This is a genomic window from Methylobacterium carpenticola, assembly GCF_042748905.1.
GTDB classification, from domain to species: Bacteria; Pseudomonadota; Alphaproteobacteria; order Rhizobiales; family Beijerinckiaceae; genus Methylobacterium; species Methylobacterium carpenticola.
Window position 1 is genome coordinate 3,426,511 of record NZ_JBHZEO010000001.1, and the last position, 110,007, is coordinate 3,536,517.

Consider the following 110,007-nt stretch of genomic DNA (forward strand, 5'->3'; position numbering starts at 1 on the left):
GAGGTGCCGACCCTGCTGGAGCAGCGCCTCGGCGAGATCGCCCGGAAGATCCAGGCGAAGCTCTGAAGATACGGTTTCCGGACCTCATCTTTCGGAAACCATTTCACTCCCGCCGGGCGCGGTCGCCGTTCACCAGGGCGTCGAGCCCGTGCGCGGCCTCGGCACCGACGAGGCGCACCAGCCGCGCGCCGCTCACGTCGACGCCGGTCAGCGTCGCCCCCGCGAGCCGCGCGCCCGTGAGATCGGCCCCCGACAGGTCGGCCCCGGTGAGGTTCGCGCCCGCGAGATCCGCCCCGGCGAGGCTCGCGAAGTCGAGCTTGCCGCGCGACAGGTCGGCGCCCGCGAGATCGGCATCGTCGAGCTTGGCCGAGATCAGCACGGCCCGGATCAGCCCCATCGACTGGTTGCGCATGTCGGCCCCGCCGCGCACATCCCGCAGGCGGGCCCCCCTCAGGTCGCTGCCGGTGAGATCCGCGACCAGCCGGGCCCGCGACAGGTCGGCCCTCGCCAGCACGGCGCCGCGGCCCTGCATGGCAAACAGGCTGGCACCGCCCAGCTTCGCGCCGGTGAAATCGGCCTCCAGCGCCCAGGCCTGATCGAGGATCGCGCCGCTCAGGTCGGCGCCGCGCAGCTTCGTGCGGTTGAGCCGGGCGAGGCGCAGATTCGCCCCATGCAGGTCGAGCCCGGAGAGGTCGAGGCCCGAGAGGCGCTTGCCCGAGAGATCGAGGGGCTGGCCGCCCGCCGCGGCGATCATCGCCGCAAGGCCGTCCCGCGTGGTCTCGGCCTGCGCCATGTCCGGCGAGGACAGATCGACGTGGCGCATCATGTCCTGGGCCGGGGCCGGGCCGCCCATAGCAAGGGCCAGAGCAATGGCGGCCACGCCGAACCCGGTCATGGGGCGTGCAAAGCGCATGGTGTCCTCCCGGGTCGGACGGCGGCCGGTCGGGCTCTCGGGGGCCCGCAATCATCTGTCGCCCGTCCTTTTCCCTCGGCAAGCCGGCGGAGCCGGCCGGCGCCCCCCCTCACGCCATCGTGACCACGCCCGCACACCCCTATTGGTCCGAGCTAACCCGCTGTCGCGCCTGCGAACCGAGCCGCGGCCCGGTGGTTGTCCGGGTTCGCCCGCCGCAGGCCGTCCGTGGTTGCCGGCCGGCGCCTTGACAGGAGATGTTCCGCATGCGCATCACCATCGCCGTGACGACCGCCCTTCTCGCGGCAGGCGTGATCACGCCGGCCGTCGCGACACCCTGCGCCGAGCAGATCGCCACGATCGAGCGGCGGCTGGACAGCACGGGAGCGGCCTCCGTCACGGGCAGCACCGGCACGCAGACCGGTTCGCCCCGCGCACTTCCGACGCCGCCCGGCGGTCAGCCGAGCGATCCCAGCGTCAAACCCGATCCGCAGAAGATCGCTCAGGCGCGGGACCTGATCGCGAAGGCTCGCGAGCAGGACAAGGCCGGCAAGGCCGACGCCTGCGAGGACACGATGACTCAGGCGAAGACGCTGATCGGCGCGCTGCCCTGACCGGGCCGCAAGCCCGTCAGGGTGCCCTGGACACGGAGTCGGCGGGCGCGAGAGCGGCCGTCCGGCGCCGTTCGCAGGCGACCTTGAGGTAGTTCGTTTCGCGATCGACGAGGTTGCTCCGCGCCGCGAGCGTCTCGCCCTGCATCATGCAGGCCGCCGGCGAGGGCGCGGGAGCGACGACGACATCCATTGCCGTGGCGCGCGAACAATCCGGTCCGGCGAGTGTCTTGGCGCAGATGAGCGCCACCGTAAGGTAATCGGTCATACCACCTCCACCGGCCCTCCGGGATCACTCATCGGCCGCCTCCGGACCGGGCGAAGGCGTGTCGTACCGAACGGTGATGAGGCGATTTGTGTGCCATGCCGGCTCACGGAATCCCGGGCGCGACCTTATGCTGCATCGCAGCAACAGCGCGTGCTGCGATGCGATAGCCGACCGGCACTCCCGAAGGCGATCACCGCGCTTCATGCTCGCAGGACCGTTTCCGGGCGAAGGATCGTGCGCTCCTCGCGCCCTCGCTCACCCGGGATCGCTGCCCTCGGGCGGCACCACCTTGCCGGGATTGAGGATCCCGTCCGGATCGAGGGCCGCCTTCAGCCGGCGCATCAGGTCGAGGGCCACCGGATCCTTGTAGCGCAGGAGTTCATCCCGCTTGATCAGGCCGACGCCGTGCTCGGCGGCGATCGAGCCGTCCATGGCATGGACGATGTCGTGGACGATGCGGTTGAAGTCCGACCAGCGCGCCAGAAAGGCAGCGGCCTCCATCCCGACCGGCTGGGTCAGGTTGAAGTGGATGTTGCCGTCGCCGAGATGGCCGAAGGCGCAAACCCGCACGCCCGGAAGCGCCGCCTCGCAGGCCGCGCTCGCCCGCTCCAGGAACTCGGGCACGCGCGACACCGCCACCGAGACGTCGTGTTTGATCGACGCCCCCTCCCGGCGCTGCACCTCCGACAGGCTCTCGCGCAGGCCCCACAAGGCCGCGGCCTGCGCGCCGCTGCTGGCGAGCACGGCGTCCTCGGCGAGGTTCGCCTCGAGCGCGCTGCCGAGCAGATCCTCCAGGAGCGCCCCGGCTTCGGGCCCCTCGGACGCCACCTCGACGAGCGCGTAGGCCGCATGATCCCCGGCGAGCGGGCGCACGGCGCCCTCGGCGTGGCGCAGCACGATCTCCAGGCCGAAGCGCGGCATGTACTCGAAGGCGGTGAGGCGTCCCCCCGCCCGCCCGCGCAGATGCGTGAACAGCGCGAGCGCGTCCCGCGCCGAGGCGAGCCCGACGAAGGCGGTGGCCGTGGAGGCGGGCCGGGGATGCAGCTTCAGCACCGCCGCCGTGATGATGCCGAGCGTGCCCTCCGAGCCGATGAAGAGCTGCTTCAGGTCGTAACCGGCATTGTCCTTGCGCAGGGCCTTGAGCCCGTTCCAGACGCGCCCGTCGGCGAGCACCACCTCCAGGCCGAGCACGAGATCGCGGGCGTTGCCGTAGGCGAGCACCGCCGTCCCGCCCGCATTGGTCGAGAGGTTGCCGCCGATGCGGCAGGAGCCCTCGGAGGCCAGCGACAGGGGGAAGAGCAGGCCCGCCGCCTCCGCCCGCTCCTGGACGGTGGCGAGGATGCAGCCGGCCTCCACCGTCATGGTCGCGTCGACCGGATCGACCGACCGCACCCGGTCCAGGCGCGCGAGGGACAGGACGATGCCGCCCGCCGGCACGCCACCCCCGACCAAGCCCGTGTTCCCGCCCTGCGCGACCAGGGGGACATGCGCCTGCGCGCAGGCCCGCACCGCGAAGGCGACCTCCTCCGTATCGGCCGGCCGCACCACCGCGAGCGCCGTGCCCCGGTAGAGGCCGCGCGTCTCGGTGAGATGGCCCGCCATCGCGTCGGCCGCGGTGAGGACATGCGCGGCACCGAGGCGTCCGCGCAACGCGTCGAGGAGATCGGCGTGAGAGGAATGTGACATGTCGGCCAGGGGTTGGAGCGCCAGGATGGCGCCCCGCGTGACGCGCCTCTAGATAGCGGTTCATCCCGGCCGTCCCAAGCGGTTGCTCCCTGCGATCGCGCGAACCATCGGCCGGCTGTCGCGAGACGAAGGCGCCATGCTCTCCGTGATTCCGAATCCTCCCCGCACCGCCCTGCCGATCGAGGGCACGCAAGACCTGTTTCCGGTGCGGCGCGTCTACTGCGTCGGCCGCAACTACGCGGCCCATGCCCGCGAGATGGGCGCCGATCCGACCCGCGAGCCGCCCTTCTTCTTCATGAAGCCGGCGGATGCCCTGCAGATCGTGCCGGACGGCGACACGGTGGAGCACCCCTACCCGCCCAAGACCGCGAACTACCACCACGAGGTGGAGCTGGTGGTGGCGCTCGGCCGGGGCGGGCGCGACATCCCGGTCGAAACCGCCCTCGACCACGTCTACGGCTACGCGGTCGGCCTCGACATGACCCGGCGCGACCTCCAGGACGAGGCCAAGGGCCTGCGCCGCCCCTGGGAACTCGGCAAGGCGGCGGACGCCTCCGGCCCCGTGGGCGTGCTGCGCCCGGCCTCGGTCATCGGCCATCCCTCGCGGGGCGCCATCACGCTCACGGTGGACGGCACCCTCAAGCAATCCGGCGACCTCTCCGACATGATCTGGTCGGTGGCCGAGCAGATCTCCTACCTCTCGGCCTATTTCGCCCTCGAACCGGGCGACGTCATCTTCGCCGGCACCCCCGAGGGTGTCGGCCCCGTGGTGCGCGGCCAGACCATGGTCGGGAGCATCGCGGGCGTCGGCGAGATCCGCCTCGCCGTGGTCTGACGGGGTTCGTCGTGGCGACGCGCACGCAGCGCCTCATGATCCGGGGCGCCCATCTGGTCTGGCGCATCACCCGCGGCATGACCCTCGGCGTGCGCGCCGCCGTGATCGACGCGCAGGACCGGGTGTGCCTGATCCGGCACACCTACATGGAAGGCTGGCACCTGCCGGGCGGCGGCGTCGAGACGGGCGAGACCGCCCTCGACGCCCTGGTGCGCGAGTGCCGGGAGGAGGCCGAGATCGAGGTCGATCCCGGCGCCGCCCGCCTGCACGGGGTCTATTTCAACACCGCCGTGTCCCGCCGCGACCATGTGGTGCTCTACGTCGTGCGCCGCTTCACGGTGCGCGCCGCGAAGGCCGCCGACCGCGAGATCGTCGAGGCCGGCTTCTTCCCGCTGACCGCGCTTCCCGCCGATACCTCGCCGGCCACCCGGGCGCGCCTCGCCGAGATCACCGACGGCCTGCCGCCGGCCACGCGTTGGTAGCCGGCGGGAAAAAAGCGTCGCCGCACCTCTTGCGCCCCTGACCCGAATGGTGTTTATCGCGGCCATCGGCGGCGCCGCGGCGCCAACGCCGCAGTGAGCGGGTGTAGCTCAGGGGTAGAGCACAACCTTGCCAAGGTTGGGGTCGAGGGTTCGAATCCCTTCGCCCGCTCCATTTTATCCCAACCATCGTCATCGTGAGCGTGTCAGGCGCCCGATACGCCAGCGCGCATCGTGCGACCGAACCTGGGGCGGGCGCGCCGCGTGCAAGGCGCACGGCCGCTTCTCGTCAGCATCGCGCATATCCGGCGCCAGACGCCGCCTGTTGGCTTCAGAGAGCCTGCTTGATCGTGGCGTCGGTCCCATTCCCACCCTCATGCCGAGGCGCGAGCATCAGCGAGCCTCGAACGAGGGCTCCGGATATCCCTGCGCTCTCTGGAGCCCTCCTTCGAGGCTCCTTGCGATCTTCGATCGCCCGGAGCACCGCGGGATGAGGGCGGGAACGGGACGGATGCTCGACTGAGGCTTGTCGAACGAACAGCAGATCAGACGGCTCGCCACGAAACACGGGCAGGGCCGTCTCTTGCCGGGCCATGGCCGTCTCTTGCCGGGCACATGAATGTGTTTCTCGGCTCGCGTCGGCATTCCGACGATGAACGCGTGATACGGTTTCCGGAAGATCACTTTCGGGAACCGTATCACGAGCCCGCGCGGCGCCTGAGCGAGGCCGGTTTCCGCATCGCGAAGCGATCATCCGGAAACCGTATGACTCGCACGCGAGAGAGGGAAATCGCGATCGGACGAGGAGAGGACCGTCCGGTCCGGTCGATGCGCGGCAAAGGTGCTTGCGCTCAGGGCCGGAATGGTGTTTATGCCGGTCATCGGCGGCGCCGCGGCGCCCCTGCCGATCAGTGAGCGGGTGTAGCTCAGGGGTAGAGCACAACCTTGCCAAGGTTGGGGTCGAGGGTTCGAATCCCTTCGCCCGCTCCAGTCCATCTTCCGATATCGATGGTGACCCGAAGCGCGGAGCCGCAGGCGGGCGATATCGACGTCGGGCGATCGGTCACTCACCCTTCACGACGATCTCCCGGAACAGGCGCTCCGCGCGCAGTGCCAGGACGGCATCGTCGGCCTTGTCCTCGTCGATGGTCATCGGGATCCGGTCTGCCGTCGAAGCCACCCCGGGGATGCGCGGGAGCACGGCACGATCACCCCATCATCACCCCCGCCGCAGATCAACCAGCGATGCGGATGGATCGAGCCGTGATCTGATGGCCGGCCTGCCCCGCTTTCGGCCACCTTGCACGATCGCGCCGAATCGCTAGCTGGGGGATGTCCTTCCGGAGAGCACGGCATGAACGCCCGTCCCGACGCACGCGACTTCGCGGCCCCCCAGAAGTTCGGCATCGGCCAGCCCGTGCCACGGGCCGAGGATCCCGTGCTGGTCCGGGGAGAGGGGCGCTACACCGACGATCTCGCCCTCGACGGGCAGGCCTACGCGGCCTTCGTGCGCAGCCCCATCGCCCATGGCCGGCTGAAAGGCATCGATGCCGAGGCGGCCCGCGCCATGCCGGGCGTGCTCGGCATCGTCACGGCGGCGGATCTCGACGGCTACGGCCGCATCGCCAACGCCATGCCGTTCAAGAACCAGGACGGCTCCGACATGCGCAAGCCGCCCCAGCCCTCGCTGGCGGTGGACAAGGTGCGCTACGCGGGCGAACCCGTCGCCCTCGTCGTCGCCGAGACCCTGGCGGAGGCCCGCGACGCCGCGGAGGCCGTGATCCTCGACATCGAGGACCTGCCCGCCGTGACCACCCCCGAGGAGGCGGCGGCGGCGGATGCGCCGCTCCTGCACGACGACGCGCCGGGCAACCGCGCCCTCGATTTCCGCACCGGCGACCGGGCGGCCACCGAGGCCGCCTTCGCCAAGGCCGCCCACGTCACCAGCCTCCACCTCGTCAACAACCGCCTCGTCATCAACCCGATGGAGCCGCGCTCGGCCATCGGCGTCTACGAGCCGGAGGGGGAGCGCTACACGCTGCATGTCGGCTCGCAGGGCGTGTTCGGCCTGCGCAACGGCCTCGCGGACGGGGTGCTCCAGGTGCCGCGCGACACGGTGCGGGTGCTCACCGGCAATGTCGGCGGCTCCTTCGGCATGAAGGCGCCGGTCTATCCCGAGTACCTGCCGCTCCTGCACGCCGCCAAGATGCTGGGCCGGCCGGTGAAGTGGACCGACCTGCGCTCGGAGAGCTTCCTCTCCGACCATCACGGGCGCGACGTCACGGTCACGGCGGACCTGGCCCTCGACGCGGAGGGACGCTTCCTCGCCTTCCGGGTGAGCGGCGTCGCCAATATGGGCGCCTATCTCAACCCGCTCTCGCCCCTGTTCCAGACGGTGAACATCGCCCGCAACATGGTGGGCGTGTACCGCACGCCGGTCTTCGACGTGACGGTGGACTGCCTCTACACCAACACCACGCCGATCGGCGCCTACCGGGGCGCGGGCCGGCCGGAGGGCAACTACTTCATCGAGCGGCTGATCGACACCGCCGCCGCCGAGACCGGCCGCGACCGGGTGGCCCTGCGCCGCCTCAACCACATCCGCCCCGAGGACATGCCCTACGCGGCCCCCTCCGGCATGACCTACGACAGCGGCGACTTCACCGCCGTGCTCGACAAGGCCCTCGCCGCCGCCGACTGGGACGGCTTCCCGGCGCGCCGGGCCGAGAGCGCGGCGCGCGGCATGCTGCGCGGCATCGGCATCGGCGACTACCTCGAGATCACCGCCCCGCCCACCAACGAGATGGGCGGCATCCGCTTCGAGGCGGACGGCACGGTGACCATCATCACCGGCACCCTCGATTACGGCCAGGGCCATGCCACGCCCTTCGCGCAGGTACTGCACGACCGGCTCGGCATCCCCCTCGACCGGGTGCGCCTCCTCCAGGGTGACAGCGACCAGCTCATCGCGGGCGGCGGCACCGGCGGCTCGAAGTCGCTGATGGCGAGCGGCGCGGCCATCGTCGAGGCGAGCGCCCTGGTGATCGAGAAGGGCAAGGCGGCCGCCGCCGCCGTGCTGGAGGCCGGCCCCGGCGACATCGAGTTCGAGAACGGCCGCTTCGTCATCGCGGGCACCGACCGCGGCATCGGCCTCCTCGACCTCGCCGCGCAGGTCCGCGCCGGCCTCGCCGATCCGGAGGCGCCCAGGAGCCTCGACGTCGCCCACATCCACGAGGCCTCGCCCTCGGCCTTCCCCAACGGCTGCCACGTGGCCGAGGTGGAGGTCGATCCCGAGACCGGCGTCGCCGCGGTGGTGCGCTACACCACGGTCAACGATTTCGGCACGGTGGTGAACCCGCTCCTCGTCGAGGGGCAGATCCATGGCGGCGTGGTCCAGGGCATCGGCCAGGCGCTCCTCGAGCGCACGGCCTATGACGAGCAGGGCCAGCTCGTGACCGGCTCCTTCATGGATTACTGCCTGCCCCGGGCCTCGGACTCGCCGGCAATGAGCTTCGCGAGCCACCCGGTGCCGGCCACCACCAACCCGCTCGGCGCGAAGGGCTGCGGCGAGGCGGGCTGCGCCGGCTCGCTGCCCTCGGTGATGAACGCCCTCGTCGATGCCCTGCGCCCGCGCGGCATCACCCACATGAACATGCCGGCGACGCCCCGGGCGATCTGGACGGCCCTGCGGGAGGCACAGACCCGATGAGCACTCCCGTGACCCTCACCGCCGAGGCCCGTGTCGAGACGCAGAACGGCAGCCGCTACCTCACCCAGCTCTGCAAGCATTGGAGCCACAAGTTCCCGGAGACGACCTTCTCGCCGGAGCGGGGCGTGGTGCCCTTCGGCGAGGGCCGCTCCGCGACCTTCGAGGCCGATGCCGAGGGACTGACGCTCCGGGTGAGCGCGCCCGACGCCGAGACGCTGGCGCGACTCGAATCCGTCGTGGCCGAGCACCTCGCCCGCTTCGCCTTCCGGGAGGAACTCGGCGGGGTGGCCTGGACGCGGCGCGTCTGACGGGTAGGCTCGCCGCCCCATTCGAATGCTCCCTCACGGAGGATCTGCCGATGAACGCTCCCGTTCCCTCGTCCGCCGCGCAGGATTCCCGGCTCGACCGGCTCGCCGCGGTGGCGGTGCGGGTCGGGCTCGGCCTGCAGCCGGGCCAGGAGCTGGTGATGACGGCGCCGCTGGAGGCGCTGGAGCTGTCGCGGCGCATCACCGCCCAGGCCTATGCGGCGGGCGCCTCCCTGGTCACGACGCTGTACTCGGACGACGCCGCCACCCTCGCCCGCTACGAGCGCGCGCCCGACGAGGCCTTCGACCGCGCCGCCGGCTGGCTCTACGAGGGCATGGCGAGCGCCTATCGCGGCGGGGCGGCGCGGCTCGCCATCGTGGGCGACGATCCGGCGCTCCTCGCCGGCCAGGATCCCGACAAGGTCGCGCGCGCCAACCGGGCCCGCTCCAAGGCCTACCAGCCCGCCCTCGAACTCATCGCCACCTTCGCCACCAACTGGACCATCGTCTCGGCGGCGACGCCGGCCTGGGCACGGGTGGTGTTCCCGGACCTCCCCGAGGAGGAGGCGGTGGCCCGGCTGTGGGACGCGATCTTCGCGGCCTCCCGCGTCGATGCAGAGGACCCGGTCGGGGCCTGGGCGGCCCACAACGCGGCCCTGCACCGCCGCACCGAGACGCTCAACGCCCGCCGCTTCGCGGCCCTGCGCTTCCGCGGCCCCGGCACCGACCTGACGGTGGGGCTCGCCGACGACCACGAATGGTGCGGCGGCGCCTCCACGTCGAAGAGCGGCATCGTCTGCAACGCCAACATCCCGACGGAGGAGGTCTTCACCACGCCGCACCGGCTGCGCGTGGAGGGAACGGTGGCGGCGACGAAGCCGCTCTCCTACCAGGGCACCTTGATCGAGGACATCGCGGTGCGCTTCGAGGGCGGGCGCATCGTCGAGGCGCGGGCGCGCCGGGGCGGCGACGTGCTGGCGAAGGTGCTCGACACCGACGAGGGCGCCCGGCGCCTGGGCGAGGTCGCGCTGGTGCCCGCCTCCTCGCCGATCTCGGCCTCGGGCCTCCTGTTCTTCAACACCCTCTACGACGAGAACGCCGCGAGCCACATCGCGCTGGGCCAAGCCTACAGCAAGTGCTTCCGCGACGGCGGCGCGGGCCTGAGCGAGGCCGACCTCGCGGCGCGCGGCGCCAACCGCAGCCTGATCCACATCGACTGGATGATCGGCTCGGCGGAGGTCGACGTCGACGGCCTCGACGCCGGTGGCGCGGCCGAGCCGGTGATGCGCCGGGGCGAGTGGGTGGAGTGACGCTCACCGCCCGAGCCGCCGCACCCGCATCGCCCGGTAGATCGCCGGGTGCGCGCCCGCGAAGGGGCGCGGCGGCAGGGGCGGCGGCACGGGTGGCGGAGGCGGCGGGGGCACCGGTCGCGGCACCGGCGGCCAGTCCTCGACCACGACCTCCACGGTGATGCGCCGCGGGCCGGGGGTCCCGGGTCCGGCCCGGCGGCCCGCGAGCAGGGACAGGAGACCGAAGGCGACGAGCGCGGCGACGCCGACGGCCACGTTGCTCCAGGCCGGGGCCGGGGCCAGCATCATCGTCGCGAGGCCGCCGGTCGCGCAGGCGCCCGCCAGGGTTCTCGCATGGATCGGATCGGTCGGCATGGCCGCATCCTGGCGGTGAACGGTCGCCGCGCGGTGAAGCGAACCGCGCGCATTCTCCCGATCGGGCCCCGATCCGCCGCTTCCCACGCTGCTCCGCAATCTCTAAGAGCGCAGTCGCGCCGCTGCCCCGGGCGAGGGAGCGGCGGACACGATCCCGGGGAACGGGACGAGGCGGGACAGGGCGGGGTGCGCGCGGCGCGCAACCCTCGGCCCGGCGAGAGGGAGGAGACGGCATGAAGTGGTCGGTCTGGGCAGGCGCGCTCGCGGGCGCCGTGCTGGCATTCGGCGCCGCGGCGCAGCCGATCAGGATCGGCGTGACGGTCTCGAAGACCGGGGCGGGCGCCTCGCTCGGGATCCCGCAATCGAACTCGGTGACGCTGATGCCGGCCGAGATCGGCGGCACGCCGGTCGAGTGGATCGTGCTCGACGACGCCTCCGACACCACCAAGGGCGTCGCCAACACCCGCAAGCTCGCGAGCGACGACAGGGTCGACGCGATCATCGGCTCGTCCATCACGCCCCCGTCGCTCGCGATGATCGAGGTGGTGGCCGAGACGAAGGTGCCGATGATCACGGTCGCCGCCTCCGCCAAGCTGATCGCCCCGATGGACGAGAAGCGCCGCTGGGTGTTCAAGACCGCGCAGAACGACAGCCTGATGGCCGAGGCCATCGTCGGTCACATGGCCCGGGCCGGGGTGAAGTCGGTGGGGATCATCGGCTTCAACGACGCCTACGGCGACGGCTGGCTCGCCGAGGTCGCCCCGCGCCTGGAGGCGAAGGGCATCCGCCTCGCCGCCAACGAGCGCTACGCCCGCACCGACACGAGCGTGACCGGTCAGAGCCTCAAGCTGATGGCGGCGCGGCCGGACGCGGTACTGGTCGCCGCCTCCGGCACGCCCGCCGCCCTGCCGCAGAAGACCCTGCGCTCGCGCGGCTTCCCGGGCCGGATCTACCAGACCCACGGCGTCGCCAACGCGGATTTCCTGCGGGTCGGCGGCCAGGACGTCGAGGGCACCATCCTGCCGGCCGGCCCCCTCCTCGTCGCCGAGCAGCTCCCCGAGAGCAACCCGGTGCGCAAGGTGGCGCTCGACTACACCCGGTCCTACGAGGCGAAGTACGGTGCGGGCAGCCTCGCGGCCTTCGGCGGCCACGCCTACGACGCGGCGCTCCTCCTCGCCAACGCCGTCCCGGTGGCGCTGAGGACCGCCAAGCCCGGCACGCCCGAGTTCCGCGCCGCCCTGCGCGACGCGCTCGAAGGCCTGCGCGAGGTCGTCTACACCCACGGCGTCGCCACGATGAGCCCCACCGACCATATCGGCCAGGACGAGCGCTCCCGGGTGATGGTGACCATCGAGAACGGGCGCTGGAAGCTCCTGAACCAAACGAATTGAAGGGGCGGCAAAGTTCGCCTCTCCCCGCAAGCGGGGAGAGGCGATGCTCACGACCCGCGGCGTCGATCCGCTCGCCCGTACGGGCAAGGGGATCCCGCGCTGACCGATCAGATTTCCCTTGAGGCGGCGCCCACCGGTACGTGCGCCCGCGACATCACCCGCCATAGGCCCATCCGTGGACACCACGATTCTCCTGCTGCTGCTCCAGGACGGGGTGGTGAACGGCGTGATCTACGCCCTGATCGCCCTGTCCCTCGTGCTCGTCTTCACGGTCACGCGGGTGATCCTGATCCCGCAGGGCGAGTTCGTGGCCTATGGCGCGCTGACGCTGGCGAGTCTCGAAGCCGGCACGCTGCCCGGGACCGTGCCGCTCCTCCTGGCGCTCGGCGCCGCCGCCTGCGTGGCGGATCTCGCGGAGAGCCGGCACGCCCTCTCCGCACGCAGCCTCCTGTCCATCGCCGCGCGCGACCTCGCCCTGCCCGCCCTGGTGGCCGGCGCGGCCGCGCTCCTCGCCCCGACGAAACCGGGGCTCGGCCTCGCCATCGGGCTCACTCTCGCCATCGTCACGCCGATGGGCGCCTATCTGCACGCCGTCGCCTTCCGCCCTCTGGAGAAGGCCCCGGTCCTCGTGCTTCTCGTGGCGGCGGTGGGCGTGCATCTGGCGCTCACCGGCCTCGGCCTCGTCTTCTTCGGGCCGGAGGGCTCGCGCACCCGGCCGCTCTCGGAGGCGCAGCTGCCGGCCGGCCCCCTGGTGATCAGCGGGCAGTCGCTCTGGATGATCGGCCTCACCCTGGCGATCAGCCTCGGCCTCTGGCTGTTCTTCGGCCTCACCCTGCTCGGCAAGGCCCTGCGCGCCACCGCCGTGAACCGGCTCGGGGCCCGGCTGATGGGGATCGCGCCGGCGCTGGCCGGCCGCCTCAGCTTCACGCTCGCGGCCTTCATCGGGGCGCTCTCCGGCATCCTCGTGGCGCCGCTCACCACCGTCTATTACGACACCGGATTCCTCATCGGCCTCAAGGGCTTCGTCGCCGCGATCATGGGCGGGCTCGCGAGCTATCCGGGGGCTGCGGCCGCCGCCATCGTCGTCGGGCTCGTGGAATCGGTCTCGGCCTTCGAGGCCAGCGCCTACAAGGAGGTCATCGTCTTCCTGGCGATCATCCCGGTGCTGCTCTGGCGCTCGGCCCGCGCGAACCCGGTCGAGGACGAGGAGTAACCCGATGCCCTCCCGCCTCCTCCCCGTCGCGGGCCTCGCCCTCGTCGCCGCCCTGCCCCTCCTCGGCCTGCCGCCCTTCTGGCTGACTCTCCTCACCTATGCGGGGCTCTCGGCGATCGTGGTGATCGGCCTCGTCGTGCTGGCCGGCATCGCCGGGATCCTGTCCTTCGGCCAGTCGATGTTCGTCGGGATCGGCGCCTATGCGAGCGCGCTCCTCACGCTGAAGCTCGGCCTGTCGCCCTGGCTCGCCCTGCCGGCGGCGGTGGCGGCTTCAGGCCTCGCCGCCCTCTGCGTGGGGGCGATCACCCTGCGCCTGTCGGGCCATTACCTGCCGCTCGGCACCATCGCCTGGACGATCGCGTTCTTCTACGCGCTCGGCAACACGGACGCGGTCGGACGGTTCGACGGCCTTGCGGGCCTGCCGCCGCTGACGCTGCTGGGCACGCCCCTCACCGGGGGCGCGGCCCTGTTCTGGCTGGTCTGGCTCAGCCTCGCCCTCTGCATCCTGCTGACCCTGCGGCTCCTGCGCTCGCGCACCGGCCGGGCGATCCGGGCCCTGCGGGGCGGGGCGATCGCGGCGGAAGCCTTCGGGATCGATACGGGCCGCACCCGCATCGTCGCCTTCACCTACGCGGCGATGCTGGCGGGCCTGTCGGGCTGGCTCTACGTCCAGGTGCAGCGGGCCATCAACCCGACCCCGTTCGGGCTCAACGCCAGCATCGAGTACCTGCTGATGACCGTGCTCGGCGGGGCGGGCTCGGTCTGGGGCGGGGTGTTCGGCGCGACGCTGGTGACCCTCCTCAAGGACCAGCTCCAGAACGTGCTGCCCCACCTTCTCGGCAGCGAGGGCAACTTCGAGGCGATCGTCTTCGGCATCCTGTTCGTGCTGATCCTGCAACGGGCGCCGGACGGGCTCTGGCCGCTCATCGCCCGCCGGGCGACGCCCCTGCCCCCCCGCTATCCCGAGGCGGACGGCCTGCCCGCGCGCCCGGCCGAGCCGGCGGGCACCCTCCTCCTCGACGCGCGGGGGCTGCGCAAGCGCTTCGGCGGCCTCGTCGCAGTGGACGGCATCGACCTCTCGGTGAAGGCCGGCGAGATCGTCGCGCTGATCGGCCCGAACGGAGCGGGCAAGAGCACCACCTTCAACCTCGTCACCGGGGTCGCGCGGGGCGACGCGGGCCGCATCGCGGTGCTCGGCCGCGCGGTCGCCGGCTGGCCGGCCCGAGCCATCGCGCGGCTCGGCGTCGCCCGCACCTTCCAGCACGTGAAGCTCGTCGGCGGCATGTCGGTGATCGAGAACGTGGCGCTCGGGGCGCATCGGCGCGGGCGGGCGGGCCCTGTGCGCGGGGCGCTCGGCCTCGACCGCGCCGAGGAGACGGCGATCTTCGCCGAGGCCAGGCTCCAGCTCGCCCGGGTCGGGCTCGCCGACCTCGCCGAGCGGCCGGCCGCGAGCCTCGCGCTCGGCCAGCAGCGCATCGTCGAGGTCGCCCGGGCGCTCTGCCTCTCGCCCGCCCTCCTCCTCCTCGACGAGCCCGCCGCGGGCCTGCGCCTGCGCGAGAAGGAGGCCCTCGCCGACCTGCTGCGCCGCCTGCGGGCGGACGGGCTCGGCATCCTCCTCGTCGAGCACGACATGGATTTCGTGATGGGCCTCGCCGACCGGCTGGTGGTGATGAATTTCGGCGCCAAGCTCTGCGAGGGACCGCCCGGCGCGGTCCGCACAGACCCGGCGGTGATCGAAGCCTATCTCGGGCAGGCCGCATGAGCGCGCCGCTCCTAGCGATCCGCGACCTGCGCGTCGCCTACGGCAAGGTCGAGGCGGTGCGCGGCGTCTCGCTCACCGTGGAGGCCGGGCGCGTCGTCACCGTGCTCGGCGCCAACGGGGCGGGCAAGACCACGCTCCTCAACGCGCTGATGGGCGTGCTGCCGGCGACGGGCGGGATCCGCTTCGACGGGCGCGACCTCGCGCGGCTGCCCGTCGAGGAGCGGGTGGATCTCGGCCTGAGCCTGATCCCGGAGCGGCGCGAATTGTTCGGCAGCATGAGCGTCGAGGACAATCTCCGCCTCGGCGCCTTCCGGTTCCGGGGCCGCAACCGCGGCGATCTCGATGCGATGTTCGCGCTGTTCCCGCGGCTGAAGGAGCGCCGCCGCCAGCTCGCCGGCACGCTCTCGGGGGGCGAGCGGCAGATGCTCGCCATGGCCCGCGCCCTGATGGGCCGCCCCCGCCTGCTGATGCTGGACGAGCCGAGCCTCGGCCTCGCCCCGCTCATCGTCGCGGAGGTGATGCGCACCGTGGCGCGCCTGCGCGACGAGGGCGTGGCGGTGCTCCTCGTCGAGCAGAACGCCCGCGCTGCCCTGGCGGTGGCCGATCACGGCTTCGTGCTCGACGGCGGCGCGGTGGTGCTGGAAGGGCCGAGCGCGGCCCTCCAGGCCGACAAGCGGGTGATCGAGACCTATCTCGGCGTCCTCGCGGCGGACGCGCAGGGCTGATCGGCCGGAACCCGCGTCAATGCGCGCCGACGCGGCGGGCGGGCACGATGTCGTTGGCGATCACCTCGCCGAAGGGGCCGTTGTTGCGGGTGGTGCCGAAGCCGGCGCCGTTCCCGGTGGTGCTGCGCAGGGGGAGCTTGGGGAAGACGAGTTCCGCGAAGCGGTAGGCCTCCTCCAGGTGCGGGTAGCCGGAGAGGATGAAACGGTCGATGCCGAGATCGATGTATTCCTTCATCCGGTCGGCCACCTGATCGGCCGAGCCGACCAGGGCGGTGCCGGCGCCGCCCCGCACCAGGCCGACGCCCGCCCACAGGTTCGGCGAGACCACGAGCTTGCTGCGGTCGCCCCCGTGCAGCGCCATCATGCGGCTCTGGCCGACCGAGTCCTGCCGCTTCAGGGTCTCCTGCGCGCGGGCGATGGTCGCGTCGTCGAGGCGCGAGATCAGCGATTCCGCCGCCGCCCAGGCCTCGGCCTCCGTCTCGCGCACGATCACGTGCAGCCGGATGCCGTACGAGAAGGTCTTGCCGCGCGTCTCGGCCGCCGCGCGGGCGCGGGCGATCTTCTCCGCCACCTGCGCCGGGGGCTCGCCCCAGGTGAGATAGACGTCGCAATGGTCCGCCGCGACCTCGATCCCCGCTCCCGACGAGCCGCCGAAATAGAGCGGCGGATGCGGCTCCTGCACCGGCCGGAAGATCAGGCGCCCGTCCTCGGCGCGCAGGTGCTTGCCCTGGAAGGTGACGCTCTCGCCCGCCATCAGCCCGCGCCAGATGTGCAGGAACTCGTCCGTCACGACGTAGCGCTCGTCATGGTCGAGGAAGACGCCGTCGCCACGCAGCTCCACCGGGTCGCCGCCCGTCACCACGTTGATGAGGAGGCGCCCGTCCGAGATACGGTCGAGGGTCGCGGCCATGCGGGCCGCCGCCGAGGGCTCCTGCAGGCCGGGCCGCACGGCGACGAGGAAGCGCAGGCGCTTCGTCAGCGGCGCCAGCGCCGAGGCGACGACCCAGGAATCCTCGCAGGAGCGGCCGGTCGGCAGCAGCACGCCGAAATAGCCGAGTTCGTCGGCGGCCTGCGCGATCTGGCGCAGATAGGCGAGCGAGACCTCGCGGGCCCCCTCGCTCGCGCCGAGATAGCGCCCGTCGCCGTGGGTGGGCAGGAACCAGAGGACGTCGGTCTGTGCGCTCATCGGCGGTCTCCACATGCAGTCGCGGCGCCTCGGGTCGAGGCCCGAGACGCCCGCAATCTCCCCGCGGCCGCCTCGCGGCGGCCCTCCCCCGGAACGGCGGTCGATCGGAAGAACTTCAACGATCCATCCAAGACCATCCGGCCACAGGGTCGGTCATCGGAACGAGATAAGCGTCCGAACCGGTCTCCGTCAATTTTACATTATCGCTGAATGGGAGACACAAATACTATGAAACAGGCTCCCGATGGAATTTCGTTCTCTCCCGCGCGGCAGGGCCGGGGCCCTCATCCCTGCAACGAGAAAGGGCCGCGCGAGGCGGCCCTTCCGGAGATCGTCGGGTGTCGGTCGTCAGAGGCCCATCAGCGCATTCGCCGAGCCGACGACGGTGCCGACGAGGGTGGCCACGAAGACGCCGATCATGGCGTAGGAGAATGCCTTCAGGATCATGTCTCGGTCTCTCTTCCGTTCGATCAGCAGCGGTAGCCGCCGGAGGTCTGGCCGTACTGCTTCACGGGGCGGGTCTGCTGGTTGGCGTTGCCCTCGGAAGCCGAGCTCATCGGGCACTGCGTGAACATCGGGCCGTCATGGACGCCGAGCGAGCCCGTGTATTCGACGTCGCGCGGGGCGAAGGGGTTGAAGGGGGAGTCGATGCTGAACGCCATCGCGGACGAGATCGGGGCGGCGCCCAGCACGAGGGCGGTGACGACGGCGGCGATACGGGTCTTCATGGGGTTTCGGCTCCTTGCTGGTCACGAACCCTGTCACAGGGTCCGTTTCGTCTCGATGATCTGAAGATAGGATGCCGGACCCGAACGCGACGTGTCGGAGCGCACATGACGCCAGGGATTAAAAACAGATCCGTTCCAGGCTCCAGTTTTGTCTCCCAATCTTCTCGGTTCAAGATTACCGACGAAGCTCCTGGAACCCGACATGACGCTGCGGAGTTGGCTCCGTCTTCTTGCGTCATGGGAGAAATTCGGCTGTCCCTCGACGGCCCGGCCGGCTCTCAGGCGAGGGCCCGCAGCACCACGACGACGGCGACGCCGAGCGCGACCGTGCCGAGGAGCGGGAGCCGCCGGGCGCCGAGGATCGCCGCCAGCGCCGCGCAGGTCTCCGGCCAGCCGGTCGCCAGCACCGAGGGCGCGATGACGGCGGTGAGCACCGCCGGCGGGATCGCGTCGAAGGCGGCCTTGGCCCGTCCCGAGAGGGCGAGGCGGCCCGCGAGGAGAAGGCCTGCGACGCGGGTCGCGTAGGTCACCGCGGCCATGCCGAGGATCGCCGCGAGAACGGCCGGATCGAGGCTCATCGTCCCGCCTCCGGAGACGGGGCGACGAGGACGGCGGCGAGGATCCCCGCGAGGGCCCCGGCCGCGACGTGCCAGGGCGGCCCGGCGAGGCCGTGGACGACGGCGGCCACGACCGCGCTCGCCCCGATCACCACCGCACTCGACCGCCCGCGCCAGAAGCTCGCGACGAGGCCGATGAACAGCGCCGTGAAGGCGAAATCGGCGCCGAGGCGCCGGGGATCGCCGAGGACCGAGCCCGCGAGCGCGCCGAGGATGCACCAGACCAGCCAGTTGACCCAGAAGGCGGCGCCCATCGCGCCGAAATACGCCGGCGTCAGCGTTTGCCGGGCCGCGCGCCGCTCGGCGAAGGCCCAGTTCTCGTCGGCCATCAGGGCGAGCTGGGCGAGTTTCTGGCCGCGCGAGAAGCGGCCGAGCCGGCCGGCGAGCGAGGCGCCCATCAGAACGTGGCGCAGGTTGATGAGGAGCGTCGAGACGACGAGCACGGCCACCGGCACCGGCACCGTCCAGATCTCGATCGCCGCGAACTGCGCCCCGCCCGCGAAGACGAGGCCCGACATCAGCGCCACCTCCAGGACGGAGAGCCCCTTGCCGGCCGCCACCGCCCCGAACAGCAGACCGATCGGCACCGCCGCGACGGCCGGCGCCGCGATGTCGCGCAGGCCCGCGCGGATCTCAGCCCGGATTCCCTCCGGCCCGTCTTCGAATGTTCCGTGCACCGCCACGTCCCCCACCGGACCCCGCCGCGCCCCTCGCGGCGGCCGGGATCCTGTGCGCCGGAGCGGTCCGGGCGGTCTTGGACGAAAGTGCTCGCGGCCGTCATACGGCTCCCGCGTGACGGCTTCGCGATGCGGAAACCGGCGTCGCTCAGGCTGCGCGGAACGTCCCGGGCATCACCCCGAGCCGGGCCTTGAAGGCGCGGGTGAGGTGGCTCTGATCGTAGAAGCCGCAGGCGGCGGCGACCTCCGCCGGGCTCTCCCCGGCCGCGAGGCGCCGGCAGGCGGCGCGGACGCGGCGATCGACGAGGTAGGCGTGCGGGGCGAGGCCGGTCTCCGCCCGAAAGGCGCGGATCAGGTGGCTGCGCGACAGGCCCGCGACCCGCGACAGGGCCGCGAGGTCGACATCCTCGTCCGCATGCGCGTCGAGATAGTCGCGGGCCCGCGCGACGCCGCCCCGGTTGCAGGGCCGGCGGGGCGGCAGGATCCCCTCGGCGAAGCGCGCGATGAGGGCCGAGAGGAAGCCGATGACGGCGCCGTCGGCGGCGAGCATCGGTCCGCGCGCCTCGGGCCCGAGCACCGCGAGGAGGCGCGCCAGCGCCGCGGCGAGATCCGGCGCCGGCAGCACCGAGGCCGGGAACCAGGGCGGACCCGGCAGCGGCCGGTCCGCGATCTCCTCGGCGATGTCCTGCATCAGCGCCGCCGAGGGGTAGAAGGTGCGGTAGACGAAGCCGCCGCCATGCGGCGCCCCGTCGTGCAGCTCGTCCGGGCAGACCACCGCCACCGAGCCCGCCCCCGCGTAATGCTGCGCCCCGCGGTGGAAGAAGGTCTCGCAGCCCGCCTGGATCGAGGCGATGGCGTAGGTCTCGTGGGTGTGCCGGACGTAGGAATGGCGCCTGAAGGTGGCGGCGAGGCAGTCGAGCCCGCTGTAGCGCGGCACCCGCCAGAAGCGGGCCACGTCCCCCCGGGCCGCGAGGGCGGGATCGAGATCGGGGAAGGGGTCGGCCGCGCTCATCGGCCCCGGTCTAAGCGTCATTCGCCGCCCTGGCCACCGGTCCGGCGCGCCGGGTCAGGCCCGCCGCACCAAGGCGGTGGGGCTGCGCCCGATCATGCAGCGGAACCGGCGGCCCATCCGCCCATCGGGGAAGCCCGACAGGACCGCCACCTCGCTGACGCTCAGGCGCCGGTCCGCCAGCAGCCGCCGCGCCCGCGCCACGCGCTCGCGCAGGACGTCCCGGGAGGGCGTCACGCCGAAGCTGCCCTTGAAGGCGCGCACGACGTCGCTCTCGCTCAGGCCGACCGAGGCGGCGATCGCCGCGGCACTGCGGGACCTGCGCATGACGCGCGTGATCGTCGCCCACCGGCCGGCGGCCATCGCGCATGCCGATTTCACCTTGCGCTTCGACGGGCGCGCCCTCGCCGTCCCGGTCTGAGCCTCACCCGGCCAGTTGGCGCAGGGCCGCCACGATCGCGTCCTCCAGGGCGCGCGGATGCGCCCGCGGCGGGAAGCGGGCGATGACGCGGCCGTCGCGCCCGACCAGGAACTTGGTGAAGTTCCACTTGATCGCGGCGGTGCCGAAGATCCCCCGCCGCGCGCGCCGCAGATGCGCGAAGAGCGGATCGGCCGCCGGCCCGTTCACCGCGACCTTGGCCAGAACCGGGAAGGTGACCCCGTAGTTGAGGCTGCAGAACTGCGCGATCTCCCTCGCATCGCCGGGCTCCTGGGCGCCGAACTGGTTGCAGGGAAAGCCCAGAACCACGAGGCCCTCCGCCCGGTGCCGCCGCCAGAGCTCTTCGAGCCCCTCGTATTGCGGGGTGAAGCCGCAGCGCGACGCCGTGTTGACGATGAGCAGCACCTGACCGCGATACTCGGCGAGCGGATGCGGCGTGCCGTCCGCGGCGGCGGGGGAGAAATCGTAGATCGCGGTCATGCGGGCCGGCGTGTCGGCATCTCAGGGGGTGGATGCGGTTCTCCGCCGGGCCAGGCGGCTTGGCAAGGCCCCGCGACTGCGGAGGCCTTGCGAGCCAGCGGAGATCAGGGCTTCGCGTCGACCTTGACGGGATGATCCGATCACCTCGCCCCTTTCCCGGATCTCCTCCCCCTCCGCTCCCGTCGTCCGGGAAAGGGGCGAGGACAGGAGAGCCGGCTGCGCTCGATCCCTCAGGCGCCGAGCGCCCGCTCCAGCTCGCCCTTCGACATCTTGGACCGGCCCGGAATGTTGCGGGCGCGGGCATTCCTCATCAGCTCGGCCTTGGTCGCCCCGCCGCGGCTCTCCGTGCGGGCAGCGGCCGTCTTGGCGGCGATCGCCTTCGGCTGCCGGGAATGCTGCCGGCCCTTGGCGGTGTCGGCGCGCTTCTTCGCGGTGGTCTGCCGATACTCGTCGGCGCTCAACCGCTCGCGCGCCGTCTTGGGCAAGTAGCGCTCACCGGTCTCGCCGCTCTTCCCGCCCGACTTCGTGCCCCAATCCTCCTCGGTCCATTGGTGCAGATGGTTGTCGTCGGACCTCCGCCCCGCGTAACCGCCGCCCTCCTCCTTGTACTCGTGGACCGCGAGCTGCGCCTTGCGGGCCGACCACTGGCCCGGCTTGCCGCCCTTGGCGGAACGCGTGACCTTTTTCTTCACCGCCTCCCAGAGCTTCGGATCGGTCTTCTCGGCAGTGCCGGCCATGGCGGATCCCTCGCGTGCGATCGTCACGGGCTCAACCGGAGCTGGCTCCGTCGAGTTCCGCTGCGGCCGGACGGCATGGCGGACAGGCGCGATCGTGATGGCTCGGCGATTGACTTGCGACGACTCTGACCTCATCCACCGTCGCGCCGCGGCGTTCCTCCTTCACCGCCGCGCGGAGCCCACCATGAGCCGCACTTCTCTGCAGCGCCCCAGCGTCTTCATCGACGGCGAGGCCGGCACGACCGGCCTCGGCATCCGCGAGCGATTGGAGGCTTTCGACGATCTCACCCTGCGCTCCATCCCGCACGAGCAGCGCAAGGATCCGGCGGCCAAGCGCGCCCTCCTCGCCGAGGTCGATCTCGTCGTGCTCTGCCTGCCCGACGAGGCCGCCAAGGAGACCGTGGCGATGGCCGACGGGCTGCCGGGCGGGGGCCCGCGCATCCTCGATGCGAGCACGGCCCACCGGGTCGCGCCGGGCTGGACCTACGGCTTCGCCGAGCTGACGCCGGACCAGCGGGGCCTGCTGCGCGCGGCGCGGCGCGTCGCCAATCCGGGCTGCTACCCGACCGGGGCGATCGCGCTGCTGCGCCCGCTCGTCGATGCGGGTCTGATCCCGGCCGACTTCCCGATCAGCATCAACGCGGTGAGCGGCTACAGCGGCGGCGGCCGCAAGATGATCGAGGATTACGAGGCCGGCACCGCCCCGGCCTTCCAGCTCTACGGCCTCGGCTTCGCCCACAAGCACCTGCCGGAGACGCAGGCCTATAGCGGGCTCACCCGCCGGCCGATCTTCATTCCCTCGGTGGGGAATTTCCGCCAGGGCATGCTGGTGTCGATCCCGCTGCACCTCGATGCGCTGCCGGGCCGGCCGAAGGCGGGCGATCTCGAAGCGGCGCTCCAGGCCCGCTACGCGGGCGAGGAGCTGGTGCGCGTGGTGCCGGGAGCCGAGGACGGGGCGCATCGCGAGCGCCTGGAGCCGGAGGCCCTCAACGGCACCGACCGGCTGGAGCTGCGGGTGTTCGGCTCGGACACGCACGGCCAGGCCGTGCTCGTCGCGCGCCTCGACAATCTCGGCAAGGGCGCCTCGGGGGCGGCGGTGCAGAACCTGCGCCTGATGCTCGACCTCGCCTGATCAGGGATGGCGGGGCCGGCCGCCTCGCCGCACAGGGATGAAAGGCAAGCCGCCCGGACGCTCCGGGCGGCTTGTCTCGGTCGCGGCGGAATCACGCGCCACCGGCCTGGATGCGCGCCTCCAGGCGGCGCAGCGTGCGGACGAACAGGTCGGAATCCTGCAAGGCCCGCGCGGTGACGAGCGCGCCCTGGATCGCGGCGACGACCTCTTCCGCGAGGTCCTGCGCGGCCTCTGCCTCCCGGCCGGTGCGGCGCAGGGCATCGCCCAGGGCGTCGCGCCACGCCGCGAAGTAGCCGTGGATCCGCGCCGCGAACCGGTCCCGCTCGTCGCCCAGCGCCAGCACGCCCACGAGGCAGAGGCGGCGGCCGGACCGGAAATAGGTCTCGGTCGTGCGGAACATCGCCGCGATGGCCGCCTGCGGATCGGCGTCCTCGCGCAGCGGCCGGAACATGGCGGCCTGGAACCAGCCGTCGATGTCGTCGAGAACGCTCGCGGCCATCTCCTCCTTCCCGCCGGGGAAGAAGTGGTAGAGGCTGCCCTTGCCGAGGCCCGTCTTCGCGCTGATCAGCGACAGGCTCGCTCCTGCGAATCCGTGCTCCCGAAACACCTCGGCGAGGAGCGGGAGCACGTCGGCGCGCTCAGCCACAACCTTGGGCATGCGGCCGGATCACAGGGCGAGGTCGGACAGGCTCGGATGATCGGCCGGACGCGGATGCGCGCGGTCCCAGTGGAACAGCCGCTCGCCCTCCGTGATCGCGATGTCGTTGATGCTGGCGTGGCGCACCCGCATCAGCCCGTTCCCGTCGAATTCCCAGTTCTCGTTGCCGTAGGCGCGGAACCAGTCGCCGCGATCGTCGTGGAACTCGTAGGCGAAGCGCACCGCGATGCGGTCGCCGGTGAAGGCCCAGAGTTCCTTGATCAGCCGGTATTCGTGCTCGCGGCTCCACTTGCGGGTGAGGAAGGCCACGATGGCGGGGCGCCCGCTGAAGATCTCCGAGCGGTTCCGCCAGCGGCTGTCCGGCGTGTAGGCGAGCGAGACCTTCTCGGGGTTGCAGCTGTTCCAGCCGTCCTCGGCGGCGCGGACCTTCCGGATGGCGGTGTCCCGGGTGAAGGGCGGGAGCGGCGGACGGGTTTCGGTCATGGTGAAGCCCTGCTCGAACGGCCTGTACCGATCGGTACTGCACAAACCGATCGGTACAGGGAGAGCGGGGCGCAGTCAATCTCGGATCAGCGGGAGCGCCCCACCGCCCGACATCCGGACTCAACCCCTGTCCCGGGCGCAGGCCGCATCGGCGGAGCGAGATCCGGGGGAAGGGGCGGGCCGCAGGACGGGTCAGTGCAGTGCGTGACGCGTGTCCGCTCAGGCGGCCCGCGGCTCGGCCCGGTCCCGGCCGCCGAACGCCTTCAGCACCAGCGGGTCCAGGCCCTGGCCGTCCGCCGCGCAATAGGCCGCGAGCGCCTCGCGCATCTTCGGCGTCCAGAAATCCTGGATGTGCTTGGCCACGCTCGAAACTCCCTCCTCCTCAGGGTAGGGATGGAAGAAGGTGGCGATCTGGTTGGCCATGCGGATCAGCTTGGCGGTCTGGTCGGCGCCGCTCATGGGGTTTCCTCCGGTGGATCGGGGGCGAGGACGAGGCGCTCGGCCCCCGTGAAGACCGTGACGGTGTCGCTGCGGGCGATGGCCGCGAGCGTCAGCCCGTGCGCCCGCGCGCGTTCCACGGCGAGCGAGGTCGGGGCGGAGATCGCGACGAGCACCGAGGCGCCGAAGCTCGCCGCCTTCTCGGCCATCTCGAACGAGCAGCGGCTGGTGATGACGAGGAAGCCCGCGGCCGGATCGGTCCCGGCCCGCAACAGCGCCCCGATCAGCTTGTCGAGGGCGTTGTGGCGGCCGACATCCTCGCGCACCGCGAGGATGGCGCCGTCGAGCCCCGCCCAGGCGGCGGCGTGCACCGCCCGGGTCTCGCGGTTGAGCGTCTGGAGATCGGAGAGGGCGGAGAGCGCCCGCTCGACCGCCGCCACGCTCACCCGGACCCCGGCATCCGGCCGGGTCTCGGCCCTGGGAATGTCGGCGAGGTCGTCGATGCCGCAGACCCCGCAGCCCGTGCGCCCGCTCATGGCGCGCTTGCGCGCGAGATGCTCGCGCAGGCGGCCCGGGGCGAGATCGACCACGAGGCGCAGGCCCCCTTCCCCGGGCTCGACCACGGCGCCGCGGATCTCCTCGGCCCCCTGGACGATGCTCTCGGTGAGGCTGAACCCGTAGGCGAAATCCACGAGATCGGCGGGGGTCGTCATCATCACGGCATAGGGCACGCTGCCGTAGATCACGTTGACGGGCATCTCGACGGCGAGCGGGCGGGTATCCGCCCGCGCCTGCGGGTCGTCGTAGGCGACCACCCGCGTCGGGACGCGGACGGCGGTCCGCGCCGCCGCCTCGCCGCCGCTACTCGGCGGCATCGAGCTGCTGGGCGATGCGGGTGAGGGAGATGTCTTCCTCATAGAACCGGGCCTGCCAATCGGATGGCCGGTTGGTACGCCGGACCTGCACCGCCGTCACCTTGTATTCGGGGCAGTTGGTCGCCCAGTCCGAGTAGTCGGTGGTGATGACGTTGGCGCCGGTCTTGGCGTGGTGGAAGGTGGTGTAGACGATCCCCGGCTGCATCCGCTCGGTGACGCGGGCCTTGAGCGCGATGTCGCCCGACCGGCTCTCCAGCGCCACCAGATCCCCATCCACGATGCCGCGGGTCTCGGCATCGAAGGGGTGGATCTCCAGCACGTCCTCCTCGTGCCAGCGCGAATTGTGGGTGCGCCGGGTCTGCGCGCCGACATTGTACTGGGAGAGGATGCGACCGGTGGTGAGGATCAGCGGGTACTTGGCCGTCGTGCGCTCGTCGGTGGGGACGAACTCGGTGATCATGAACTTGCCGAGGCCGCGCACGAAGCGGTCGACATGCATCATCGGCGTGCCCTCGGGGGCCTCCGCGTTGCATGGCCACTGGATCGAGCCGAGTTCCTCCAGCCGGGCGTAGGAGACGCCCGCGAAGCTCGGGGTGAGCCGGGCGATCTCGTCCATGATCTCGGACGGGTTCGCGTAGCGCATCGGGTAGCCGAGGGCGTTGGAGAGCAGCATGGTGCCCTCCCAGTCGGCGTAGCCGCCCATCGGCGGCATCACCTTGCGCACGCGGCTGATGCGCCGCTCGGCATTGGTGAAGGTGCCGTCCTTCTCCAGGAACGAGGCCCCCGGCAGGAAGACGTGGGCGTATTTCGCGGTCTCGTTCAGGAACAGGTCCTGGATGACGATGCATTCCATCGCCTTGAGGCCCGCCGTCACGTGGTGGGTGTCGGGATCCGACTGGGCGATGTCCTCGCCCTGGATGTAGAGCCCCTTGAAGCTGCCGCCGACCGCCTCGTCGAGCATGTTGGTGATGCGCAGGCCCGGATCGGGCGACAGGGTCGCGCCCCACAGCGACTCGAAGGTCTCGCGGGTGGCGTCGTCCGAGACGTGGCGGTAGCCCGAGAGCTCGTGCGGGAACGAGCCCATGTCGCAGGAGCCCTGCACGTTGTTCTGGCCGCGCAGCGGGTTCACGCCGGCGCCGGGCTTGCCGATGTTGCCGGTGGCCATGGCGAGGTTGGCCAGCCCCATCACCATCGTGGAGCCCTGGCTGTGCTCGGTGACGCCGAGCCCGTAATAGATCGCCGCGGCGCCGCCCGTGGCGTAGAGCCGGGCGGCGGCGCGCAGATCCGCCGGATCGACGCCGATCGTCGGCCCGATCACCTCGGGAGCGTGGCGCCCCTCGGCCACGAAGCGGGCCCAGACCTCGAAATCCACGAGGTCGCAGCGTTCGCGGACATAGGCCTCGTCCACCAGCCCCTCGGTGACGATGACGTGCGCCATCGCGTTCACGAAGGCGACGTTGGAGCCGGGCTTCAGGGGCAGGTGGTAATCCGCCTTGATGTGGGGCGATTTCACGAGGTCGATCCGGCGCGGATCGGCCACGATCAGCCTGGCGCCCTGGCGCAGGCGCTTCTTCATCCGCGAGCCGAAGACCGGGTGGCCGTCGGTCGGGTTGGCGCCCACCACCAGGATCACGTCGGCGTATTCCACCGACTTGAAGTCCTGCGTGCCGGCGGAGGTGCCGAGCGTGGTCTTGAGGCCGTAGCCGGTCGGCGAGTGGCAGACCCGGGCGCAGGTATCGACGTTGTTGTTGCCGAAGCCGGCGCGCACCAGCTTCTGGACCAGATAGGCCTCCTCGTTGGTGCAGCGCGAGGAGGTGATGCCGCCGACCGCGTCGCGGCCGTAGGTGGCCTGGATCCGCTTGAACTCGGAGGCCGCGTGGGCGATGGCCTCCTCCCACGACACCTCGCGCCACGGATCCGTGATCGTCTGGCGGATCATCGGCTTGGTGATGCGGTCCCGGTGGGTGGCATAGCCGTAGGCGAAGCGGCCCTTCACGCAGGAATGGCCGTCATTCGCCTTGCCGTCCTTGTAGGGCACCATCCGCACCACGCGGGAGCCCTGCATCTCGGCCTTGAAGGCGCAGCCGACGCCGCAATAGGCGCAGGTCGTCACGGCCGAATGCTCGGGCTGGCCGTGCGCGATGATCGACTTCTCGGTGAGCGTCGCGGTCGGGCAGGCCTGCACGCAGGCGCCGCAGGAGACGCATTCCGACTCGAAGAAGCTGGTCGGGCCGGAGGCCACGCGCGAATCGAAGCCGCGCCCCGCGATGGTGAGCGCGAAGGTGCCCTGCACCTCCTCGCAGGCCCGGACGCAGCGGTTGCAGACGATGCACTTCGCCGGGTCGTAGGTGAAGTAGGGGTTCGACTCGTCCTTCGGCAGGTAGAGGTCGGAGGACTTGCGGACGTGGTTGGCGCCCTCCTCGTAGCGCACCTCGCGCAGGCCGACCGCGCCGGCCATGTCCTGCAATTCGCAGTCGCCGTTGGCCGCGCAGGTCAGGCAGTCGAGGGGATGGTCGGAGATGTAGAGCTCCATCACCCCCTTGCGCAGCTTGGCGAGCTTGTCGCTCTGGGTGTGCACCACCATGCCGTCCTCGGCCGGGGTGGTGCAGGAGGCCGGCGTGCCGCGCCGCCCGTCGATCTCCACGAGGCAGAGCCGGCAGGAGCCGAAGGGCTCCAGGCTGTCGGTGGCGCAGAGCTTGGGGATCTGCGTGCCGGCCGTCATGGCGGCGGCCATCACGGAGGTGCCCGCCGGCACCGTCACCCTCTGGCCGTCGATCGTCAGCGTCACGGTCGTGTCGGCGACGCGGATCGGGGTGCCGTAGTCGATTTCCTTGATCAGGGCCATGGACGCCTCCTCACTCGGCCGCCATCGGCAGCCGGGAGCTGCGGTCGAAATCCTCGGGGAAGTGGGTGATGGCGCTCATCACGGGCACGGGCGTCAGGCCGCCCATGGCGCAGAGCGAGCCATCGGTCATGACCTCGCAGAGATCCTCGACCAGCCGCAGGGGCTCGGCCGGATCCTCGCCCGCGAGCAGGCGGTCCATGGTCTCGCGCCCGCGCACCGCACCGATCCGGCAGGGCGTGCACTTGCCGCAGGATTCGACCGCGCAGAACTCGAAGGCGAAGCGCGCTTGGCGGGCCATGTCGACGGTGTCGTCGAACACCACCACGCCGCCATGGCCGACGAGGCCCTTCTTGGCCGCGAAGGCCTCGTAATCCATCGGCGTGTCGAACAGCGTATCGGGGAAATAGGCCCCGAGCGGCCCGCCCACCTGCGCGGCCCGCACCGGCCGGCCCGAGAGGGTGCCGCCGCCGAAATCCTCGATCACCTCGCGCAGGCTGATGCCGAAGGCGGTCTCGATCAGGCCGCCATGCTTCACGTTGCCGGCGAGCTGGATCGGCAGCGTGCCGCGCGAGCGGCCCATGCCGTAATCCGCATAGGCCTGCCCGCCATGCTCCAGGATCCACGGCACCGCCGCGAAGGAGAGCACGTTGTTGACCAGCGTCGGGCGGCCGAACAGGCCCTTGAGAGCCGGGATCGGGGGCTTGGCCCGCACGATGCCGCGCTTGCCCTCCAGGCTCTCGAGGAGCGAGGTCTCCTCGCCGCAGATATAGGCGCCGGCGCCGAGCCGGACCTCCAGATGGAAATCCCTGCCGGAACCCAGGATGTCGCGGCCGAGCACGTTCGCCCGCTCGCCCGCCGCGATGGCGGCCTTGAGCGTCTCGAAGGCATTCGGATATTCGGAGCGCAGATAGATGTAGCCGCGGGTGGCCCCCACCGCGACGCCCGCGATCGTCATGCCCTCGATCAGGGTGAAGGGATCGCCCTCCATCAGCATGCGGTCGGCGAAGGTGCCGGAATCGCCCTCGTCGGCGTTGCAGACCACGTATTTCCGGTCGGCCTCCGCCCGCATCACGGTGTTCCACTTGATGCCGGTCGGGAAGCCCGCGCCGCCGCGGCCGCGCAGCCCCGAGACCTTCACGGCCTCGACCGTGTCGGCCGGCCCGATCTCCAGGGCGCGGGCGAGGCCGGCATAGCCGCCATGGGCGCGGTAATCGGCCACCGAGACCGGATCGACCACGCCGCAGCGGTGGAAGGTCAGGCGCTGCTGGCGCGCGAGATAGGGATGCGCCTCGGGGCGGCCGATGCGCAGGCGGTGCGCGCCGCCCTCGGCGAGGCCGGCATCGAGCAGGGATTCGACGTCGCCCGCCCGGACGGGGCCGTAGGCGATGCGGCCCTCCGGCGTCTCCACCTCGACCATCGGCTCCAGCCAGAGCATGCCGCGCGAGCCGGTGCGCACGATGCGGATGTCGAGGTTGCGGGCGGCGGCGGCGCGGCTCAGCGCCTTGACGACGCGCTCGGCACCGAGCCCGATGGCGACGGCGTCGCGGGGGATGAAGATCGTGACGCTCACGCCGCGGCCTCCGTCAGGGCGGCCTGCAGGCCGTCGGCATCGAGCCGGGCGACGGGCTCGCCGTCGATGAGGGCGGCCGGGCCGCAGGCGCACAGCCCGAGGCAGAAGACCGGCTCCACGGTGACCTCGCCGTCGCGGGTGGTGCCGTGCCAATCGATTTCGAGGCGGCGCAGCACTTCGGCATGGAGCGCGTCGGCGCCCACGGCCTGGCAGGCCTCGGCGCGGCACAGCTTCACGACGCGCCGGCCGGCGGGCTTGGCCCGGAAATCGTGGTAGAAGGTGATGCAGCCGTGAACCTCCGCCTTCGAGAGGTTCAGGGCATCGGCGATCAGCGGGATCGCCGCCGCGTCCACGTAGCCGAACGTCTCCTGCAGGGCGTGCAGGATCGGCAGGGTGGCCCCCTCCAGACGGGTGTGTTCGGCGATGATCCCGGCGGCGCGCGCGCCGTCCCAGGGCTCGTATCCCTCCATCGTCCCCTTCCCGAGTTCGTTGTCGTTCTAAGGTGGAGCCTGTGGGAACCAGGGACCCGAATCAATCGCGCGGTTCGGTGAAGCGACAAGGAATTTTTGTTGAAAATCGCGGCGGCTACCATTTTGCTCGTGCGAAGCCGCGTCAGGTCCGGACTCGCCGGAGGCGTTTTCAGATTTCGGGAGAGTGATACGGTTTCCGGACGATCACTTTCGGAAACCGTATCACGAGCCCGCGCGGCGCCTGAGCGAGGCCGGTTTCCGCATCGCGAAGCGATCATCCGGAAACCGTATGACCTCGTCCTTGCTTCGAGGTGCCGGGGGATCGGACGATGCTGACGGGTGGATGCCTCTGCGGGCAGGTGCGCTACGCGGCCGATGGGCCGGTCTTCCATGAGACCATCTGCCATTGCGCCTGCTGCCGCCGGGCGGTCGGCGCAGCCAGCGTGGCGTGGTTCAGCGTGCCACGGGCCGCGTTCCGGCTGACCGCGGGAGAGCCGGCGCGCTACCGGTCGAGCCCCGGCGTCCTGCGCGGCTTTTGCGGCGTCTGCGGCACCTCCCTCACCTACGAGACGCGAGGTCATCCGGACGCCGTCGACGTGACGGTCGCGAGCCTCGACGATCCGGACGCGGTGGTGCCGCGGGACCACACCCAGGCGGCGGAGCGCCTGCGCTGGACGATCATCGGCGACGGCTTGCCGGTCCATCCCGGCGCCCGGCCCGAGGAAACGCAGGGATGAGGGGATGCGCGCTTCCTCCGCCCGGGGGCGCCCTCACGGCCGCGTCAGCTCCTCCTCCAGATGCGGGGCGATCGCCCGGGCCTCGGCCAGGAAGGCCGCCACCAGCGGGGTCATCGGATCGCGCTCCGGCACCACGAGGCCGATCGTGTGGCTCACGTCCGGATCGGTGATGGGCACCGCGCGCACCCGCTCGGTCAGCTTGAAGGTCTCGGCGAGGGCCGCCGGCATGATGCTCGCCCACTTCGCCGTGCGCACATGGGTGACGAGCACGATCATCGAGTTCGATTCGAGGATCGGCGCCGGCTCGGCGCCGGCGGCGCGCAACTGGCGATCGATGATGCGCCGGTTCTGCATGTTCGGCGTGAGCAGGCAGAGCGGGATGCGCGCCACCTCGGCCCAGGTGACGCTGTCGCGCCCGCCATAGATCCCGTCCGCGGCGGTGAGCAGCCGGTACTGCTCCCGGTAGAGCGGCACCGTCGTGACGCGGCCGAGCGGCTCGTTCTCCAGGTAGGTGAGCCCGGCATCGAGTTCGAGATTGGCGATCTGCCGGACGATCTCGTGCGAGGTCGCCGATTGCACGGTGAAGCGCACGGCCGGATGACGCGCGCGGAACGGCGTGGTCAGGTTCGCGACCATCGGGGTCGCGGTGGGCACGGCCGCCATCCGCAGCGTGCCGGACAGGCCGCGGCGCAGGGCCGCCACCTCCTGGCGCATGGCCCGGGTGTCGCCGACGATCCGCCGCGCCCAGTCGAGCACGCGCTCGCCCTCCGGCGTGAAGCCCTGGAAGCGGGAGCCGCGCTGCACCAGCATCACGCCGAGCCGCTCCTCCAGCTGCTTCACCCCGGCCGAGAGCGTCTGCTGGGAGACCCCGCAGGCCTGGGCGGCGCGCCCGAAATGCTGCTCGCGCGCCAGCGCGAGGATGAATTCCAGTCGGTCGATCATGGCGTGGCCCGTCCCCCCGGGACCCTGCACGAGCGGGGCGGCAGCGCCAACCGGGAGCGCGCGCCGCCGGGCGAGCTCCCCTTAATCCAAGTCTAAAAACTGGACGAAGGTCCGGGTCCCTCCGACGCTTAGCAGCCGAAGATGCGACGCCAACGCCGTTGCGCTTGCTGCGCCATTGTGGTGTGAGACGCCCACTGAACGATCGTCGGCTGGTGCCGGTCCATGCGGCCGGCCGGCGCAGCGATCGGCGGCCGGCCGCCTCGCGCGAGGGGGGATCCCGGGCGCCGTCAGACCGACTGAAACCGGAGCACCGAGGGCGATATGGGGATGGCGAGGGCTCAGCATCGGCGGTTCAGCCGATCGTTCGTGGGAGGGGCCGCGGCGGTGGCGGCACTCCTGACCGGCACCGCGGCCTTCGCGGCCGGCACCGGCAAGCCCGAGCCGTGGCAGATGGACCTCCAGAAGCCCGTGACGGCGGTGGCCACCGAGATCTACAACTTCCACCACCTGCTCAACGTCATCATGCTGGGCGTCGTCCTGCTGGTGCTGGCGCTGCTGCTGGTGGTGATCTTCCGCTTCAACGAGCGCAAGCAGCCGAGCCCGTCGCGCACCACCCACAACACGATGCTGGAGGTGGCCTGGACCATCGTCCCGGTGCTGATCCTGGTGGCGATCGCGATCCCGTCCTTCCGCGTGCTGCGCACCCAGCTCTCCGACCCGAAGGCCGACCTGATGGTCAAGGTGGTCGGCCACGCCTGGTACTGGTCCTACGAGTACCCGAAGGAGGTCGGCGGCTTCGGCTTCGACGCCAACCTGCTCGAGGGCGAGGATCAGGTGAAGTCGGGCCAGCCCAAGCTGCTCGCCACCGACAACGAGATGGTCGTGCCGGTGAACAAGATCGTGAAGATCCAGGTCACCGCCGCCGACGTGATGCATTCCTGGGCGATGCCGTCCTTCGGCTTCAAGATCGACGCCATCCCGGGCCGCCTCAACCAGTTCTGGTTCAAGGCCGAGCGCGAGGGCACCTATCACGGCCAGTGCTCGGAACTCTGCGGCCAGCGCCACGCCTACATGCCCATCACCGTCCGCGTGGTGAGCGACGAGGCCTTCCAGGCCTGGACCGCCGAGGCGAAGACCAAGTTCGCCCGCATCGAAACCGGCGCGCCCCGATACGCCTCGGCGCGCTGATCCGATCCGGCCGGGCTCGGGAGGCCCGGCCGCCCCTGACGACGCGAAACCCCGCGAAGAGGTTCCTTTCATGGCAACCGCCGCATCGGCCGGGCACGCTGAGGCCCACGAGCACACTCCACCCTTCTTCCAGCGCTGGTTCAACTCCACGAACCACAAGGATATCGGCACCCTCTACCTGCTCTTCGCCTTCTCGGCGGGCATCGTCGGCGCCTTCCTGTCCTTCGGCATCCGCATGGAGATGCAGGAGCCGGGCCTTCAGTACTTCTCCAATCCGCAGACCTACAACGTCTTCGTGACCGGCCACGGCCTCATCATGGTGTTCTTCATGGTGATGCCGGCGCTGATCGGCGGCTTCGGCAACTGGTTCGTGCCGCTGATGATCGGGGCGCCCGACATGGCGTTCCCGCGCATGAACAACATCTCGTTCTGGCTCACCGTCGCGGGCTTCATGAGCCTCGTCTGCTCGCTCTTCGTCGAGGGCGCCCCGGGCGCGGTCGGCGCGGGCACGGGCTGGACGGTCTATCCGCCGCTCTCCACCGACGGCCATCCCGGCCCGGCGGTCGATTTCGCGATCTTCGCCCTGCACCTGTCGGGCGCGGGCTCGATCCTCGGCGCCATCAACTTCATCACCACCATCCTGAACATGCGCGCGCCGGGCATGACCCTGCACAAGATGCCGCTGTTCGCGTGGTCGATGCTGGTCACCGCCTTCCTGCTGCTGCTGTCGCTCCCGGTGCTGGCCGGCGCGATCACCATGCTGCTCACCGACCGGAACTTCGGCACCACCTTCTTCAGCCCGTCCGGCGGCGGCGACCCGATCCTGTACCAGCACCTGTTCTGGTTCTTCGGTCACCCCGAAGTCTACATCATGATCCTGCCGGCCTTCGGCATCGTCTCGCACATCATCGCGACCTTCTCGAAGAAGCCGGTCTTCGGCTATCTCGCGATGGCCTACGCGATGGTCGCGATCGGCGTCGTCGGCTTCGTGGTCTGGGCCCACCACATGTACACGGTCGGCCTGACCCTGCAGACGCAGTCCTACTTCGTCTTCGCCACCATGGTCATCGCGGTGCCCACCGGCGTGAAGATCTTCTCGTGGATCGCGACCATGTGGGGCGGCTCGATCCGCTTCACCGCCGCCATGCACTGGGCGGTCGGCTTCGTCTTCCTGTTCACGGTGGGCGGCGTCACCGGCGTGATCCTGGCCAACGCGGCCGTCGACCGCTACCTGCACGACACGTACTACGTGGTGGCGCACTTCCACTACGTGCTGTCGCTCGGCGCCGTGTTCATCATCTTCGCGGGCGTCTACTACTGGTTCCCGAAGATGACCGGCCGCATCATCCCGGAATGGGCCGGCAAGCTGCACTTCTGGCTCGCCTTCATCGGCGCCAACGTGCTGTTCTTCCCGATGCACTTCCTGGGCCTGGCCGGCATGCCGCGGCGCTATGCCGACTATCCGGATGCCTTCGCGGGCTGGCACTACGTGGCGACCATGGGCGGCCACATCTTCGCGCTCGGCATGGTGGTGTTCGTGATCGGCATCGTGCTCGCCTTCCGCTCGAAGGAGCGCGCCGCGGACAATCCGTGGGGTGAGGGCGCGACGACGCTGGAATGGACCCTGTCCTCGCCGCCGCCCTTCCACCAGTACGAGACCCTGCCGGTGATCGTCGACGATCCGTCGCACGCCCACTGAGCCCGAACCACGCGCAGGGCCGCCTCCGGGCGGCCCTCGCTCTTCCCCCGAAGGCTGCGGCCAAGGTCCGTCCGGGCCGGCACAGCCTTCCGGCGAGGAGCATCCGCTCCCCCCGCTTCGCCCGTCGCTTGCGTATCGGTGCCATGACGAGCCTGACGAACAGCCTGAACCGCGCCGAGCCCCTGGCCACCGCCTCGGACGGCGACGTCGCGGACTTCTTCGCCCTGCTGAAGCCGCGGGTGATGGCGCTCGTGATCTTCACGGCCCTCGTCGGCATGACCGTGTCGCCGAGCCACGTGAACCCGGTGATCGCGGCGGTGTCGCTCCTGATGATCGCGGTCGGGGCCGGCGCCTCGGGCGCCCTCAACATGTGGTGGGACGCGGATATCGACGCGGTGATGACCCGCACCCGCACCCGGCCGATCCCGGCGGGCCGCATCCGCCCCGACGAGGCCCTGGCCTTCGGCCTCGTGCTCTCGGTGGGCTCGGTGCTGGTGCTCGGGCTCGCCGCGAACTGGCTCGCGGCCGGGCTCCTCGCCTTCACCATCGTGTTCTACGCCGTGATCTACTCGATGTGGCTCAAGCGCGCGACGGCGCAGAACATCGTGATCGGCGGCGCGGCGGGGGCGCTGCCCCCGATGATCGGCCAGGCCGTGGTGACGGGGACGGTCGGCATCGAGAGCACGATCCTCTTCCTCATCATCTTCATCTGGACGCCGCCGCATTTCTGGGCGCTGGCCCTGGTCAAGTCGGGCGACTACGCCAAGGCCGGCATCCCGATGATGCCGAACGTGGCCGGCCCCGATTCGACCCGCCGCCAGATCGTCGCCTACACGCTGCTCCTCGCGCCGCTCGGCCTCGCCCCCGTGGCGCTCGGCTTCGGCGGGCTGATCTACGGCCTCGTGGCGCTCGTCGGCGGGATCGCCATGCTGGTCTTGAGCCTCCAGGTCCATCGCCGCCGGGAGGGCGAGATCGCCAACCGGACGGCCATGAGCCTGTTCGGCTTCTCGATCCTCTACCTGTTCCTGCTGTTCTCGGCGCTGCTCGCGGAGCAGGGCCTCGGCCTGATGCGGCCGGTTTCCATGTTGGTCGGATGACGAACCTTCCCAGTCTGACGCCCGAGGAGGCGCGCCGTCGGCGCAAGCGCTCGGTCGCGATCGCGCTCACGCTCGCCGCCCTCGTCGCGATCTTCTACGTCCTGACGATCGCCAAGCTCGGCCCCCAGGTCCTCAACCGGCCGCTCTGATCCGCGAGGTGCCGCGATGATCCCTCCCACTCGGCCCGGCGCTGCGGCGCGCGACGGCGTCCGCCGGACGCTCCTCGCCTGCGTCGGCGTCGTGGTGGGCATGACCGCCCTCGCCTACGCGTCGGTCCCGCTCTACGACCTGTTCTGCAAGGCGACCGGCTATGACGGAACCCCGCTCGTCGGCAAAGGGCCCGCCACGGCGGTGTCCGAGGAGACCATGACGGTCCACTTCGACACCAACGTCGCGCCGGGCCTGCCCTGGCGCTTCGCGGCGGAGACGGCGCGGGTCGAGGCCAAGCTCGGCGCGACCCAGACGGTGTTCTTCCGCGTCACCAACACGGCGAGCGTGCCCACCGCCGGGGTCGCCACCTTCAACGTGCAGCCCGGCCTGATGGGCGGCTTCTTCGTCAAGATCCAGTGCTTCTGCTTCAACGAGCAGACGCTGCAGCCCGGCGAGACCATCGACGTGCCGGTGGTGTTCTACGTCGATCCGGCGGTGCGGACGGACGCGAACACCCGCGACTACACGGAGATGACGCTCTCCTACACCTATTTCCCGTCGCGCAACGGCCAGCCCACGGCCGCGCTTGCGACAACGGGCGCGGGGGCTCCGCGGCCGAATTGACCCTATGGCCCGGTGACAAGCGCCGGGCTCGCACCGTAAAGCGTGAGCCAAGCGGGCCGCCCGAGGGGTTAAGCGGCTCCGGCCCACGAGATGGCCTAAGACCGGCGCGGGGCGCGTCCGGTTCCAGTCGAGGCGAGGAGAACGAACACGATGGCCGAGGCGCACGCGAAGCACCACGACTACCACCTCGTCAATCCGAGCCCCTGGCCGCTCCTCGGCTCGTTCAGCGCCTTCACGATGACCACGGGCGCGGTCTTCTGGATGAAGAGCCTCACGCTCGCGAAGCTGCCGATCGGCCCGTACCTGTTCTTCGCCGGCTTCATCGGCGTGCTCTACACCATGCTGAGCTGGTGGCGGGACGTCGTGCACGAGGCCAACAGCGGCGATCACACCCGCGTGGTGCAGCTGCACCACCGCTACGGGATGATCATGTTCATCGCCTCCGAGGTGATGTTCTTCGTGGCGTGGTTCTGGGCCTATTTCGACGCGGCGCTCTACACCGCCGAGCCGATCCAGGCGGCGCGCCTGGAATTCACGGGCGGCACCTGGCCCCCGAAGGGCATCGAGGCCTTCGACCCGTGGCACCTGCCGCTCCTCAACACCCTGATCCTGCTCACCTCCGGCACCACGATCACCTGGGCCCACCACGCCCTGCTGAACAACGACCGCAAGGGCGTGAAGTACGGCCTGTGGCTCACCATCGCGCTCGGCATCCTGTTCAGCTTCGTGCAGGGCTACGAGTACAGCCACGCCCATTTCGGCTTCTCGGGCAGCATCTACTCGGCCACCTTCTTCATGGCGACGGGCTTCCACGGCGCCCACGTCATCATCGGCACGGTGTTCCTGGCCGTCTGCCTCTACCGGACCTATCTCGGCCACTTCACGCCCAAGCAGCATCTCGGCTTCGAGTTCGCCGCCTGGTACTGGCACTTCGTGGATGTGGTCTGGCTGTTCCTGTTCGCGGCGATCTACGTCTGGGGTTCGGGCGTCGGCCACGCGGCGGCGCACTGAATCCCGCTGCGGCGAAAGGAAACTGGAACAAGGGCGGCGCGAGCCGCCCTTTTTCATGGCGGGGGGCGCGCCGAAGCCCCATATCGGCGGCGGGCTCAAGGCCGGTCCCCGCGGCCGGCCCTCGCGACGCATTGGCCGCGACCGGGGGCGCCGGAGGCGCGCCGCCCCATCAGCCGAGGAGCATGGCTCAGGTGGACGATACCCGCACGACTCCGTCGCCGGCGATGGCCGGCCTGCGCGGGCGCTGCCCGCATTGCGGCGAGGGCCACCTGTTCAAGGGGTTCCTGAGCTTCCGCCCCTCCTGCGAGGTCTGCGGCCTCGACTTCAAGTTCATCGATTCGGCGGACGGGCCGGCCTTCTTCGTGATGTCGATCGTCGGGCTCGTCGTGGTGGCGCTCGCCATGTGGGTGGAGTTCGCCTACGAGCCGCCGCTCTGGCTCCACGCCGTTCTGTGGACGCCGCTCGCCATCATCCTGAGCCTGGTCCTGGTGCGCCCGCTCAAGGGGCTGATGGCCGCCCTGCAATTCGCCAACCGGGCCGAGCAGGGACGTTTCCGCTGATGGAGGCGGCGGTGCCGGCCGGACGCCCGGCCTCCTGGCGCGCCCTCGCCGCGCCGGGCCTCGCGACGCTGGTCTGCCTCGCGATCCTCCTCGGGCTCGGCACGTGGCAGTTGCAGCGCAAGGCCTGGAAGGAGGGGGTGATCCGCCAGATCGGGGAGCGCTCGCGGATCGAGCCGCCGCTCGCCCCGCCCGCCTCCTGGGATCCGGCCGCCGACGAGTTCAAGCGGGTGCGGGTCACCGGCCGCCTCCTCCACGACAAGGAGACGCTGGTGCACGGCCTCGCGCCGGGCGAGATTCCGGGGCGTGCCCTCCAGGGCTACTACGTGCTGACGCCGCTCGAGCGGGCGGACGGCCCGCCGGTCCTGATCAACCGCGGCTTCGTGCCGACCGAACTCCGCAACCCGGCCGACCGGCAGGCGGGCGAGGTCGCGGGCTCGGTCACCGTCACCGGCATGCTGCGGGCGAGCGAGGCGCGCGGCATGTTCGTCCCCGCCCCCGACCCGAAGCGGGGCGAGTGGTTCAACCGGGACATCCCGGGCATCGCCGCCGCAAGCGGCCTCGACGCGGTCGCGCCCTACCTGATCGAGGCCGATGCCACGCCCAATCCCGGCGGCTGGCCGCGCGGCGGGCAATTGCGGGTCGATCTTCCGAACAACCACCTGCAATACGCCTTCACGTGGTACGGCATCGCGCTGTGTCTGGTCGGCGTGTTCTCGGCCTATGCCTGGAAGAAGCTCCACGAGCCGGCCTGACAACCTGCCTGAGCCGCGTCGAGCAGCGCCGCATCGCGGATGCCGAGGGCGCCGCCATGCTCGGCCATTTGCGCCTCATGAATGGCGAGAGCGACCTCCCGCCCGACCCAGGTCGGCACTCCGTCGCAAGCGCCCTCAGGGCATTGCGCCGCCGCTTCAGGCTGTCCTGCGCCGTGCGCATCTGGTCTTCGAAGGTGGGATCGTAGGGGGTGAGCCCGTATCCGTCGGGTGATTCCGTGAGGAACACGGTATCGCCCTTCTCGAGCTTGAGGCGGGCGACGGCCTCTTTCGGCAGAACGACACCGACCGAGTTGCCGATCGCCGTGACCTTCAGTGCGAGCATGCCGGCATCCCCGATCTCGTCACAACGGTCGTTATAACCTGGGGCGCCCGCGAGGGATCCCGCAAGCCCGATCGGGCGGCGTCCGGCGAGCCCGTTCTCCCATCCCGGCTGACGCGCCCGCCCATTTCGTGTAGGCCACCGGCAGATTCAGGACGTTTTCCCGTGCTTCATGTCTCGACCCGCGGCGCCGCCGCGCCGCTGACCTTCACCGATGCGCTCCTCGCCGGGCTCGCCCGCGACGGGGGCCTCTACATTCCCGAGCACTGGCCGGCGCTCGCGCCCGCCGCCATCGCGGGCCTCGCCGGGCGCCCCTATGCCGAGGCGGCCAAGACCGTGCTGTCGCCCCTCGTCGACGGGGAGATTCCGCAAGCCGACCTCGACCGGATGATCGAGGGCGCCTATGCCGGCTTCCGGCACCCGGCCGTCTGCCCGCTGGTGCAGCTCGCCGACAACCTCTTCCTGCTCGAACTCCATCACGGCCCGACGCTCGCCTTCAAGGACGTGGCGATGCAGCTCCTCGGCCGGCTGATGGATCACGTGCTCAAGGCCCGCGGCAGCCGCGCCACCATCGTGGGCGCCACCTCGGGCGACACCGGCAGCGCCGCCGTCGAGGCCTTCCGCGGCCTCGATCAGGTCGACGTCTTCATCCTCTACCCGCATGGCCGCGTGTCGGAGGTGCAGCGGCGCCAGATGACCACGGTGGATTCGGACAACGTCCACGCCATCGCGGTCGAGGGCACCTTCGACGATTGCCAGGCAATCGTGAAGGCGCTGTTCCAGCATCCGCGCTTCGCCGAGGACGTGCGCCTGTCGGGCGTCAACTCGATCAACTGGGCCCGCGTCGCCGCCCAGGCCGTCTACTACTTCACGAGCGCGGTGGCGCTCGGCGCGCCGCACCGGCCGGTCTCCTTCTCGGTGCCGACCGGCAATTTCGGCGACATCCTCGCCGGTTGGGTCGCCAAGCGGATGGGCCTGCCCATCGGTCGGCTGATGATCGCCACCAACGCCAACGACATCCTGGCCCGCACCCTCGCGAATGGCGCCTACGAGGTGAAGGGCGTCGCCCCGACGACCTCGCCCTCGATGGACATCCAGGTCTCCTCGAACTTCGAGCGGCTGGTCTTCGAGGCTCTCGACCGGGAGCCCGCCGCGCTGAACCGCCTGATGGCGGGCCTCAAGCAATCGGGCGCCTTCACGCTGCCGCCCGCGGTGCTGGAACGGATCCGGGCCGAGTTCGACGCCGCCGCCGTGCAGGAGCCGGAGGTCGCCGCCGAGATCCGCGAGACCTACGCGCGGACCGGCCACGTGCTCGACCCGCACAGCGCCATCGGCGTGCGGGCGGGCCGGCGGCTTCTCGACGCCGACCCGGCGACGCCGGTGGTGGCGCTCGCCACCGCGCATGCGGCGAAGTTCCCGGACGCGGTCGAGGCCGCGACCGGCCTGCGGCCGGCCCTGCCGCCCCACCTCGCCGACCTGATGGGCCGGCGCGAGCGCTTCACCGTGCTGCCGAACGACGAGGGCGCGATCGAGCGCTTCATCCGCGAGCGGGCGCGCATCCTGCGCGGGGCCGCCGCGTGAACGAGCATTTCGCGACCTTCGGCGCCTCCCCCAGCCTGCGCATCACGCGGCTGCCCAACGGTCTCACCGTCGCCACCGAGCCGATGCCCGGGGTCGCCACCGCGACGCTGGGGGTCTGGGTCGGCGCCGGCTCGCGCCACGAGCGGCCGGAGGAGCACGGGCTCAGCCACCTCATCGAGCACATGGCCTTCAAGGGCACGCGGATGCGCAGCGCCCGGGCCATCGCCGAGGACATCGAGAACGTCGGCGGCGACATCAACGCCGCCACCAGCGCCGAGCAGACGAGCTACACCGCGCGCGTGCTCGGCGAGGATATCGGCGTCGCCCTCGACGTGATCGGCGACATCCTGACCAACTCGGTCTTCGACGCGGGCGAACTCGCCCGCGAGAAGGGCGTCATCCTCCAGGAATACGCCGCGATCGAGGACACGCCGGACGACGTGGTCTACGACGCCTTCACGGAGGCGGCCTTCCCGGACCAGCCGATCGGCCGCCCGATCATCGGCCGCCCGGAGACGATCCAGAGCTTCGACCGCGCGGCGATCGAGGCCTATCTCGCCCGCGAATACACCCCCGACCGGATGGTGCTGGCCGCGGCCGGCGCGGTGGCGCACGAGGCGATCGTGGCGGCGGCCGAGCGCTCCTTCGGCGCCCTGCCGGCGCGCAGCGCCCCCGCTTCCGTACCGGGCCTCTACCGGGGCGGCGAGCGGCGGATGATGCGCAGGCTCGAACAGGCCAACCTCGTCCTCGGCCTGCCCGGCCTCTCGTTCCGCGACGAGGGCTACTACGCGCTGCATCTGTTCGCGCAGGTGCTCGGCGGCGGCCTGACCTCGCGGCTCTGGCACGAGGTGCGCGAGACCCGCGGCCTCGCCTACGAGATCCACGCCTTCCACTGGCCCTTCTCGGATTGCGGCCTGTTCGGCATCGGCGCCGGCACGGCGGGCGCGGACCTGCCGGCCCTGGTCGACGTCACCGTGGCCTGCCTCGCCAGCGCCGCCGCCTCGATCGAGGAGACGGAACTCGCCCGGGCCAAGGCGCAGCTCAAGGTCTCGCTGCTCTCCGCCCTGGAGACGCCCGGCGGGCGCATCGAGCGCATCGCTCGCCAGCTCCTCGCCTGGGGCCGGGTGATCCCGGCGGGCGAGATCATCGCCAAGGTCGATGCGGTGACGCCCGAGCAGGTCCGCGCCGCCGGGCGCGCCGTGATGGCGGGCGCGCCGACGCTGGCGGCGATCGGCCCGATCCGCAAGCTCCAGAGCCTGGACGCGATCGGGAGCGCGCTGCGGGCGGCGTGAGGGCCGGCCCCGGCGCTCCTCCGCGTCGGCCGGCTCAGGCGGCGCCGCGCAGCACGCCCGTCGAGCCCCGCAGCACCGGCCGGCCGCTCAGCACGACCTTGCGCACCGGCTGGTCCGGGCTCCTGATCCGCTCGAACAGCAGGCTCATCGCCTGCGCGCCGATCTCGGCGACGGGCTGCTCGATCACCGTGAGCCCCGGCTCCACCAGCTCGGTCCAGGGCTCGTTGTCAAAGCCCGCCAGCGCCAGGTCCTCGGGGATGCGCAGCGACAGGGCGCGGGCAGCCCGCAGGGTCCCCATCAGGATCAGCCCGTTCGACAGGATCAGCGCCTCGGGCCGGTCGTCGGCGCCGAGCCAGCGCGCCGCCGCCGCCTCGGCCGCCGCCGCGTTCGGCAGCGCCGTGCGGCTGGCGGGCGCGAGGCCGTGGCGGCGCATCGCCGCCTCGTAGCCGGCCTGCCGCTCCGCCGCCGTGGAACTCGTCGAACCGAACAGACCGCCGATCCGCGAGAAGCCCTGGGCCACCAGATGGTCGACCAGGGCCGTGGCCGCCGCGACGTTGTCGAGGACGACCCCGTCGAAGCGCCCCGGCGGGCCGGTGCGGTCGATCAGCACCGCCGGGAAGCCGAGATCGTCGAGGCTCTCCGCCGTCGCCCGGGTCGGCGCGAAGATCACCCCGGTGACGCGCTCCTCCTGCATCAGGCGCAGGTACATCGCCTCCCGCTCGGGATCCTCGTCGGTGTTGCAGAGGATCACCCGCATCCCGGCCTGATAGGCCGCATCCTCCACCGCCCGGCTCACCGCCGTGAAGAACGGGTTGCGGATGTCGGCGACGATCAGCCCGATCGTCTGCGTGTCCTGCGAGCGCAGCCGCCGCGCCGAGAGGTTCGGCCGGTAGCCGGTGGCGCGCACCGCCGCCTCCACCTGCTCGCGCAGGGCCTGGCTGACCGGGCCGCCGCCGAGCGCCCGCGAGACCGTCGCGGTCGACACCCCCGCGGCGCGGGCGACGTCACGAATGCCGACGGTCATGGGCGGAAAACGATTGCAGGCTCATTCCCGCCAATCTGCCAGCTTAGGGTACCGACAGCAAGCGGGTGCGCCCCCGGATCGGCGATGCATAGTTGACAGGTTTTGTGAAAACGTTTTCAGTTGCCGTAACGATCAGGCTGGATCACGGCCGATGCCGTCCCGGGAGAGAGGCCCCATGCTCGCACCGACGCCGACATTCTCGCCGCGCCTGCTGATCCGGCTGGGCGCCTCGCCCGCGACCAAGGAGGCGGCGATCCGCGAGGCGGCCCAGCTCCTGGTGGCCGCCGGCTGCATCGACCCGGCCTACGGCGAGAGCATGCTGCGGCGCGAGGGCGTGGCGAACACCTATCTGGGCCACGGGGTCGTCATCCCGCACGGCATGGTGGACGACCGGCACCTCGTGCACGAGAGCGGCCTCGCGGTGCTCCAGGTGCCCGGCGGCGTGCCCTGGCACGACGGCCAGACGGCGCATCTCGTCGTCGCCATCGCGGCGCAATCCGACACCCACATCACCGTGCTGCGCCGCCTCACCCGGCTGATCCAGGACGAGGCCGGGCTGGAGCGGCTGCGCGTCACCGACCGCCAGGAGGAGATCGCGGCGGCGCTCAGCGCGGAGGCGGCCCCCTCCCCCGCCGCCGGCCCGGCCGCGGACCTGCGCCAGCGCTTCGACTGGACGGTGGACTACCCCACCGGCCTGCATGCCCGCCCGGCCTCGCACTGGGTCGAGACGGCGCGCGCCTGCCCGGCCCGCATCCAGGTGCGCCACGGGGCGCAGGTGGCGGATGCCAAGAACCTGATCGCCCTGCTCCAGCTCGGCCTGCGCTGCGGCGACGCGGTGGTGATCTCGGCCGAGGGCGAGGACGAGGCGGGCTCCCTCGCCCGGATCTGCGCCGCGGTGACCGGCCTCAGCGCGGGCGAGAAGGCGGCGGCGCAGCGGGCCGCCGAGGCGGCCGCCCGCGCCGCCGGCCCGGTGGCGGGCTGGAACCCCGCCGGATCGCCCCGGATCCTGCCCGGCCTGCCCGCGAGCCCCGGCCTCGCCATCGGCCGCGTCCACGTGCTCAAGCCCGCCACCCTGGAGGTGCCGGACGAGCCGGAGCCGCTCACCAGCGGCGGCGACCGCCTGCACGCGGCCCTCGCCACCACGGCCGACCAGCTCAAGGCGCTGGCCGACGACACCGAGCGGCGCCTCGGCAAGGCGGATGCGGGCATCTTCCGGGCGCAGGGCGAGCTGATCGCCGACACCGACCTGATCACCCTCGTCTGCCAGCTGATGGTGGAGGGCCACGGCGTCGCCCATGCCTGGAACCAGGCGGTGGAGCGGATGGCCGGCCAGCTCTCGGCGCTCGGCAACCCGGTCCTCGCCGCCCGCGCGGCGGATCTGCGCGACGTCGGCCGCCGGGTGCTCGCGGCGATCGATCCGGCCCTGCGCCGCGGGCAGGCCCTGCCGGACGAGCCCTGTATCCTGATCGCCCCCGACCTCGCCCCCTCCGACACGGCGGGGCTCGACCCGGCCCGGGTGATCGGGCTCGCCACCGCCCAGGGCGGTCCGACCTCGCACACGGCGATCCTGGCGCGCACGCTCGGCATCCCGGCGCTGGTGGCGGGGGGGCCGGGCCTCCTCGCCCTCGTGGACGGCACGGCCGCGATCCTCGACGGCTCGACCGGCCGGCTCTACGCCGAGCCGGACGAGGCGGACCGCGCCGCGGCCGAAGCCTGGCGGGCGCGCCAGCAGGAGGCGGCCGCAGCGGAGGCGCGGCAGCGGGCCGAGCCGGCGCGCACCCGCGACGGGCGCACCCTCGCGATCGGCGCCAACGTCAACACGCCCGAGCAGGTGCCCTTCGCCCTCGACCAGGGCGCGGAGGGCGTGGGCCTGATGCGCACCGAGTTCCTGTTCCTGGAGCGCGGCGACACGCCGGGCGAGGACGAGCAGTACGAGACCTACCGGGCGATGCTCCGCGCCCTCGACGGGCGTCCGCTCATCGTGCGCACCCTCGACATCGGCGGCGACAAGCAGGTGGCGCATCTGCACCTGCCGCGGGAGGAGAACCCCTTCCTCGGCGTGCGCGGGGCGCGGCTGCTCCTGCGCCGCCCCGACCTGATGGAGCCGCAGCTGCGCGCGCTCTACCGGGCCGCCCGGGACACGCTGCCCTCGGACGCGCCCGGCGGCAAGGAGGCGCCCCTCTCCATCATGATGCCGATGATCACCTCGGTGCCGGAGGTCTTGCGCCTGCGCGAGACCTGCGAGCGGATCCGGGCGGAGATCGGCGCGCCCCCGGTGCCCCTCGGCATCATGATCGAGGTGCCGGCCGCCGCCATCCAGGCGGACGTGCTCGCCCGCCACTGCGACTTCTTCTCGATCGGCACCAACGACCTGACGCAATACGCCCTCGCCATCGACCGGCAGAACACCGACCTCGCGCCCGAGGCCGACAGCCTGCACCCGGCGGTGCTGCGGCTGATCCGCATGACCTGCGAGGGCGCGGCCCGGCACGGGCGCTTCGTGGGGGTCTGCGGCGGCATCGCGGGCGATCCGTTCGGAGCCTGCCTGCTCGCGGGGCTCGGCGTCGATGAATTGTCGATGACCCCGCGGGACGTGCCGGGGGTCAAGGCGCGCCTGCGCGGGGCCGATCTCGCCGCCCTGAAGGCGTTGGCCGAGCGGGCCTGCGGCCTGGAGGACGCCGCCGCCGTGCGGGCGCTCGAGAGCGCCGCGGTCCAGGGGAGCGCCGCGTTCCAGGGGAGCGCCGCGTGAGCCCGATCGTCACCCTCACCCTCAACCCGGCGATCGACCTCACCGTCACCCTCGACGCGCTCGCGCCGGGCCACGTTCACCGGGCGCGCGACGCCCGCCGCGATCCGGGCGGCAAGGGCGTGAACGTCGCCGGCTGCCTCGCCGATTGGGGTCTGCCCGTGGTGGCGACCGGGCTGCTCGGCCGGGACAACGACGCCGCCTTCGCCGGGTTCCTCACCGGGAAGGGCATCGCCGACCGCTTCGTACGCGTACCGGGCGAGACCCGCACCAACCTGAAGCTGCTCGACCTCGGCCGCTCCGACACCACGGACGTCAACCTGCCGGGCATCGCGGCACGGGCGGAGGATCTCGCCGCGGTGCGGGGGGCGCTCCTCGAGGCCGCCGCGCCGGACGGGCTCGCGGTTCTGGCCGGCAGCCTGCCCGCGGGGCTCGCGCCCGCGACCTATGTGGGGCTCACCGCCGATCTCACCGCGCGGGGCACCCGCGTGGTGGTGGATGCCTCGGGGCCGGCCCTCGCGGCCGTGCTCGCCGCCCCGCCCGGGGCGCTGCCCTTCGCGGTGAAGCCCAACCGTCACGAATTGGAGGAATGGGCCGGCCGGCCGCTGGCCGATCTCCCCGCGGTGATCGCGGCCGCCGGAGCGCTGGCGGAGCGCGGCATCCCGCTCGTCGCGGTGTCGCTGGGGCCCGACGGCGCGCTCTTCGTCGGCCGCGAGGGTGTGCTCCACGCCCATCCCCCCGCCATGGCGGTGGGCAGCACGGTCGGGGCGGGCGACGCCCTGGTGGCGGGCCTCGTCGCCGGGCTGCAAGCCGGCGCGTCCCTCGCCGAGACGGCCCGGCTGGCGCTCGCCTTCGCGGCCGGCAAGCTCACGCGCAACGGCGCCAACCTGCCCGACCGCGCGACGGTCCGGGCGCTGGCGGAGCGGATCCGCATCGAGACGCTGCGGCCCTGACCGGCCCGGCCTCCCAAGAACCTGAGATCCCTAAGAAAACCGCACGGAAACGCACCAGGAGATCCCCCATGGCACAGTTGCTGGCGGTGGTTGGAGGCGGCGACCTCTCGACTCACGCCCTCCTCGCCGCCGAGGCCCTGCGCAAGGAGGCAGGCCGGCGCAACCAGACGCTCGCCGTCGAAGTGCGGGGCGCAGGGCTCGGCGGCCCGCCGCTCCCCGAGGCGGCGATCCGCGAGGCGCGGGCCGTACTCCTCGTCGGCGGCGGCGACCTCGGCGAGGGCCGCTTCGGGGCGCTGCACCGCGCCCGGGTCGCCATCGAGGACGTGCTGGCGGACGTGGCCGCGGTGATCGACCGCGCGCTCGGCGCCGCGGACGGGCCCGCCCCCGCCGCAGAGGCCGGGGCGGCGTCCAAGCGGATCGTCGCCGTCACCTCCTGCCCCACCGGCATCGCCCACACCTTCATGGCGGCGGAAGGCATCCAGGCCGCCGCGCAGGCGCTCGGCCACGCGGTGCGCGTGGAGACGCAAGGCTCGGTCGGCGCCCGCGACACCCTGACGCCGGAGGAGATCGCGGCGGCCGACCTCGTGCTGATCGCCGCCGATACGGGCGTCGACCGGGCGCGCTTCTCGGGCAAGCGCGTCTACGCCACCACCACCAAGGCGGCGATCCGCGACGGCAAGGGCCTGATCGCGACGGCCCTCGCCGAGGCGCAGGTGCAGGGCGCCGAAGCGGCGGCGACGGAGGCGGCGGCGCGGCCCGCCGCGAAGGCGGGCGCCTACAAGCACCTGATGACGGGTGTCTCCTTCATGCTGCCCTTCGTGGTGGCGGGCGGCCTCCTGATCGCGCTCGCCTTCGCGGTCGGCGGCATCGACGCCATGAGCCGGCCCGGGACGCTCGGCTACGCGCTGGGCGAGATCGGCGCCAAGGGCGCCTTCGCGCTGATCGTGCCGGTGCTCGCCGGCTACATCGCCTTCTCGATCGCCGACCGGCCCGGCCTCGCCCCCGGCATGATCGGCGGCATGCTGGCGGCGAATCTCCAGGCGGGCTTCCTCGGCGGCATCGCGGCGGGCTTCATCGCCGGCTATACGGCGCGCTTCCTCAACGCCCGCATCCGCCTGCCCAAGAACCTGGAGGGCCTGAAGCCCGTCCTGATCCTGCCGCTCCTCGCCACCCTGGTCACCGGCCTGCTGATGGTCTTCGTGGTGGGCGTGCCGGTCGCGGCGGCCCTCGCCGCGCTGACGGGCTGGCTCAAGGGCATGCAGGGCACGAGCGCGCTCCTGCTCGGCCTGATCCTCGGCGGCATGATGGCGGCGGACATGGGCGGCCCGATCAACAAGGCCGCCTACGCCTCCGCGGCGGCGCTGATCGCCTCGGGCGTCTGCGCACCGATGGCCGCGGTGATGATCGGCGGCATGACGCCCCCGCTCGGCCTCGCCCTCGCGACGCGGCTGTTTCCCGGCCGCTTCACGGCGCCGGAGCGCGAGGCGGGCGGCGCGGCGGCCGTGCTCGGCGCGGCCTTCATCACCGAGGGCGCCATCCCCTTCGCCGCCGCCGATCCCCTGCGGGTGATCCCCGCTATGGTGGCGGGATCGGCCGTGGCCGGCGCGGTGGCGCTCGGCCTCGGCGTCGAGCTGAAGGTGCCGCATGGCGGCCTGTTCGTGCTGCCGATCCCGAACGCCGTCACCAACCTGCCGGGCGCGGTGCTGGCGCTCGGCGCCGGCACGGTGGTGACCGCCCTGATCGCGGGCCTGCTCAAGAAGCGCGCGGCCTGAGGGCCAGAACAACACGCGGCATCACTCCCCGAAGCGGTCGCCGGCTCGGCGGAGACGTCGATGCGAAAGCCATGACCTAGGCAATACATCGTCAACCCGGACCAGACGCGCTTTCCATTCCGCCCCCGGAGCATCCCGGATGCCTTCGTGATCGGCGCCAAGCTCTCGGTCGACCTGTTCACCCTGGCGGGCCTCGCCAAGGGCCCGGGGGATTGATACCGCGGCGCCTCCGGCGCGCAGCCCGGCCGGGCCCACCTCCGGAGCCGTTCGAGGCACACGGGATCAGTCGTCGCGCGACGCGTCGCCGGATCGGTCGGTCCGCAGGGCGTCACCATCCCGGCCCGGCAGGCATCAATCGCCGCGCGAGTTCCGTCCCGGCAGAGAAATTTGACGTCGGGTCCGATCCGGCCGCATGACGCCGTTCCGGCTATATCTCTGCACTTCCCTTGCGGCATCTTGCAGGAACGATTCCGCGCCATTAAGGAATGGAAAATAGTGTTGCATCAGACTGCGCCTATCGGACGATGGAATGACCCTGAACTCCGGAGCGTGGACGATGTTTGAAGTTGCGGAATGCGTGCTCTATCAACACCAGCGCGCACTCGTTCTGCTGGCGGCGGGCGTCTGGACGGTCGGGAGCTTCGCTTTCTTCCTGATCTTGAGACGCGCGCGGGAATGCACGGACGAGCGGCGGGCCTTGTGGGTGGCGATCGGGGCGCTGGCCGGCGGCACGGGCGTCTGGGCGACGCATTTCGTGGCCATGCTCGCCTATGACGGCCCGATGCCGCTCAGCTTCGATCTCGGGCCGACGATCCTCTCGCTCGCCGCGATCATCGCGACCTTCTGGTTCGTGGGCCGCGCCACCGTCCGGGACATCCGCCCGATCGAACACCTCGCCGTGGGGAGCGGCGCGGCCCTCGGCATCGGGCTCATGCACCTTATCGGCATGACCGCCATCCGGGCGGCGGCCCAGGTGCAGTACGAGGTGACACCGATCGCCCTCGGCGTGCTCGTCGCGGCCCTCTGCCTGGTTGCAGCGAGCGCGATCTTCGCGCGCTGCTCGGGCTACCTCCAGATCGCAGCCCCGGCGCTCCTCGCCATCGTGGCGGTCTGCGCGCTGCATTTCACCGCCATGGCGGCCACGACGCTGGTGCCCGATCCGCACATGGCGACGCCGCCCGCCCCGACGCAGACCTCCTGGGTGGTCGGGGCGATCGTGGCCGCCACCCTGATCCTGCTCGTCGTCACCAGCACCGCGGTGGTGATCGACCGCACCATGACGGATCTCCGGGGCCTCGTCGGGGCCACGCTGGAGGGATTGGTGGTGGTGCAGGCCGACCGCGTGATCGAGGCCAACGAGCGCTTCTGCGCCATGCTGGGCCTCGCCGCGGGCGATCTCATCGGGCGCTCCGCGGACCGGTGGCTGCGCGCGGCGGACGGCCTGCCGGCGAGCACCCCGCGCGCGCAGCCGGCCGAGGCCGTGCTTCTCACCGCCGATGGTGGCACGCGCATCACGGAGATCGTCTCGCGCACGATCGCCTATCGCGGGCGCACCTGCGAAGTGCTGGCCGTGCGCGACCTGACCGAGAAGCAGGAGGCGCGGCGCCAGATCGAGCATCTCGCGCATCACGATCCCCTGACGGATCTTTCCAACCGCGTCCTGTTCGACGCACGTCTCGCCGCCGCCCTGGCGCGGGCCGCGCAGACGGGCGGCTCGGCGGCCCTGATCGCCCTCGACCTCGACCGGTTCAAGGCGGTCAACGACATCTTCGGGCATGCGAAGGGCGACGACATCCTCTGCCGCGTCGCCGTGCTGCTGCGGGAGGCGGCCGGCCCGGACGACACCGTCGCACGGGTCGGCGGCGACGAGTTCATGATCCTGCAATCCGGAGAGGCGCAACCGGAGAGCGCGCTGGCCCTCGTGGAGCGCATCCTCGCGGCCTTCGCGCGCGAGATGGACCTTGCCCGCGATCCGACCGCGATCGGGGTGAGCATCGGCGTCGCCGTCTATCCGAAGGACGGAACCGAGGCCGAAGCCCTGCGCCACGCCGCCGATCTGGCGCTCTACCGCGCCAAGGCCAGCGGCCGCGGGCAGGCGAGCTTCTTCGACCGGGAGATGGATCTGGCGATGCGCGAGCGCCGCGCGATGGAGCACGACCTGCGCCACGCCATCCTGCGGCGGCAGATGTCCGTGGTGTTCCAGCCGCTCGTGACCGCGTCGGGCCGGTCGATCGCCGGCTACGAGGCCCTGCTGCGCTGGACGCACCCGCTGCGCGGGCCGATCCCGCCGGGGCAATTCATCCCCATCGCCGAGGAGACCGGCTCGATCGTCCAGTTGGGCGAGTGGGTGCTGCGCGAGAGCTGCCGCAGCGCCGTCGCGTGGCCGCCGCACATCTTCCTCGCCGTCAACGTGTCGCCGGTGCAGTTCCAAGTCCCCAACCTCGCCGAGACGGTGGCGGCCATCCTGGCAGAGACGGGGTTTCCGGCCGCGCGGCTGGAGCTGGAGGTCACCGAGAGCGTGCTCCTGCGGGACAGGGTCACCACCCTCGCCACGCTGCACAGGCTGAAGGACCTCGGGGTCCGGGTGGTGATGGACGATTTCGGCACCGGCTACTCGTCCCTGAGCAACCTTCAGAGCTTTCCGTTCGACAAGATCAAGATCGACCGCAGCTTCGTGGCCGCCATGGCGGAGGACGCGGCCGCCCGGTCGATCATCCGGGCGATCGTCGGCCTCGGCCACAGCCTCGCCATGCCGGTCGTGGCGGAGGGCATCGAGACCGAGGCCCAGCTCCGGATGATCATCGAGGAGGGCTGCCCCCAGGCGCAGGGCTACCTGTTCGGCCGGCCGGGGCCGAGTCCCGTCTGCGCCGCCCCGGTCGGGCGTGTCGCCTGAGCGCGGGGCCGAGCAGATCCGCGGGCCGCTCGGCTATTGCGACGCGCCCGCCTTGCCGGCCTCGATCACGCCGAAGCCCTGCGCCTCGAAGAAGGGCTTGGCCGCCGCCGTCCGCAGGAAGGCGAGGAAGCGTGCCGCACCCTCGCCCTTGGCCTCGGCCGTGACCGCGAAGGGATAGACCACGGGCGGATGGCTGTCCGCCGGGAAGACGCCGACGATCCTGACCCCCGGATCCGACCTGGCGTCGCTCTCGTAGACGACCCCGAGCGGCGCTTCGCCCCGCGAGACCAGCGCCAGGGCGGCGCGGACGTTGTCGGCCTGGGCGAGCCGCGGCCCCACCGACGCCCACAGGCCGAGCTTCTCGAAGGCGGCCTTGGCGTATTTGCCGATCGGCACCGCGTTCACGGCGCCGGTGGCGAGGCGACCGTCGGGCCCGAGGGCGCGCGCGAAGCTCTCCGGGGTGAAGGCGATCTCGCCGAGCGCCGCCTGCTTCTGCGCCACGACCACCAGCCGGTTGGCGAGCAGGTTCACCCGGGTGTCGGGGCGGATCAGCTTGCGCTGCGCGAGGTAGTCCATCCATTCCAGATCGGCCGAGGCGAACAGGTCGGCGGGGGCGCCCTGCTCGATCTGGCGGGCCAGGGCCGAGGAGGCCGCGTAGCTCGCCCGCACCGGAATCCCGCTCTCGGCCGTGAAGGCCTTGCCGGCCTCGTCGAGGGCGTTCTTCAGGCTCGCGGCGGCGAACACGGTCGTCGCCTCGGCGGCCTGTGCCGGCGTCAAGCCGACGAGACCGACGGCGCAGAGGAGGAGCAGACGTTTCAGCATGGCGGCACGGCTCGTTCTGGCTTCGGCGCCCCGGTGGCGGAGCGGTCCTGCTATATCCACGACAATACAGCAGAGCCGCAATGGCGGCCTCCGAATCGCCGCGGGTCCATGCGACGACCATCCGCGGGGTCCCGCCTCGGCGCGGCCGGCCCCACCCGGCGGGGCGGCATGATCGATCAGGGTCCGATGGTGGAGATCGCGCTCGCGCTGCCGAATGGCGGGCGCATCGCGCCGGGCGACATCCGGCTGGTCGAGGCGATCCGCCAACACCGCTCGATCATTCGGGCGGGGCGCGCGCTCGGCATCTCCTACCGCAAATGCTGGCTCACGGTGGATGGGCTGAACCGCATGTTCGAGACGCCCGTGATCGCCACCCATCCGGGGCGCAAGCAGGGCGGGGCCGAACTCACGCCCTTCGGCGAGCGGCTCGTCGCCCTCTACCGCTCCATCGAGCGGCGCAGCGCGGCCGGGGCCGCCGCGGCGCTCGGCGAACTCGCCGCTGCGGCCGATCCCGGCTTCACCGCTCAGCATCATTCGCCGAAATCGCCGCTGGTCCGGCAGCACCGATGATGCGGAAAGAGAACCCAGGCGGAATCGCGTGGGGCGGTCCCGCTCAGGACCAGCGGCGCGGAACCGGCAGCGCCTCCGGTCGCACCGCGACCCCGGCGATCGCCACGGTCTTGATCATCGCCCAGACGCGCAGGCCCGGTTCGAGGGCGAGACGCTCGACGGATTCGAGCGTCACCAGCGCCTTGAGCGGCACCGAGCCGAGATCGATGGTGACCACCACGTAGGGCGGGGCGCGGCGCGCCACGGCGACGATGCGGCCGGGCAGCCGGTTGGTGATCGAAACGTCCATCGGCCGCGTCAGGGCGATCGAGACGTCGCGGGCATCGATGGCGACGTGCACGCCCGCGTCGATGGCGGCCTCGACCAGGGGCACGCGCAGCTCCCCGTCCCCGAAGAACAGGGTCGAGAGACCGAGTTCGACGTCGTGGCGCAGCACCCGCGCGTCGAGGCCCGTCGTCAGGTCGGGCGTGCCAGGGAGTACCGCGCTCACGTCGCTCGAAGCCTCTCGTCCGCCCCGAGCGATAGAGGGTTTCGGCCGCGGGCGACACCGCCCCGTTGCGACGGGGGCATTGACAAGATCTTGCCATATCGACAATGTGTTTTCATGTTGCAGCCGCCCGCGACGGCCGAGGCCGTCACCGACCTGATCCTCGACGTGTTCCGGGCCAACGGCGCCTTCCTGGCCGCGGGCGACCGGCTGGTATCCGATCTCGGGCTGACGAGCGCGCGCTGGCAGGTGCTGGGCGCCGTGGCCATGGCCGGCACGCCCCTGCCCGTCGCCGGCATCGCCCGGACGATGGGGCTGACCCGGCAGGCGGTGCAGCGGGTCGTGGACGACCTCGCCGAGGCCGGATACCTGCGCTTCGCGCCGAATCCGCATCACCGGCGCGCCAAGCTCGTGCTGCCGACCCCGGAGGGCGCGGCGGCCTATCGCGCCGCCGCCGAGCGCCAGCGGCCCTGGGCCGCCGCCCTGGCCGATGGCCTCGACCCGGCGGCCCTCCGCGCCGCCGCCGCCTTGCTGCGCCAGCTCGCGCAGCGACTGACCGGCCCGGACGACCAGGAGACGGGATCATGATCGTCGGGGACCTCGCCCTGCTCACCGCGGCGGCCTTCACCGGGGCGGCGGCCTATGTCAGCCTCGTGGAGCAGCCGGCGCGGCTGGGCCTCGCGCCGGAGCCGCTCCTCGCCCAGTGGCAGCCGAGCTATCGCCGGGCCACGCGGCTGCAAGGCTCGCTCGCCCTGGTCGCAACCGCCCTCGGCGTCGCGGCGTGGTTGGTCGCGTCGGATCCGCGCTGGCTCCTCGGGGCGGCGCTCAGCCTCGCGAACTGGCCCTACACGCTCGTCGGGGTGATGCCGACCAACCGGACGCTCATGGCCATCCACCCGGGCGACGCCACGGAGGCGGTCCGTCCCCTGATCACCCGTTGGGGCCGGCTGCACGCAATCCGCACCGGCCTCGGCGCCGCCGCCGCCGGGGCTTATCTGTGGGCGCTGCACTGAGGGCGGTCAGTAGAGCTGGCCGTCCAGGCTCGCCGGAGAACCGGGCGGCAGCGGGCTGAGGCTGTTCACGCTGTCGCCGATGATGCCGGGCGGGCCGCTGAAGCCCACCACGCCGCTCGGATCGCGGGTGGCGTAGCCGCGTCCGTATCCGCGGCGCTCCAGCTCCTCCATCCGCGAGACCGGGATGAAGCCATTGCGCATGAGCCGGGCATCGACCCGGTCGAGCCGGTCGAGGTCGTGCTCGATCGGAACACGGCGCATCTCACCGGCCTGAACGACGGGGGCCGACGCCGTACAGAGGGCGGAGAGGACGAGCAGGACGGCCGGGCGCGGCATGGATCAACTCCGGGATCGTGTCTTTCTCCTCATCATCGGATGAATTCGGCCCCGAGTTCCCCTCATCACCGCTTGGTGATCTTGATGACAGGGGATCGCACCGGATTACCTCCCGTCGACTTGGCCGTATCTGCTTGCAGTCGACTACTGGTCAGCTTGGCTGCGATCGCAATTGCTGCCGTGAAATAGGATAAGATTCGGGACACGGCGTGGAAAATCGCCGGGCGTCCGCTCCTCGGCAGCGATGCAAGAAAATCGGAGCTGCTTCGCCGCATGTCCTGTGTTGGATCCCGGATCTCCTTCCACTTCGTTTCAGTCGTCCGGGAAAGAGGTGGGGCGGCAACCGGATTGCCGGGTGGCCCGGCCGTTGGAACCCGTTTGATCGACTGTGTGGGCGCCCCTGCGGTGCCCTACGATCGCGAAACGCGCGTGGCCCAGCCGCCGCATCGCCGCGACGAGGGTTGCGGCCGTCGCGCGCTTCGACATGGCCGCGTGATCGTCGGTGTCGGCTGGCGGGTCGCTCCCGCCGTAACCGGGGAGATCCGCCACGACGACGGTGGAGGCGCGGGCCAGGAGCGGGGCGACGTCGCGCCACGTCAGGCCCGTCTGCGGGAATCCGTGCAGCAGGAGCACGGCCGGACCGACCCCGCCGGTTCGGACGAGAACCGCGCCGCACCCGGTCTCGATCCGCCGCGTCACGAAACCCTCGCTGGCCGCGGCCCGGGAGCCGTCCGGTCCCATGGCGGCGGCCCGCCTCCGGCCTCAGTACGGATAGCCGTAATAGGGGCGCGGGACCGGCCGGTAGCGGTCGCCGACCGGGCGTCCGTAGCGCGGGTAGGCCCGGATGTAGGGATCGAGCCGCGGGTTGCGGTAATTGCCGTTGTTGACCCCCGCCGAGCGGTCGTTGCCGCTGAGCGCCGAATAGGGCGAGAGACCGCTTCCGGCATCGCCGCCGCCGCCGCGCTGGGCGAGGGCGGGGCCGGTCAGGCCGAGGCCGAGGGTCAGGGCGAGACAGGCACAATGGATCGGCTTCATGACATCCTCCTGAAAGCCCCTCGAAACGCCATCAACGCCCGCCGCCGCTCACGGTTGCGGGAACCGCTCACAGGAGCCAGGTCGCGATGAGGCAGGCCGTCGCCAGGGCGGTGACGCCCGTCGTCAGCCATCCGACCGTGTTGGTCAGGCGGCCGTTCACCCGCTCGCCCATGACCTGCCGGTCGTTGGTCATCAGCATCATCAGGAGCAGGAGCGGCGGCACCGAGACGCCCTGCACGATGCCCGACCAGACCAGCGCCCGCATCGGGTTGAAGCCGAGGAAGTTCAGCGCCACCGCGAGCACCGTCACTCCGACGATGGTGCCGTAGAACAGCTTCGCCTCGCGCGGGCGGGCATGCAGGCTGCCCGTCGCGCCCACGCCCTGCACGAGGTCGTAGGCCGCGCCCGTGGTCATGACCGGGACGGCCAGGAAGCCGACCCCCACCACGCCGAGGGCGAACAGGTAGGTGGCACCCGCCCCCGCCAGCGGTTCGAGGGCGGCCGCCGCCTGCGCGGCGCTCTCGATCTCGGTCTTCCCGGCCGGGTGCAGGGTCGCGCCGGTGGACAGGATGATGAAGTAGAGGATCAGGTTGGAGAACAGCATCCCCACCAGCACGTCGCGGCGCGTGGCCCGCAACTCCTCATCCGTCGCGCCCCTGCGCTGGCGCAGCGTCCGGCGGCCCTGGCTGATCTCTTCCTCGACCTCCTGGTTCGATTGCCACGTGTAGATGTAGGCCGAGAGCGAGGTTCCGATGCAGGCCACGATCATCGACAGGAACTCGGCGTCGAAGCGGATCCGCGGCACGAAGGTGCTGCGCAGCACCTCGACGGGATCGGGCCTGGCCATGACGGCCGCCGCGACATAGGCGAACAAGGCCAGGGCGAGCCAGCGGAAGAGGCTGCGCAGGAGGGCGTAGGACCCGAAGATCTGGAAGGCCAGGATGGTCGCAGCGGCGGCGACCACGATCAACGGGACCGGCACCGGGACGAGCAGGTTGAGGGCCGCGCCGATGCCGCCGAGATTGGCGGCCGCCTCGATCACGTTGCCGAGGAAGGCGCCGAAGACCACCGGGTAGAGGATCCAGCGCGGATAGCGGTCGCGCACGATCGCGAACAGGCCCTTGCCGTAGACCTGCCCGAGCTTGGCCGAGACGTAGACCACCACGATCATCATCGGCAGGACGACCGGGGCGATCCACAGGAAGGCGAGGCCGAACTTGGCGCCGGCACTCGCATAGGTGCCGATCGCCGAGGGATCGTCGTCCGCCGCCCCGGTGATCACGCCCGTGCCGAGGATGCGCAGGGCTCCCCGGGCCTTGCCGGTGCGGGCGGGACGGTCCCGGGGAACGGATCGTTGGGCAAGCTCGGTCATGGCCCCTCGTCGATGCGGGTGAGGAAGGCTCAACCAAGCACCGGGCGGGAGGGTTCTGCCCGGATCATGCGCGGGGCGCGGAAGGGGGCCGCAGGCCCGGCCGCGCCGGCGGTTCCGGAGCGGGCCGGGGGTCGCCGACGATGACCGCCGGGGTCAGGAGGCCTGGACCGCCGGAGTGGCCCCGGGCAGGGCGGGGGTGCCGAGCCGGCCCTTGAGGGTGATGCCGACCGCCGCGACGAGGGCCGGCACCGCCACGACGCCGAAGGTGGCCGGAAGCCCCAGACCGAGGCCGATGAGCGAGGCGCCGGTCATCGAACCGACCACCGAGCCGATCCGGCCGACCGCGTTCGCCCAGGAGACCCCGGTGGCGCGGCTCGCGGTCGGGTAGGTGCTCGCGGCGAGCGCGTTGATGCCGATCTGCGAGCCGGCCACGCAGAAGCCGGCACCGAACACTGCGACCGCGAGGAGCACGACCGAGCCGGTGGCGCTGCCGATCAGGGCCACGAAGCCCGCCGCGCCAAGATAGGACAGGCCGAGCACCGCGTGCGGGTTGGCGCGGTCCATCAGGGCACCGAGCACCAGCCCGCCCACCGTGCCGCCGGTCGCCAGCATGACGGTGACCAGCGAGGCCTGCTTGAGGGTGAGGCCGGCGCTGCTGATGATGGTCGGAAGCCAGCTCGACAGCAGGTAGAAGATCAGGAGGCTCATGAAGAAGGTGAGCCACAGGCAGAGCGTGCCGGCGACGAGCCCCGGCTGGAAGAGCTGGCCGATCGGCGAGCCCTTGCGGGCGGCGATGCCCGTGAAGCTCGCCCCCGTCAGGTTCTCGTGCGGCGCGATGCGGGCGAGGAGCCGCGCGATCCGCTCCGGCGCGGCCTGCCTGAGGACGAGGAAGCGCACCGATTCCGGCAGGCCGAGCGCGAGCAGCGGCAGGAGCGCGAGCGGCAGCACGCCGCCGAGCACCAGCACCGAGGTCCAGCCGTGATCGGCGATCAGGTGCGCGGCCGCGAAGCCGCCGAGCGCCGAGCCCACCGTGAAGCCGCAGAACATCGCCATGGTGAGGAAGGAGCGGCGCGCCTCCGGGCAATATTCGGAGGTGAGCGTGATGGCGTTCGGCATGGCGCCGCCGAGGCCGAGCCCGGTGACGAAACGCAGCACCGTCAGCATCTCGATGGAGGTCGACCACGCCGAGGCGAGGCTGGCGAGCCCGAAGAAGGCCGTCGTGACGATCAGCATCGCCTTGCGGCCGATGCGGTCGGAGAGCGGCCCGAACAGGAAGGCGCCGATCATCAGGCCGAGCAGCCCGGCCCCGAACAGGGGCGCGAGCTGGGCCTGCGACACCTGCCATTGCGCGCGCAGCGCCGGCGCGATGTAGCCGATCGCCGCCGTGTCGAACCCGTCGATGGCGACGACGAGGAAGCACAGGACGACGATCCGGATCTGGAATCCGGAGACGCCGTGGCGGTTGATGAAGTCCTGGACGTCGATGGTGCGCGAGGTGGGCATTTCCCGATCCCTTCCGGCGGCGTGGCCTCGTTGGAGCGCCGGCGCGTCGAGGCGTCGGCGCGATGAATCCCGGTCAGGCGATCGCGGAGGGGTGGCGCGCGAGCGGCGTCACCCTGATCGTCATGAACGGGAAGAGCGGCAGGCTGGACAGGATGTCGTGCAGCGCGTCGTGGCTCTCGACGTCGAAGATGCTGACATTCGCGTAGCGTCCGGCCACGCGCCACAGGTGGACCCAGCGTCCTTCCCGCTGCAGGTCCTGGGCGCGGGCCTTCTCGTCGGCCTTCAGCTTGGCGACGTATTCGGGGTCGATGCCGTGCGGGAGGACGACATCCATCTCGACGCAGTACAGCATGGGGCTCAGCTCCGGGCGTAGTGGCGCAGCTTGTCGGGATCGAGGGTCACGCCGAGCCCGGCCCCGGCCGGCAGGTGAACCGCGCAATCGTGGAAGCGCAGCGGCTCGGTCACGAGGTCGTCGGTGAGGATCTGCGGCCCGAAATGCTCGCAGCCCCAGGCGAGGTCGCGCAGGCCCGCGAAGGCGTGGAGATGCGCCGCGGCGCCGATCGAGCTCTCGAGGAGGCAGCCGCCGTAGAGGCCGATGCCGGCCGCCTCCGCCACCGCCGCGACCTTGCGCAGGCCCACGAGGCCGCCGTGCTTGACGAGCTTGAGCGAAACCGCGTCGGCGGCGGCCGCCTGCGCCACCGCCAGCATGTCGTGGGGCGTGAAGACGCATTCGTCGGCGAGCAGCGGCGGCACGCCGTCCCGGGCGCGCAGGCGCCCCATGCCGGCGATGTTCCAGGCCGGCAGCGGCTGCTCGACGAGGGCGATGCCGAGATCCGCGAGGCGCGGCAGGCAGCGCCGGGCCGTGGTCTCGTCCCAGGCCTGGTTGGCGTCGACGATGAGCGTGGCGCGGTCGGCGAGCGCGGCGGAGAGCCGGGCGAGCCGGGCGAGATCGGCCTCGGGCGCCTGCGCCCCGATCTTGATCTTGAAGGTGTGGTGCAGGCGGGCGTCGAGCTTGGCCCCGGCCTCCGCGATCTCCTGGTCGGGGTCGCCGGAGGCGAGGGTCCACAGCACGGGCAGGCTCGTGCGCACCGCCCCGCCGAGGAGCGCCGCGACCGGCAGCCCGAGGGTCTTGCCGGCCGCGTCGAACAGGGCGGTCTCGATGGCGGCCTTGGCGGCGTTGTTGCGCTTGGCGGCGGCGTCGAGGACGAAGCCCGCCGTGACGAAGCGGTCGGCCCGGTGCCCGATCAGGGCCGGCGCCAGATAGGCGTCGATGGTGGCCTTGATGCCCTCGACGCTCTCCTCGCTCCAGCGCGGGCCGCCGAGCGTCGCCGCCTCGCCGATGCCCTCGACGCCGTTCTCCAGCCGCACCTGCACGATGACGTAGCTCTGGGCGGTGACGGAGGTCTGCGAGAGCTTGTGCTTGCGCACCGTCGGCACGTCCACGATCGTCGCGCGGATCGCCGCGATGGCGAGATCGGAATGGGCCGAGTCGGCCGCGTCGTGGATCTGGTTCTTCGCGAGCATGGGAGGGCCTTGTGTTGGGACGGGGCGGGAGAGACGAGATCCCCCGTCTCCGCGCGGGCCTGCGGATTCGAAAGGCTTGGATAAGTTTGGGAATGACAGAGGCTTATCCGGCACCCGAAGGGCGGCGGCTCGGGCGCCCCTCCCGAGTGGGAGAGGCGCCCCGTCCTGTCCCCGGACAGCCGGGCCGCAAGCGGGGAGAGGGCAAACCGGCGCCTCAGGCGGCCTGGGCGTGGGGGCGGACCACCACCGGGTCGGGAGCGTCCGCCGCCTCGGCGTTGAGGACGAAGTCGAAGCGGATCGCCGAGAAGGGCTCGTTCAGCCCGGCCGCCTTCAGCGCCGCCGCGTCGGTGACCCGCTCCACCGCCACCACGAGTCCGTCGCGGGTGCCGAAGGCGAAGTCGTCGTAGACGTAAGGATCGTCCGCGAGGTTGATCTGCGTCGTGAGCTGCCGGTGGCCGGGCCCGGAGACGAAGAAGTGGATATGGGCCGGGCGCTGGCCGTGGCGGCCGAGCTGGTCGAGGAGCTTCTGGGTCTGGCCCTGCGGCGGGCAGCCGTAGCCCTTCGGCAGGATGCTGCGGAAGCGGTAGCGGCCCTGCCCGTCCGTCTCGATGCGGCGGCGCAGGTTCCAGGGGCTCTGGCTCCGGTCGAACACCGAGTAGTTGCCGAGGGTGTTGGCGTGCCAGACGTCGACGACGGCCCCCGCCAGCGGCGCCCCGCCCCGGCCCGTCACCTGCCCCTCGACGATCAGCACCTCGCCGTCCTCCGGGTCGTCGTCGAGCCGCGCCTCGCCCTTGGCGAGCGGCGCGCCCGCCACGTAGAGCGGGCCCTCGATGGTGCGCGGCGTGCCGCCCTCGATCCCGGCCGCCCGCTCCTTCGCGTCGATGCACAGGTCGATGAAGTGCTCGATGCCGAGGCCCGGCATCAGCAGCCCGAACTCGTTCGCCTGCCCGGTCTCGGTCAGGTAGCTCATCGCGGTCCAGAACTCGCTCGGCGTGACGTCGAGATCCTCGATGATGCGGCAGGCATCGGCCACGACGCGGCGGACCACGGCCTTGATGCGCGGGTTGCCCACGTCGGTGTCGAGCCCCGCCACCTTGTCGAACAGGGCCTGGGCCTCGGGGGAATCGGTGAGCCGGGTGGTCATGGGCGTCTCCTCTCTGGTGCTTATCGGGGTGTCAGCCGCGGTCGCCGCCCGCCACGGGGAGTGTGACGCCGGTGACGTAGGAGGCCTCGCCGGAGGCCAGGAACAGGATGGCGGCGGCCTGCTCGGCCGCGGTGCCGTAGCGGCCCATCAGGCTCGACGCCCGGGTCTGGGCGACGACCTCCTCGATCCAGGCGCGCTCCTGCTCGCCCGGCGGCGCGGGGTTGCGCGGGATGCGGCGCGGGGGCGCCTCGGTGCCGCCGGGAGCGACCGCGTTCACCCGAACGCCGTGGGCCGCGTATTCCCAGGCGAGGCAGGCGGTGAGCGCGTTCACCCCGCCCTTGGCGGCGGCGTAGGGCACCCGGTTGAGGCCGCGGGTGGCCACCGACGAGACGTTGACGATGCTGCCGCCTCCGCCCTCCAGCATGGGCGGCAGTGCCGCCCGGCAGCACCACAGGGTCGGGAAGAGCGAGCGCCGGATCTCGGCCTCGACCTCCGCCGGGGCGTAATGGGCGTAGGGCTTGAACCAGATCGAGCCGCCCACATTGTTGATCAGCACGTCGAGCCGGCCGAACCGGTCGACGGCGGCCGCCATCACCTGCTCGCAGCCCTCGTAATGCTCGACATCCGCGAGCCGGACGGCCACCCGGGCCCCATGGCCGCGGGCCTCGGCGGCGGCCTCCGCCACGATCTCGGAGCGGTCGGTGAGGAGGAGGTCCGCGCCCTCGCGGGCGAGCCGCAGCGCCACCGCACGGCCGATGCCCTGCGCGGCCCCGGTCACCACCGCGACCTTCCCGGCGAAGCGGCCCGGAGAGACGATGTCCGCGGCCCCGCTCATGCGCCGCCCCCGGCCGCGCCGCTCGCCGCGAACTTCTCGTAGTGGAAGCTCGCCGGGGTAAGCCCCTGCGCCGCGAAGGTCCTGCGCACCGCGTCCACCATCGCGGGCGGACCGCACAGGTAGGCGTCGACGTCGCCGCCGTTCAGGTGCCCGGGCGCGAGATGCTCGGTGACGTAGCCCTTGCGGGGATGCGCGCTGCCGGGCGCGGCCACGCAGGTGTCGTAGCTGAAGCCCGGGATGCGCCCGGCCGCCTCCTCCAGCGCCTCGGTCTCCACGAGGTCGGCATCCTGCGTCACGCCGTAGACGAGGTGGATCGGATGATCGCTGCCGGTCTCGGCGATGCGGCCGAGCATCGCCAGGAAGGGCGCGAGCCCGGTGCCGCCCGCCAGCATCAGCACCGGCCGCGTGATCTCGCGCAGGTAGAAGCTGCCCGAGGGGCCGGTCAGGTCGAGGCTTCCCCCGGCTCCGCCCCCTCCGCCAGGAAGGTGCTCATCAGGCCGCCGGGGATGTTGCGGATCAGGAACTCCGCCCGCTGGCTGCCGGGCACGGAGCTGAACGAGTAGGCGCGCGTCTGGCCGCTGCCCGGCACCGCGATGCTGACATACTGCCCCGGCAGGAAGCCGATCGGCTCCTCGGTCTCCACCGCGAGGCCGAAGGTGGTGTCCGAGAGGCGCCGCACGGCATCGATCCGGCCGCGATGGGCGGCCATGCGGGTCTTGCAGGCATCCGACGACGCCGCGATGGCGAGAACGAGGTCGGTGCGCGGGCGCATCTGGCAGGCGAGGCCGTAACCCTGAGCCGCCTCCTCCTCGGTGAGCGCGTCCTCGATGTAGCTGCCCGGATCGAAGCGGCCGGATTCGCAGCGCACCCGGCAGGTTCCGCAGGCGCCGTCCCGGCAGTCGAGCGGGATGTTGATGCCCAGCCGGTAGGAGGCGTCCGCCACCGTCTCGCCGGGGCGGCAGGCGACGAAGCGGGTGACCCCGTCCTCGAAATTGAGCGCGACGGTCGACATGATGGCGCTCCCCTCAGATGTGATAGATGTCGATGACGTGGTGGATGTAGTCGTTCTTCAGAACGACCTTCTTTTTCTTGATCAGCGGCGTCCCTCCGCGCGTATCGAGCGTGTAGAACGACGTGCCGAAATGCGTGTCGATGGTCTTGTAGCGGTAGTTGAAGGTGAGCCAGTTGAAGCGGAGCCGGCAGGAGACCTCGTCCTGTTCGAGGATCTCGACGTTGCTGATGTTGTGCGAGGTGCGCGGCTCCGGCAGGCTGGTGGCGCTGGAGCGCTCGGTGCGGATGCGGAAGACCCGGTCCTCCAGCCCGCTCCGGCTGTCGTAGTAGATCAGCGAGACCTCGCGCTGCGGATCGGTGACGAGGTCGTCGTCGTCGTCCCAGGACGGCATCCAGAACTCGACGTCGGGCGCGTAGAGGGCGAGCCACGCGTCGAAGTCGCGGTCGTCGAGGTGGCGGGCCTCGCGGTAGAGGAACTGCTGCACCTGTTCCAGGGTGAGAGTCATCGGGGGCGTCTCCTCCGGGCATGACGGGTCGTTCGGTGCCGCGGGGGCCCGGTGCCGTCTTGGTCGTGGTGTGGCTGTCTCCCCCCTCCCCTGCCCGGAGAGGGGGTCTCGCGCTACGGGCGCCCGGCATCCGCCTCCGCGATGTGCCGGCGCATCGTGTCCATCCAGTAGCGGTGCTGGACGGCGAACAGGCCCTCGTCCTCGGTCTTGACGCCGCTGAGCAGCGGCTTCAGGCCGATCGCCTGCGCGCCCTCGTCGGCGCCCTCGATCCAGTGCGTGGCGCCCCGGCAGAGGTCGTTCCAGGCCGCCGCCCGGCCGCGATAGCCGAGCTGGCAGGCCCGGAACTCCTCGAGGTCGTCGGGCGTCGCCATGCCGCTCGCGTTGAAGAAATCCTCGTACTGGCGGATGCGCTGCGCCCGCGCCTCGGCGCTCTCGCCCTTCGGGGCGATGCAGTAGATCGTCACCTCGGTCTTATCGACCGCGATCGGCCGGTAGGTCCGGATCTGCGACGAGAACTGATCCATCAGGTAGACGTTCGGGTAGAGGCAGAGATTGCGCGAACGGCTGATCATCCAGTCGGCCATCGCCTGCCCGTGCCGGGCGGCCAGTTCCTCGCGCCGGTCCCAGTTCGGGCGGTCCTGCGGGTTCGCCCAGGTGGTCCAGAGCAGCAGGTGGCCGTGCTCGAAGGAGTAGAAGCCGCCGCCCTGCTTGGCCCAGCCGCCCGCATCCATGGCCCGGGTCTTGTCGACCGTGCAGGCCTCCTTGCGGCGGCTCGTCGTCGCCGCGTAGTTCCAGTGCGTGGCGCTGACGTGGTAGCCGTCGGCGCCGTTCTCGGTCTGGAGCTTCCAGTTGCCGTCGAACACGTAGGTCGAGGCCCCGCGCAGCACCTCCAGCCCGTCCGGCGACTGGTCGACGATCATGTCGATGATCCGGGCCGCCTCGCCCAGATGCTCCGCGAGCGGCTTCACGTCGGGGTTGAGGCTGCCGAACAGGAAGCCCCGGTAGCTCTCGAACCGCGCCACCCGGGTGAGGTCGTGCGAGCCGTCGCGGTTGAAGCTCTCCGGATAGCCCGCGCCCTCCGGATCCTTGACCTTGAGGAGCTTGCCGCCGTTGCTGAAGGTCCAGCCGTGGAACGGGCAGGTGAAGGTCGCCTTGTTGCCGCGCTTGTGCCGGCAGATCATCGCGCCGCGATGGCTGCAGGCATTGACGAAGGCGGCGAGCTCGCCCCGGCGGCTGCGGGTGATCACCACCGGCTGGCGGCCCATGACGGTGGTGAGATAGTCGTTGGGGTTCGGAATCTGGCTCTCGTGCGCCAGGTAGATCCAGTTCCCCTCGAAAATGTGCCGCATCTCCAGCTCGAAGATGTCCGGGTCCGTGAAGATGTCGCGGCGGCAGCGATAGATGCCGGTCTCGGCGTTCTCCTCGACGGCGGTCTCCACAACCTGATGCAGGTGTTCCAGCACGGCGTCCTCCTGGCCTCTCGGCGGGCGTTGGCTTGCGGGCGAAGTCGATCGCTGCGGATCCGCGGAACGCGGCCTGCCGAACTTCGTCCATCGGCCAGGAAGGGCGTGACGCTCGGCTCCGGCCCTGCGGCCGTACCGGCGATCGTCGCTCGCTCCCGGGCGTTTCCTCTTGATTTCAGGTCTAGACAGGCTGCCGGTCGGCGTCCAAGACCGATGGGGAACAAGATTATGCCCGGGAGGAATGATTGGAGCTTCGGCACCTGCGCTACTTCGTGGCGGTCGGGCGCGAGCAGAGCTTCACCCGTGCGGCCGAAACCTTGCACGTCGCCCAGCCCGCCCTGAGCAAGCAGATCCAGCAACTCGAGGAGGATCTCGGCCTCGCCCTGATCGAGCGGGGCTCGCGCCCGGTCCGGCTCACCGAGCCGGGTCGGCTGATCTTCGAGCAGGCGATCCAGATCCTGGAGCGGGTCGACGACCTGCGGGAGACCGGGCGGCGCCTGCGCCTGGCGGAGCGCAACCGCTTCCGGGTCGGCTTCGTCGCCTCGACCCTGTACGGGCGCCTGCCGGAGATCATCCGCGGCTATCGCACGAAGCGGCCGGACGTCGACCTCACGCTCCTGGAACTGCTCACCCTGGAGCAGATCGCCGCCCTCAAGGAGGGCCGCATCGATGTCGGCTTCGGCCGCATCGCGATCGAGGATCCGGCGATCGCGCGGGTGCTCCTGCGCAACGAGCGCCTGATCGTCGCCGTGCCGCTCGGCTGGGATGCCGGCCGGCGCGCGCCGCTGCGGCTGCGGGACCTCGGGGACACCCCGCTGATCGTCTATCCGAAGGGCGCGCGCCCCAACAATGCCGACCGCATCCTGGCGCTGGTCCGCGCGGCCGGCGTGCGCCCTCCCGTCATCCACGAGGTGCGCGAGTTGCAGACGGCACTCGGGCTCGTCGCCGCCGGGGTCGGGGTCTGCATCGTGCCGGCCTCCGTCGAGCGCCTGCGCCGCGACGGCGTGGCCTACCGGCCGCTCGACGAGGAGACGGCGCTGATCCCGGTCATCATGAGCTACCGCAAGGACGATCCCTCGCCCGAGATCGGGCTGATCCTCGACTGCGTGCGCGAGGATTACCTGCGCGAGGGCATCGTGTTCGGGGTGTGAACCTCCGGCACGTCCCGCATGCACGGATCATCCGCAAGAGCGCGTGATGACCACCTCGCCGGATGGTATCGCTGCTCCGCTCCTGTGGAGATCGGGAGGATGTTCTGTATGGGTCAGTACAGAGACGGATCACCGTCGACCATCGATGCCGCGTGCCTCATCCCGGAGCGCACCTGCCCGGCCTGCCGGTACGCTCCGGATCCGGACCGGACGGGCCGGCGGTCCCGCGAGACGATCGCATCGGCAATCCGGGCTTTCCACCGTCTCGCGCAGTACAGCCTGCTGCTGATCGGCAACCTGATCCCCGGCTTCCAGATCCTCGCGCCCTTGAAGGTTTTCTTCTATCGCTTGTCCGGCATGAGGATCACCGGATCGGTTCAGATCGTCGGCCCGGTTCAGACCGACTACAGCCTGACCTGCGAGATCACGGCGGCGATCTCGATCGGCGACGGGACGTACATCGCCCATCATTGCCGCATCTCGACCTATTGCAGCTCGGTCACGATCGGCCGGCGATGCCAGATCGCGTCGAACGTCCGGTTCGAGACGAACACCCACACGCTCGAGGCGAAGGAGGGTCTCCACAGGCCGCGCATCCAGATGCCGATCATCGTCCGCGACGACGTCTGGATCGGAGCGGGGGTGCTCATCCTCCCCGGCGTCACCATCGGCGAGGGCGCGGTCGTGGCCGGCGGCGCCGTGGTGACGAAGGACGTGCCGGCGCGCGCCCTCGTGGGCGGATCGCCGGCCCGGATCATCCGGATGCTGTGACCCTCCGGCCCGGCCGGGGCGGCCGGAATGCGTCGATCCGCGGCCCGCGGCCTCATACGGTTTCCGGTTGATCGCTTCGCGATGCGGAAACCGGCCTCGCTCAGGCGCCGCGCGGGCTCGTGATACGGTTTCCGATCGATCGCGTGGCGATTGCTGCGCCGTCGCTTTCGCGATGCGGTAAACCGGCTTCGCTCAAGGGTGCGCGGAGCCCTGCTCCGCGCCGCGCGGGCTGGCGACACGGTTTTCCGGACGGTGATCGTCCGGAAAACCGTGTCATACGATTTCCGGTTGATTGCTTCGCAATGCGGAAATCGGCTTCGCTCAAGCGCCGCGCGGGCTTGCTGAGACGCAATCCGCTTCGATCAAGCGGATTGCGTCTCAGTCGATGACTTCGACGATGCGGCGGCTGCCGGGCTCGACCAGCACCGGCCGGTCGTTGACGATGGTGTAGCGGTAGCCCGTCGCGCCGTACTCCGCCGGCACCTCGTAGGTGGTCACGCCCTCGGTGGGCAGCACGGTCCCCACCCGCACCTCCTCGCCGAAGCTGTAGGAGGGCCGGTGCTCACGCACGACGTAGCTGCGGAAGCGCGGGCGGGTGTCGATGCCGAGGATGCCGTTGATCGTGCCGGTAGCCGCCCCGATGGCGCCGCCGACGATCTCGCCGACGGGGCCGCCCGTGGCGCGCCCGGCCGCGGCCCCCTCCTCCGCCCCGCGCACGAGGCCCTGAGCCTGGGCGCCCGGGGCGAACAGGAGGGCGAGCATCGCCGCGGTGGCAATCGTCTTGGTCATGATGGTCTCCGAGCGAGAGATGGCGGCGATCGGTCGTGCGTCAGCGCGGGGCTGCCGGACCGGCATAGGGCGAGGCCAGGATCACGCGCACCGCGCGGGCCGGCGCAGCGGGAGCCGGCTCGGACGCAGCAAGGGGAGCGGCCGGAGCCGGTGCCGCGGCGGCGTGAGCAGATGTCAGGCGATCCGAGGCCGACGCCGTCCAGCAGGCGGCAAGCAATGCGGCCAGAATGCAAAGACTGCGCGGGATCGTCACCGTCATTCTCCCAAGCGTAGCGGTTCGATGGTCGGATAACGGCGACGCTTCGGCCGCGTTCCGAAAATAAAAACGCGTCGCAGCGCGGAACCGGTGGGCACGCCCGAAGTCCACCGCAATCGTCGGGCCGGCGCGAGCGGGCAATGGCGCGGGCCCGCCCTCTCCGCCCCCGGTGAGAACGGGAGGACGACGCGCCGCGACGACGGCGGCGCGTGAGGATCACGGCCCGTGTTCCGCAACAGACCCGGACGGCCGATCAGTCCCGCAAGCCTCAGCACAGCATCGCACCATAATGTCCGTGCAGACCTTTCGCACTCTAGCCCCCGGACGGTCCGATCATGAGCGGACGGCGTTGCCTCAGCCCCTGCATCACCGTGCGCGACCTGCCCGCGCGAGATTGTCATGGACATCCGGTAGGCCTCCCGTGACACGGCGCCGCGAAGAGCGGCCGAGACCGTGTTTCACGGCCCCCACACGCTTATGGCGGTGGCGGACACGGTGTACGTCTCGCCGCGGCATGTGGTCGGGATGGCTCCGGGCGGGATGGCTCCGGGATTGAGGAAGAGGGACCAATGCGGATCGCAATGATCGGGACGGGATACGTGGGGCTCGTATCCGGCGCCTGCTTCTCCGAGTTCGGCGTGAACGTGTGCTGCGTCGACAAGGACGCGAGCAAGATCGAGCGCCTGGAGCGGGGCGAGATCCCGATCTACGAGCCGGGCCTGGACGAACTCGTGGCGCGCAACGTGGCCGCGGGCCGGCTCTCCTTCACCCTCGACCTGGCCGCGGCCGTGCGGGGCGCCGACGCCGTGTTCATCGCCGTCGGCACGCCGACCCGGCGGGGCGACGGCCATGCCGATCTCAGCTACGTCTACGCCGCCGCCGAGGAGATCGCGGCCAGCATCGACCGCTACACGGTGGTGGTGAACAAGTCGACGGTGCCGGTCGGCACCGCCCGCGAGGTGCACGCCATCATCAGCAGAGTGCGGCCCGAGGCCGAGTTCGACGTCGCCTCCAACCCGGAATTCCTGCGCGAAGGCTCGGCCATCGGCGACTTCATGCGCCCGGACCGGGTCGTGATCGGGGCGGATTCCGAGCGGGCCCGCGAGGTGCTGCGCCGGCTCTACCGGCCGCTGTTCCTGATCGAGACGCCGATCCTGATGACCGGCCTGGAGACCGCCGAGCTGACGAAATACGCCGGCAACGCCTTCCTGGCCACCAAGATCACCTTCATCAACGAGATCGCCGACCTGTGCGAGAAGGTGGGCGCCAACGTCCACGACGTCGCCAAGGGCATCGGGCTCGACGGCCGCATCGGCCGCAAGTTCCTGCATGCCGGTCCGGGCTACGGCGGCTCCTGCTTCCCCAAGGACACGCTGGCGCTGATGCGCACCGCCCAGCAGGTCGGCGCGCCGGTGCGCATCGTCGAGACGGTGGTGGAGGTCAACGACCAGCGCAAGAAGGCCATGGCCGAGCGCATCAAGGACGCCTGCGGCGGGTCGCTCGACGGCCGCACGGTGGCGGTGCTCGGGGTGACCTTCAAGCCCAACACCGACGACATGCGCGACGCGCCCTCGCTCGACATCATCCCGGCCCTGCAGGAGGCCGGCGCGACGGTGCGGGCCTTCGATCCGGCCGGCATGCACGAGGCCGAGAAGCTGCTGCCCGGCGTGGAATGGTGCCAGGACGCCTACGCGGCGCTGGGCGGGGCGGACGTCGTCGCCATCCTGACCGAGTGGAACGAGTTCCGCGCCCTCGACCTCGGCCGGACCAAGTCCCTGATGAAGCGGCCGGTCATAGTCGACCTGCGCAACGTCTACGACCCGGTCCAGGTCGTCGGCGCCGGCTTCGCCTACAGCTCCATCGGCCGGCCCACCCCCGAGGCGTCCGCGTGACGCCCTCCACCAGGATCTGAACTCGGATCCCACAGCCCGACGTCTAGGGAGCGCCAGTGTCTACTCATCGCGGATACAGCAAACGGGTTCTCGTCACCGGCGGCGCCGGGTTCCTCGGATCGCACCTGTGCGAGCGCCTGATCGAGCAGGGCTGCGAGGTCCTGTGCGTCGACAACTACTTCACTGGCGCGCGCAGCAACCTCCTGAAGCTGCACAATCATCCGCGGTTCGAACTCGTCCGCCACGACGTGACCTTTCCGCTCTACGTCGAGGTGGACGAGATCTACAATCTCGCCTGCCCGGCCTCGCCGGTCCATTACCAGCACGACCCGGTGCAGACGACCAAGACCAGCGTGATCGGGGCGATCAACATGCTGGGCCTCGCCAAGCGGGTCGGCGCCCCGATCCTCCAGGCCTCCACCAGCGAGATCTACGGCGACCCGACCATCCATCCCCAGCCGGAGGAATACTGGGGCAACGTGAACACCATCGGCCCGCGCTCCTGCTACGACGAGGGCAAGCGCTGCGCCGAGACCCTGTTCTTCGACTACAACCGGCAGCACAAGCTGAAGATCAAGGTCATCCGGATCTTCAACACCTACGGCCCGCGCATGCACCCGAATGACGGGCGGGTCGTGTCGAACTTCATCGTCCAGGCCCTGAAGGGCGAGCCGATCACGGTGTTCGGCGAGGGCAACCAGACCCGCTCCTTCTGCTACGTCGACGACCTGGTCGACGGCATGGTCAAGTTCATGGCGACCGCGCCGGACGTCACCGGGCCGATCAACCTCGGCAATCCGGGCGAGTTCACCATCCTGGAACTGGCCGAGCAGGTCATCCGCCTGACCGGCTCCTCCTCGAAGATCGTCCACAAGCCGCTGCCGAAGGACGATCCCAAGCAGCGCCAGCCCGACATCGCCAAGGCGAAGGCGCTGCTCGACTGGGAGCCGACGATTCCCCTCGAGGAGGGCCTGCGCCGGACCATCGCCTACTTCGCCGATTCCCTGAAGTGACGGCATCCGGGCCATGACCACCGTCCTCGTCACCGGCGGAGCCGGCTTCATCGGCAGCCACGCCTGCAAGGCGCTGGCCGCGGCCGGCTTCACGCCGGTCACCTACGACAACCTGGAGCGCGGCACCCGGGAGGCGGTGCGCTGGGGGCCGCTGGTCGAGGGCGACCTCAGCGACAGGGCGGCGCTCGACCGCGCCTTCGCGGAGTTCCGGCCGCGGGCCGTGCTGCATTTCGCGGCCTACGCCTATGTGGGGGAGTCGGTCACCCACCCCCTCGCCTATTACCGCAACAACGTGGCCGGTTCGCTCACGCTGCTCGAAGCCATGGCGGATGCGGGCGTGGGGCTCCTGGTCTTCTCCAGCACCTGCGCGACCTACGGCGTGCCGCACACGATCCCGGTGCCGGAGGATCACCCCCAGCACCCGGTCAACCCTTACGGCGCCTCCAAGCTGATGATGGAGCGGATGATCGCCGATGCGGGAGCCGCCTCCGGGCTCCGCTCCGTGATGCTCCGCTACTTCAACGCCGCCGGGGCCGATCCGGAGGGCGCGATCGGCGAGAATCACGACCCCGAAACCCACCTCATCCCCCTCGTCATCGACGCCGCGCTCGGCCGGGTGCCGCATCTGACGGTCAACGGCGACGATTACGACACGCCGGACGGGACCTGCATCCGCGACTACATCCACGTGGCGGATCTCGCGGATGCGCATGTGCGCGCCCTGCGCTACCTGCTCGACGGGGGCGAGACCACCGCCTTCAACCTCGGCAACGGGGCCGGCTTCTCGATCCGGCAGGTGATCGACGTCGCCGAGCGCGTCACCGGCCGGCCGGTCCCGGTGCGGATCGGCGAGCGCCGCCCGGGCGACCCGCCGGTCCTCGTCGGCGACGCGGCCCGGGCCCGCGCGATCCTGGGCTGGCAGCCGCAGCGGGCCGATCTGGAGACGCAGGTGACCGATGCGTGGCGCTGGCGCCTCGACCGGTCGTCGCAGGCCCTCGCCGGCCTGCTCCGCGGGGTCCTCGCGGAAGCCGGGATCTCCGGCGAGGCCGCCCCGGAGCGCGACGCGGCGCAGCCGGACGACGGCCGTCACGTCGCCTGACCGGCCGAAGCCCCCTCCACCCTCCGTGACCCCGGATCCGCGAGCGGCCCCGCCCGCGGATCCCGGCCGCCTGCGCCGGGCGCGGGCCGGCCGCGCCGCCCGGTTCCCGCCCGCAGGCATCCAGAAGGATCCCACCGATCATGGAAGTCGATTATCTCGTCGTCGGCTCCGGCCTGACCGGAGGAACGATCGCCCGCTGCCTCGCCGACCGGGGCGAGAGGGTGCTCATCGTCGACCGCCGCCCCCATGTCGGCGGCAACGTCCACGATCACAAGCATGCCAGCGGCATCCGCATCCACACCTACGGGCCGCACTATTTCCGGACCTCGTCCGACCGGATCTGGGCCTTCGTCAACCGCTTCGACCGCTTCTACCGCTACGAGCCGGTCCTGATGACGCAGGTGGATGGCGCGCTCGAATACTGGCCGATCCAGGGCGAGTACATCGACCGGACGGTGGGGGCGGACTGGACGCCGTCCTTCACCGGCACGCCGGAGAACTTCGAGGAGGCGTCGCTGGCGATCATGCCGCAGCCGATCTACGAGAAGTTCATCCGCGGCTACAACGTCAAGCAGTGGGGCATCGACCCGCGCGCGCTGGAGACCGGGCTCGCCGGGCGCTTCGACGTGCGCACGGACGGGGAGAAGCGCCTGAAGACCAGCCCGCACCAGGGCATCCCGGTCTCGGGCTATGCCGGCCTGATGAGCAACCTCGTGGCGGGCATCCCGACCCTGACCGGGGTCGATTACCGCCTCGTGCGCAACGCCTTCACGGTGCGCAAGCGGACCATCTACACGGGGCCGATCGACGAATTGTTCGACTACGACCTCGGCAAGCTGGCCTATCGCGGCCAGAAGCGGGAGCACAGCTACTTCCCCGATGCCGATTACCGCCAGCCGGTCGGGCAGGTGAACACCCCCGGCCTGGACCAGGGCCCGCAGGTGCGCATCCTCGAATGGAAGCACATGATGGCGGAGGACGAGCGCGCGCGCGCGGTCGGCACCGTGCTGACCACCGAGACGCCGTTCACGCCCACCGACCCCAACGAGTACGAGTATCCGTTCCCGGACAGCCGCAACCGCGAGTTGTTCAAGCGCTATCAGTCCCGGCTCGCCGGGATGAGCGATCTCCTGGTCTGCGGCCGCCTCGGCGAGTACCGCTACTACGACATGGATCAGGCGATCGGCCGCGCGCTGATGCTGGTGGAGCGGGTGCTGCTCCCCGGCGCGACCGGGGCCGAGACCGTCGCGCTGATGGCCGCCTGAAGGGCCGACCCGAGGCGTCGGCGCGCCCTATTCCACCAGGGCCAGGATCGGGCCGGCGCCCGCCGCCGCCTCGTCGGCGACGGCGTAGGCCGCCTGCACGGCGGCGACGGCCGCCTCGGCCGCGGCCTCGCTGCGGGCATGCACCCGGGCCAGCGGCGCCTCCGGACCGACCGCCGCGCCGATCGCCGCGAGGTCGGTGAGGCCGACCGCGTGGTCGACCGGATCCTGCGGCCGGGTCCGGCCGCCGCCGAGGCCGATCACCGCGAGGCCGATCCGCCGCGTGGCGATGCCGGCGACGACGCCTCTGCGCGGCGGCGGCACCGGCCGGACGATCGGCGCCGCCGGCAGGTGCGCGCCCGGGCGGGCGACGAGATCCTTCGGCCCGCCGAGGGCGGCCACCATCCAGTCGAAGATCTCGGCCGCCCGGCCCGAAGCGAGGGCCGCGTCGAGGCGGTCCGTCGCGCTCTCCCGGTCCGGGGCGAGGCCGCCGAGCAGCAGCATCTCGGCGGCGAGGCCGAGCGTCACCGCGTGGAAGCGCGGCTCGCGCCGCCGCCCCGCCAGGTAATCGGCGGCGTAGGCCACCTCGACCGCGTTGCCCGCCGCCGAGGCGAGGGGCTGGTCCATGGCGGTGAGGAGGGCGCGGGTCGGCAGGCCGGCCCCGTTCGCCACCGTCACGAGGCTCTCGGCGAGGGCGAGGGCCTCCTCGTCCGTCGCCATGAAGGCGCCCGAGCCGGCCTTCACGTCCATCACCAGCCCGCCGAGGCCGGCCGCGAGCTTCTTGGCCAGGATCGAGGCGGTGATCAGGTCGAGGGATTCGACCGTGCCGGTCACGTCGCGGATCGCGTAGAGGCGCCGGTCCGCCGGGGCGAGATCCGCGGTCTGGCCGATGATGGCACAGCCGACCTCCCGGGTGACCCGCCGGAACAGGTCGGTCTCGGGGGTGGTGGCGTAGCCCGGGATGCTGTCGAGCTTGTCGAGGGTGCCGCCGGTATGGCCGAGGCCGCGGCCGGCGATCATCGGCACGTAGCCGCCGCAAGCCGCGACGAGGGGCGCGAGGGCGAGGCTCACCGTGTCGCCGACGCCCCCCGTCGAGTGCTTGTCGACGACCGGGCCGGGCAGGTCCCAGGCGAGCACCGTGCCCGAGCGCATCATCGCCCGCGTCAGCGCCACCCGTTCGGGCAGGGACAGGCCGCGGAAGAACACCGCCATGGCGAAGGCCGCCGCCTGCCCCTCGGTGACGCGCCCCTCCGTGAGGCCGGCGATGAAATCGGCGATCTCCGCGGGTTCGAGCGTGCCCCCGTCGCGCTTGGTGCGGATGATTTCCTGCGGCAGCCGCATCACGTGTCTCCCGAGAGGGTGCGCGTCAGTGCGCCGAGGAGCCCGCTCGCCCCGGGCCGGACCATGCCGGACATCACGGGAAGTCCGGGCCGGCGAGCCACGCGGCGAGGAGCCGGCCGAGATCCGCGGCGGCCGCGGCGGCGACCCGCTTCGTCTCCGCGTGGTCCGGCGCGCCGCCGTCGAACCCGGCGGCGTGGTTGGTGACGATGGAGAGGGCCGCGACGCGCAGCCCGTGGAACCGGGCCAGGATCACCTCCGGCACCGTCGACATGCCGACGAAGTCGGCCCCGAGCCGGCCCGCCATGCGGATCTCGGCCGGCGTCTCGAAGCTCGGGCCGGAGAACCACGCGTAGACGCCCGCCGGCAGGGCGAGCCCGGCCGCCGCCGCGGCCCGTGCCAGGCCGGCGCGCAGGGCGGGATCGTAGGCATCGACCATCGGCACGAAGCGCGCGTCGGAGGGCTCGCCGATCAGCGGGTTCATGCCCGCGAGGTTGAGATGGTCGGTGATCAGCGCGAGCGCGCCGGGTCCCGCCCCGTCGCGCAGGGAGCCGGCCGCGTTGGTGAGGAGGAGCGGCGGCGCGCCGAGGGCGGCGAGGACGCCGAGCGGCACCCGCATGGCGGCGGCCTCGCCCCGCTCGTAAGGATGGACCCGGCCCTGGAACAGCAGGACCGGCCGGCCCGCGAGGGTGCCCGCGACGAGCTGCCCGGCATGGCCCGAAACGCCGGAGAGCGGGAAATGCGGGATCTCCGCGTAGGGCAGCGTCCGGGGCGCCTCGATCAGATCCGCGAGCGGCCCGAGGCCGGTGCCCGCGACGATGGCGAGCGCGAAGGGGCCGCCGAAGCCGCGGGCGCGCAGCAGCGCGGCGGCGGCAGCGATGCGGGGATCCGCCGGGATCACGCGGCGGGCCCGAGATTGTCCGGGCCGAAGGAGGCCGGCAGCAGCTCCTCCAGCGTGAAGCTGCGGCGCAGGCCCTCGGGCCCCGCCACCTGGATGGTGGTGCCGGGCGCGGCGAATTCACGGATGCGCTGGCGGCAGGCGCCGCAGGGCGTGACGAGCGCCTCCCCGTCGCCGAGGACGAGGATCGCGGCGATGCGCCGCCCGCCCGCCGCCACCATGGCGGCGATGGCTCCCGCCTCCGCGCAGGTGCCGACCGGATAGGCCGCGTTCTCGACGTTGCAGCCCGCATGGATGGCGCCGGTCTCGTCGCGCAGGGCCGCGCCGACCCGGAAGCGCGAATAGGGCGCGTGGGCGCGGGCCTGCACGGCCAGGGCCGCGGCGAACAGGGCGTCGGTCGGGCTCATGCGATCGGGATGGTCCTGGACGGCAGATGCACGGGCATGGTCTCCCCTCCCCGGAGCGGGCTCGAGGCCATCGCGTCGCCGGACGACGCCAGGACGCCGCCTCGCCCCGCTGGCGGGGAGAGGGCATGCCGACGGCGCGGTGCGTGAAGCCCTGAATCCACCCGGACGGGGAATCCGGTTTCAGCGATCATCGCCCGCCGCCGGGACGGCGTCGAGCCCCCTCACTCCGCCAGCGGCCGGGTGCTCTCGCGGAACGGGTGGGCCGGGTAGGTGCCGATGATGCGCAACTCCCGCGAGAAGAACGACAATTCGTCGAGGGCGCGGCGCAGGGGCGCCTCCTCGGGATGGCCGTCCACCTCGGCGTAGAACTGCGTCGCGGTGAACTGGCCCTCGACCATGTAGCTCTCGAGCTTGGTCATGTTGACGCCGTTCGTCGCGAAGCCGCCCAGCGCCTTGTAGAGCGCCGCCGGGATGTTGCGGACCCGGAACACGAAGCTCGTCACCGTGGGCCCGCTCTCGGGGGGCGGCGGGGCGGGCTCGCGGGCGAGCACCACGAAGCGGGTGGTGTTGTGGGCCTCGTCCTCGACATCCTCCTCGATGATCTTGAGGCCGTAGATCTCGGCGGCGAGGCGCGGCGAGAGGCTGGCGCGGGTCGGGTCGCCGCTCTGGGCCACCTCGCGGGCGGAGCCCGCCGTGTCGCCGGTCACGATGGCCTTGAGCCCGCGCCGGCGGATCACCTTGCGGCACTGCCCGAGGGCGTGGACGTGGCTGTAGACCGTGCGGATCTTGTCCGGATCGGCCTCCGGCAGCGCCATGAGCTGGAAGCGGATCGGCAGGAACTGCTCGCCGACGATGTGCAGCCCCGAGGCCGGCAGCATGTGATGGATGTCGGCGACGCGGCCCGCGATCGAGTTCTCGATCGGGATCATGCCGAGATCGGCGCTGCCGTCCGAGACCGCGGTCAGCGCGTCCTCGAAGGTGGCGCAGGGCAGCGGCGTCCAGTCCGGATAGGCTTCGGCGATGATGATGTGCGAGTTCGCGCCGGGCTCGCCCTGGTAGGAGATCGTCCTGGTCATCGGGAGGAACTGGTCATCGGGAGGGGAACGGGCCTTCAGTTGAGGCGCCGCGCCGCCATCACGGCGCGGGCACGGTCGAGGTCGTGGGGGGTGTCGACGCCGAGGGGCACGTCGTCGACGAGGATCGCGTCGATGCGCATGCCCGCTTCGAGGGCGCGCAGCTGCTCCAGCTTCTCGCGCGTCTCGAGCGGGCTCGGGCTCAGGGCGACGAAGCGTTCGAGGGCCCGGCGGCGATAGGCGTAGAGGCCGATGTGATGGTAGAGCGGCCCCTCCCCCCAGGGGGCGGTGGCGCGGGTGAAGTAGAGGGCGCGCAGCCGCGTCGGCGAGAGCGGCGAGCCCACGAGCTTCACGACGCTCGATTCGGTGCGCTCCTCCTCGCGGGTGATCGCGGCGCAGAGGGTAGCGATGTCCACCGCCTTGTCGGCGAGCGGCGTGACGGCCGAAGCGACGATGCCGGGATCGATGGTCGGCAGGTCCCCCTGCAGGTTCACCACCACGTCGTGGCGGCCCTCCGGATCGATGATGGCGAGGGCCTCGGCGAGGCGGTCGGAGCCGGAGGGGTGATCGGGCCGGGTCAGCACGGCGAGGCCACCGACCGCCTCCACCGCCTCCATCACCGCCGGCGCGTCGGTGCAGACGACGACGGGCCCGAGGCCCGCCTCGATCGCGCGGCGCCAGACATGCACGATCATCGGCTCGCCGCAGATATCCGCCAGCGGCTTGTTCGGCAGGCGGGTGGCGCCGAGGCGGGCGGGAATCAGGATCAGGGGATCGGACATGGCAGGGGAGTCGGATCGGGGGACGCGGAATCGGGGCCGGTTGCGGGCCGACCCGCTGCATAGAGCATTTCCGGCCCCTCCCGCCACCGCCGCGATCCCCGGTCCGGCGCATGGCTGTCCCCAGGAGCCTGCGGCTTCCGAACCCTCTGCGACCAACCGACGTTGTCTGGAGCCATTGTCAACGGCGCGGGAGAACGGCTAAGCACCGGCCCGTGTTGTTCTCGTGCGCGCGGCCAAACTTGGCCGTCCCGATCACCCCCAACCGCCGACGAGGCCCTGCTCATTCGAGCACCGGAGCTGCCGAGACATGGATTCCTTCGAGCTTAACAAGGTCGCCGGTGCCGTGCTCGGCACGCTGTTGTTCGCGATGGGCACGGGCTTCCTCGCCGAGCTGATCTACAAGCCGAAGCCGGCGGGCGATCGCGGCTTCCCCCTGCCCGTGGCCGAAGCGGCCGCGGCGGGCGGCGGCGCGGAAGCCGCCAAGGAGGAGCCCCTCCCGGTGCGCCTCGCGAGCGCCGACGCCGCCAAGGGCCAGAACGCGGCCAAGAAGTGCTCGGCCTGCCACAGCTTCGAGAAGGGCGGCCCGAACAAGGTCGGCCCGGACCTCTGGGGCGTCGTCGGCCGGCCGAAGGCCAGCCACGAGGGCTTCAACTACTCGGCCGCCATGAAGGCCAAGGGCGGCTCGTGGACCTACGAGGACCTCGACCATTTCATCCACGCGCCGAAGGGCTTCGTGCAGGGCACGATCATGGCCTTCGCGGGCGTGCCCTCGGGCGCGGAGCGGGCCGACATCCTGGCCTACCTGAAGACCCTCTCCGACCAGCCGGTGGAGTTCCCCAAGCCCTGAAGGGCGGCCGGGACGCGCAGGACGATGAAGGCCGGGCTCTCGCCCGGCCTTCTCGATTCGGGGCCCCCGGAGGCGGTCTGCGCGCATCGGGCGGGTGGCGCGGGGGAGGTGCGGGACTTAAAGAACAGGGGCGGCCCCGGAACCGGGGCAAACCCTGGCCCGGCCTCAAGCGCCCGGGCCTCCAAGCCGGAGGATCCCCCCGCGTGATCGCACGCCGCCTCGCCGCGCTCGCTCTCGTCTGCCTCACGACGCTCCCCGCCACCGCCGCGGAGGGGCCCTGGCGCCACGGCCTCTCCCTGCTCGGCACGCCGCATTATCCGGCCGACGTCACGCATTTCGGTTACGTCAACCCCGACGCCCCCAAGGGCGGCCTGCTGCGGCTCGGCATGCAGGGATCCTTCGACAGCCTCAACCTCGTCGTGGCGGGCGTGAAGGGCGACCTCGAGGACGAACTCCCGCTCATCTACGATACGCTGATGACGGAGTCCCTCGACGAGGCCTCCACCAGCTACGGGCTCCTCGCCGAGGGCGTGCGGGTGGCCGACGACCTCGGCAGCGCGACCTACCGCCTGCGCCGGGAGGCGAGGTGGCACGACGGCGTGCCGATCACGCCCGAGGACGTGGTGTTCTCCTTCGACCTGCTGAAGGCCAACAACCCGCAGTACAATTTCTACTACAAGGACGTGGTCCGGGCCGAGAAGACCGGCGAGCGCGAGGTCACCTTCACCTTCGCCAGCACCGGCAACCGGGAGCTGCCGCAGATCGTCAGCCAGTTCCCGGTCCTGCCCAAGCACTGGTGGGAAGGCAGGGACGCGTCCGGCCGGCAACGCAACCCGACCGAGACGACCCTGGAGATCCCGCTCGGCTCCGGGCCCTATCGGCTGGCGAAGATCGAGCCCGGCCGCACCGCGATCTACGAGCGGGTGCAGGACTATTGGGGCCGCGACGTCCCGATCAACAAGGGACGCTACAACTTCGACACCCTGCGGATCGAGTATTTCCGCGATCCGACGGTGCTGCGCCAGGGCCTGAAGGCCGATCAGTTCGACTGGATGCCCGAGAACATCGCCCGCGAATGGGCCACCGCCTACGACAATTTCCCGGCCGTGCGCGAGGGGCGGCTGATCAAGGAGGAGTTTCCTGCCCGCGGCCGTGGCATCATGCAGTGCTTCACCCTCAACCTGCGCCGCCAGAAATTCGCGGATCCACGGGTACGCAAGGCGCTCAACTTCGCCTTCGACTTCGAGGAGATGAACCGCACCCTGTTCTACGGACTCTACAAGCGGATCGATTCCTACTTCTTCGGGACCGAGCTGGCCTCCTCGGGCCTGCCGGAGGGCCGCGAGCGCGCGATCCTGGAGAGCGTGAAGGACAAGATCCCGGCCTCGGTCTTCACCGAGCCCTACCGCAACCCGGTCAACGGCACGCCCGAGGCGCGGCGCACGAACCTGCGCGAGGCGGTGCGCCTGCTCCAGGAGGCGGGCTACGTGCAGCGCGACGGCAAGATGGTGCAGGCGGCGACCGGAACGCCGCTCACCATCGAGTTCCTGGGCTCCGACAATTCCGCCGAGCGGGTGGTGCTGACCTACAAGCCGCAGCTCGAACGGCTCGGCATCGGCGTCTCGCTGCGGGTCGTCGACCCGGCCCAGTACGCCAACCTCGTGCGCAATTTCGACTTCGACGCCCTGGCGCTCAGCAACTGGGCCCAGTCGCTCTCGCCCGGCAACGAGCAGCGCAACTACTGGGGCTCGGAGGCGGCGGACCGGCCCGGTTCGCGCAACCTCGCGGGCATCAAGGATCCGGGGGTCGACGCGCTGATCGACAAGGTGATCTTCGCGAGCGACCGCGAGGAACTCGTCGCGGCGACCCGGGCCCTCGACCGGGTGCTCCTCGCCCATGATTACGTGGTGCCGCAATGGACCTCGGACGTGACGCGGGAGCTGCGCTGGAACCGCTTCGCGCGGCCCGCGACCCTGCCGCGCTACGCCGGCTCGGGCTTCCCCTGGACCTGGTGGTACGACCAGACCCTGGCGGCCAAGACGGGGGTAGCCCGATGAAAGACGGGGGTGGCCCGATGAACGGGGGTGGCCCGATGGGCGCGACGCGTCGCTCGCTGCTGCGCCTCGCGGCCGGCAGCGCCCTCTCGGGGACCCTCCCGGGCGCGGTGCGGGCGCAGACCTCCCCCGCCGCGCCGGGCGCATTCGGGGAGGAGCGCCACGGCCTGTCGAGCTTCGGCGACCTGAAATACCCCGCCGGGTTCCCGCACTTCGACTACGTCGAGCCGATGGCGCCGCGCGGCGGCACCTTCTCGGCGCAGATCGCCAGCACCACGGGCAACCAGAATTTCGAGACCTTCAACACCCTCAACATCTTCGTGCTGAAGGGCAGCGGCGCGGCCGGGATGCCGCTGACCTTCGACAGCCTGATGGTGCGCGCCCTCGACGAGCCCGACGCCCTCTACGGCCTCGTCGCGCGCTCGGTGCGGGCGAGCGCGGACGGCCTCGCCTATCGCTTCGGCCTGCGCCCGCAGGCGCGCTTCCACGACGGCTCGCGCCTCACCGCCCGGGACGTCGCCTTCTCGATCCGCATCCTGAAGGAGAAGGGCCATCCGACCATCTCCCAGGTGCTGCGGGAGGTGGAGGATGCGGCGCCGGACGGGGACGAGGCCGTGGTGGTCCGCTTCGCGCCGGGCCGCGGCCGCGACATGCCCCTCATCGTCGCCGGGCTGCCGATCCTGTCGGAGGCTTACTACCGCACGCGCGATTTCGAGGCCTCGACCCTGGAGGCGCCGCTCGGCTCCGGCCCCTATCAGGTCGCCCGCTTCGAGGTGGGCCGTTTCATCGCCTTCGAGCGGGTGCGCGACTACTGGGCCGCCGACCTGCCGGTGACCGTCGGCCAGAACAACTTCGACGAGATCCGCTACGAGTATTTCCGCGACCGCGACGTCGCCTTCGAGGCGTTCAAGGCCGGGGCCTTCACGTGGCGGGAGGAGTTCACCGCCCGGGTCTGGGCCACGGGCTACGGCTTCCCGGCCGCGCAGGAGGGCCGGGTCAAGCGCGAGACCGTGCCGGACGCCACCCCCTCCGGTACGCAGGGCTGGTGGCTCAACACGCGCCGGCCCGCCTTCAAGGATCCGCGCATCCGCGAGGCGATCGGGCTCGCCTTCGACTTCGAGTGGTCGAACCAGAACCTGATGTACGGCGCCTACCGCCGCACCGCCTCCTATTTCGAGAATTCGGACCTGAAGGCGGAGGGCCCGCCCGGTCCCGAGGAACTCGCCCTGCTCGAACCCTTCCGCGGCCGGGTGCCGGACGAGGTGTTCGGCGAGCCCTTCTCGCCGCCGCGCTCGGACGGCTCGGGCCAGGATCGCGCCCTCCTGCGCCGGGCCGACGCGCTCCTGCGCGAGGCCGGCTGCACCCGCGAGGGCAACCAGCTGCGGCTGCCGGGCGGGCAGCCCCTCGCCTTCGAGTTCCTCGATTCCGACCCGATCTTCCAGCCGGTGGTGCAGCCCTTCATCAAGAATCTGGGGTTGCTCGGCATCCGGGCGACGGCGCGGATCGTCGATTCGGCCCAGTATCAAGCGCGGGTGGACGGCTTCGACTTCGACGTGGTGTCGCGGCGCTTCGGCGGATCGCTGACGCCGGGCGCGGACCTGCGCGAGGTCTATGCGAGCCGCAGCGCCACCCTGCCCGGCTCGCCGAACCTCGCGGGCATCGCCGATCCGGCGGTGGACGCGATGCTCGATCGGGTCGCCAACGCGGCGAGCCGGGCGGAGCTGGTCACGGCCTGCCGGGCCCTCGACCGCTGCCTGCGGGTGGGGCGCTACTGGGTGCCGATGTGGTACTCCGCCTCCCACCGCCTCGCCCATTGGGATGTCTATGGCCGCCCGGCGGAGCTGCCGAAATACGGGCTGGGCGCGCCCGCCCTGTGGTGGCACGACGCCGGCCGGGCGCGGCGGATCGGACGCGGGTGACGCATGGCCAGCTACATCCTCCGCCGCCTGCTCCTGATGATCCCGACCCTGTTCGGGATCATGCTGATCTCCTTCGTGATCGTGCAGTTCGCGCCGGGCGGACCGGTGGAGCGGGTGATCGCGCAGCTCCAGGGCCAGAGCACGATGTCCCGGGTCACCGGCGGCTCGGGCGACCTCGGCGGCGGCGCCGCCGCGCCGCGGGGCGGCGGGGGCGAGGGCAGCTCCCGCTACCGCGGCGCGCAGGGGCTCGATCCCGCCTTCATCAAGCGCCTGGAGGAGCAGTTCGGGTTCGACCGGCCGGCGCCCGAGCGCTTCGCCAAGATGCTGTGGGACTATGCCCGCTTCGATTTCGGCAAGAGCTACTTCCGCGACGTGTCGGTGCTGCAGCTCATCCGCGAGAAGCTGCCGGTCTCGATCACGCTCGGCCTCTGGATGACGCTGATCTCCTACGCGGTCTCGATCCCGCTGGGGATCCGCAAGGCGGTGCGGGACGGCTCGCCCTTCGACGCCTGGACCTCGGGCGTGGTCATCGTGGGCTACGCGATTCCGGGCTTCCTGTTCGCGATCCTGCTGATCGTGCTGTTCGCGGGCGGCTCCTTCCTGCAGATCTTCCCGCTGCGGGGCCTGACCAGCGAGGGCTGGGAGACCTTCCCGCTCTGGCAGAAGGTGACGGACTATGTCTGGCACATCACGCTGCCGATCATCTCGATGGCGCTCGGCGCCTTCGCGACCTCGACGCTGCTCACCAAGAACTCGTTCCTCGACGAGATCCGCAAGCAATACGTGCTGACCGCGCGCATGAAGGGCCTGTCCGAGAGCCAGGTGCTCTACGGGCACGTCTTCCGCAACGCGATGCTGATCGTGGTGGCGGGCTTTCCCGGGGCCTTCATCTCGGCCTTCTTCGCCGGCTCGCTCCTCATCGAGACCATCTTCTCCCTCGACGGGCTCGGCCTGCTCTCCTTCGAATCGATCGTGAACCGCGACTACCCGGTGGTGTTCGCCAATCTCTACATTTTCTCGCTGGTGGGGTTGGTGGTGAACCTGATCTCGGACCTCACCTACAGCTGGATCGACCCGCGGATCGATTTCGAGAGCCGGGCGGCGTGATACGGTTTCCGGAAGATCACTTTCGGAAACCGTATCACGAGCCCGCGCGGCGCCTGAGCGAGGCCGGTTTCCGCATCGCGAAGCGATCATCCGGAAACCGTATGAGAGCCTGTTTGAGGGTTCCCAGCAAACCTTTCGTCCCACCCCAGGCCTCATCCTGAGATGAGGCCTGGCAGTGGATACCGTCACTGGGATCTGACGTGCTTATCATATGATCGGATGTTTGTTCTCTTGATCCGAATAACGCGCCGCCCCCCGGAGCCTACAGCCGGCCCGTCGTGGTCCGGCGGTTGCTGCGCCACTTGAGATAGGCGCGATACAGCTCGTCCTTGTCGGTCGCGGCGCCGGGCTGCTGCTCGTTCAGGAACTGCGCGAGGTCCGGGGGCGCGGCGGCCTGGGGCTCGCGGTGGCTGTCGAGCCAGTCCTGGGCGGGCCGGAAGCGCGTCCAGCCGGAGACCCCCGCCGCCAGGTTGACGTCGCGCCACTTCGGGTGCCGCTGCGGAGCGAGGAATTCGTCGAATCGGCCGAAGAACGCCTCCACGAACCGGGAGATCTTCTTGTAGCGGAAGGACCCCTTCGGATGGTTGTAGACTCCGAGCACCGTGCCGACGGCCAGGGTCTCGACCTGCGTCCCCTCCTTGACGAGCTTCGGATAGTCGTTCCGGTCGAGAGAGGCCGGCGCATAGGCGTCCTGGATCGATTCCGTGAACTTGACGGGAATGAGGTGGAACTGGTCGGCGGGGTCGAAGCCCGCCACCACCGCGACCGGCTTGGCCGCCACCGAGACGACGGCGTCCACCTCGCCCTTGCGCAGCATGGTGAGGGCGGTCGGCTGGTCGACGTTGATGGCCTGGACCGTGATCCCGAGGTTCCGGAACATGGCCCGGCCGCTGTAATCGGTGCCGCTGCCCTTCACGTCGAAGGTCACGCGCTTGCCCGCGAGCTGCTGCGCATCCGTGATGCGCGTCGGCCCGATGATGTGCAGTTCGTCGTCGAACAGCTTGGCGATGTACTGGATGTGGGTCTCGATCCGGGCGAGCCGCTTGTCCTGCCGGAGCTGGTCCAGCGTGTCGGTGCGCAGGAAGGCGAGGTCGACGCCCCGGAGGAAGCGCAGGTCGTAGGCGTTCTGGCCGGCGCCCTTGCCGAGGATGGGAAGGACGCGCAGCTTGGTGTCGTCGTCGAGCACGAAGGCCAGATCCGCACCGACGCGGAAATACGTGCCGCCCGGCGTCCCGGTCATGATGGAGACCGTGGTGCTGTTCATCTGCTCGCTGAGCGCGGCCTCGCTCTCGACCGTCTCGCCGTCATGGCCGGGCCGGATCTCGCGCGCGGTGGGGGCCGAGACGGCGCTGCCGAGGCCGGCACACCAGAGCAACGCGGCCGCGAGGATGGTGACGCGCGTCCTGATCATGATGTCCTCCCTGTGATCTTGCCGGGCAGGACCGCGTCGGGCGGTTCTGCCTGGATCATCGATTCCGCATCGGTGTCGCCGACGGGCCGGAGGCCGCTGCGGCGAACGCCGCTCAGCGCACGGACGTCGCCTGCCGCTGGACGCCCTGATCAGCCCGCGCGCGTTCGGGATCCGCCTTCAGCCCGCGCGCGCCGAGCGATTGCAGGAAGGCCGCGTCGTAGGTCCGCGCCAGCAGCGTCCCGGCCTCGGCATGACCGAGGGCGACGGCACGCTGCAGCAGAAGGCGCGCGCCGCTCACGTTCCCGAGCTGCAACGCCTGCTCCGCCCTCCGGACGAGCAGCGGCGCAAGGCCGTTCTCGTCCGGGCCGCGCGTCATCGTGGGCGCCGCCGTCTTGGGCTCCGCCGTCTTGGGCGCCGCCGTCTTGGGTGCGGCCGTCCTGGACGGATCGGCCGGCGCCGCCTCCGGGCCGGCCCGGGCCGGGAGGACCGCACGCGCGGGCACCGCGGGAGCGGCTGCGCCGCCGGCCACGGGCCGCGGCGGCTCCGTGCTCACCGGCCGCGGCTCGGCCGGGCGGGAAGCCGCCGCGGCCTTCGGATCGAGCCACGTCTTGTCCACGGGCGCGGTCGCGGCCTTGTCGGCATCCTTGCCCGCGTCCCGGGTCTTGGCCGTGTCCTTGATGCCGGTGTCCTTGATGCCGGTGTCCTTGGCGCTCGCGTCCTTGGCTCCGGCATCCCTGGTGACGGTCCGCTGCGGCTCGACCGCCGCCGGCGGGGGCTCGTTGCGCGCCGCGGGCCGCCCCTCGACGGCGTCGGGCGGGGACGCGATTTCCGGGATGATGACGGCCGTTGCGAGCGTCTCGGTCCGGATCGAGCCGCCCGACTCGGAGCGCGGCAGCACGGCGACGATGCTCGTGATGATCGGATCCGGCGAGCGCGAGCCGATGTCGGCGGGCAGCCGCAGCGAGATGCCGTCGAGATTCCAGCTGGTGACGTCGAGCGTACGGGTGTCGCTGGTGACGGTCGCGTCATGGGTCGAGTCCGACACGACGGATCCGGGCGGCAGGCCGACCACGTAGACCGACCGGAAGGTGCGGTCCCGGGTGGAGGCGGCGTTCATCGGGAGGACGATGCGCTCGCCGTTCGGGATCCGGATCGTCGCCGGTGTCGGGCTCTGGTTTGCCAGCGACCCGGATTTCGGGGAGGCGGCCGATCCGCCGGCGGCCTCGGACGGGCCTTGCGCCGCCGATGGATCCGCGAGCACGGTGGCGGATAGGGCCAGCGCCGCGCAGGCCGCACGAATGATACTCAGGCTGCGTGAGGTGTGCAGATCCTCCGGCATGGCGTCGCCTCCCTGTTCTTGTCGTCTCTCGTTCGGCGCCGCGCCCGTCCCAGCGGACGCGGTCCGCCTGCCATTGCGGCAAGCGGCACCCGTTCCATGTGCAGCGGCAATCGAGCGCATGGACCCCGGGCCCGGTCCCGGCCCTTTCCGTGCTGCGGCCGGCCCGGGCCATCGAATTGATCTTCCTCGTACCATTGCAATCGGTGGATTCGGTCGCGAGATCAGCTCCTTACATATTGTCGTGACCTTAGCACGCCGTCCGCTTCCCGCAATTGTTCTGGATTGATTTGTAGACAGAAATCGTGATGGGCAAAAATGACCGTACGGAAAAGCCATTTTAACTGATTATTTGCTATGATTTGAGAGTTCAGATGAGAATTATGTCGGTGACATTTGTTAAGCGGGTTCGCAGAGTGAAAGTCCGCGCCGGTCGCGGCGCATCGTGTGCCGATGCGCCGACCTTGATGGATCCCGCCCGCCGGTCGCCTCGACGCTCGCCCTGCTTGGTCCGGCCGAGGAGGCAGGCGACACATCTGCATTGTTCTGGCCGGTGCAGGTTTCCGATGACATCGCGGGTCGATCTTCTCGGCGTCGTGTTTGCGGGCGGCGTGATAGAGTCGGCAGCCCATCGCCTTGTCCTGCGCCTGCCGAGTACCCGCCGAGACAAGGGGCGAGCCAATACCGGCGGACGGCTCTCAGGATGCGGCCCGCAAGGGGGCGGATCGCCCGTCATCCTGCGGGCGGCAAGCGGCGTGGGGCCGGGAGCGGACTGATTATCCCGCTTTCCGGCGCGATCGACCTCAGTCTCGCCACGTTTGTCCGGCCGCATCGGCACCGCCGCATCGATGACGATACGGCATATGGCAGGAGGCGGGCCATGCGCGTGATGAGTGTATCTCTGGCGATTCTTCCGATCATCGTTGTCCTTCTGGTCAGCAGCGTCCTGCGGGTGCTCACCTTCCCGGTCCGCGCAGTGATGGCCGCGAAGCGCAGCGGGGCGGGGGCCTGAGACGCGCCCCGGTGATTTTGGTTCCCTCGACCGATGTGTGCTGCCGCACCGACTGATCCCGCGGCGGCGTGGCCCGTTCCGCCCATCGCGATCGGCCAGTTCGGGTGAGGTGAGAATGAGCTCTGTCATCACCAGCCTCGTGGCGGCGGCGATCCGGCATCAGGATGGCCAGCTCGATGTACCCTACGGCGTCGGAGACCGTGAGGCGGAGGAATTCGCGCGGGCGGCGATCGGGGCCTACGGCGACGCGCTCGCGGCGGCCGGGCTCGCCATCGTCCCGCTCGCCGCGGCCGAGCGCCTGGGCGGACAGGACGGGCGCACCGCGCGCGAGAGCCGGGACGGCCGGCAGGTCGGCGGCCGCGAGATCCTGAAGGCACGGCTGCGGCCCTATCGGGCGGTCGGCGGGCGCCGGATATAGATCCGGGCCGGCTCCCGCGTGGACGCGGGCGTGGCCGGCCCTAAATGCCAAGGCAAAGACGGCGCGGCCGCGCTCGTCGGGCCCGGGCCCGGCGTGGAAGCCGCCCCGCGGCTCGGCGAATGCCCGATGCCGTTCTGCCGAGCCGGGGATGGGAACGGGGGAGGGACCCGCCCGGGGCTGCGCCGCGGCCCGGCGGACGCCGTACGGTGAGCCCGATGATCGTTGGTCTGCGCTGCGCTGTCGCTCTCGTCACCCTCGTCCTCGTCGCCTTGGCCGGCCTCGGCGGCCTGCGCAGCGCCGCGTTGGCCCAGGCCTCCTCCTGCCCGCCGGGCTACAAGGTGGCGGCGGGCGCCTGCGTCCGCACCTGCCCCGGCGGCTACGAGGATACCGGCCGGGAATGCGTCTTCCGCAACATGGGCCGGTGACGCCCCCGGGCGGCCGTGACGGACGGTCTGCAACGGTCACGCAATCCTGCCGCGACGCGGATCGGGCAGCTCCGGATCGGCTGGCCCTCGCGGCCGGGGCCGACCATCCGGGAGAGCCGATGACGAGGACCGAGCCCCCGACGCCGGGCCCGCGGGGGATCGCCCGCGGCATCCGGATCGACGTGGCGGACGAGGCGATCATCGGGCGGGCCCGCCGCAACGCGGTGCGCACCGCGATCCTGCGCGCCCGGCCGCTCTGAACGCGCCGGCTCGCGGGGCTCAAGGATGCGCCCCCGCGGGAGAGGCCGGTTCGGCGCATGCAAGCGCGGCGCATCGACGATGTCATACGGTTTCCGAATGATCGCTTCGCGATGCGGAAACCGGCCTCGCTCAGGCGCCGCGCGGGCTCGTGATACGGTTTCCGAAAGTGATCTTCCGGAAACCGTATCAGAGCGGCGCGTCGGGATCGGGCTCCTCCCCGTCGATCACCCGCCGCGCGAGCGCGGGGGCGAAGCCCGCCCGGGCCATGGAGGCCAGATCCCGCGCCCGCGCCTCCGCCCGGTTCCCGGCCCGGCGCCAGGGGCCGAGGCGGCGGCGGCGCGCATAGGCCCGGGCCGCCGCCGCCTCGTCCTCCTGGTCGGCGGGCCCGTCGGTCTCGTGGGCGGCGAGCGCCGCCTGCACGGTCTCGCGGTCGACGCCCTTCGCCGCGAGCTTGGCGTGGATCGCCCGGGCCGAGCCGCCGCGGCGGCGCAGGCTGCGCACCTTGGCATCCGCGAAGGCGGTGTCGCTCACGAGCCCGGCCCGGCCGGCCTTGGCGACCACCTCCTCCACCAGGGCGGCGAAGTCGGCCGGATCCTCGCCGCGCAGGCGGCAGCGGGCGGCGACGCGCCGCCGCAGCACCCGCCGCAGCATCTCGGTGGAGGCGCCGTAGCGTTCGAGATAGGCGAGGGCGGAGCGTTCCAGGGAGGCCGCGCTGATCGGGCGCGCCGTGATTCCGCCATCCCGCTCGGCATCCTCGCGGCCCGCCGGGATCGGTGGGGTGCCCTCGGCCGTTGAGGTCCTTGCCCGGGACGAGGCGTGATGCCGACGATCTTTCACAGGCGCGATACCTTTCTGCTGGCCGGCGGATTGCTGCTCCTCGGGCTGGCGGCCCTCGTCTTCGCGCTCACGCGTCCCACCACCCTCCGGGTGGCGGTGGGCCCGCGCGACGGGGTCGAGGCCCGGCTGATGGAGGCCTACGCCGACGCCCTCGCCCGCGGCCAGGAGGATATACGCCTGAAGGTCGTTCCGTTCGACGACGTGCGCGACAGCGCCGCGGCCTTGCAGGCGGGCCGGGCCGATCTGGCGGTGGTGCGCCCCGACGTGCGGCTGCCCGAGAACGGGCTCACCCTCGCGATCCTGCAGGACGAGGCGCTGCTCGTCGCGGCGCCGGGTCCGGCCGGGATCGCCACCTTTCCCGAACTCACGGGCAAGCGCCTCGGCCTCGTCGCCCATCACGGAGCCGACCAGCCCTTCGTGACGAGCCTCCTGACCTATTACGACCTCGCCCAGGCGCCGCCGGAGCGGGCCGGGACGCCCGGAACGGTGGCCCTCGTGCCCCTGCGCGCGGAGGAGGTCACCGCCGCCCTGGCGGGCGGGCGGATCGACGCGGTGGCGGTGATCGCCGCGCCTTCCTCGCGCCGGGCCTCGCACGTGGTCCGGGCCGTCGAGGCCGCCGCCCCCGACCGGAGCGCCAGCCTGGTGGCCGTGCCGGACGGCGAGGCCATCATCCAGCGCCTGCCCGAACTCCAGGCCATCACGATCCCGGCCGGCACCTTCGGCGGGCGGCCCAAGCGCCCCGAGGAGGACGTGCGCACGGTCGGCGCCTCCTACCGGCTGATGGCCCGCGCCTCCCTCGACCGCGACACCGCCGCGCGGGTGACCCAGCACCTGTTCGAGCTGCGCTCGCGGCTCGCCGCCCGCACCACCACCGCCAACCTGATGAAGGCGCCGGATTTCGACAGCTCGGTGGCGGCGACCAGCGCCCGCCTGCCCAACCATCCGGGCGCCGTGGACTATTTCGAGCGCGAGCAGCAGACCTTCCTGCAGCGCTACGAGGACTGGATCTACCTCGTCGCCTTCTTCGGCGGCGGACTCGGCTCGGCGGGCGCTTGGCTCGGCCAGCGGTTCGCCCGCGAGAAGCGCGCGCGCATCGACGCGGTGCTCGACCGGCTGCTCTCCATCCTGTCGGAGGCGCGCGCGGCCTCCGATCCGGCCGCCCTCGACGCGCTCGCCATCGAGATCGACAGCCTCGTGATCGACGTGGTCCACCATGCGCGCTCGCACGCCACCGACATCCGCACCATGAGCGCGCTGATCCTGGCGGTGGATGCCGCCCGGGCCGCGGTGTCGGATTGCCGGCGCGGGCGCGACGCATCCGCGGGCGAGCGCTCGGCGCGGGTGCTGACGCTGCACGCGCCGTCCTGAGGAGCGGCGGCCGGCGCGAGGCGGCGTGTCGCGGGAAGCCCGCGACGCGCCAAGGCATCGGATCCGATCACGACATCCGACGCCGCGCGGTCATACGGTTTCCGGATGATCGCTTCGCGATGCGGAAACCGGCCTCGCTCAGGCGCCGCGCGGGCTCGTGATCCGGTTTCCGAAAGTGATCGTCCGGAAACCGTATCAGACCGGCAGCACCTTGCCCGGGTTCATGATGTTGTCCGGATCGATGGTCCGCTTGAGGCCGCGCATCATCGCCAGCGCGGCCGGGCCGTGCTCGATCTCCATGAAGCGCATCTTCTTCTGGCCGATGCCGTGCTCGCCCGTGCAGGTGCCCTCCATGGCGATGGCCCGCGCGACGAGCCGCTCGATGAAGGCGGTGACGCGGGCGATCTCGTCGGCGTCGTCCATCATCACGAGCAGCGAGGTATGGAAGTTGCCGTCGCCCACGTGGCCGGCGATCGGCCCGAGGATGCCGTTCGCGACGATGTCGCGCTTGGTCTCGTCCACGCACTCGGCGAGCCGCGAGATCGGCACGCAGACATCCGTGGCGATCACCTTGGCGCCCGGCCGCAGGCCGCAGGCCGCCCAGTAGACGTCGTGGCGCGCCTGCCAGAGGCGCGAGCGGTCCTCGGCCTGGGTCGCCCACTCGTAGGGCCCGCCGCCGAACTCCGCGGCGATCTCGCCGAAACGCTCCGCCTGCTCGGCGACGCCGGCTTCCGAACCGTGGAACTCCACGAGGAGCATCGGCGTCTCGGGCAGGGTCAGCTTCGAATAGGCGTTGCAGGCCGCGACCTGAACCTCGTCGAGGAGTTCGATCCGCGCCACCGGCAGGCCGGACTGGATCGTCATGATCACCGCGTCGCAGGCCGCCTTGATGGTCGGGAACGGGCAGATGCCGGCGGAGATCGCCTCCGGGATGCCGGAGAGCCGCAGCGTCAGTTCGGTGATGATGCCGAGCGTGCCCTCCGACCCGACGAGGAGCCGGGTCAGGTCGTAGCCCGCCGAGGACTTGCGCGCCCGCGAGCCGGTGCGGACGATCTCGCCGTTCGGGAGCACGGCGGTGAGCGCCAGCACGTTGTCCTTCATGGTCCCGTAGCGCACCGCGTTGGTGCCCGAGGCCCGCGTCGCCGCCATGCCGCCGAGGGAGGCGTCGGCGCCCGGATCGATGGGGAAGAACAGCCCCTGATCGCGCAGGTGCTCGTTCAGCGCCTTGCGGGTCACGCCGGGCTGCACCACGCAGTCGAGATCCTCCGCGTGGACCGCGAGCACCCGGTTCATCGGGGTGAGATCGATCGACACGCCGCCATAGGGGCAGTTCACGTGCCCTTCGAGGGAGGTGCCGGTGCCGAACGCCACCACCGGCACCCGGTGCTGGGCGCAGAGCCGCACCACGGCCTGCACCTCCTCGGTGCTCTCGGCGAAGACCACCGCGTCCGGCGGCTGGTTCGGCACCCAGGTGAGGGTGCTCCCGTGCTGCTCGCGCACCGCCTGCGACGTGACGAGGCGGTTGCCGAACTGCGCGGCGAGGGCGGCGGTCACGGCGGCCACGGTCTCCGGGCTCGGGCGCTCGCGCAAAGGGGCGGGATTGGGTGCGTTCATGGTGATCAAGCCTCCCGGCGCGGCCGGCTCTCCCGGCTCCTGTCGTCACGCGGTCTACGCATCCTTCATCCGCCTGTCACACCGTTTGCGGCGGAATGTCGCATTCGCGGTTTTGTTGTGAAAACACAACAGTCAAGTCTTGGCCGGACGCTCTTGCGTCATGCGGCCCAGCTTCCTAGGGGGTAGACCTTTCGGATGAGCATGCTACGTCAGGTCCCGTCATCCAGAGACCGCATCGCGCTTGCCGGGAGTCCGCCATGGCACACGAGCGTCCCGCCTCGGTGTTCTTCTTCGCTCCTTTCGTCTCCTCGACGATGGGGGTCGAACCGGCCTGGATCGATTACAACGGCCATCTGAACATGGCTTATTACCATGTCCTCTTCGACCGCGCGGTCGATGAAGCCTTCGGCATCGTCGGATTGGGACCCGACTACGTGGTGGAGCGGCGGGCGACCTTCTTCGCGGCCGAGGTCCATGTACGGTATCGGCGGGAATTGACGGCCGACGACCGGGTGCGGGTGACGCTTCAACTGATCGATTTCGACGAGAAGCGGCTGCATTTCTATTCCGAGATCCGCCACGCGCAGGAGGGCTGGGTCGCGGCCTCGTCCGAGAACATGGCGCTGCACGTCAACGCGGCGACGCGCCGGGTCTCGCCCTTCCCGCAGGACATCGCGGCCAATCTCGCGGTGATGAAGGGGTGTCACGCCCGGCTGCCTCGGCCGGACGATCTGGGCCGCGTCATCGGGATCCCGCGCAGCCGGCCGCACGACGAGCCGGTGGCCCGGATGGCGGGCGCGCGGGCCTGACGCGCCTCGCATTCGATCCGAAGCGCCGGCCCAGCACCCCGCCCGCACCACGGCGGGCCTGTCCAGCCCGCCGCGCATTGACCGCGCCGCCCTCCCCCTCCCGTCATTCCCCCGTCCACCGCGGCTGCGGATCGATCAGCGCAAGTCGCACCGCACGCATTCTCCAGCACGGCGCCCGATCATCCGCGGTCTATAGTTAGTGCAATTCTAAATAGCGACCTCGTACACCGGCCCGACATCGTCGGGATGCGTGGACAAGCAGCCCCGGATCGAGATAGGGCGGGCGTCATGCGGCTCTTCTCGACGGCTGATCGGCGCGCGATGCCCGACGTCTCCCGGCCCGCGGTCCCGCGGATCGGCGGGCACCGCTCCGGCCGGCACGGCTGAACGCGCCCGCATGCCCGGTCTCCGCCTGCCCTCCCCGATCGCGGCGCTGCTCCCGTTCTTCTGCCTCTCCGTGACCTTCGGCACGACGCTCGGCTTCCTGGCCGGCGGCGCGCCGCTGATCCTGCGCGGGCGCGGGGTCGAGCTGACCCAGATCGGCCTCCTGCAGCTCATCAACCTGCCGGTCGGCCTCACCTTCCTGTGGGCGGTCGCCGTCGACCGCGTCCGCATCCCGCCCCTGCCTCATCGGATCGGCTGGATCGCCGTGATGCAGACGGCCGCGATCGGGCTGCTCGCCGTGATGAGCGCCGGGGAGAGCTGGCCGCTTCCCGCGCTGTTCGGCCTCGCCATCGCGACCTGCTTCTGCGTCGCGACCATGGACGTCGCCCTCGAAGCCCTCGTCGTGGAGACGGTCCCGGATCGGAACCGTCCCTACGTCGCCTCGGCCAAATTCTGCGGCGTTTCCCTCGGAGGCATCATCGGGGCGGGGCTGTTGGTCGGGTTCTACGAATCCATCGGCTGGCGCGCCGCCGTGCTCTCCGTGGCCGGCCTCAACCTCCTGTGCCTCCTGCCCATCCTGCGCTACCCGGAGGCGCGGCTGCGCCGCAGGGAGCCGCGCGCGGCGCGCGACACCGGCCGGATCGCCCGCCTGCGCGGGCTCGGCACGCATGTCCTCGTGCTCGGCCTCTACTTCGCGGCCCTGTCCGTGCTGTCGGGCTTCAACAACCTCGTCCTCCTCGACCTCAAGGTGCCGCTGGCCCAGGTCGGCCTCGTCACGGGCGGCCTGTCCTCGGCCATCAACCTCGCCATGGCGGCGGTGGCGGGCAGCCTCGTGCGGCGGTTCGGCACCGTTCCGCTCATCACGACCGGGGCCGCCGGCATGATCGCCGCCGGATGCCTGATGGGAGCGGCGGCGGCGGGCGGGACGCCGCATCTCGCCATCGCCGCGACGATCCTCGCCGTCGTGTCCGGCGGCGCCCTCGGGGTGCCGGTCTTCAGCATGATCTACCGCTGGGCGCAGGGGCCGCGCGCCGCCACCGACTACGCCCTGCTGTTCGGCGCCGCCTTCTTCGCCGCCATGCCGGTGCGCGTGGCCGCCCCGGCGGTGGCGGGCGCGATCGGCTGGCCGGCCTTCTTCGCCCTCGCGGTGCCCTTCTACGCCGCCGCCTTCCTGCTGCTGCGGGGCGCGATCGTGCGCACCCTCGCGGCGGACCGGATCCCCGTCCCCGCATGATCCCCGAGATCGCCGCCCACCTGCCGCCGTCGCTCGCGACCTTCGGCAACCGCATCACCCTCGCGGCCGACCCGCGGGCCGGGCGCCCCGTCGCCAGCCTGCGCGACCGCGCGGTGTTCGACGCGGTGATGGCGGCCTTCGGCGCCGCCTATCCGGAGGCGGACCGCCGCTCCCTGGTCTCGCTGTGGTCGCAGAGCTATCTCGCCGCCCTCATCATCCCTTGCGTGACCGCCCTCCTCTGCCTCGACCGCGTGCTGCCGGTGGCGCTGGAGGTGACGGGCTTCGAACTCGCCCCCGACGCGGCCCTGTCGCGCTTCGTGGTCCCGGCGGAGGCGCCGGCCGGCTGCCGCGCCTGTCCGCGCTTCGCGACGCTGATCACGGATCACTTCGAGACCTTCGTGGACCTCTGCGCCGGCCATGACGGCCTCTCGCCCCGGGTGCTGTGGGGCAATGCCGGGGTGATGTTCGATTTCACCCTGCGCGAACTCGCGGCGGCGGCGGCGCTCCTGCCCGAGCCCAGGGCGGAGGCCGAGGCCTTGCTCGGCCGGCGACCCTGCGCGGGGACGGCGTGCGGGCCACTCGCGCGCACCTTCTGCGCGGGCGGGTCTCTCGCGCCGCAGCGACGCCGCGTCTGCTGCATGCGATACCGCCTGCCGGGCGTCCCTTCCTGCGGCGCGCTCTGCCCCATCCGACACCCCGACACGACGCCATGCTGAAGGCCTTCCTCGCCTATTACCGCCCGCACCGGGCGCTGTTCCTCATCGATTTCGGCTGCGCGGTCCTGTCGGGCCTGCTCGAACTCGGTTTTCCCATGGCCGTGAAGGCCTTCGTGGACGTGCTGCTGCCCCGGCAGGACTGGTCCCTGATCCTGCTCGCCGCGGCGGGGCTCGCCGCGCTCTACGTCGCCAATGCCGGCCTGATGGTGGTGGTGACCTATTGGGGGCACGTGCTCGGCATCAACATCGAGACCGAGATGCGCGCCCGCGCCTTCGACCATCTCCAGAAGCTGTCCTTCCGCTTCTTCGACAACCAGAAGACCGGCCACCTCGTCGCCCGGGTGACCCGGGACCTGGAGGAGATCGGCGAAGTCGCCCATCACGGCCCGGAGGACCTGTTCATCGCGCTGATGACGCTGTTCGGCGCGCTCGGGCTGATGCTCCTCGTCCATCCGCCGCTGGCGCTGATGACGGTCCTGGTGCTGCCGGTCATCGCCTTCGTGACCCTGCGCTACGGCGGCCGCATGACCCGCAACTGGCAGGCGCAATACGGCCGGGTCGGCGCCTTCAACGCCCGGATCGAGGAGAATGTCGGCGGCATCCGGGTGGTGAAGGCCTTCGCCAACGAGCCGCACGAGCGGCGCCTCTTCGCCGCCGACAACGCCCGGTACCGCGCCACCAAGCTCGAAGCCTACCGGATCATGGCCGCGAGCCTGTCGATCAACTATCTCGGCATGCGCCTCGTCCAGATCGTGGTGCTGCTCGGCGGCGCGGCCTTCGTGGTGCGGGGCGACCTGAGCCCGGGGGGCTTCGTCGGGTTCCTGCTCCTCGTCGGCGTGTTCTACCGCCCGCTGGAGAAGATCGCCGCCGTCATCGAGACCTATCCGCGCGGCATCGCCGGCTTCCGGCGCTACCGGGAGCTGCTGGCGACCGAGCCCGACATCGTGGACCGCCCGGGCGCGATCCCGGCCCCCGCCCTGCGCGGCGACATCCGCTTCGAGGGCGTGCGCTTCGGCTACGCGCCGGACCGGCCGGTGCTGCGCGACCTCACCCTCGCCATCGGGGCGGGCGAGACGGTGGCCTTCGTCGGTCCCTCGGGGGCGGGCAAGACCACCCTGTGCTCGCTGATCCCCCGCTTCTACGAGGTCGAGGCCGGGCGGATCACCATCGACGGCCTCGACATCCGCGACCTCACGCTGGCGTCGCTGCGCCGCCAGATCGGCATCGTGCAGCAGGACGTGTTCCTGTTCGCCGGCACGATCCGGGACAACATCGCCTATGGGCGCCTCGACGCCACCGAGGCGGAGATCGCGGAGGCGGCCCGCCGAGCCCGCCTGGAACCCCTGATCGCGAGCCTGCCCGAGGGGCTCGACACGGTGATCGGCGAGCGGGGCGTGAAGCTCTCGGGCGGCCAGAAGCAGCGGCTGGCCATCGCGCGCGTCTTCCTGAAGAACCCGCCGATCCTGATCCTCGACGAGGCGACGAGCGCCCTCGACGTGCAGACCGAGCAGGAGATCCAGCAATCCCTCGCCGAGCTGGCCGAGGGGCGCACCACGCTCGTCATCGCCCACCGCCTCGCCACGATCCGCAGCGCCGACCGGATCGTCGTGGTGACGGAAACCGGCATCGCCGAGGAGGGCCCGCACGATCACCTGATCGCGGCAGGCGGCTATTACGGCCGGCTGCACGCGGCCCAGTTCGCCCCCTCCCCCGCCGCGGCGGAGTAGGTGGTCCGCGCGGGTCCTTGTCAGCTGACAAGGACCGGGCGGTTCATCCCCGAAGCTGCGCCTCGACGGCGGCGGCGATCTCGAGGAGCCGGCGGTCCTGCCCGTGGCGAGCGAGCAGCATCAGCCCCACCGGCAGCGCCGTGCCGGGCAGCGGCAGCGAGATTCCGGTCAGGTCGAACAGGTTGCCGACCATGGTGTTGCGCAGCATCAGCAGGTTGGTGCGGGTGAAGGCGCCGTCGTCCGCCATGTCGGCGATCGGCACGGCGGGGATCGCGGTCGCGGGCAGCGCCAGCACGTCGATCCCGGCGAGGCGGTCGTCGCAGGCGCGGACCAGCTCGGCGCGGGCGCGCATCATCCGGATGTAGGTTCCGGCCGTCACCGGCCGCCCGCGCGCGATGCGGGCATGCACGCGGGGATCGAAGGAGGCCTCCTCCGCGTCGATCCAGTCGGCATGGACCTCCGCCGCCTCGACCGCCGCCACCGGCGCGGACGCCGTCGCCTCGGCCATCCGGGCGAGCAGATCGTCGATGGGGAGGTCGGAGACGCGGACGCTCTCGCGGCCGAGCCGGCCGAGCGCCGCCTCGAAGGCCTGCGCCACCGTCGGATCGGTGTCGGTGAAGAGGAGCCCGCGCGGCACGCCGACGCGCAGGTCGCGCAGGGCCACGCTCCGCAAGGGGGTGAATTCCTCGCCCGCGAGGACCGCGTCGGCCTCGGCGCAGGCCTGGACGCTGCGCGCGAGCGGGCCGATCGAATCGAGGGAGGGCGAGAGCGGGAAGGCCCCCGCGAGCGGCACCCGCCGCGCGGTCGGCTTGAAGCCGACGATGCCGTTGAGCCCCGCCGGGATGCGGATCGAGCCGCCCGTGTCGGTGCCGATGGCGATGTCGCTGGTGCCGAGCGCCGCCGAGACGCCCGCTCCCGAGGACGAGCCGCCGGGGATGCGGCTCGGATCCGCGGCGTTGCCGGGCGTGCCCCAGTGCGGGTTGAGCCCGAGGCCCGAGAAGGCGAACTCGGACATGTTGGTCTTGCCGATGATCACCGCGCCCGCCCGGCGCAGGCGCGCGACGACGGGGGCGTCCTGGGCGGCCGGGGCGGCCTTGCGGCGGAAGGCCGAGCCCGCCGTGGTGGGCTCGCCCGCCACGTCGAACAGGTCCTTGATCGAGACCACGACGCCGTCGAGCGGTCCGAGGGAGACGCCGACCCGGCGGCGGGCATCGGCCGCATCGGCGGCGGCGCGGGCGGCCTCCGGGTAGAGCTTGGTGAAGACGTGGCGGCTGGCGGGTTCCTCGATCGCGGCGAGGCGGCGTTCGAGGTCGTCACGGACGGACATCATGCGGGGTTCTCCACGGATCCCGCCGTGCGGCGACGGGCGGGCGACAAGGGCGCGATCGGGCAGCTCGGGACGGTGATACGGGGTCGGAGGGGGTGGAGCTTCCCGCTCGGGAGTGGGCGACGAGAGTCTCGCGCGATTCCCGCTCCCGCGTGGGCGAGGGATCCCGCGCTTCACCGCGACGAGCTGGTTCGGACGGCGATGTGTTCGCGCGGGCCCCGCTCCGCCTCATACGGTTTCCGGAAGATCACTTTCGGAAACCGTATGACGAGCCCGCGCGGCGCCTGAGCGAGGCCGGTTTCCGCATCGCGAAGCGATCATCCGGAAACCGGATCACGCCACCACGGGCAGCGTGACGATGTCGTAGCCGTGCGCGAGGCGCCGGCCGAGGACCGGATCCTCCAGCTCCATCTCGAATCGCGCGGCCGGGCGGATGCCGCCGATCGCGCCGAGCGTGCCGCCGAACATCACCGTGCCCGGCGCGAGATCCGGCCCGTCGGGATTGCGGGCGATGAGGTCGCGCGGATGGCGCAGGGCCGAGAGCCGGCCCTCCTGGTAGAGCACCCGCTCCCCGTCGATCGTGGCGAAGGAGCGCATCACGAGGTCGTCCCAATGCGCCTCGACCTCGTCCAGGCGCCACAGCTCGGCGCCGACCGGCTTGCCGCAGAGCTGCTTGGAGAGGGCGATGCCCACCGTCTCGGCCTTGCGGTCGGTGTGGTCGGAGCCGATCCCCAGCCAGAGCCCGTCGGCCAGCGCCAGCACCACCGGCTCGGCCTCGCCCGAGGAATCCGGCCCGAGCACGGTGAGGTGCGGGGCCTGGGTCAGGGTCTCGGCGGCGACCCGGTAATAGACCGGCACCGAGGAGGGCGGCGGCACGCCGATGGCGGCCAGTTCCTCGATATGGTGGCGGATCGCCGCCTCGTCGCGCCCGGCCCAACCGGCGATCACCAGGGCATGCGGGCTGAGCGCGATCGTGTCCTGGCGTCCCTGGGCGCTGCGGCGGAAGGTCAGCATGGGAAAGTCCTGTTCCTCGGCATCACGCGCCGGAGCGGTCACCGGCTCGGCGGCAAGAGCTCGGCGGCAAGAGCGGTGCGAAACCAATCATCTCGGCGGAATCGCGCGATTCCGCCGAGAGCGGGGATGCGGCCTCAATCGGCCTTGCGGGTGTCGAGGAGCGTCCACTCGCTGCCCTTCACCTCGACGACGTAGATCGGCTTGATGGCGTCCCGATCCTCGCCGAAGGAGATGCTGCCTTCCAGGGCCTCGACGCCCTTGAGCGCGGCGAGGGCGTCCCGCACCGCCGTGCGCTCGCCCGCGAGCTTGGCGGGATCGCCGGCCACCTTGGCGTTCCGCGCCGCCTCGGCGATCAGATGGACGATGTCGTAGGCGGCCGCGTCCTGCTGGTTCGGCTCGCGGCGGGTGATGCCGGCCGTCGCGGCCCGCTCGCCGAACTCCTTGGTGAAGCGCTTCGTGCGGTCGTTGAGGTTGGCGAAGAAGGTCGTGCCGATGGTCAGCGACTGGCCGGCGCCCTCCATGCGGCGCGGCAGCTCCGGATCGGCGATGGTGGTGCCGCCGATGAGCCGGCCCTTCACGCCCTGGCGCTTCATCTCCTTGGCGAGGTTCACCGCCGCCTCGGGCGGGGCGCCGAGGCCGATGACGTCGGCCTGCATCTGGGCGAGCCGCGAGACCTGCGGCGAGAGGTCGAAGGCGTTGTACTGGAAGTCGACGCTGCCCTTCGACGGGATGGAGTACTTGGCGAGCAGGCCCGGCATCACCGCCGTGCCGATCGACTTCGAGACGACATCATCCGTGGCGTACGCGATGGCGCCGCTCGCGGTCGGGAGCTTCTTGTCCCTGAGGGCCGCCAGCACCTCGTCGATGACCTTGCCCTCGTCGCGGGTGTTGCGGAAGGCGTAGGAGAAGCCCTTGGTGAGGTTCGGCGCCGAGGAGGACATCGACATCTGCACGATGCCGAGCCGCTCGCCGGCCGGGAAGGCCACCCGCACCTCGCTGGAGCTGAACGGGCCGATCACCGCGAGCGCCTTGTCGTCCTCGGCGAACTGGCGCACCGCGAGCGCCGCCTGCTTCGGGTCGCCCCCGGTGTCGAACTTCACGACCCGCAGCGTGTTGCCGTTGATGCCGCCCTTGGCGTTGATCTCGGCCACCGCCATGTCGACCGCGATCTCGTTGGTGTTCGCGAGGCTCACGTAGGGGCCGGTCTTCGCCATCGAGAACCCGAGGACGATGTCCGCCGCCCAGGCCGTCTGCGCCATCAGCACGAGCGCCGCCGCCGTCAAACCCGTCGTCTTCATCACGTGAGATCCCCTTAGCTCGTCTTGGTTGGTTCAGTGCAGCGGCGCCGCTTCGGCCGCGCGGCCGAGATAGGCCTCGGCGAGGCGCGGATCGCTCGCCACGGCGGCGGGCGCCCCCGCCATGACGATGCGCCCGAGCTCCAATACGGCGGCGCGGTGGGCCGCCGCCAGCGCCTGCCCGGTATTCTGCTCCACGAGCAGGATGGTGAGCCCGTCGCGGTTGAGCTCGCGGATCAGCTCGAACAGGTGCCCGATGAAGAGGGGCGAGAGGCCGAGGGAGGGCTCGTCCAGCATCAGGAGCCGGGGCCGCGCCACCATCGCCCGCCCGATGGCGAGCATCTGCTGCTCGCCCCCCGAGAGGCAGGAGGCGGCCATGTGGCGGCGCCGGGCGAGGTTGGGGAAGCGCTCGTAGATCCCCGACAGATCCCGGCGCACGCCCTCCGGGTCCCGCCGCAGATGGGCGCCCACGAGGAGGTTCTCCTCGATGGTGAGCGAGACCAGGATGCGGCGTCCCTCCGGCACCAGCACGAGGCCGCGCGCCAGCCGCGCGGGCACCGGCGCCGCGGTGATGTCCGTGCCCGCGAAGGTCACGCGTCCGCGCCGGGGCCGCACCACCCCGGCCACCGCCCCGAGGAGGCTGGTCTTGCCCGCGCCGTTGGCGCCGAGCAGCGCGACGATCTCCCCCTCCCCCACCGAGAGCGAGAGATCCTGGAGCGCCGAGACGTGGCCGTAGGAGACCGAGAGGCCGGCGATGTCGAGAAGAGCACTCATCAGGCCGCCTGTCCGAGGTAAGCCGCGCGCACGCGCTCGTCGCGCTGCACCTCCGCCAACGTGCCCTCGGCGAGCTTCTGCCCGAAATCGAGGACGACGACCCGCTCGCAGACTGCGCCGACGAAATGCATGTCGTGCTCGACCACGAGGAGCGTGATGCCGCGGCGGCGCAGCAGGCCGAGATGGTCGCGCAGCGCGTTGGTCTCGGCCGGGTTGAGGCCGGCGGCGGGCTCGTCGAGCATCAGGAGCGAGGCCCCGGCGAGCGTCGCCCGCACGAGGTCGACCCGCTTGCGGATGCCGTAGGGCAGCGCGCCCACCGCCGCCTCCGCGTAGGCGCCGAGCCCCGCTTCGGCGAGGGCCTCGCGCGCCTCGCGCCGCCAGCGGTGGTTGGGGACGAGGCGGAACGGCACGAGGAGGTCGCGCAGGCCCCGCGTGGTGGCGTGCTGGCCGACGAGCAGGTTCTCGACCACCGAGAGATGGTCCATCAGCCGCACGTTCTGGAAGCTGCGGGCGATGCCGTGCCGGATGCGCTGGCGGGAGGGCAGCGCCGTGATGTCCCGGTCGCCCAGCCGGATGCGGCCGGCATCCGGCCGGTAGACGCCGCTGACGACGTTGAAGACCGTCGTCTTGCCGGCGCCGTTCGGGCCGATCAGGGCCGTCGCCTGCCCGGCCGGGACCGAGAAGCTGAGGTCCTGCAGCACCTGCAGGCCGCCGAAGGCGATCGAGAGGTGCTCGATGTGGAGGGGCGCGCTCACGGCTGCGATCCTTCGGGGCTGAGCGCTTCGGGGGCGTCGCGGCGGGCCTCGCCGCCCGGCCGCCGGCCGAGGAGACCGCGCAGGCCCGGCCAGCGCGCGCCCGCCGTGACGAGGCCCTGCGGCCGCAGCGCCATGAAGCCGATGATGAGGAGGGCGAAGAAGACGTAGCGCCAGCCCCCGCCGACCCGCAGCACCTCCGGCAGCAGGGTGAAGAAGGCCGCCCCGACGAGGGGGCCCCACACGGTCTGGACGCCGCCGAGGAGCACGTAGAGCACCGTGTAGATGCTGAGCGCCACGTTGAAGTGCTGCGCCTCCACGAAGCTGAAATGGTGGCCGTAGAGGCCGCCGCCGAGCCCGGCGATCAGGGCGCCGAGGGTGAGCGCGGCGACCTGGATCGCCCGCACGTTGACCCCCATCAGGTCCGTCACCACGGGGTCGCTCTTGATCGCCGTGAGGTAGAGGGCGAAGCGCGTGCGCGAGAGAAGGAGCACCGCGGCGACGATGGCGGCGGTCACGCCGAACACCGCCCCCGGCCCGGCATAATCCGTCACCGTGTAGCCCGCCGCCCCGCCGACCACCTCCAGGTTGAGGAAGATCGCGGCGATCACCTGCCCGAGGGCGAAGGTGGCCAGCGCGAGGTAGATGCCCTGGGTGCGCAGGATCGGCACCGCGACCAGGAGGGCGAGGAGGGCCGCGCCGAGCCCGCCCGCCGGAATCGCCGCCGCCATCGACCAGCCGGCCTCGTTGGTGAGGTAGGCCGCCGCGTAGGCGCCCACCGCCATGAAGCCCGCCACCCCGAGGTTGAGCTGGCCCGCCGCCAGCGGCAGGTAGACCGCGTAGGCCGCGATGACGTTGAAGCAGAGGATGACCAGGAGGCCGGATTGATAGCCGGTCATTACAGCTTCTCCCGGGCCGGAGGACGGCCGAACAGCCCCTGCGGGCGCAGCACCATCACGCAGAGGAGCAGCCCGTAGACGGTGACGTTGACGACGTCGGCCCCGAGGAAGCTCACGGAGAGCACCTCGGTGAGCCCGATCAGGAGCCCGCCGATCACCGCGCCCCAGATGCTGCCCATGCCGCCGAGGATCATGGCGGCGACGCCCTTGAAGCCGACGCCCTCGCCCATGAAGGGCGAGACCTGCAGGTAGTTGAGGGCGAAGAGCACGCCGCCCAGCGCCGTGAAGACCGCGCTGAGGAGGAAGATGCCCGGCACCAGCCGGCCGACATCGATGCCGAGGATGACGGCCGTCTCGCGGTTCTCCGCGATGCTGCGGATCTGCCGCCCGAGGCTGGTGCGGGACAGGACGAGCGAGATCGCGACCACGAGGGTCAGCGCCACGGCGAGGCTGACGAGCTGGGCTCCGCCGATGACGAGGCCCGCGACCCGCAGGTTGAAATCGGGGATCAGGGCCGGGAAGGATTGCTGGTCGGAGCCGACCGCGACCAGGGCGAGATTCTCGAGGAGCACCAGGAAGCCGAGGGAGCTGACGAGGGGCACCTCGGGCTCGCGCGGGCGGCTGCGCCGATAGGACAGCCGCTCCACCGCGAGGGCGACGATCCCGGCCGCCGCGAGGGCGCCCAGGATGGCGAGGCTCCAGTGCAGGCCCTTGCCGATGAGCACGAAGCTCACCATGCCGCCCACCATGAAGAGCCCGGGGATCGAGAAGTTGAGGAAGTTCAGGATCCCGATCGAGAGCGTGAACGAGACCGCCACCAGGACGTAGATCCCGCCCAGCATCAGGCCGTTGACGAGCTGCTGGGCGATCATGCGGGGCGGTCCTGGCGGAGAAGGCCCCCGCGGAGGAAGCCGCGCGACGCCGGCCGCACCGCGGCGGCAGGGAGGCAGGGAGCGGGGCGACGCGGGGGGAGCATCGGGCTCAGGCCGGATCGAAGTAGTGCAGCTCGAACAGGATGCAGCCGCCCTCGGACTTGAACGGCCCGTGGAAGGCGCCCGGCGGGCGGCACGCATAGGTGAAGGGCTTGAACGACTCGCCGCCGTTCCCCGCCTCGTCGTTGCCCACCGTGAGATCGCCGGACACGAGGAAGACCTCCTCCCAGTATTCGTGCACGAAGGGCGCCGTGGTGAACACGCCCGGCTCGAAGCGCAGGAGCCGGCTGCGGCTGCCGCGCTTGTTCGCCTCGTCGAGCGAGCCCGAGAGGATCTTCTGCTGGATGCCGGCGGGATAGCCCGGCGGCACCTCCCAGCCCGAGGTCATGTCGAGGGTGTGGAACTCGTCATGCGCCTTGTTGATGGCCATGATTGTCTCTCCGGGAGGTTAATTCACGCCGCGCGGGCGGATTGCGGCTCCTGCTCGAGGTCGTAGCTCCCGAGCATCGACGTCACGAGCTGGCCGGCCTTCGCCCAGTCGTAGGTCCGGAACGAGTGGCCCTTGGTCACGAAGGTCGCGCCCGCGTAGAACATCTCGTATTGCTGGTGGCGCGAGGCGAATTCCGAGCCGACCGCGTCCCAGGCGAGCTTGTAGAACTTGACGCGCTCGCGGGAATTGGCGGCGGGGGATTGCTGCGTCTTGTCGATCAGCGCAGCGAGTTCCGGGTTGGCGAAATCGGCCACCGAGGAAGGCAGCATGATCAGGCCGCCGCCCGCCAGCTCCCGCAGGGTGTTGAGGATCTTCGCGTAGAGCTGCTGGGTGAGGGTCTGGGCCGCGTAGAGGGTGTGGCGGTCGGGGACGAAGTAGCGGCCCCGCTGGCTGCCCTTGACCTCCATGGCGGCCACCAGCGCGTCGACGAGGCCGCCCTCGGCGGCGAGCTGGCCCAGCGTCTCGCGCACCTGCGGGAAGGCGAGGATGCCGTTCATCTCCGCGGTGCGGTGCGCGAGCCCGATCAGGAACCGCACCTTCACCGACAGGCGGATCATCGCCTGGTAGTTCTGATAGACGTGCGCCGGCGTCGCGTGGAACTGCTTCTGGCACATCTCGATGTTCTTGACGATGAACACCCGGTCCCACGGCACCTTGACGTCGTCGAAGTAGAGGACGGCGTCGTTCTCGTCGAAGCGGCTCGACAGCGGATTGTCGAAGACGTGGTCGGCGCTGGCCTCGTAGGACTTGCGCGAGAGGATCTTGAGCCCGGGCGCGTCCATCGGGATGGCGAAGGACAGGGCGTAGGGCTCGTCGCCGGGCTGGAGCGGCTGGATGCAGGTGACGAAGACCTCGTTGGCCATGATGCCGCCGGTGGCGAGCATCTTGGCGCCCCGCACCGTGATCCCGGCGCCGTCCTGATCGACGATGCCGGTGGTGAGGAAGGCGTCCTTCTGCTGGGCGGCGCTCTTCGAGCGGTCGGCCTGCGGGTTGATGATCACGTAGGTGAGGTAGAGGTCGTTGTCGCGGGCGTAGCGGTAGTAGTCGGCGAGCGCGCGGGCGCGCTCCGCGTCGTAGCCCTCGAAGACGTCGAGCCCCATCACCATGCCGGCGATGCAGGAGGCGACGTGGTCCGGCGCGCGGCCGAGGAAGCCGGCATGCAGCTCCGTCCAGGCTTCGAGGCCGCGGCGGCGGGCGACGAGGTCGTCGTAACTCTCCGGCAATTGCCAGATGCGGTTGGCCCGCCCGCCCTCGGGCGTGGCGAAGGTCATCAGCTCGGCATGGGCGGGGTCGCTCGCGAAGTCGAACAGCCGCCCGACCGAGCCGATGGTCCGCGCGAAGGCGGGATGGCGGGTGGCGTCCTCGACCCGCTGCCCGTCGATGAAGAGGGCGCGCCGGTCCCTCAGGGAGGCGATGTGCTGACTGCCGGTCTTCATGGCGTTTCTCCGAGGGATGTCCGTATCAGTAGTGGATGGGCAGCGGCCATTCAGGCGCCCGCTCGTCGCCCGAACTCACGCCGTGGTAGCGGCCGCGGAAGAAGACGAGGGGCTGCTCCTGCCCGTCGGCCGTGAAGCGCACGACCCGGCCGAGGAAGATGACGTGGTCGCCGCCGTCGTGCTGGGCGTAGGGCGCGCATTCGAAATGCGCGATCGCCCCCTTGAGCAGCGGCGCCTCGGCATGGCCCGCGGTGTGTTCGACCGCGTTCCACTTGTCGCCGAGGGAGCGGGCGAACTGGTTGGAGAGCGCTTCCTGCGAGCGGCTGAGGATGTTGACCGCGAACCCGTCCGCCGCCTGCATGGCGGGGAGGCTCCGCGCCCGGCGGTCGACGCTGAACAGGATCAGCGGCGGATCGAGGGAGACCGAGTTGAACGAACTCATGGTGAGCCCGATCGCCTCGCCGTCCGGTCCGCGCGCCGTGATGACGGCGACGCCGGTGACGAAATGCGACAGGGCAGTTCGGAATGCGCGCTGATCGAAGGTCATCGCCCGTCCCCGCGAGATAGCTTTGATACAAAGCTATTATGACGGGTCTGGCAAGCCTATACTTTCAGCGAGGGCTGCCCACCGGTTGAGCGATCCGCCTGGAGCGCTCTGCGCCGAACCGGTCTTCCCTTCGGCGGGACGCGCTCGATCCTGATGCAGCGCGCCTCCTCGCGCCGAACCGGCCTCCACGTCGGCGGGGCGCGCCCTACGCGGAGGTCGGGGCGGTCTCGGGCGTCTCGTCCAGGGTGTCGAGCAGCGCCGTGGCGCGGTCGCCGCAGGGGACCAGCCGGGCCATGAGGCCGGAGAGGATCCGGAACTCCTCGGCGCTCAGGCAGTCGAACAGCGCGTCGTTGACGCGGGCGAGGACCGGGCGCAGCCCGACGAGGCTCTGGCTCCCCTCCGCGGTGAGGCTCAGGAGGACGCGCCGGCGGTCGCGCTCGTGGCGCCGCTTGGCGACGAGGCCGTCCGCGACGAGCTTGTTCACCTCGATGGTGACGAAGGCGCCCGAGAGGTGGAGATGCTCCGCGAGCCGGGTCACGCCGACGCCCTCCTCGCCCTGCAGATGCGCGATGGAGATGAGGGTGGTGTAGGCGATGCCGGAGAGGCCGATCCGCGCCCCGAACCCGGCCCGGCACTGCGCCACGCGGGAGCTGAAGGCGAGGAAGTTCTGAATGAAGGCGCGGAACTCGGTATCGTCGTTGCCCGGCATGAGGGCTGGCTTGGACACGGTGTAGGCTGACACGACCAACCCTCGGCGCAGATGGATGCGGGGCCCGCGTCGCACGGGCTGCCGGGGGCAGCGTCTGGGCCGGGCCCCCGTCCGGTTCGAGGGCGCTGCATAAGGCCGATCGCCCGGAGGGCCAAACCGAAGCGGATGCCGCAGGGCAATCCTGTGTTTATCGTTAACCGGGCCTTAAAGGCTTCGGCCGCTCGTTCATGCGGGGCGCGGCCGATTCCGGCCGGCGCCGGACCGGGCTGCCGATCTGGCGGAGCGATGGATGCTGGACTCCGTGCGGATTCCGCTGAAGGTTTGGAACGCCGCGCAGCTCGCCGGCGTCGCCGCCGCCGTGACCGCGGGCGCGTGGCTGACCTTCGCGCTGTCCGCCACGCCGGATGTCGCCGCCGAGACCCGGCGCGTCGAGCGCGCCCTGTCGCAGGCCTACGCGGAGGCGGTGGCGCAGGATCTCGGTCAGATCGAGGCCGATGCCCGCACGCTGGGCCTCCTGGTGCAGGCCGCCGGCGCGGGCGCGGCCACCGAGGGGCCCGCGCTGATGCGGGCCTTCCTGCGGCTGAAGCCCGCCTACCGGGAGGCCACCCTCGCCGCGCCGGACGGCACCGTGACCATCGCGAGCGATCCGCGGCGCTACACGGCGAGCCTGAGCCAACCGATCGGGCTGCTGCGCAGCCGCCGCGTGCAGGTCGCCGTGGTCACCGGGTCCGGCGACCGGGACGGAGGCGGGCCGTTCGACCTCGTGGTCTCCCTCGGCGTCCCGGGCCAGTCGGATTCCCTGGCGCTCGGCATCGGCCCGGCCTTCTTCACCGCCATCGCGGAGCGCGTGCGCGGATCCCGCCCCGGCGCAGCCGAGGGCGCGACCTTCTCGGTCCGGAGCGCGGACGGGCGGCTCCTCAGCGGGCTCTCTCCCCGGGAGGGCGAGGGCGCCCACCGGGAGGGCGAGGGCACCCACCGGGAGGGCGAGGGAACGGCGAGTCCGACCCTGGCCTCCCCCTCCCTTGCCAATCCGGGCTGGACCATCACGGCGCGGCTCGCGCCCGGCGCCCTCACGCCGCCGCCGCGGCCGCACGCCCCCGCCCTGGTGCTCGGCCTCGTCGTCGTGCTCGGGGCCGGCGGCCTCGGCTACGCCCTGGCCCACCGCACCGCCCGGCTGCTGGCGCAGCTCGCGGCCCCCCTTCCCCCGACCGACATCCCTGTCGTCTCGCGCATCCGGGAATGCGACGACCTCGCGCAGGCCCTGTATGCCCGGGCGCGCAGCGCCGCCTGCCTGCTCGCCGGCACGGAGGCCGGGCTCGACCGGATCCAGGGCCGCCTGACCTCCTTCGAGGCGATGTCGGGCTGGCGCTGCTGGGAGGTCGATCCGGCCACCCGGCGGGTGGTGTGGGCCGATCAGGCCGGACTGCCCGTCCGCGGGGCGGATCTCGCCGCCGACATGGCCGCCCTGCGGGAGCGGATCGAACCCGCCGACCGCCCCCATCTCGACGGCGCCCTCGCCGCGGCGGCGCGGGCCGACGGACTGCACGAGGTCGTGCTGCGCGTCCGTGCCGTCCCGCCGGAGCCGGCGCACCGCCTGCTGGTGCGCGTCCTGCGCCGCCCCGCGGGCGCGGGCGGGGGCTGGCGGCTCCACGTGCTGAGCCGGGCGCTGCTGCGGCGGGATGCGGATGGCGGGCAGCAGCCGGGGGGCGACCGGCGGCGCAACCACGTCCTGCGCCGGGTCACCAACGGCATCGTCCACGACTTCAACGACATCCTGACGGTGATCCTGGCGAGCCTCGGTACCCTCAAGCGCCGCCACCCCCTCGGGGAGGATCAGGCCCGCCTCGTCGACACGGCACTCGCGGGCGCCCTGCGGGGCCGCGCCCTCACCCGCAGCATGCTCGGCTTCGTGCGCAACGCGGACGACATCGCCGTCGAGTGCGACCTCGCCACCGTGATGGCGTCCTTCGTGCCCTTCCTGCAGGCGAACGTGCTCGACAACATGCCGGTGATCGACCGCGTGCCCGCGCAGCTGCCGAAGCTCACCTGCAGCGAGCGGGTCGTCGAGATCGCGCTCCTGAACATCGCCCTGCATTTCCGCGATCTCGGCCTGCGGGGCCTCGCGATCGCGGCGAATGCCCGGGATTCCGAGGGCGACGCGTCCCTCGACCTCGTGCCGGGCTCCTACCTGCGCCTGCTGATCGCGAGCGGCCGGCCCGTCCCGGGCGCGGTGCTCCGCACCGGCCGCGAGCCCACCACCCTGGCGATGGTCGCGCCTCTCGTGAGCCAGCTCCGCGGCGGCTGGCGCATCCACGACGACGGCAGCGGCGCCGCGTCCTTCCTGGCGGAGCTCTGGCTGCCCGCACGCCCGCGCAGGGCCGCCGTGGCGGCGGCGCCCGGCACCGGCAGCGGGCCCTTGCGCGTCCTTCTCGTGGAGAGCGACAGCCTCGTGCGGGCGAGCGTCGCCGAGGCGCTCCTCGAACTCGGCCACGGCGTGATCCAGGCGGCCTCCGCCGACCACGCGCTGCGCATCCTCGACGAGGAGGCGGCGATCGACGTGATGATCGTCGACCAGTCGCTGCCGGTGATGAGCGGCCTGCAGCTCGCCGCCACCGTGGTCCGGCAGCATCCGCGGATCCGGATCGTGCTCGCGAGCCCGCAGGGCCAGCTCCCCGCCGCCGCGCGCGCGTTCCTGCATCTCGAGAAGCCGTTCCGCCCCGAGGACCTCGCCGAGATCC

General features: G+C 71.5%; 105 protein-coding genes, 2 tRNA genes and 2 pseudogenes (2 of these 109 cut by a window edge). 52 read left to right on the top strand and 57 right to left on the bottom strand.

Annotated elements, in window-relative coordinates; genetic code table 11:
- Window positions 1-66, top strand: partial view of a hypothetical protein gene (locus ACE101_RS16125; RefSeq protein WP_379131313.1) — the 3' portion only. It extends 540 nt beyond the left edge of the window; only the last 66 of its 606 coding nucleotides appear in the window; the start codon falls outside the window, past its left edge; the stop codon is at window positions 64-66.
- Between the two features lie 37 nt (window positions 67-103).
- On the opposite strand, the gene ACE101_RS16130 is transcribed toward ACE101_RS16125, so the two are convergent.
- A complete protein-coding gene (locus ACE101_RS16130; protein ID WP_379131316.1) occupies window positions 104-913 on the bottom strand; it encodes a pentapeptide repeat-containing protein in 810 nt (269 codons plus the stop codon).
- 263 nt (window positions 914-1,176) lie between these two features.
- Between ACE101_RS16130 and ACE101_RS16135 the strand changes: the two genes are divergently transcribed.
- The gene (locus ACE101_RS16135; RefSeq protein WP_379131318.1) at window positions 1,177-1,524 is read left to right on the top strand and encodes a hypothetical protein; all 348 of its coding nucleotides are present in this window, start codon (window positions 1,177-1,179) and stop codon (window positions 1,522-1,524) included.
- A 16-nt stretch (window positions 1,525-1,540) separates the two neighbouring features.
- On the opposite strand, the gene ACE101_RS16140 is transcribed toward ACE101_RS16135, so the two are convergent.
- Both ACE101_RS16140 and ACE101_RS16145 read right to left on the bottom strand, forming a co-directional pair.
- Window positions 1,541-1,789, bottom strand: a complete 249-nt coding sequence (locus ACE101_RS16140; protein ID WP_379131321.1) for a hypothetical protein — start codon at window positions 1,787-1,789, stop codon at window positions 1,541-1,543.
- A 255-nt stretch (window positions 1,790-2,044) separates the two neighbouring features.
- On the bottom strand, window positions 2,045-3,475 hold the full coding sequence (locus ACE101_RS16145; RefSeq protein ID WP_379131323.1) for an FAD-binding oxidoreductase: 1,431 nt from the start codon (window positions 3,473-3,475) through the stop codon (window positions 2,045-2,047).
- Window positions 3,476-3,611: 136 nt separating this feature from the next.
- On the opposite strand from ACE101_RS16145, the gene ACE101_RS16150 reads away from it, so the two are divergent.
- The 7 genes from ACE101_RS16150 to ACE101_RS16180 all read left to right on the top strand — a co-directional run bounded on the left by ACE101_RS16150 (window position 3,612) and on the right by ACE101_RS16180 (window position 10,113).
- Window positions 3,612-4,310, top strand: a complete 699-nt coding sequence (locus ACE101_RS16150) for a fumarylacetoacetate hydrolase family protein (RefSeq protein ID WP_379131325.1) — start codon at window positions 3,612-3,614, stop codon at window positions 4,308-4,310.
- A gap of 11 nt (window positions 4,311-4,321) precedes the next feature.
- Complete coding sequence (locus ACE101_RS16155) at window positions 4,322-4,792, top strand: NUDIX domain-containing protein (protein WP_379131328.1); 471 nt, start codon at window positions 4,322-4,324, stop codon at window positions 4,790-4,792.
- 97 nt (window positions 4,793-4,889) lie between these two features.
- Window positions 4,890-4,964 (top strand) — tRNA-Gly (locus ACE101_RS16160).
- A gap of 740 nt (window positions 4,965-5,704) precedes the next feature.
- A tRNA-Gly gene (locus ACE101_RS16165) sits at window positions 5,705-5,779 on the top strand.
- Window positions 5,780-6,143: 364 nt separating this feature from the next.
- Window positions 6,144-8,498: a xanthine dehydrogenase family protein molybdopterin-binding subunit gene (locus tag ACE101_RS16170; RefSeq protein WP_379131330.1), complete on the top strand. Its 2,355-nt coding sequence runs from the start codon at window positions 6,144-6,146 to the stop codon at window positions 8,496-8,498.
- The gene (locus tag ACE101_RS16175) at window positions 8,495-8,806 is read left to right on the top strand and encodes a DUF2218 domain-containing protein (RefSeq protein ID WP_379131332.1); all 312 of its coding nucleotides are present in this window, start codon (window positions 8,495-8,497) and stop codon (window positions 8,804-8,806) included. The genes ACE101_RS16170 and ACE101_RS16175 overlap by 4 nt, the downstream gene beginning before the upstream one ends.
- A 50-nt stretch (window positions 8,807-8,856) precedes the next feature.
- On the top strand, window positions 8,857-10,113 hold the full coding sequence (locus tag ACE101_RS16180) for an aminopeptidase (RefSeq protein WP_379131335.1): 1,257 nt from the start codon (window positions 8,857-8,859) through the stop codon (window positions 10,111-10,113).
- 3 nt (window positions 10,114-10,116) lie between these two features.
- Here ACE101_RS16180 and ACE101_RS16185 read toward each other — a convergent pair whose 3' ends face one another.
- Window positions 10,117-10,467 (bottom strand): hypothetical protein, encoded by a 351-nt coding sequence (locus ACE101_RS16185; protein WP_379131337.1) that lies wholly within the window; start codon window positions 10,465-10,467, stop codon window positions 10,117-10,119.
- A 233-nt stretch (window positions 10,468-10,700) separates the two neighbouring features.
- Between ACE101_RS16185 and ACE101_RS16190 the strand changes: the two genes are divergently transcribed.
- The 4 genes from ACE101_RS16190 (at window position 10,701) to ACE101_RS16205 (ending at window position 15,558) form a co-directional block, all read left to right on the top strand.
- Window positions 10,701-11,858: an ABC transporter substrate-binding protein gene (locus ACE101_RS16190; protein ID WP_379131340.1), complete on the top strand. Its 1,158-nt coding sequence runs from the start codon at window positions 10,701-10,703 to the stop codon at window positions 11,856-11,858.
- Between the two features lie 175 nt (window positions 11,859-12,033).
- Window positions 12,034-13,071, top strand: coding sequence for a branched-chain amino acid ABC transporter permease (locus ACE101_RS16195; protein WP_379131342.1), 1,038 nt, complete (start codon window positions 12,034-12,036; stop codon window positions 13,069-13,071).
- 4 nt (window positions 13,072-13,075) lie between these two features.
- Complete coding sequence (locus ACE101_RS16200; protein WP_379131344.1) at window positions 13,076-14,833, top strand: branched-chain amino acid ABC transporter ATP-binding protein/permease; 1,758 nt, start codon at window positions 13,076-13,078, stop codon at window positions 14,831-14,833.
- Entirely contained in the window at window positions 14,830-15,558 is a 729-nt protein-coding gene (locus ACE101_RS16205; protein WP_379131346.1) for an ABC transporter ATP-binding protein, read from the top strand. Before ACE101_RS16200 ends, ACE101_RS16205 begins: the two co-directional genes overlap by 4 nt.
- Before the next feature lie 16 nt (window positions 15,559-15,574).
- On the opposite strand, the gene ssuD is transcribed toward ACE101_RS16205, so the two are convergent.
- The 8 genes from ssuD to ACE101_RS16245 form a co-directional block, all read right to left on the bottom strand.
- Entirely contained in the window at window positions 15,575-16,744 is a 1,170-nt protein-coding gene (gene ssuD / locus ACE101_RS16210; RefSeq protein ID WP_379131348.1) for an FMNH2-dependent alkanesulfonate monooxygenase, read from the bottom strand.
- A 470-nt stretch (window positions 16,745-17,214) separates the two neighbouring features.
- Window positions 17,215-17,472, bottom strand: a complete 258-nt coding sequence (locus ACE101_RS16215; protein WP_379131350.1) for a hypothetical protein — start codon at window positions 17,470-17,472, stop codon at window positions 17,215-17,217.
- A 278-nt stretch (window positions 17,473-17,750) separates the two neighbouring features.
- Window positions 17,751-18,050, bottom strand: coding sequence for an AzlD family protein (locus ACE101_RS16220; protein WP_379131353.1), 300 nt, complete (start codon window positions 18,048-18,050; stop codon window positions 17,751-17,753).
- On the bottom strand, window positions 18,047-18,766 hold the full coding sequence (locus ACE101_RS16225) for an AzlC family ABC transporter permease (protein ID WP_379131356.1): 720 nt from the start codon (window positions 18,764-18,766) through the stop codon (window positions 18,047-18,049). Before ACE101_RS16225 ends, ACE101_RS16220 begins: the two co-directional genes overlap by 4 nt.
- 148 nt (window positions 18,767-18,914) lie before the next feature.
- On the bottom strand, window positions 18,915-19,778 hold the full coding sequence (locus ACE101_RS16230; RefSeq protein ID WP_379131358.1) for an AraC family transcriptional regulator: 864 nt from the start codon (window positions 19,776-19,778) through the stop codon (window positions 18,915-18,917).
- Window positions 19,779-19,832: 54 nt separating this feature from the next.
- Window positions 19,833-20,102 (bottom strand): helix-turn-helix domain-containing protein, encoded by a 270-nt coding sequence (locus ACE101_RS16235; protein ID WP_379131360.1) that lies wholly within the window; start codon window positions 20,100-20,102, stop codon window positions 19,833-19,835.
- A 97-nt stretch (window positions 20,103-20,199) separates the two neighbouring features.
- Window positions 20,200-20,694, bottom strand: a complete 495-nt coding sequence (locus ACE101_RS16240; protein ID WP_379131362.1) for a glutathione peroxidase — start codon at window positions 20,692-20,694, stop codon at window positions 20,200-20,202.
- Window positions 20,695-20,924: 230 nt separating this feature from the next.
- The gene (locus ACE101_RS16245) at window positions 20,925-21,431 is read right to left on the bottom strand and encodes a DUF5872 domain-containing protein (RefSeq protein ID WP_379131365.1); all 507 of its coding nucleotides are present in this window, start codon (window positions 21,429-21,431) and stop codon (window positions 20,925-20,927) included.
- A 184-nt stretch (window positions 21,432-21,615) separates the two neighbouring features.
- Here ACE101_RS16245 and argC point away from each other — a divergent pair, with 184 nt between their 5' ends.
- Window positions 21,616-22,563, top strand: coding sequence for an N-acetyl-gamma-glutamyl-phosphate reductase (gene argC, locus ACE101_RS16250; RefSeq protein ID WP_379131367.1), 948 nt, complete (start codon window positions 21,616-21,618; stop codon window positions 22,561-22,563).
- Window positions 22,564-22,654: 91 nt separating this feature from the next.
- Here argC and ACE101_RS16255 read toward each other — a convergent pair whose 3' ends face one another.
- The 7 genes from ACE101_RS16255 to ACE101_RS16285 all read right to left on the bottom strand — a co-directional run bounded on the left by ACE101_RS16255 (window position 22,655) and on the right by ACE101_RS16285 (window position 29,902).
- Window positions 22,655-23,221 carry a TetR/AcrR family transcriptional regulator gene (locus ACE101_RS16255; RefSeq protein ID WP_379131370.1) on the bottom strand — a complete coding sequence of 189 codons (567 nt, stop codon included), beginning with the start codon at window positions 23,219-23,221 and terminating at the stop codon, window positions 22,655-22,657.
- A gap of 9 nt (window positions 23,222-23,230) precedes the next feature.
- A complete protein-coding gene (locus tag ACE101_RS16260; RefSeq protein ID WP_379131372.1) occupies window positions 23,231-23,704 on the bottom strand; it encodes a nuclear transport factor 2 family protein in 474 nt (157 codons plus the stop codon).
- Window positions 23,705-23,923: 219 nt separating this feature from the next.
- Window positions 23,924-24,163, bottom strand: coding sequence for a formate dehydrogenase subunit delta (locus ACE101_RS16265; protein ID WP_379131374.1), 240 nt, complete (start codon window positions 24,161-24,163; stop codon window positions 23,924-23,926).
- Window positions 24,160-25,017, bottom strand: a complete 858-nt coding sequence (gene fdhD / locus ACE101_RS16270; protein ID WP_379131376.1) for a formate dehydrogenase accessory sulfurtransferase FdhD — start codon at window positions 25,015-25,017, stop codon at window positions 24,160-24,162. The genes ACE101_RS16265 and fdhD overlap by 4 nt, the downstream gene beginning before the upstream one ends.
- A complete protein-coding gene (gene fdhF / locus ACE101_RS16275; protein WP_379131378.1) occupies window positions 25,004-27,862 on the bottom strand; it encodes a formate dehydrogenase subunit alpha in 2,859 nt (952 codons plus the stop codon). The genes fdhD and fdhF overlap by 14 nt, the downstream gene beginning before the upstream one ends.
- 10 nt (window positions 27,863-27,872) lie before the next feature.
- Window positions 27,873-29,432: a formate dehydrogenase beta subunit gene (locus ACE101_RS16280; RefSeq protein ID WP_379131380.1), complete on the bottom strand. Its 1,560-nt coding sequence runs from the start codon at window positions 29,430-29,432 to the stop codon at window positions 27,873-27,875.
- Window positions 29,429-29,902 carry a formate dehydrogenase subunit gamma gene (locus ACE101_RS16285; protein WP_379131384.1) on the bottom strand — a complete coding sequence of 158 codons (474 nt, stop codon included), beginning with the start codon at window positions 29,900-29,902 and terminating at the stop codon, window positions 29,429-29,431. The genes ACE101_RS16280 and ACE101_RS16285 overlap by 4 nt, the downstream gene beginning before the upstream one ends.
- Window positions 29,903-30,231: 329 nt before the next feature.
- Between ACE101_RS16285 and ACE101_RS16290 the strand changes: the two genes are divergently transcribed.
- Window positions 30,232-30,639, top strand: coding sequence for a GFA family protein (locus ACE101_RS16290; protein WP_379131387.1), 408 nt, complete (start codon window positions 30,232-30,234; stop codon window positions 30,637-30,639).
- A 33-nt stretch (window positions 30,640-30,672) separates the two neighbouring features.
- Here the strand turns inward: ACE101_RS16290 and ACE101_RS16295 are convergent, their stop codons facing one another.
- Window positions 30,673-31,581, bottom strand: a complete 909-nt coding sequence (locus tag ACE101_RS16295) for a LysR family transcriptional regulator (RefSeq protein WP_379131390.1) — start codon at window positions 31,579-31,581, stop codon at window positions 30,673-30,675.
- 321 nt (window positions 31,582-31,902) lie between these two features.
- Here ACE101_RS16295 and coxB point away from each other — a divergent pair, with 321 nt between their 5' ends.
- The 8 genes from coxB (at window position 31,903) to ACE101_RS16335 (ending at window position 38,662) form a co-directional block, all read left to right on the top strand.
- Window positions 31,903-32,769 (top strand): cytochrome c oxidase subunit II, encoded by an 867-nt coding sequence (gene coxB / locus ACE101_RS16300; RefSeq protein WP_379131393.1) that lies wholly within the window; start codon window positions 31,903-31,905, stop codon window positions 32,767-32,769.
- 70 nt (window positions 32,770-32,839) lie between these two features.
- Window positions 32,840-34,468, top strand: a complete 1,629-nt coding sequence (ctaD, locus tag ACE101_RS16305; protein ID WP_379131395.1) for a cytochrome c oxidase subunit I — start codon at window positions 32,840-32,842, stop codon at window positions 34,466-34,468.
- Between the two features lie 143 nt (window positions 34,469-34,611).
- Window positions 34,612-35,565, top strand: coding sequence for a heme o synthase (locus tag ACE101_RS16310; protein ID WP_379131397.1), 954 nt, complete (start codon window positions 34,612-34,614; stop codon window positions 35,563-35,565).
- On the top strand, window positions 35,562-35,714 hold the full coding sequence (locus ACE101_RS16315; protein ID WP_379131400.1) for a cytochrome c oxidase system small membrane protein: 153 nt from the start codon (window positions 35,562-35,564) through the stop codon (window positions 35,712-35,714). Before ACE101_RS16310 ends, ACE101_RS16315 begins: the two co-directional genes overlap by 4 nt.
- Window positions 35,715-35,730: 16 nt before the next feature.
- Complete coding sequence (locus ACE101_RS16320; RefSeq protein ID WP_379131402.1) at window positions 35,731-36,339, top strand: cytochrome c oxidase assembly protein; 609 nt, start codon at window positions 35,731-35,733, stop codon at window positions 36,337-36,339.
- Window positions 36,340-36,489: 150 nt separating this feature from the next.
- Window positions 36,490-37,350 (top strand): cytochrome c oxidase subunit 3, encoded by an 861-nt coding sequence (locus tag ACE101_RS16325; protein WP_379131405.1) that lies wholly within the window; start codon window positions 36,490-36,492, stop codon window positions 37,348-37,350.
- 182 nt (window positions 37,351-37,532) lie between these two features.
- Entirely contained in the window at window positions 37,533-37,910 is a 378-nt protein-coding gene (locus ACE101_RS16330) for a DUF983 domain-containing protein (protein ID WP_379131408.1), read from the top strand.
- Window positions 37,910-38,662, top strand: a complete 753-nt coding sequence (locus tag ACE101_RS16335) for an SURF1 family protein (protein WP_379131410.1) — start codon at window positions 37,910-37,912, stop codon at window positions 38,660-38,662. The genes ACE101_RS16330 and ACE101_RS16335 overlap by 1 nt, the downstream gene beginning before the upstream one ends.
- On the opposite strand, the gene ACE101_RS16340 is transcribed toward ACE101_RS16335, so the two are convergent.
- On the bottom strand, window positions 38,583-39,005 hold the full coding sequence (locus ACE101_RS16340; protein WP_379131413.1) for an AbrB/MazE/SpoVT family DNA-binding domain-containing protein: 423 nt from the start codon (window positions 39,003-39,005) through the stop codon (window positions 38,583-38,585). The two genes, ACE101_RS16335 and ACE101_RS16340, sit on opposite strands and share 80 nt — an antisense overlap.
- A gap of 162 nt (window positions 39,006-39,167) precedes the next feature.
- Between ACE101_RS16340 and thrC the strand changes: the two genes are divergently transcribed.
- Both thrC and ACE101_RS16350 read left to right on the top strand, forming a co-directional pair.
- Window positions 39,168-40,583, top strand: a complete 1,416-nt coding sequence (thrC, locus tag ACE101_RS16345; protein WP_379131415.1) for a threonine synthase — start codon at window positions 39,168-39,170, stop codon at window positions 40,581-40,583.
- Window positions 40,580-41,875 carry a M16 family metallopeptidase gene (locus tag ACE101_RS16350; protein WP_379131417.1) on the top strand — a complete coding sequence of 432 codons (1,296 nt, stop codon included), beginning with the start codon at window positions 40,580-40,582 and terminating at the stop codon, window positions 41,873-41,875. Before thrC ends, ACE101_RS16350 begins: the two co-directional genes overlap by 4 nt.
- Before the next feature lie 34 nt (window positions 41,876-41,909).
- On the opposite strand, the gene ACE101_RS16355 is transcribed toward ACE101_RS16350, so the two are convergent.
- Complete coding sequence (locus ACE101_RS16355) at window positions 41,910-42,899, bottom strand: LacI family DNA-binding transcriptional regulator (RefSeq protein ID WP_379131420.1); 990 nt, start codon at window positions 42,897-42,899, stop codon at window positions 41,910-41,912.
- 175 nt (window positions 42,900-43,074) lie between these two features.
- Here ACE101_RS16355 and ptsP point away from each other — a divergent pair, with 175 nt between their 5' ends.
- From ptsP to ACE101_RS16375, 4 genes are all read left to right on the top strand, one after another.
- Window positions 43,075-45,648 (top strand): phosphoenolpyruvate--protein phosphotransferase, encoded by a 2,574-nt coding sequence (gene ptsP / locus ACE101_RS16360; RefSeq protein WP_379131423.1) that lies wholly within the window; start codon window positions 43,075-43,077, stop codon window positions 45,646-45,648.
- A complete protein-coding gene (pfkB, locus tag ACE101_RS16365) occupies window positions 45,645-46,598 on the top strand; it encodes a 1-phosphofructokinase (protein WP_379131425.1) in 954 nt (317 codons plus the stop codon). Before ptsP ends, pfkB begins: the two co-directional genes overlap by 4 nt.
- A 68-nt stretch (window positions 46,599-46,666) precedes the next feature.
- The gene (locus tag ACE101_RS16370) at window positions 46,667-48,370 is read left to right on the top strand and encodes a PTS fructose transporter subunit IIC (RefSeq protein ID WP_379131427.1); all 1,704 of its coding nucleotides are present in this window, start codon (window positions 46,667-46,669) and stop codon (window positions 48,368-48,370) included.
- Between the two features lie 556 nt (window positions 48,371-48,926).
- Window positions 48,927-51,263, top strand: coding sequence for a bifunctional diguanylate cyclase/phosphodiesterase (locus ACE101_RS16375; RefSeq protein WP_379131430.1), 2,337 nt, complete (start codon window positions 48,927-48,929; stop codon window positions 51,261-51,263).
- A 33-nt stretch (window positions 51,264-51,296) separates the two neighbouring features.
- On the opposite strand, the gene modA is transcribed toward ACE101_RS16375, so the two are convergent.
- The gene (modA, locus tag ACE101_RS16380; RefSeq protein ID WP_379131432.1) at window positions 51,297-52,085 is read right to left on the bottom strand and encodes a molybdate ABC transporter substrate-binding protein; all 789 of its coding nucleotides are present in this window, start codon (window positions 52,083-52,085) and stop codon (window positions 51,297-51,299) included.
- A 168-nt stretch (window positions 52,086-52,253) separates the two neighbouring features.
- On the opposite strand from modA, the gene ACE101_RS16385 reads away from it, so the two are divergent.
- The gene (locus ACE101_RS16385) at window positions 52,254-52,655 is read left to right on the top strand and encodes a winged helix-turn-helix domain-containing protein (protein ID WP_379131434.1); all 402 of its coding nucleotides are present in this window, start codon (window positions 52,254-52,256) and stop codon (window positions 52,653-52,655) included.
- 43 nt (window positions 52,656-52,698) lie between these two features.
- Here ACE101_RS16385 and ACE101_RS16390 read toward each other — a convergent pair whose 3' ends face one another.
- Window positions 52,699-53,145, bottom strand: coding sequence for a TOBE domain-containing protein (locus tag ACE101_RS16390; RefSeq protein WP_379131436.1), 447 nt, complete (start codon window positions 53,143-53,145; stop codon window positions 52,699-52,701).
- 114 nt (window positions 53,146-53,259) lie between these two features.
- Here ACE101_RS16390 and ACE101_RS16395 point away from each other — a divergent pair, with 114 nt between their 5' ends.
- Both ACE101_RS16395 and ACE101_RS16400 read left to right on the top strand, forming a co-directional pair.
- Window positions 53,260-53,730: a MarR family winged helix-turn-helix transcriptional regulator gene (locus ACE101_RS16395; protein WP_379131439.1), complete on the top strand. Its 471-nt coding sequence runs from the start codon at window positions 53,260-53,262 to the stop codon at window positions 53,728-53,730.
- On the top strand, window positions 53,727-54,155 hold the full coding sequence (locus ACE101_RS16400) for an anthrone oxygenase family protein (protein ID WP_379131441.1): 429 nt from the start codon (window positions 53,727-53,729) through the stop codon (window positions 54,153-54,155). Before ACE101_RS16395 ends, ACE101_RS16400 begins: the two co-directional genes overlap by 4 nt.
- Window positions 54,156-54,161: 6 nt before the next feature.
- Here ACE101_RS16400 and ACE101_RS16405 read toward each other — a convergent pair whose 3' ends face one another.
- From ACE101_RS16405 to benA, 12 genes and pseudogenes are all read right to left on the bottom strand, one after another.
- Window positions 54,162-54,491, bottom strand: coding sequence for a hypothetical protein (locus ACE101_RS16405; protein WP_379131443.1), 330 nt, complete (start codon window positions 54,489-54,491; stop codon window positions 54,162-54,164).
- A gap of 312 nt (window positions 54,492-54,803) precedes the next feature.
- Entirely contained in the window at window positions 54,804-55,232 is a 429-nt protein-coding gene (locus ACE101_RS16410; RefSeq protein WP_379131445.1) for an alpha/beta fold hydrolase, read from the bottom strand.
- A 21-nt stretch (window positions 55,233-55,253) separates the two neighbouring features.
- Entirely contained in the window at window positions 55,254-55,526 is a 273-nt protein-coding gene (locus ACE101_RS16415) for a hypothetical protein (RefSeq protein ID WP_379131447.1), read from the bottom strand.
- A gap of 67 nt (window positions 55,527-55,593) precedes the next feature.
- Window positions 55,594-56,898: an Nramp family divalent metal transporter gene (locus tag ACE101_RS16420; RefSeq protein ID WP_379131449.1), complete on the bottom strand. Its 1,305-nt coding sequence runs from the start codon at window positions 56,896-56,898 to the stop codon at window positions 55,594-55,596.
- A 153-nt stretch (window positions 56,899-57,051) separates the two neighbouring features.
- Window positions 57,052-58,401: an MFS transporter gene (locus ACE101_RS16425; RefSeq protein WP_379131451.1), complete on the bottom strand. Its 1,350-nt coding sequence runs from the start codon at window positions 58,399-58,401 to the stop codon at window positions 57,052-57,054.
- Window positions 58,402-58,474: 73 nt separating this feature from the next.
- The gene (catC, locus tag ACE101_RS16430) at window positions 58,475-58,753 is read right to left on the bottom strand and encodes a muconolactone Delta-isomerase (RefSeq protein WP_379131453.1); all 279 of its coding nucleotides are present in this window, start codon (window positions 58,751-58,753) and stop codon (window positions 58,475-58,477) included.
- Window positions 58,754-58,758: 5 nt separating this feature from the next.
- The gene (locus tag ACE101_RS16435) at window positions 58,759-59,925 is read right to left on the bottom strand and encodes a muconate/chloromuconate family cycloisomerase (RefSeq protein ID WP_379131456.1); all 1,167 of its coding nucleotides are present in this window, start codon (window positions 59,923-59,925) and stop codon (window positions 58,759-58,761) included.
- A gap of 214 nt (window positions 59,926-60,139) precedes the next feature.
- Window positions 60,140-61,069: a catechol 1,2-dioxygenase gene (gene catA / locus ACE101_RS16440; RefSeq protein WP_379131458.1), complete on the bottom strand. Its 930-nt coding sequence runs from the start codon at window positions 61,067-61,069 to the stop codon at window positions 60,140-60,142.
- A 31-nt stretch (window positions 61,070-61,100) separates the two neighbouring features.
- Window positions 61,101-61,904, bottom strand: a complete 804-nt coding sequence (locus ACE101_RS16445; protein ID WP_379131461.1) for a 1,6-dihydroxycyclohexa-2,4-diene-1-carboxylate dehydrogenase — start codon at window positions 61,902-61,904, stop codon at window positions 61,101-61,103.
- A pseudogene (benC, locus tag ACE101_RS16450) lies at window positions 61,901-62,916 on the bottom strand (benzoate 1,2-dioxygenase electron transfer component BenC). The gene ACE101_RS16445 and the pseudogene benC overlap by 4 nt, the downstream one beginning before the upstream one ends.
- 13 nt (window positions 62,917-62,929) lie before the next feature.
- Window positions 62,930-63,421, bottom strand: a complete 492-nt coding sequence (gene benB, locus ACE101_RS16455) for a benzoate 1,2-dioxygenase small subunit (RefSeq protein ID WP_379131463.1) — start codon at window positions 63,419-63,421, stop codon at window positions 62,930-62,932.
- Window positions 63,422-63,534: 113 nt separating this feature from the next.
- Window positions 63,535-64,884, bottom strand: coding sequence for a benzoate 1,2-dioxygenase large subunit (benA, locus tag ACE101_RS16460; RefSeq protein WP_379131465.1), 1,350 nt, complete (start codon window positions 64,882-64,884; stop codon window positions 63,535-63,537).
- A 245-nt stretch (window positions 64,885-65,129) separates the two neighbouring features.
- Here benA and ACE101_RS16465 point away from each other — a divergent pair, with 245 nt between their 5' ends.
- Both ACE101_RS16465 and ACE101_RS16470 read left to right on the top strand, forming a co-directional pair.
- Window positions 65,130-66,035 (top strand): LysR family transcriptional regulator, encoded by a 906-nt coding sequence (locus ACE101_RS16465; protein WP_379131467.1) that lies wholly within the window; start codon window positions 65,130-65,132, stop codon window positions 66,033-66,035.
- Window positions 66,036-66,647: 612 nt separating this feature from the next.
- Window positions 66,648-66,806: pseudogene (locus ACE101_RS16470) on the top strand (DapH/DapD/GlmU-related protein); the annotation flags it as partial.
- A 378-nt stretch (window positions 66,807-67,184) separates the two neighbouring features.
- Here ACE101_RS16470 and ACE101_RS16475 read toward each other — a convergent pair.
- Window positions 67,185-67,595 carry a DUF1236 domain-containing protein gene (locus ACE101_RS16475; protein ID WP_379131469.1) on the bottom strand — a complete coding sequence of 137 codons (411 nt, stop codon included), beginning with the start codon at window positions 67,593-67,595 and terminating at the stop codon, window positions 67,185-67,187.
- 825 nt (window positions 67,596-68,420) lie between these two features.
- Here ACE101_RS16475 and ACE101_RS16480 point away from each other — a divergent pair.
- The 4 genes from ACE101_RS16480 (at window position 68,421) to ACE101_RS16495 (ending at window position 73,120) form a co-directional block, all read left to right on the top strand.
- On the top strand, window positions 68,421-69,743 hold the full coding sequence (locus ACE101_RS16480; protein WP_379131471.1) for a UDP-glucose dehydrogenase family protein: 1,323 nt from the start codon (window positions 68,421-68,423) through the stop codon (window positions 69,741-69,743).
- Between the two features lie 56 nt (window positions 69,744-69,799).
- On the top strand, window positions 69,800-70,756 hold the full coding sequence (locus ACE101_RS16485; protein ID WP_379131474.1) for a UDP-glucuronic acid decarboxylase family protein: 957 nt from the start codon (window positions 69,800-69,802) through the stop codon (window positions 70,754-70,756).
- Window positions 70,757-70,769: 13 nt separating this feature from the next.
- Complete coding sequence (gene galE, locus ACE101_RS16490) at window positions 70,770-71,855, top strand: UDP-glucose 4-epimerase GalE (protein WP_379131476.1); 1,086 nt, start codon at window positions 70,770-70,772, stop codon at window positions 71,853-71,855.
- Window positions 71,856-71,995: 140 nt separating this feature from the next.
- Window positions 71,996-73,120 (top strand): FAD-dependent oxidoreductase, encoded by a 1,125-nt coding sequence (locus ACE101_RS16495; RefSeq protein ID WP_379131479.1) that lies wholly within the window; start codon window positions 71,996-71,998, stop codon window positions 73,118-73,120.
- A 27-nt stretch (window positions 73,121-73,147) separates the two neighbouring features.
- On the opposite strand, the gene deoA is transcribed toward ACE101_RS16495, so the two are convergent.
- From deoA to ACE101_RS16520, 5 genes are all read right to left on the bottom strand, one after another.
- On the bottom strand, window positions 73,148-74,458 hold the full coding sequence (deoA, locus tag ACE101_RS16500) for a thymidine phosphorylase (RefSeq protein ID WP_379131481.1): 1,311 nt from the start codon (window positions 74,456-74,458) through the stop codon (window positions 73,148-73,150).
- Between the two features lie 73 nt (window positions 74,459-74,531).
- On the bottom strand, window positions 74,532-75,356 hold the full coding sequence (locus ACE101_RS16505) for a purine-nucleoside phosphorylase (RefSeq protein WP_379131483.1): 825 nt from the start codon (window positions 75,354-75,356) through the stop codon (window positions 74,532-74,534).
- Window positions 75,353-75,760 carry a cytidine deaminase gene (locus ACE101_RS16510; RefSeq protein WP_379131485.1) on the bottom strand — a complete coding sequence of 136 codons (408 nt, stop codon included), beginning with the start codon at window positions 75,758-75,760 and terminating at the stop codon, window positions 75,353-75,355. The genes ACE101_RS16505 and ACE101_RS16510 overlap by 4 nt, the downstream gene beginning before the upstream one ends.
- A gap of 221 nt (window positions 75,761-75,981) precedes the next feature.
- Window positions 75,982-76,836 (bottom strand): prephenate dehydratase, encoded by an 855-nt coding sequence (locus tag ACE101_RS16515; protein WP_379131488.1) that lies wholly within the window; start codon window positions 76,834-76,836, stop codon window positions 75,982-75,984.
- A gap of 35 nt (window positions 76,837-76,871) precedes the next feature.
- Entirely contained in the window at window positions 76,872-77,615 is a 744-nt protein-coding gene (locus tag ACE101_RS16520; RefSeq protein ID WP_379131490.1) for a 3-deoxy-manno-octulosonate cytidylyltransferase, read from the bottom strand.
- 307 nt (window positions 77,616-77,922) lie between these two features.
- Between ACE101_RS16520 and ACE101_RS16525 the strand changes: the two genes are divergently transcribed.
- From ACE101_RS16525 to ACE101_RS16540, 4 genes are all read left to right on the top strand, one after another.
- On the top strand, window positions 77,923-78,462 hold the full coding sequence (locus ACE101_RS16525) for a c-type cytochrome (protein WP_379131493.1): 540 nt from the start codon (window positions 77,923-77,925) through the stop codon (window positions 78,460-78,462).
- Between the two features lie 203 nt (window positions 78,463-78,665).
- Entirely contained in the window at window positions 78,666-80,519 is a 1,854-nt protein-coding gene (locus ACE101_RS16530; RefSeq protein WP_379131495.1) for an extracellular solute-binding protein, read from the top strand.
- A gap of 35 nt (window positions 80,520-80,554) precedes the next feature.
- Window positions 80,555-82,435, top strand: a complete 1,881-nt coding sequence (locus tag ACE101_RS16535; RefSeq protein ID WP_379131497.1) for an extracellular solute-binding protein — start codon at window positions 80,555-80,557, stop codon at window positions 82,433-82,435.
- 3 nt (window positions 82,436-82,438) lie between these two features.
- Window positions 82,439-83,542 carry a microcin C ABC transporter permease YejB gene (locus ACE101_RS16540; RefSeq protein ID WP_379131500.1) on the top strand — a complete coding sequence of 368 codons (1,104 nt, stop codon included), beginning with the start codon at window positions 82,439-82,441 and terminating at the stop codon, window positions 83,540-83,542.
- 262 nt (window positions 83,543-83,804) lie between these two features.
- On the opposite strand, the gene ACE101_RS16545 is transcribed toward ACE101_RS16540, so the two are convergent.
- Together ACE101_RS16545 and ACE101_RS16550 are read right to left on the bottom strand one after the other, a co-directional pair.
- Window positions 83,805-84,953 (bottom strand): TAXI family TRAP transporter solute-binding subunit, encoded by a 1,149-nt coding sequence (locus tag ACE101_RS16545; RefSeq protein ID WP_379131502.1) that lies wholly within the window; start codon window positions 84,951-84,953, stop codon window positions 83,805-83,807.
- A gap of 112 nt (window positions 84,954-85,065) precedes the next feature.
- A complete protein-coding gene (locus ACE101_RS16550; protein WP_379131505.1) occupies window positions 85,066-86,628 on the bottom strand; it encodes a hypothetical protein in 1,563 nt (520 codons plus the stop codon).
- 541 nt (window positions 86,629-87,169) lie between these two features.
- Here ACE101_RS16550 and ACE101_RS16555 point away from each other — a divergent pair.
- The 4 genes from ACE101_RS16555 to ACE101_RS16570 all read left to right on the top strand — a co-directional run bounded on the left by ACE101_RS16555 (window position 87,170) and on the right by ACE101_RS16570 (window position 88,404).
- A complete protein-coding gene (locus tag ACE101_RS16555; protein WP_379131508.1) occupies window positions 87,170-87,301 on the top strand; it encodes a hypothetical protein in 132 nt (43 codons plus the stop codon).
- A 115-nt stretch (window positions 87,302-87,416) separates the two neighbouring features.
- Window positions 87,417-87,719, top strand: a complete 303-nt coding sequence (locus tag ACE101_RS16560; protein ID WP_379131512.1) for a hypothetical protein — start codon at window positions 87,417-87,419, stop codon at window positions 87,717-87,719.
- A gap of 215 nt (window positions 87,720-87,934) precedes the next feature.
- Complete coding sequence (locus ACE101_RS16565; protein ID WP_379131515.1) at window positions 87,935-88,144, top strand: hypothetical protein; 210 nt, start codon at window positions 87,935-87,937, stop codon at window positions 88,142-88,144.
- Between the two features lie 119 nt (window positions 88,145-88,263).
- On the top strand, window positions 88,264-88,404 hold the full coding sequence (locus tag ACE101_RS16570) for a hypothetical protein (RefSeq protein ID WP_379131517.1): 141 nt from the start codon (window positions 88,264-88,266) through the stop codon (window positions 88,402-88,404).
- Window positions 88,405-88,591: 187 nt separating this feature from the next.
- Here the strand turns inward: ACE101_RS16570 and ACE101_RS16575 are convergent, their stop codons facing one another.
- Window positions 88,592-89,122, bottom strand: coding sequence for a regulatory protein RecX (locus ACE101_RS16575; protein WP_379138729.1), 531 nt, complete (start codon window positions 89,120-89,122; stop codon window positions 88,592-88,594).
- Between the two features lie 102 nt (window positions 89,123-89,224).
- Between ACE101_RS16575 and ACE101_RS16580 the strand changes: the two genes are divergently transcribed.
- Window positions 89,225-90,610 (top strand): TAXI family TRAP transporter solute-binding subunit, encoded by a 1,386-nt coding sequence (locus tag ACE101_RS16580; protein WP_379131520.1) that lies wholly within the window; start codon window positions 89,225-89,227, stop codon window positions 90,608-90,610.
- Window positions 90,611-90,805: 195 nt separating this feature from the next.
- Here the strand turns inward: ACE101_RS16580 and ACE101_RS16585 are convergent, their stop codons facing one another.
- Window positions 90,806-92,224, bottom strand: coding sequence for an FAD-binding oxidoreductase (locus tag ACE101_RS16585; RefSeq protein ID WP_379131522.1), 1,419 nt, complete (start codon window positions 92,222-92,224; stop codon window positions 90,806-90,808).
- A gap of 257 nt (window positions 92,225-92,481) precedes the next feature.
- Between ACE101_RS16585 and ACE101_RS16590 the strand changes: the two genes are divergently transcribed.
- From ACE101_RS16590 to ACE101_RS16605, 4 genes are all read left to right on the top strand, one after another.
- The gene (locus ACE101_RS16590) at window positions 92,482-93,033 is read left to right on the top strand and encodes a thioesterase family protein (RefSeq protein WP_379131525.1); all 552 of its coding nucleotides are present in this window, start codon (window positions 92,482-92,484) and stop codon (window positions 93,031-93,033) included.
- 397 nt (window positions 93,034-93,430) lie between these two features.
- Window positions 93,431-94,651, top strand: coding sequence for an MFS transporter (locus ACE101_RS16595; protein ID WP_379131528.1), 1,221 nt, complete (start codon window positions 93,431-93,433; stop codon window positions 94,649-94,651).
- On the top strand, window positions 94,648-95,367 hold the full coding sequence (gene fhuF, locus ACE101_RS16600) for a siderophore-iron reductase FhuF (protein WP_379131531.1): 720 nt from the start codon (window positions 94,648-94,650) through the stop codon (window positions 95,365-95,367). Before ACE101_RS16595 ends, fhuF begins: the two co-directional genes overlap by 4 nt.
- The gene (locus ACE101_RS16605; protein ID WP_379131534.1) at window positions 95,361-97,094 is read left to right on the top strand and encodes an ABC transporter ATP-binding protein; all 1,734 of its coding nucleotides are present in this window, start codon (window positions 95,361-95,363) and stop codon (window positions 97,092-97,094) included. The genes fhuF and ACE101_RS16605 overlap by 7 nt, the downstream gene beginning before the upstream one ends.
- 43 nt (window positions 97,095-97,137) lie before the next feature.
- Here the strand turns inward: ACE101_RS16605 and ACE101_RS16610 are convergent, their stop codons facing one another.
- From ACE101_RS16610 to ACE101_RS16660, 11 genes are all read right to left on the bottom strand, one after another.
- Window positions 97,138-98,424: an amidase gene (locus ACE101_RS16610; RefSeq protein WP_379131536.1), complete on the bottom strand. Its 1,287-nt coding sequence runs from the start codon at window positions 98,422-98,424 to the stop codon at window positions 97,138-97,140.
- Between the two features lie 330 nt (window positions 98,425-98,754).
- A complete protein-coding gene (locus tag ACE101_RS16615) occupies window positions 98,755-99,435 on the bottom strand; it encodes a DUF2848 domain-containing protein (protein WP_379131539.1) in 681 nt (226 codons plus the stop codon).
- Window positions 99,436-99,569: 134 nt separating this feature from the next.
- Window positions 99,570-100,733, bottom strand: a complete 1,164-nt coding sequence (locus tag ACE101_RS16620) for an ABC transporter substrate-binding protein (protein ID WP_379131541.1) — start codon at window positions 100,731-100,733, stop codon at window positions 99,570-99,572.
- A gap of 33 nt (window positions 100,734-100,766) precedes the next feature.
- Window positions 100,767-101,504 carry an ABC transporter ATP-binding protein gene (locus tag ACE101_RS16625; RefSeq protein WP_379131544.1) on the bottom strand — a complete coding sequence of 246 codons (738 nt, stop codon included), beginning with the start codon at window positions 101,502-101,504 and terminating at the stop codon, window positions 100,767-100,769.
- A complete protein-coding gene (locus tag ACE101_RS16630; RefSeq protein ID WP_379131546.1) occupies window positions 101,504-102,259 on the bottom strand; it encodes an ABC transporter ATP-binding protein in 756 nt (251 codons plus the stop codon). Before ACE101_RS16630 ends, ACE101_RS16625 begins: the two co-directional genes overlap by 1 nt.
- Complete coding sequence (locus tag ACE101_RS16635; RefSeq protein ID WP_379131549.1) at window positions 102,256-103,155, bottom strand: branched-chain amino acid ABC transporter permease; 900 nt, start codon at window positions 103,153-103,155, stop codon at window positions 102,256-102,258. The genes ACE101_RS16630 and ACE101_RS16635 overlap by 4 nt, the downstream gene beginning before the upstream one ends.
- Window positions 103,155-104,027: a branched-chain amino acid ABC transporter permease gene (locus ACE101_RS16640; protein ID WP_379131551.1), complete on the bottom strand. Its 873-nt coding sequence runs from the start codon at window positions 104,025-104,027 to the stop codon at window positions 103,155-103,157. The genes ACE101_RS16635 and ACE101_RS16640 overlap by 1 nt, the downstream gene beginning before the upstream one ends.
- Window positions 104,028-104,136: 109 nt before the next feature.
- Window positions 104,137-104,517 carry a cupin domain-containing protein gene (locus ACE101_RS16645; RefSeq protein ID WP_379131554.1) on the bottom strand — a complete coding sequence of 127 codons (381 nt, stop codon included), beginning with the start codon at window positions 104,515-104,517 and terminating at the stop codon, window positions 104,137-104,139.
- Between the two features lie 23 nt (window positions 104,518-104,540).
- Entirely contained in the window at window positions 104,541-106,013 is a 1,473-nt protein-coding gene (locus tag ACE101_RS16650) for a 4-hydroxyphenylacetate 3-hydroxylase family protein (RefSeq protein WP_379131556.1), read from the bottom strand.
- 25 nt (window positions 106,014-106,038) lie between these two features.
- On the bottom strand, window positions 106,039-106,560 hold the full coding sequence (locus tag ACE101_RS16655; protein ID WP_379131558.1) for a flavin reductase family protein: 522 nt from the start codon (window positions 106,558-106,560) through the stop codon (window positions 106,039-106,041).
- A gap of 205 nt (window positions 106,561-106,765) precedes the next feature.
- A complete protein-coding gene (locus tag ACE101_RS16660; protein ID WP_379131560.1) occupies window positions 106,766-107,302 on the bottom strand; it encodes a MarR family winged helix-turn-helix transcriptional regulator in 537 nt (178 codons plus the stop codon).
- A 256-nt stretch (window positions 107,303-107,558) separates the two neighbouring features.
- Here ACE101_RS16660 and ACE101_RS16665 point away from each other — a divergent pair, with 256 nt between their 5' ends.
- A protein-coding gene (locus ACE101_RS16665; RefSeq protein ID WP_379131563.1) for a response regulator crosses the window boundary here: on the top strand, window positions 107,559-110,007 show its 5' portion. It continues 32 nt past the right edge of the window; only the first 2,449 of its 2,481 coding nucleotides appear in the window; it begins with the start codon at window positions 107,559-107,561; its stop codon lies off the right edge, out of view.

What these genes read in the sequence shown, in the direction of transcription:
- ACE101_RS16420 (WP_379131449.1), bottom strand. Translation starts at nt 56,898, where the DNA reads ATGACCGAGCTTGCCCAACGATCCGTTCCCCGGGACCGTCCCGCCCGC.
- ACE101_RS16510 (WP_379131485.1), bottom strand. Translation starts at nt 75,760, where the DNA reads ATGAGCCCGACCGACGCCCTGTTCGCCGCGGCCCTGGCCGTGCAGGCC.
- ACE101_RS16215 (WP_379131350.1), bottom strand. Translation starts at nt 17,472, where the DNA reads ATGAAGACCCGTATCGCCGCCGTCGTCACCGCCCTCGTGCTGGGCGCC.
- ACE101_RS16320 (WP_379131402.1), top strand. Translation starts at nt 35,731, where the DNA reads ATGATCCCTCCCACTCGGCCCGGCGCTGCGGCGCGCGACGGCGTCCGC.
- ACE101_RS16540 (WP_379131500.1), top strand. Translation starts at nt 82,439, where the DNA reads ATGGCCAGCTACATCCTCCGCCGCCTGCTCCTGATGATCCCGACCCTG.
- ACE101_RS16425 (WP_379131451.1), bottom strand. Translation starts at nt 58,401, where the DNA reads ATGCCCACCTCGCGCACCATCGACGTCCAGGACTTCATCAACCGCCAC.
- ACE101_RS16285 (WP_379131384.1), bottom strand. Translation starts at nt 29,902, where the DNA reads ATGGAGGGATACGAGCCCTGGGACGGCGCGCGCGCCGCCGGGATCATC.
- ssuD (WP_379131348.1), bottom strand. Translation starts at nt 16,744, where the DNA reads ATGAGCGCACAGACCGACGTCCTCTGGTTCCTGCCCACCCACGGCGAC.
- ACE101_RS16385 (WP_379131434.1), top strand. Translation starts at nt 52,254, where the DNA reads ATGATCGATCAGGGTCCGATGGTGGAGATCGCGCTCGCGCTGCCGAAT.
- ACE101_RS16545 (WP_379131502.1), bottom strand. Translation starts at nt 84,953, where the DNA reads ATGATCAGGACGCGCGTCACCATCCTCGCGGCCGCGTTGCTCTGGTGT.
- ACE101_RS16550 (WP_379131505.1), bottom strand. Translation starts at nt 86,628, where the DNA reads ATGGCTTTTCCGTACGGTCATTTTTGCCCATCACGATTTCTGTCTACA.
- ACE101_RS16245 (WP_379131365.1), bottom strand. Translation starts at nt 21,431, where the DNA reads ATGGCCGGCACTGCCGAGAAGACCGATCCGAAGCTCTGGGAGGCGGTG.
- ACE101_RS16585 (WP_379131522.1), bottom strand. Translation starts at nt 92,224, where the DNA reads ATGAACGCACCCAATCCCGCCCCTTTGCGCGAGCGCCCGAGCCCGGAG.
- ACE101_RS16335 (WP_379131410.1), top strand. Translation starts at nt 37,910, where the DNA reads ATGGAGGCGGCGGTGCCGGCCGGACGCCCGGCCTCCTGGCGCGCCCTC.
- ACE101_RS16610 (WP_379131536.1), bottom strand. Translation starts at nt 98,424, where the DNA reads ATGATGTCCGTCCGTGACGACCTCGAACGCCGCCTCGCCGCGATCGAG.
- ACE101_RS16615 (WP_379131539.1), bottom strand. Translation starts at nt 99,435, where the DNA reads ATGCTGACCTTCCGCCGCAGCGCCCAGGGACGCCAGGACACGATCGCG.
- ACE101_RS16255 (WP_379131370.1), bottom strand. Translation starts at nt 23,221, where the DNA reads ATGCCCAAGGTTGTGGCTGAGCGCGCCGACGTGCTCCCGCTCCTCGCC.
- ACE101_RS16265 (WP_379131374.1), bottom strand. Translation starts at nt 24,163, where the DNA reads ATGAGCGGCGCCGACCAGACCGCCAAGCTGATCCGCATGGCCAACCAG.
- ACE101_RS16315 (WP_379131400.1), top strand. Translation starts at nt 35,562, where the DNA reads ATGACGAACCTTCCCAGTCTGACGCCCGAGGAGGCGCGCCGTCGGCGC.
- ACE101_RS16295 (WP_379131390.1), bottom strand. Translation starts at nt 31,581, where the DNA reads ATGATCGACCGACTGGAATTCATCCTCGCGCTGGCGCGCGAGCAGCAT.
- fdhD (WP_379131376.1), bottom strand. Translation starts at nt 25,017, where the DNA reads ATGCCGCCGAGTAGCGGCGGCGAGGCGGCGGCGCGGACCGCCGTCCGC.
- ACE101_RS16150 (WP_379131325.1), top strand. Translation starts at nt 3,612, where the DNA reads ATGCTCTCCGTGATTCCGAATCCTCCCCGCACCGCCCTGCCGATCGAG.
- ACE101_RS16240 (WP_379131362.1), bottom strand. Translation starts at nt 20,694, where the DNA reads ATGACCGCGATCTACGATTTCTCCCCCGCCGCCGCGGACGGCACGCCG.
- ACE101_RS16655 (WP_379131558.1), bottom strand. Translation starts at nt 106,560, where the DNA reads ATGACCTTCGATCAGCGCGCATTCCGAACTGCCCTGTCGCATTTCGTC.
- ACE101_RS16200 (WP_379131344.1), top strand. Translation starts at nt 13,076, where the DNA reads ATGCCCTCCCGCCTCCTCCCCGTCGCGGGCCTCGCCCTCGTCGCCGCC.
- ACE101_RS16405 (WP_379131443.1), bottom strand. Translation starts at nt 54,491, where the DNA reads ATGCCGCGCCCGGCCGTCCTGCTCGTCCTCTCCGCCCTCTGTACGGCG.
- ACE101_RS16650 (WP_379131556.1), bottom strand. Translation starts at nt 106,013, where the DNA reads ATGAAGACCGGCAGTCAGCACATCGCCTCCCTGAGGGACCGGCGCGCC.
- ACE101_RS16535 (WP_379131497.1), top strand. Translation starts at nt 80,555, where the DNA reads ATGGGCGCGACGCGTCGCTCGCTGCTGCGCCTCGCGGCCGGCAGCGCC.
- ACE101_RS16565 (WP_379131515.1), top strand. Translation starts at nt 87,935, where the DNA reads ATGATCGTTGGTCTGCGCTGCGCTGTCGCTCTCGTCACCCTCGTCCTC.
- ACE101_RS16480 (WP_379131471.1), top strand. Translation starts at nt 68,421, where the DNA reads ATGCGGATCGCAATGATCGGGACGGGATACGTGGGGCTCGTATCCGGC.
- ACE101_RS16415 (WP_379131447.1), bottom strand. Translation starts at nt 55,526, where the DNA reads ATGAAGCCGATCCATTGTGCCTGTCTCGCCCTGACCCTCGGCCTCGGC.
- ACE101_RS16220 (WP_379131353.1), bottom strand. Translation starts at nt 18,050, where the DNA reads ATGAGCCTCGATCCGGCCGTTCTCGCGGCGATCCTCGGCATGGCCGCG.
- ACE101_RS16520 (WP_379131490.1), bottom strand. Translation starts at nt 77,615, where the DNA reads ATGTCCGATCCCCTGATCCTGATTCCCGCCCGCCTCGGCGCCACCCGC.
- ACE101_RS16170 (WP_379131330.1), top strand. Translation starts at nt 6,144, where the DNA reads ATGAACGCCCGTCCCGACGCACGCGACTTCGCGGCCCCCCAGAAGTTC.
- ACE101_RS16560 (WP_379131512.1), top strand. Translation starts at nt 87,417, where the DNA reads ATGAGCTCTGTCATCACCAGCCTCGTGGCGGCGGCGATCCGGCATCAG.
- ACE101_RS16235 (WP_379131360.1), bottom strand. Translation starts at nt 20,102, where the DNA reads ATGCGCAGGTCCCGCAGTGCCGCGGCGATCGCCGCCTCGGTCGGCCTG.
- ACE101_RS16570 (WP_379131517.1), top strand. Translation starts at nt 88,264, where the DNA reads ATGACGAGGACCGAGCCCCCGACGCCGGGCCCGCGGGGGATCGCCCGC.
- ACE101_RS16260 (WP_379131372.1), bottom strand. Translation starts at nt 23,704, where the DNA reads ATGACCGAAACCCGTCCGCCGCTCCCGCCCTTCACCCGGGACACCGCC.
- ACE101_RS16395 (WP_379131439.1), top strand. Translation starts at nt 53,260, where the DNA reads ATGTTGCAGCCGCCCGCGACGGCCGAGGCCGTCACCGACCTGATCCTC.
- ACE101_RS16435 (WP_379131456.1), bottom strand. Translation starts at nt 59,925, where the DNA reads ATGCTCGCGAAGAACCAGATCCACGACGCGGCCGACTCGGCCCATTCC.
- ACE101_RS16635 (WP_379131549.1), bottom strand. Translation starts at nt 103,155, where the DNA reads ATGACCGGCTATCAATCCGGCCTCCTGGTCATCCTCTGCTTCAACGTC.
- ACE101_RS16645 (WP_379131554.1), bottom strand. Translation starts at nt 104,517, where the DNA reads ATGGCCATCAACAAGGCGCATGACGAGTTCCACACCCTCGACATGACC.
- ACE101_RS16340 (WP_379131413.1), bottom strand. Translation starts at nt 39,005, where the DNA reads ATGCTCGCACTGAAGGTCACGGCGATCGGCAACTCGGTCGGTGTCGTT.
- ACE101_RS16590 (WP_379131525.1), top strand. Translation starts at nt 92,482, where the DNA reads ATGGCACACGAGCGTCCCGCCTCGGTGTTCTTCTTCGCTCCTTTCGTC.
- ACE101_RS16290 (WP_379131387.1), top strand. Translation starts at nt 30,232, where the DNA reads ATGCTGACGGGTGGATGCCTCTGCGGGCAGGTGCGCTACGCGGCCGAT.
- ACE101_RS16495 (WP_379131479.1), top strand. Translation starts at nt 71,996, where the DNA reads ATGGAAGTCGATTATCTCGTCGTCGGCTCCGGCCTGACCGGAGGAACG.
- ACE101_RS16325 (WP_379131405.1), top strand. Translation starts at nt 36,490, where the DNA reads ATGGCCGAGGCGCACGCGAAGCACCACGACTACCACCTCGTCAATCCG.
- ACE101_RS16175 (WP_379131332.1), top strand. Translation starts at nt 8,495, where the DNA reads ATGAGCACTCCCGTGACCCTCACCGCCGAGGCCCGTGTCGAGACGCAG.
- coxB (WP_379131393.1), top strand. Translation starts at nt 31,903, where the DNA reads ATGGGGATGGCGAGGGCTCAGCATCGGCGGTTCAGCCGATCGTTCGTG.
- ACE101_RS16355 (WP_379131420.1), bottom strand. Translation starts at nt 42,899, where the DNA reads ATGACCGTCGGCATTCGTGACGTCGCCCGCGCCGCGGGGGTGTCGACC.
- ACE101_RS16640 (WP_379131551.1), bottom strand. Translation starts at nt 104,027, where the DNA reads ATGATCGCCCAGCAGCTCGTCAACGGCCTGATGCTGGGCGGGATCTAC.
- ACE101_RS16620 (WP_379131541.1), bottom strand. Translation starts at nt 100,733, where the DNA reads ATGAAGACGACGGGTTTGACGGCGGCGGCGCTCGTGCTGATGGCGCAG.
- catC (WP_379131453.1), bottom strand. Translation starts at nt 58,753, where the DNA reads ATGCTGTACTGCGTCGAGATGGATGTCGTCCTCCCGCACGGCATCGAC.
- ACE101_RS16410 (WP_379131445.1), bottom strand. Translation starts at nt 55,232, where the DNA reads ATGGGACCGGACGGCTCCCGGGCCGCGGCCAGCGAGGGTTTCGTGACG.
- ACE101_RS16580 (WP_379131520.1), top strand. Translation starts at nt 89,225, where the DNA reads ATGCCGACGATCTTTCACAGGCGCGATACCTTTCTGCTGGCCGGCGGA.
- ACE101_RS16625 (WP_379131544.1), bottom strand. Translation starts at nt 101,504, where the DNA reads ATGAGTGCTCTTCTCGACATCGCCGGCCTCTCGGTCTCCTACGGCCAC.
- ACE101_RS16515 (WP_379131488.1), bottom strand. Translation starts at nt 76,836, where the DNA reads ATGACCAGGACGATCTCCTACCAGGGCGAGCCCGGCGCGAACTCGCAC.
- argC (WP_379131367.1), top strand. Translation starts at nt 21,616, where the DNA reads ATGAGCCGCACTTCTCTGCAGCGCCCCAGCGTCTTCATCGACGGCGAG.
- ACE101_RS16180 (WP_379131335.1), top strand. Translation starts at nt 8,857, where the DNA reads ATGAACGCTCCCGTTCCCTCGTCCGCCGCGCAGGATTCCCGGCTCGAC.
- fhuF (WP_379131531.1), top strand. Translation starts at nt 94,648, where the DNA reads ATGATCCCCGAGATCGCCGCCCACCTGCCGCCGTCGCTCGCGACCTTC.
- ACE101_RS16475 (WP_379131469.1), bottom strand. Translation starts at nt 67,595, where the DNA reads ATGACCAAGACGATTGCCACCGCGGCGATGCTCGCCCTCCTGTTCGCC.
- ACE101_RS16525 (WP_379131493.1), top strand. Translation starts at nt 77,923, where the DNA reads ATGGATTCCTTCGAGCTTAACAAGGTCGCCGGTGCCGTGCTCGGCACG.
- catA (WP_379131458.1), bottom strand. Translation starts at nt 61,069, where the DNA reads ATGACCACCCGGCTCACCGATTCCCCCGAGGCCCAGGCCCTGTTCGAC.
- ACE101_RS16310 (WP_379131397.1), top strand. Translation starts at nt 34,612, where the DNA reads ATGACGAGCCTGACGAACAGCCTGAACCGCGCCGAGCCCCTGGCCACC.
- ACE101_RS16205 (WP_379131346.1), top strand. Translation starts at nt 14,830, where the DNA reads ATGAGCGCGCCGCTCCTAGCGATCCGCGACCTGCGCGTCGCCTACGGC.
- ACE101_RS16605 (WP_379131534.1), top strand. Translation starts at nt 95,361, where the DNA reads ATGCTGAAGGCCTTCCTCGCCTATTACCGCCCGCACCGGGCGCTGTTC.
- ACE101_RS16400 (WP_379131441.1), top strand. Translation starts at nt 53,727, where the DNA reads ATGATCGTCGGGGACCTCGCCCTGCTCACCGCGGCGGCCTTCACCGGG.
- ACE101_RS16140 (WP_379131321.1), bottom strand. Translation starts at nt 1,789, where the DNA reads ATGACCGATTACCTTACGGTGGCGCTCATCTGCGCCAAGACACTCGCC.
- ACE101_RS16130 (WP_379131316.1), bottom strand. Translation starts at nt 913, where the DNA reads ATGCGCTTTGCACGCCCCATGACCGGGTTCGGCGTGGCCGCCATTGCT.
- ACE101_RS16445 (WP_379131461.1), bottom strand. Translation starts at nt 61,904, where the DNA reads ATGAGCGGGGCCGCGGACATCGTCTCTCCGGGCCGCTTCGCCGGGAAG.
- ACE101_RS16330 (WP_379131408.1), top strand. Translation starts at nt 37,533, where the DNA reads ATGGCTCAGGTGGACGATACCCGCACGACTCCGTCGCCGGCGATGGCC.
- ptsP (WP_379131423.1), top strand. Translation starts at nt 43,075, where the DNA reads ATGCTCGCACCGACGCCGACATTCTCGCCGCGCCTGCTGATCCGGCTG.
- ACE101_RS16595 (WP_379131528.1), top strand. Translation starts at nt 93,431, where the DNA reads ATGCCCGGTCTCCGCCTGCCCTCCCCGATCGCGGCGCTGCTCCCGTTC.
- ctaD (WP_379131395.1), top strand. Translation starts at nt 32,840, where the DNA reads ATGGCAACCGCCGCATCGGCCGGGCACGCTGAGGCCCACGAGCACACT.
- ACE101_RS16555 (WP_379131508.1), top strand. Translation starts at nt 87,170, where the DNA reads ATGCGCGTGATGAGTGTATCTCTGGCGATTCTTCCGATCATCGTTGTC.
- fdhF (WP_379131378.1), bottom strand. Translation starts at nt 27,862, where the DNA reads ATGGCCCTGATCAAGGAAATCGACTACGGCACCCCGATCCGCGTCGCC.
- ACE101_RS16185 (WP_379131337.1), bottom strand. Translation starts at nt 10,467, where the DNA reads ATGCCGACCGATCCGATCCATGCGAGAACCCTGGCGGGCGCCTGCGCG.
- modA (WP_379131432.1), bottom strand. Translation starts at nt 52,085, where the DNA reads ATGCTGAAACGTCTGCTCCTCCTCTGCGCCGTCGGTCTCGTCGGCTTG.
- ACE101_RS16135 (WP_379131318.1), top strand. Translation starts at nt 1,177, where the DNA reads ATGCGCATCACCATCGCCGTGACGACCGCCCTTCTCGCGGCAGGCGTG.
- deoA (WP_379131481.1), bottom strand. Translation starts at nt 74,458, where the DNA reads ATGCGGCTGCCGCAGGAAATCATCCGCACCAAGCGCGACGGGGGCACG.
- galE (WP_379131476.1), top strand. Translation starts at nt 70,770, where the DNA reads ATGACCACCGTCCTCGTCACCGGCGGAGCCGGCTTCATCGGCAGCCAC.
- benB (WP_379131463.1), bottom strand. Translation starts at nt 63,421, where the DNA reads ATGACTCTCACCCTGGAACAGGTGCAGCAGTTCCTCTACCGCGAGGCC.
- ACE101_RS16230 (WP_379131358.1), bottom strand. Translation starts at nt 19,778, where the DNA reads ATGAGCGCGGCCGACCCCTTCCCCGATCTCGATCCCGCCCTCGCGGCC.
- ACE101_RS16145 (WP_379131323.1), bottom strand. Translation starts at nt 3,475, where the DNA reads ATGTCACATTCCTCTCACGCCGATCTCCTCGACGCGTTGCGCGGACGC.
- ACE101_RS16375 (WP_379131430.1), top strand. Translation starts at nt 48,927, where the DNA reads ATGTTTGAAGTTGCGGAATGCGTGCTCTATCAACACCAGCGCGCACTC.
- ACE101_RS16370 (WP_379131427.1), top strand. Translation starts at nt 46,667, where the DNA reads ATGGCACAGTTGCTGGCGGTGGTTGGAGGCGGCGACCTCTCGACTCAC.
- ACE101_RS16190 (WP_379131340.1), top strand. Translation starts at nt 10,701, where the DNA reads ATGAAGTGGTCGGTCTGGGCAGGCGCGCTCGCGGGCGCCGTGCTGGCA.